Annotated in this window: 100 protein-coding genes, 2 tRNA genes, 1 pseudogene and 1 riboswitch (2 of these 104 running past the window's edge); of the genes and pseudogenes, 41 read left to right on the top strand and 62 right to left on the bottom strand. The window is 70.2% G+C overall.

Annotation, left to right across the window (positions count from 1 at the left end; genetic code table 11):
• A protein-coding gene (locus ACGFZK_RS16085) for a peptidylprolyl isomerase (protein ID WP_393849612.1) crosses the window boundary here: on the bottom strand, positions 1 to 518 show its 5' portion. 10 nt of this gene lie to the left of the window's left edge; the window shows 518 of its 528 coding nt (coding positions 1-518); its start codon is at positions 516 to 518; the stop codon falls past the left edge of the window.
• A 147-nt stretch (positions 519 to 665) separates the two neighbouring features.
• On the opposite strand from ACGFZK_RS16085, the gene ACGFZK_RS16080 reads away from it, so the two are divergent.
• Positions 666 to 1373, top strand: a complete 708-nt coding sequence (locus ACGFZK_RS16080) for a DUF5324 family protein (RefSeq protein WP_393849487.1) — start codon at positions 666 to 668, stop codon at positions 1371 to 1373.
• 70 nt (positions 1374 to 1443) lie between these two features.
• Here the strand turns inward: ACGFZK_RS16080 and ACGFZK_RS16075 are convergent, their stop codons facing one another.
• Positions 1444 to 1986: a LysM peptidoglycan-binding domain-containing protein gene (locus ACGFZK_RS16075; protein WP_393849486.1), complete on the bottom strand. Its 543-nt coding sequence runs from the start codon at positions 1984 to 1986 to the stop codon at positions 1444 to 1446.
• 196 nt (positions 1987 to 2182) lie between these two features.
• Between ACGFZK_RS16075 and ACGFZK_RS16070 the strand changes: the two genes are divergently transcribed.
• Both ACGFZK_RS16070 and ACGFZK_RS16065 read left to right on the top strand, forming a co-directional pair.
• A complete protein-coding gene (locus ACGFZK_RS16070) occupies positions 2183 to 3088 on the top strand; it encodes a hypothetical protein (protein WP_393849485.1) in 906 nt (301 codons plus the stop codon).
• Between the two features lie 85 nt (positions 3089 to 3173).
• The gene (locus tag ACGFZK_RS16065) at positions 3174 to 3353 is read left to right on the top strand and encodes a hypothetical protein (RefSeq protein WP_393849484.1); all 180 of its coding nucleotides are present in this window, start codon (positions 3174 to 3176) and stop codon (positions 3351 to 3353) included.
• A 74-nt stretch (positions 3354 to 3427) separates the two neighbouring features.
• Here ACGFZK_RS16065 and ACGFZK_RS16060 read toward each other — a convergent pair whose 3' ends face one another.
• Positions 3428 to 6637, bottom strand: a complete 3210-nt coding sequence (locus ACGFZK_RS16060; protein WP_393849483.1) for a BTAD domain-containing putative transcriptional regulator — start codon at positions 6635 to 6637, stop codon at positions 3428 to 3430.
• A 281-nt stretch (positions 6638 to 6918) separates the two neighbouring features.
• Here ACGFZK_RS16060 and ACGFZK_RS16055 point away from each other — a divergent pair, with 281 nt between their 5' ends.
• Positions 6919 to 8274 (top strand): NB-ARC domain-containing protein, encoded by a 1356-nt coding sequence (locus ACGFZK_RS16055; RefSeq protein WP_393849482.1) that lies wholly within the window; start codon positions 6919 to 6921, stop codon positions 8272 to 8274.
• A gap of 27 nt (positions 8275 to 8301) precedes the next feature.
• Here ACGFZK_RS16055 and ACGFZK_RS16050 read toward each other — a convergent pair whose 3' ends face one another.
• Genes ACGFZK_RS16050 through ACGFZK_RS15995 form a run of 12 tightly spaced genes read right to left on the bottom strand, consistent with a single transcriptional unit; the run spans position 8302 to position 21226 of the window.
• Positions 8302 to 9339, bottom strand: coding sequence for an MmcQ/YjbR family DNA-binding protein (locus tag ACGFZK_RS16050; RefSeq protein WP_393849481.1), 1038 nt, complete (start codon positions 9337 to 9339; stop codon positions 8302 to 8304).
• Between the two features lie 29 nt (positions 9340 to 9368).
• A complete protein-coding gene (locus tag ACGFZK_RS16045) occupies positions 9369 to 10514 on the bottom strand; it encodes an NAD(P)/FAD-dependent oxidoreductase (RefSeq protein ID WP_393849480.1) in 1146 nt (381 codons plus the stop codon).
• A gap of 36 nt (positions 10515 to 10550) precedes the next feature.
• A complete protein-coding gene (locus ACGFZK_RS16040) occupies positions 10551 to 11813 on the bottom strand; it encodes an ATP-grasp domain-containing protein (protein WP_393849479.1) in 1263 nt (420 codons plus the stop codon).
• 5 nt (positions 11814 to 11818) lie between these two features.
• Complete coding sequence (locus tag ACGFZK_RS16035) at positions 11819 to 12322, bottom strand: YbaK/EbsC family protein (RefSeq protein WP_393849478.1); 504 nt, start codon at positions 12320 to 12322, stop codon at positions 11819 to 11821.
• Positions 12322 to 14112, bottom strand: coding sequence for an ABC transporter substrate-binding protein (locus ACGFZK_RS16030; RefSeq protein ID WP_393849477.1), 1791 nt, complete (start codon positions 14110 to 14112; stop codon positions 12322 to 12324). The genes ACGFZK_RS16035 and ACGFZK_RS16030 overlap by 1 nt, the downstream gene beginning before the upstream one ends.
• Entirely contained in the window at positions 14109 to 14444 is a 336-nt protein-coding gene (locus tag ACGFZK_RS16025) for a hypothetical protein (RefSeq protein WP_393849476.1), read from the bottom strand. The genes ACGFZK_RS16030 and ACGFZK_RS16025 overlap by 4 nt, the downstream gene beginning before the upstream one ends.
• Entirely contained in the window at positions 14441 to 15265 is an 825-nt protein-coding gene (ddaH, locus tag ACGFZK_RS16020; protein ID WP_393849475.1) for a dimethylargininase, read from the bottom strand. The genes ACGFZK_RS16025 and ddaH (ACGFZK_RS16020) overlap by 4 nt, the downstream gene beginning before the upstream one ends.
• The gene (locus tag ACGFZK_RS16015) at positions 15258 to 16511 is read right to left on the bottom strand and encodes an ATP-grasp domain-containing protein (protein ID WP_393849474.1); all 1254 of its coding nucleotides are present in this window, start codon (positions 16509 to 16511) and stop codon (positions 15258 to 15260) included. Before ACGFZK_RS16015 ends, ddaH (ACGFZK_RS16020) begins: the two co-directional genes overlap by 8 nt.
• Positions 16512 to 16526: 15 nt before the next feature.
• Positions 16527 to 17861 (bottom strand): MFS transporter, encoded by a 1335-nt coding sequence (locus ACGFZK_RS16010; RefSeq protein ID WP_393849473.1) that lies wholly within the window; start codon positions 17859 to 17861, stop codon positions 16527 to 16529.
• Between the two features lie 15 nt (positions 17862 to 17876).
• The gene (locus ACGFZK_RS16005; RefSeq protein WP_393849472.1) at positions 17877 to 19496 is read right to left on the bottom strand and encodes a class I tRNA ligase family protein; all 1620 of its coding nucleotides are present in this window, start codon (positions 19494 to 19496) and stop codon (positions 17877 to 17879) included.
• On the bottom strand, positions 19493 to 19861 hold the full coding sequence (locus tag ACGFZK_RS16000) for a cupin domain-containing protein (RefSeq protein WP_393849471.1): 369 nt from the start codon (positions 19859 to 19861) through the stop codon (positions 19493 to 19495). The genes ACGFZK_RS16005 and ACGFZK_RS16000 overlap by 4 nt, the downstream gene beginning before the upstream one ends.
• A gap of 54 nt (positions 19862 to 19915) precedes the next feature.
• Positions 19916 to 21226, bottom strand: a complete 1311-nt coding sequence (locus ACGFZK_RS15995) for a SidA/IucD/PvdA family monooxygenase (RefSeq protein WP_393849470.1) — start codon at positions 21224 to 21226, stop codon at positions 19916 to 19918.
• A gap of 317 nt (positions 21227 to 21543) precedes the next feature.
• Here ACGFZK_RS15995 and ddaH (ACGFZK_RS15990) point away from each other — a divergent pair, with 317 nt between their 5' ends.
• Complete coding sequence (gene ddaH, locus ACGFZK_RS15990) at positions 21544 to 22410, top strand: dimethylargininase (protein ID WP_393849469.1); 867 nt, start codon at positions 21544 to 21546, stop codon at positions 22408 to 22410.
• A 342-nt stretch (positions 22411 to 22752) separates the two neighbouring features.
• Here ddaH (ACGFZK_RS15990) and ACGFZK_RS15985 read toward each other — a convergent pair.
• Positions 22753 to 22825, bottom strand: a tRNA-Ala gene (locus ACGFZK_RS15985).
• Positions 22826 to 22987: 162 nt separating this feature from the next.
• Here ACGFZK_RS15985 and ACGFZK_RS15980 point away from each other — a divergent pair.
• Together ACGFZK_RS15980 and ACGFZK_RS15975 are read left to right on the top strand one after the other, a co-directional pair.
• Positions 22988 to 23536 carry a transcriptional regulator gene (locus tag ACGFZK_RS15980; RefSeq protein WP_030012999.1) on the top strand — a complete coding sequence of 183 codons (549 nt, stop codon included), beginning with the start codon at positions 22988 to 22990 and terminating at the stop codon, positions 23534 to 23536.
• A 44-nt stretch (positions 23537 to 23580) separates the two neighbouring features.
• Positions 23581 to 24840 (top strand): protein kinase, encoded by a 1260-nt coding sequence (locus ACGFZK_RS15975; protein WP_393849468.1) that lies wholly within the window; start codon positions 23581 to 23583, stop codon positions 24838 to 24840.
• A gap of 21 nt (positions 24841 to 24861) precedes the next feature.
• Here the strand turns inward: ACGFZK_RS15975 and ACGFZK_RS15970 are convergent, their stop codons facing one another.
• The 11 genes from ACGFZK_RS15970 to dnaA all read right to left on the bottom strand — a co-directional run bounded on the left by ACGFZK_RS15970 (position 24862) and on the right by dnaA (position 39125).
• Positions 24862 to 26181 carry a hypothetical protein gene (locus tag ACGFZK_RS15970; RefSeq protein WP_393849467.1) on the bottom strand — a complete coding sequence of 440 codons (1320 nt, stop codon included), beginning with the start codon at positions 26179 to 26181 and terminating at the stop codon, positions 24862 to 24864.
• A 113-nt stretch (positions 26182 to 26294) separates the two neighbouring features.
• A complete protein-coding gene (locus ACGFZK_RS15965; protein WP_208809277.1) occupies positions 26295 to 26429 on the bottom strand; it encodes a DLW-39 family protein in 135 nt (44 codons plus the stop codon).
• 144 nt (positions 26430 to 26573) lie between these two features.
• Positions 26574 to 26647: transfer RNA gene (locus ACGFZK_RS15960), tRNA-Ile, on the bottom strand.
• Between the two features lie 118 nt (positions 26648 to 26765).
• The gene (locus ACGFZK_RS15955) at positions 26766 to 27314 is read right to left on the bottom strand and encodes a DUF3566 domain-containing protein (RefSeq protein WP_393849466.1); all 549 of its coding nucleotides are present in this window, start codon (positions 27312 to 27314) and stop codon (positions 26766 to 26768) included.
• A gap of 87 nt (positions 27315 to 27401) precedes the next feature.
• Positions 27402 to 30029, bottom strand: a complete 2628-nt coding sequence (gene gyrA / locus ACGFZK_RS15950; RefSeq protein WP_393849465.1) for a DNA gyrase subunit A — start codon at positions 30027 to 30029, stop codon at positions 27402 to 27404.
• A gap of 43 nt (positions 30030 to 30072) precedes the next feature.
• Positions 30073 to 32094: a DNA topoisomerase (ATP-hydrolyzing) subunit B gene (gyrB, locus tag ACGFZK_RS15945; RefSeq protein ID WP_393849611.1), complete on the bottom strand. Its 2022-nt coding sequence runs from the start codon at positions 32092 to 32094 to the stop codon at positions 30073 to 30075.
• Positions 32095 to 32416: 322 nt separating this feature from the next.
• On the bottom strand, positions 32417 to 32950 hold the full coding sequence (locus tag ACGFZK_RS15940) for a DUF721 domain-containing protein (protein ID WP_393849464.1): 534 nt from the start codon (positions 32948 to 32950) through the stop codon (positions 32417 to 32419).
• The gene (recF, locus tag ACGFZK_RS15935) at positions 32947 to 34083 is read right to left on the bottom strand and encodes a DNA replication/repair protein RecF (protein WP_393849463.1); all 1137 of its coding nucleotides are present in this window, start codon (positions 34081 to 34083) and stop codon (positions 32947 to 32949) included. The genes ACGFZK_RS15940 and recF overlap by 4 nt, the downstream gene beginning before the upstream one ends.
• Positions 34084 to 34148: 65 nt before the next feature.
• On the bottom strand, positions 34149 to 35024 hold the full coding sequence (gnd, locus tag ACGFZK_RS15930) for a phosphogluconate dehydrogenase (NAD(+)-dependent, decarboxylating) (protein ID WP_393849462.1): 876 nt from the start codon (positions 35022 to 35024) through the stop codon (positions 34149 to 34151).
• A 190-nt stretch (positions 35025 to 35214) separates the two neighbouring features.
• Positions 35215 to 36345: a DNA polymerase III subunit beta gene (gene dnaN / locus ACGFZK_RS15925; protein WP_393849461.1), complete on the bottom strand. Its 1131-nt coding sequence runs from the start codon at positions 36343 to 36345 to the stop codon at positions 35215 to 35217.
• 998 nt (positions 36346 to 37343) lie between these two features.
• Positions 37344 to 39125 carry a chromosomal replication initiator protein DnaA gene (gene dnaA, locus ACGFZK_RS15920; RefSeq protein ID WP_393849460.1) on the bottom strand — a complete coding sequence of 594 codons (1782 nt, stop codon included), beginning with the start codon at positions 39123 to 39125 and terminating at the stop codon, positions 37344 to 37346.
• A 359-nt stretch (positions 39126 to 39484) separates the two neighbouring features.
• Here dnaA and rpmH point away from each other — a divergent pair, with 359 nt between their 5' ends.
• From rpmH to ACGFZK_RS15875, 9 genes are all read left to right on the top strand, one after another.
• A complete protein-coding gene (gene rpmH, locus ACGFZK_RS15915; RefSeq protein ID WP_008741645.1) occupies positions 39485 to 39622 on the top strand; it encodes a 50S ribosomal protein L34 in 138 nt (45 codons plus the stop codon).
• Between the two features lie 21 nt (positions 39623 to 39643).
• Positions 39644 to 40018: a ribonuclease P protein component gene (rnpA, locus tag ACGFZK_RS15910; RefSeq protein WP_393849459.1), complete on the top strand. Its 375-nt coding sequence runs from the start codon at positions 39644 to 39646 to the stop codon at positions 40016 to 40018.
• Entirely contained in the window at positions 40015 to 40296 is a 282-nt protein-coding gene (gene yidD / locus ACGFZK_RS15905) for a membrane protein insertion efficiency factor YidD (protein WP_075970728.1), read from the top strand. Before rnpA ends, yidD begins: the two co-directional genes overlap by 4 nt.
• A gap of 3 nt (positions 40297 to 40299) precedes the next feature.
• Positions 40300 to 41403 carry a membrane protein insertase YidC gene (gene yidC / locus ACGFZK_RS15900; RefSeq protein WP_393849458.1) on the top strand — a complete coding sequence of 368 codons (1104 nt, stop codon included), beginning with the start codon at positions 40300 to 40302 and terminating at the stop codon, positions 41401 to 41403.
• A 15-nt stretch (positions 41404 to 41418) separates the two neighbouring features.
• On the top strand, positions 41419 to 41931 hold the full coding sequence (locus ACGFZK_RS15895) for a protein jag (RefSeq protein WP_393849457.1): 513 nt from the start codon (positions 41419 to 41421) through the stop codon (positions 41929 to 41931).
• Positions 41932 to 42068: 137 nt separating this feature from the next.
• The gene (rsmG, locus tag ACGFZK_RS15890; RefSeq protein ID WP_030008407.1) at positions 42069 to 42785 is read left to right on the top strand and encodes a 16S rRNA (guanine(527)-N(7))-methyltransferase RsmG; all 717 of its coding nucleotides are present in this window, start codon (positions 42069 to 42071) and stop codon (positions 42783 to 42785) included.
• Between the two features lie 276 nt (positions 42786 to 43061).
• Positions 43062 to 44150, top strand: coding sequence for a ParA family protein (locus ACGFZK_RS15885; protein ID WP_393849456.1), 1089 nt, complete (start codon positions 43062 to 43064; stop codon positions 44148 to 44150).
• Positions 44147 to 45241 carry a ParB/RepB/Spo0J family partition protein gene (locus tag ACGFZK_RS15880; protein ID WP_393849455.1) on the top strand — a complete coding sequence of 365 codons (1095 nt, stop codon included), beginning with the start codon at positions 44147 to 44149 and terminating at the stop codon, positions 45239 to 45241. Before ACGFZK_RS15885 ends, ACGFZK_RS15880 begins: the two co-directional genes overlap by 4 nt.
• A 104-nt stretch (positions 45242 to 45345) precedes the next feature.
• Complete coding sequence (locus ACGFZK_RS15875; RefSeq protein WP_393849454.1) at positions 45346 to 45963, top strand: GNAT family N-acetyltransferase; 618 nt, start codon at positions 45346 to 45348, stop codon at positions 45961 to 45963.
• 68 nt (positions 45964 to 46031) lie between these two features.
• On the opposite strand, the gene trxA is transcribed toward ACGFZK_RS15875, so the two are convergent.
• The 7 genes from trxA to ACGFZK_RS15840 all read right to left on the bottom strand — a co-directional run bounded on the left by trxA (position 46032) and on the right by ACGFZK_RS15840 (position 55578).
• On the bottom strand, positions 46032 to 46373 hold the full coding sequence (gene trxA / locus ACGFZK_RS15870) for a thioredoxin (RefSeq protein WP_030025741.1): 342 nt from the start codon (positions 46371 to 46373) through the stop codon (positions 46032 to 46034).
• Between the two features lie 60 nt (positions 46374 to 46433).
• A complete protein-coding gene (trxB, locus tag ACGFZK_RS15865) occupies positions 46434 to 47393 on the bottom strand; it encodes a thioredoxin-disulfide reductase (protein WP_393849453.1) in 960 nt (319 codons plus the stop codon).
• Positions 47394 to 47520: 127 nt separating this feature from the next.
• The gene (locus ACGFZK_RS15860) at positions 47521 to 48453 is read right to left on the bottom strand and encodes an anti-sigma factor family protein (RefSeq protein WP_393849452.1); all 933 of its coding nucleotides are present in this window, start codon (positions 48451 to 48453) and stop codon (positions 47521 to 47523) included.
• The gene (gene sigM, locus ACGFZK_RS15855; RefSeq protein WP_393849451.1) at positions 48450 to 49145 is read right to left on the bottom strand and encodes an RNA polymerase sigma factor SigM; all 696 of its coding nucleotides are present in this window, start codon (positions 49143 to 49145) and stop codon (positions 48450 to 48452) included. Before sigM ends, ACGFZK_RS15860 begins: the two co-directional genes overlap by 4 nt.
• Before the next feature lie 105 nt (positions 49146 to 49250).
• Positions 49251 to 50972: a protein kinase family protein gene (locus ACGFZK_RS15850; RefSeq protein ID WP_393849450.1), complete on the bottom strand. Its 1722-nt coding sequence runs from the start codon at positions 50970 to 50972 to the stop codon at positions 49251 to 49253.
• Between the two features lie 117 nt (positions 50973 to 51089).
• The gene (murJ, locus tag ACGFZK_RS15845) at positions 51090 to 53264 is read right to left on the bottom strand and encodes a murein biosynthesis integral membrane protein MurJ (protein WP_393849449.1); all 2175 of its coding nucleotides are present in this window, start codon (positions 53262 to 53264) and stop codon (positions 51090 to 51092) included.
• 46 nt (positions 53265 to 53310) lie between these two features.
• Complete coding sequence (locus ACGFZK_RS15840; protein ID WP_393849448.1) at positions 53311 to 55578, bottom strand: DUF6049 family protein; 2268 nt, start codon at positions 55576 to 55578, stop codon at positions 53311 to 53313.
• A gap of 186 nt (positions 55579 to 55764) precedes the next feature.
• On the opposite strand from ACGFZK_RS15840, the gene ACGFZK_RS15835 reads away from it, so the two are divergent.
• Positions 55765 to 57231 (top strand): CCA tRNA nucleotidyltransferase, encoded by a 1467-nt coding sequence (locus ACGFZK_RS15835; RefSeq protein ID WP_393849447.1) that lies wholly within the window; start codon positions 55765 to 55767, stop codon positions 57229 to 57231.
• Positions 57232 to 57317: 86 nt separating this feature from the next.
• On the opposite strand, the gene ACGFZK_RS15830 is transcribed toward ACGFZK_RS15835, so the two are convergent.
• The 3 genes from ACGFZK_RS15830 to ACGFZK_RS15820 form a co-directional block, all read right to left on the bottom strand.
• Positions 57318 to 58586, bottom strand: a complete 1269-nt coding sequence (locus tag ACGFZK_RS15830) for an MFS transporter (RefSeq protein ID WP_393849446.1) — start codon at positions 58584 to 58586, stop codon at positions 57318 to 57320.
• A gap of 104 nt (positions 58587 to 58690) precedes the next feature.
• A complete protein-coding gene (locus tag ACGFZK_RS15825; RefSeq protein ID WP_393849445.1) occupies positions 58691 to 59773 on the bottom strand; it encodes an inositol-3-phosphate synthase in 1083 nt (360 codons plus the stop codon).
• A gap of 49 nt (positions 59774 to 59822) precedes the next feature.
• The gene (locus ACGFZK_RS15820) at positions 59823 to 60425 is read right to left on the bottom strand and encodes a helix-turn-helix transcriptional regulator (RefSeq protein ID WP_393849444.1); all 603 of its coding nucleotides are present in this window, start codon (positions 60423 to 60425) and stop codon (positions 59823 to 59825) included.
• Between the two features lie 275 nt (positions 60426 to 60700).
• Between ACGFZK_RS15820 and ACGFZK_RS15815 the strand changes: the two genes are divergently transcribed.
• Positions 60701 to 63301 (top strand): transglycosylase domain-containing protein, encoded by a 2601-nt coding sequence (locus tag ACGFZK_RS15815; RefSeq protein WP_393849443.1) that lies wholly within the window; start codon positions 60701 to 60703, stop codon positions 63299 to 63301.
• Positions 63302 to 63394: 93 nt separating this feature from the next.
• The gene (locus ACGFZK_RS15810; protein ID WP_393849442.1) at positions 63395 to 64855 is read left to right on the top strand and encodes a glycosyltransferase family 87 protein; all 1461 of its coding nucleotides are present in this window, start codon (positions 63395 to 63397) and stop codon (positions 64853 to 64855) included.
• 27 nt (positions 64856 to 64882) lie between these two features.
• On the opposite strand, the gene ACGFZK_RS15805 is transcribed toward ACGFZK_RS15810, so the two are convergent.
• The 3 genes from ACGFZK_RS15805 to ACGFZK_RS15795 all read right to left on the bottom strand — a co-directional run bounded on the left by ACGFZK_RS15805 (position 64883) and on the right by ACGFZK_RS15795 (position 67554).
• Positions 64883 to 65914, bottom strand: a complete 1032-nt coding sequence (locus ACGFZK_RS15805) for an alanine racemase (RefSeq protein ID WP_150258236.1) — start codon at positions 65912 to 65914, stop codon at positions 64883 to 64885.
• Positions 65915 to 65990: 76 nt separating this feature from the next.
• Positions 65991 to 67109, bottom strand: a complete 1119-nt coding sequence (locus ACGFZK_RS15800) for a peptidoglycan bridge formation glycyltransferase FemA/FemB family protein (protein WP_030383942.1) — start codon at positions 67107 to 67109, stop codon at positions 65991 to 65993.
• 142 nt (positions 67110 to 67251) lie between these two features.
• The gene (locus ACGFZK_RS15795; protein WP_393849441.1) at positions 67252 to 67554 is read right to left on the bottom strand and encodes a hypothetical protein; all 303 of its coding nucleotides are present in this window, start codon (positions 67552 to 67554) and stop codon (positions 67252 to 67254) included.
• A gap of 251 nt (positions 67555 to 67805) precedes the next feature.
• On the opposite strand from ACGFZK_RS15795, the gene rpsF reads away from it, so the two are divergent.
• The 4 genes from rpsF to rplI all read left to right on the top strand — a co-directional run bounded on the left by rpsF (position 67806) and on the right by rplI (position 69510).
• Positions 67806 to 68096 (top strand): 30S ribosomal protein S6, encoded by a 291-nt coding sequence (rpsF, locus tag ACGFZK_RS15790; protein WP_004950685.1) that lies wholly within the window; start codon positions 67806 to 67808, stop codon positions 68094 to 68096.
• A gap of 72 nt (positions 68097 to 68168) precedes the next feature.
• Positions 68169 to 68765: a single-stranded DNA-binding protein gene (locus ACGFZK_RS15785; RefSeq protein WP_393849440.1), complete on the top strand. Its 597-nt coding sequence runs from the start codon at positions 68169 to 68171 to the stop codon at positions 68763 to 68765.
• A gap of 43 nt (positions 68766 to 68808) precedes the next feature.
• On the top strand, positions 68809 to 69045 hold the full coding sequence (gene rpsR, locus ACGFZK_RS15780; RefSeq protein WP_003956534.1) for a 30S ribosomal protein S18: 237 nt from the start codon (positions 68809 to 68811) through the stop codon (positions 69043 to 69045).
• An 18-nt stretch (positions 69046 to 69063) separates the two neighbouring features.
• Entirely contained in the window at positions 69064 to 69510 is a 447-nt protein-coding gene (rplI, locus tag ACGFZK_RS15775) for a 50S ribosomal protein L9 (protein WP_030008386.1), read from the top strand.
• 176 nt (positions 69511 to 69686) lie between these two features.
• On the opposite strand, the gene ACGFZK_RS15770 is transcribed toward rplI, so the two are convergent.
• Positions 69687 to 71024 (bottom strand): MATE family efflux transporter, encoded by a 1338-nt coding sequence (locus tag ACGFZK_RS15770; protein WP_393849439.1) that lies wholly within the window; start codon positions 71022 to 71024, stop codon positions 69687 to 69689.
• A gap of 452 nt (positions 71025 to 71476) precedes the next feature.
• Here ACGFZK_RS15770 and dnaB point away from each other — a divergent pair, with 452 nt between their 5' ends.
• Both dnaB and ACGFZK_RS15760 read left to right on the top strand, forming a co-directional pair.
• Positions 71477 to 72943, top strand: a complete 1467-nt coding sequence (dnaB, locus tag ACGFZK_RS15765; protein ID WP_030713894.1) for a replicative DNA helicase — start codon at positions 71477 to 71479, stop codon at positions 72941 to 72943.
• A gap of 9 nt (positions 72944 to 72952) precedes the next feature.
• Complete coding sequence (locus ACGFZK_RS15760) at positions 72953 to 74338, top strand: serine hydrolase domain-containing protein (protein ID WP_393849438.1); 1386 nt, start codon at positions 72953 to 72955, stop codon at positions 74336 to 74338.
• A gap of 16 nt (positions 74339 to 74354) precedes the next feature.
• Here the strand turns inward: ACGFZK_RS15760 and ACGFZK_RS15755 are convergent, their stop codons facing one another.
• The 3 genes from ACGFZK_RS15755 to ACGFZK_RS15745 are packed head-to-tail and all read right to left on the bottom strand — an operon-like array spanning position 74355 to position 76970.
• Positions 74355 to 75524 carry a winged helix DNA-binding domain-containing protein gene (locus ACGFZK_RS15755; RefSeq protein ID WP_393849437.1) on the bottom strand — a complete coding sequence of 390 codons (1170 nt, stop codon included), beginning with the start codon at positions 75522 to 75524 and terminating at the stop codon, positions 74355 to 74357.
• A gap of 57 nt (positions 75525 to 75581) precedes the next feature.
• Complete coding sequence (locus tag ACGFZK_RS15750; protein ID WP_393849436.1) at positions 75582 to 76043, bottom strand: GNAT family N-acetyltransferase; 462 nt, start codon at positions 76041 to 76043, stop codon at positions 75582 to 75584.
• A 15-nt stretch (positions 76044 to 76058) separates the two neighbouring features.
• On the bottom strand, positions 76059 to 76970 hold the full coding sequence (locus ACGFZK_RS15745) for a GNAT family N-acetyltransferase (RefSeq protein WP_393849435.1): 912 nt from the start codon (positions 76968 to 76970) through the stop codon (positions 76059 to 76061).
• 134 nt (positions 76971 to 77104) lie between these two features.
• On the opposite strand from ACGFZK_RS15745, the gene ACGFZK_RS15740 reads away from it, so the two are divergent.
• Positions 77105 to 77755 carry an HAD family hydrolase gene (locus tag ACGFZK_RS15740; protein ID WP_393849434.1) on the top strand — a complete coding sequence of 217 codons (651 nt, stop codon included), beginning with the start codon at positions 77105 to 77107 and terminating at the stop codon, positions 77753 to 77755.
• A gap of 142 nt (positions 77756 to 77897) precedes the next feature.
• On the top strand, positions 77898 to 79085 hold the full coding sequence (locus ACGFZK_RS15735; RefSeq protein ID WP_393849433.1) for a globin domain-containing protein: 1188 nt from the start codon (positions 77898 to 77900) through the stop codon (positions 79083 to 79085).
• A gap of 33 nt (positions 79086 to 79118) precedes the next feature.
• Here ACGFZK_RS15735 and ACGFZK_RS15730 read toward each other — a convergent pair whose 3' ends face one another.
• From ACGFZK_RS15730 to ACGFZK_RS15710, 5 genes are all read right to left on the bottom strand, one after another.
• Positions 79119 to 79598, bottom strand: a complete 480-nt coding sequence (locus ACGFZK_RS15730; RefSeq protein WP_393849432.1) for an NUDIX domain-containing protein — start codon at positions 79596 to 79598, stop codon at positions 79119 to 79121.
• Positions 79599 to 79658: 60 nt separating this feature from the next.
• Positions 79659 to 80564, bottom strand: a complete 906-nt coding sequence (locus ACGFZK_RS15725; protein ID WP_393849431.1) for a LysR family transcriptional regulator — start codon at positions 80562 to 80564, stop codon at positions 79659 to 79661.
• A gap of 200 nt (positions 80565 to 80764) precedes the next feature.
• Entirely contained in the window at positions 80765 to 81949 is a 1185-nt protein-coding gene (locus ACGFZK_RS15720) for a cystathionine gamma-lyase (protein ID WP_393849430.1), read from the bottom strand.
• Entirely contained in the window at positions 81946 to 82446 is a 501-nt protein-coding gene (locus ACGFZK_RS15715) for a low molecular weight protein-tyrosine-phosphatase (protein ID WP_393849429.1), read from the bottom strand. Before ACGFZK_RS15715 ends, ACGFZK_RS15720 begins: the two co-directional genes overlap by 4 nt.
• 11 nt (positions 82447 to 82457) lie before the next feature.
• Positions 82458 to 82838: a phage holin family protein gene (locus ACGFZK_RS15710; protein ID WP_393849428.1), complete on the bottom strand. Its 381-nt coding sequence runs from the start codon at positions 82836 to 82838 to the stop codon at positions 82458 to 82460.
• 89 nt (positions 82839 to 82927) lie between these two features.
• Between ACGFZK_RS15710 and ACGFZK_RS15705 the strand changes: the two genes are divergently transcribed.
• The 4 genes from ACGFZK_RS15705 to ACGFZK_RS15690 all read left to right on the top strand — a co-directional run bounded on the left by ACGFZK_RS15705 (position 82928) and on the right by ACGFZK_RS15690 (position 85204).
• On the top strand, positions 82928 to 83245 hold the full coding sequence (locus ACGFZK_RS15705; RefSeq protein WP_393849427.1) for a cupin domain-containing protein: 318 nt from the start codon (positions 82928 to 82930) through the stop codon (positions 83243 to 83245).
• 143 nt (positions 83246 to 83388) lie between these two features.
• Positions 83389 to 83616: a DUF5326 family protein gene (locus tag ACGFZK_RS15700; RefSeq protein WP_393849426.1), complete on the top strand. Its 228-nt coding sequence runs from the start codon at positions 83389 to 83391 to the stop codon at positions 83614 to 83616.
• 294 nt (positions 83617 to 83910) lie between these two features.
• Entirely contained in the window at positions 83911 to 84657 is a 747-nt protein-coding gene (locus ACGFZK_RS15695) for an IclR family transcriptional regulator (RefSeq protein WP_393849425.1), read from the top strand.
• A 97-nt stretch (positions 84658 to 84754) separates the two neighbouring features.
• On the top strand, positions 84755 to 85204 hold the full coding sequence (locus ACGFZK_RS15690) for an SsgA family sporulation/cell division regulator (protein WP_030008369.1): 450 nt from the start codon (positions 84755 to 84757) through the stop codon (positions 85202 to 85204).
• A 52-nt stretch (positions 85205 to 85256) separates the two neighbouring features.
• On the opposite strand, the gene ACGFZK_RS15685 is transcribed toward ACGFZK_RS15690, so the two are convergent.
• Positions 85257 to 86756, bottom strand: coding sequence for a YibE/F family protein (locus tag ACGFZK_RS15685; protein ID WP_393849424.1), 1500 nt, complete (start codon positions 86754 to 86756; stop codon positions 85257 to 85259).
• Positions 86757 to 86795: 39 nt separating this feature from the next.
• Positions 86796 to 86941, top strand: a riboswitch (TPP riboswitch).
• On the opposite strand from ACGFZK_RS15685, the gene thiC reads away from it, so the two are divergent.
• Positions 86936 to 88723, top strand: a complete 1788-nt coding sequence (gene thiC / locus ACGFZK_RS15680) for a phosphomethylpyrimidine synthase ThiC (protein WP_393849423.1) — start codon at positions 86936 to 86938, stop codon at positions 88721 to 88723. (Overlaps the previous riboswitch by 6 nt.)
• Positions 88724 to 88798: 75 nt before the next feature.
• Here the strand turns inward: thiC and ACGFZK_RS15675 are convergent, their stop codons facing one another.
• A complete protein-coding gene (locus tag ACGFZK_RS15675) occupies positions 88799 to 89911 on the bottom strand; it encodes a glycosyltransferase (protein WP_393849422.1) in 1113 nt (370 codons plus the stop codon).
• Positions 89912 to 90164: 253 nt separating this feature from the next.
• Here ACGFZK_RS15675 and ACGFZK_RS15670 point away from each other — a divergent pair, with 253 nt between their 5' ends.
• The gene (locus tag ACGFZK_RS15670) at positions 90165 to 91052 is read left to right on the top strand and encodes a hypothetical protein (protein ID WP_393849421.1); all 888 of its coding nucleotides are present in this window, start codon (positions 90165 to 90167) and stop codon (positions 91050 to 91052) included.
• A gap of 15 nt (positions 91053 to 91067) precedes the next feature.
• Here ACGFZK_RS15670 and ACGFZK_RS15665 read toward each other — a convergent pair whose 3' ends face one another.
• The 3 genes from ACGFZK_RS15665 to ACGFZK_RS15655 all read right to left on the bottom strand — a co-directional run bounded on the left by ACGFZK_RS15665 (position 91068) and on the right by ACGFZK_RS15655 (position 94672).
• Positions 91068 to 91886, bottom strand: a complete 819-nt coding sequence (locus ACGFZK_RS15665) for a hypothetical protein (protein ID WP_393849420.1) — start codon at positions 91884 to 91886, stop codon at positions 91068 to 91070.
• Positions 91887 to 92034: 148 nt separating this feature from the next.
• Positions 92035 to 93282 carry a metallophosphoesterase gene (locus tag ACGFZK_RS15660; protein WP_393849419.1) on the bottom strand — a complete coding sequence of 416 codons (1248 nt, stop codon included), beginning with the start codon at positions 93280 to 93282 and terminating at the stop codon, positions 92035 to 92037.
• 274 nt (positions 93283 to 93556) lie between these two features.
• A complete protein-coding gene (locus ACGFZK_RS15655; protein WP_030028209.1) occupies positions 93557 to 94672 on the bottom strand; it encodes a LacI family DNA-binding transcriptional regulator in 1116 nt (371 codons plus the stop codon).
• 361 nt (positions 94673 to 95033) lie between these two features.
• Between ACGFZK_RS15655 and hisC the strand changes: the two genes are divergently transcribed.
• The gene (gene hisC, locus ACGFZK_RS15650; protein ID WP_393849418.1) at positions 95034 to 96113 is read left to right on the top strand and encodes a histidinol-phosphate transaminase; all 1080 of its coding nucleotides are present in this window, start codon (positions 95034 to 95036) and stop codon (positions 96111 to 96113) included.
• 31 nt (positions 96114 to 96144) lie between these two features.
• Here hisC and ACGFZK_RS15645 read toward each other — a convergent pair whose 3' ends face one another.
• The gene (locus ACGFZK_RS15645; RefSeq protein WP_393849417.1) at positions 96145 to 96513 is read right to left on the bottom strand and encodes a cyclophilin-like fold protein; all 369 of its coding nucleotides are present in this window, start codon (positions 96511 to 96513) and stop codon (positions 96145 to 96147) included.
• A gap of 190 nt (positions 96514 to 96703) precedes the next feature.
• Here ACGFZK_RS15645 and ACGFZK_RS15640 point away from each other — a divergent pair, with 190 nt between their 5' ends.
• From ACGFZK_RS15640 to ACGFZK_RS15625, 4 genes are read left to right on the top strand one after another with little or no spacing between them, the layout of a single operon-like run.
• Positions 96704 to 98209, top strand: a complete 1506-nt coding sequence (locus ACGFZK_RS15640) for a cytochrome ubiquinol oxidase subunit I (protein ID WP_393849416.1) — start codon at positions 96704 to 96706, stop codon at positions 98207 to 98209.
• Positions 98210 to 98227: 18 nt separating this feature from the next.
• Positions 98228 to 99229, top strand: a complete 1002-nt coding sequence (cydB, locus tag ACGFZK_RS15635; protein ID WP_393849415.1) for a cytochrome d ubiquinol oxidase subunit II — start codon at positions 98228 to 98230, stop codon at positions 99227 to 99229.
• A 58-nt stretch (positions 99230 to 99287) separates the two neighbouring features.
• Entirely contained in the window at positions 99288 to 102896 is a 3609-nt protein-coding gene (gene cydD, locus ACGFZK_RS15630; RefSeq protein WP_393849414.1) for a thiol reductant ABC exporter subunit CydD, read from the top strand.
• Between the two features lie 21 nt (positions 102897 to 102917).
• Positions 102918 to 104732, top strand: a complete 1815-nt coding sequence (locus tag ACGFZK_RS15625) for a GAF domain-containing sensor histidine kinase (protein WP_393849413.1) — start codon at positions 102918 to 102920, stop codon at positions 104730 to 104732.
• 19 nt (positions 104733 to 104751) lie between these two features.
• Here ACGFZK_RS15625 and ACGFZK_RS15620 read toward each other — a convergent pair whose 3' ends face one another.
• Positions 104752 to 105639 (bottom strand): Cof-type HAD-IIB family hydrolase, encoded by an 888-nt coding sequence (locus ACGFZK_RS15620; protein ID WP_393849610.1) that lies wholly within the window; start codon positions 105637 to 105639, stop codon positions 104752 to 104754.
• 105 nt (positions 105640 to 105744) lie between these two features.
• On the opposite strand from ACGFZK_RS15620, the gene ACGFZK_RS15615 reads away from it, so the two are divergent.
• Positions 105745 to 106650 (top strand): LLM class flavin-dependent oxidoreductase, encoded by a 906-nt coding sequence (locus tag ACGFZK_RS15615; protein WP_393849412.1) that lies wholly within the window; start codon positions 105745 to 105747, stop codon positions 106648 to 106650.
• A 61-nt stretch (positions 106651 to 106711) separates the two neighbouring features.
• Here the strand turns inward: ACGFZK_RS15615 and ACGFZK_RS15610 are convergent, their stop codons facing one another.
• Both ACGFZK_RS15610 and ACGFZK_RS15605 read right to left on the bottom strand, forming a co-directional pair.
• A complete protein-coding gene (locus ACGFZK_RS15610) occupies positions 106712 to 106954 on the bottom strand; it encodes a hypothetical protein (RefSeq protein WP_393849620.1) in 243 nt (80 codons plus the stop codon).
• 193 nt (positions 106955 to 107147) lie between these two features.
• Entirely contained in the window at positions 107148 to 107687 is a 540-nt protein-coding gene (locus tag ACGFZK_RS15605; RefSeq protein WP_393849411.1) for an RNA 2'-phosphotransferase, read from the bottom strand.
• 134 nt (positions 107688 to 107821) lie between these two features.
• Between ACGFZK_RS15605 and ACGFZK_RS15600 the strand changes: the two genes are divergently transcribed.
• Positions 107822 to 108643: an aquaporin gene (locus ACGFZK_RS15600; protein ID WP_393849410.1), complete on the top strand. Its 822-nt coding sequence runs from the start codon at positions 107822 to 107824 to the stop codon at positions 108641 to 108643.
• Positions 108644 to 108760: 117 nt separating this feature from the next.
• On the opposite strand, the gene ACGFZK_RS15595 is transcribed toward ACGFZK_RS15600, so the two are convergent.
• The 4 genes and pseudogenes from ACGFZK_RS15595 to ACGFZK_RS15580 form a co-directional block, all read right to left on the bottom strand.
• Entirely contained in the window at positions 108761 to 109675 is a 915-nt protein-coding gene (locus tag ACGFZK_RS15595) for a MerR family transcriptional regulator (protein WP_393849409.1), read from the bottom strand.
• Positions 109676 to 109685: 10 nt separating this feature from the next.
• Positions 109686 to 110607, bottom strand: a pseudogene (locus ACGFZK_RS15590) (metal-dependent hydrolase).
• A complete protein-coding gene (locus ACGFZK_RS15585; RefSeq protein ID WP_393849408.1) occupies positions 110604 to 112412 on the bottom strand; it encodes an SDR family oxidoreductase in 1809 nt (602 codons plus the stop codon). Before ACGFZK_RS15585 ends, ACGFZK_RS15590 begins: the two are co-directional and overlap by 4 nt.
• On the bottom strand, positions 112409 to 113278 hold the full coding sequence (locus tag ACGFZK_RS15580) for a M24 family metallopeptidase (RefSeq protein WP_393849407.1): 870 nt from the start codon (positions 113276 to 113278) through the stop codon (positions 112409 to 112411). The genes ACGFZK_RS15585 and ACGFZK_RS15580 overlap by 4 nt, the downstream gene beginning before the upstream one ends.
• A 217-nt stretch (positions 113279 to 113495) precedes the next feature.
• Here ACGFZK_RS15580 and ACGFZK_RS15575 point away from each other — a divergent pair, with 217 nt between their 5' ends.
• On the top strand, positions 113496 to 113746 hold the 5' portion of the coding sequence (locus tag ACGFZK_RS15575) for an ABC transporter ATP-binding protein (protein WP_393849406.1). Its footprint extends 739 nt past the window's final position; 251 of the gene's 990 nt are visible here — the first part of the coding sequence; it begins with the start codon at positions 113496 to 113498; its stop codon lies beyond the right edge, outside the window.

Raw genomic sequence — 113746 nt, 5'->3', positions numbered from 1 at the left:
TCGACGACCACGGACTGGATGGTCACGTCGTCCAGCGGGCGCTCGGTGCGCGGGTTGGTGGCGCTGCCGGCGATGGCGTCCACGACCTTGCGGCTGGCCGGGCCGGTGACCTCGCCGAAGATGGTGTGCTTGCGCGTCAGCCAGGCGGTGGGCGCGACGGTGATGAAGAACTGCGAGCCGTTGGTGCCCGGGCCCGCGTTGGCCATGGCGAGCAGGTAGGGCTTGGTGAAGGCCAGGTCGGGGTGGAACTCGTCGGCGAACCGGTAGCCGGGGCCGCCGGTGCCGTTGCCGAGCGGGTCGCCGCCCTGGATCATGAAGCCGCTGATGACTCGGTGGAAGACGGTGCCGTCGTACAGCGGGTCCGTGGTCTTCTGACCGTCGGTCGGGCGGGTCCACTCGCGGGCGCCCGTGGCGAGCTCGACGAAGTTCCGGACGGTCTTCGGAGCGAAGTTCTCCAGCAGCTCGATCTCGATGTCGCCGTGGGTCGTCTTCAGGGTGGCGTAGAGCTTCTCGGCCACGGATCTGCCTTCCATAGTCATCACTGTCGGTCCAGATGGTCGCACGGAGCGCTCCGCGGCACTGAAATCCTCCACCCGTATGCCCTGTCACACATGCCTGTCCGCGGTATGGCAGGCATGATCCGACAAAGGGTGGAAAGGTGAACTGTGTCCGCCACCGAGGAGGAGGATCCCGTGACCGGCAAGGAGAGCATGCGCCTGGCAGCCGAGAGTGCCAGGGACAGTGTGCGGCACGCGACGGAAGTGGTGGCGCCGTACGCGGAATCCGCCAGGGATGCCGCGGTGCACTACGCCCAGGAAGCCAACGAGCGGCTGGCACCCAAGGTGTCCTACGCGGCAACCAGCGCGGCGCAGCACGCCCGTACGACCTACGACTGCCATCTGCATCCCCGTCTCAAGGCGGCGCGGGCCCATGTCCCGCCCCCCGTCGACCGGGCGGCGACGCAGGCGCGCAGGGCGGCCCGGCAGGCCGCCGAGTACACACAGCCACGGATCGAGAGCGCGATCGCGGCCGCCACCCCGGTGGCCGAGGAGGCCGCGTCCCGTTCGACGGCGGCCTTCGCGGCGCTGCGCGGCCAGGTGACGGCCAAGGAGGTGCAGAAGCTGGTGCGCCGTCATCAGCGGCGCGAGCGCAACGGCCGGATCCTGCGCGGTGTCGCCCTGGTCGGCGTGGTGGCGTGCGCCGCCTTCGCGGCGTGGAAGTGGTGGGACCAGCAGTCGAATCCGGATTGGCTCGTCGAACCGCCGACGGCCACCGAGTTGTCGGGGCGCGACGCGGCGCCGGCGACTTTCGACGACGAGCTGGCGGAGAAGGAGCGCGAGGCCGAGCCGGGCTCGGACGACAAGCAGCTCTGATCGGACGCACGCGGAAGGGGCCCGGATCCTGCACCAGGATCCGGGCCCCTTCCGCGCCGTCGGCCGGATGTCAGCCGGGGAGGGTGAGGACCGTGCCCGGGCGGACGAGGTCGGGGTTGGAGCCGACGACGCCCTCGTTCAGGGCGTAGAGCTCACGCCAGCGGGCCTCGTTGCCCAGCTCGCGACGGGCGATCGCGGCGAGCGAGTCGCCGGGCCGGACGGTGTACGTGCGCTTCGCGGCGGCGGCCCCCGGCCTGGACATCGGGGCCGCCGGTACGGCCTTGTGCGCGGCCGAGTGGGGCGTGGGGGTGTGCATCGCGCCCGGCGCGGCGGAGGAGGAGGCCGCGGGCTTCGGCATCGGGGTGAGTTTGGGGAGGGCGGGCACGGCCTTGTGCGCGGCGGAGGTGGGGGTCGGGGTCGCGGGGGCGGGCCTGGGCGGCGCGGCGGCCGCCATGCGCTCGGCGGCGGCCCGGGTGGCCGAAGCGGCGTCGGCCGCCGAACTCGCGGAAGGCGTCCTCGTCTCCCCGGTCTGCTGCTGGACCTGCTCCTTCGTCTTCTCGGCGGCGCCGTGCGCCTTCTTCTTGTCGTATTTCAGGAAGTCGAAGAGTCCCATGTCTGTACGCCTCCGGCGGGATGGTGCCCCCTGGTATCGGTACCTCCTTCCACTGTCCTGCACCGGGCGCCCCACGGCCCCGCGACGGGACCGTCCGGGGGACGCGAGGCTGCACCCCCGCCGGGCGGGGAAGGCGACGGGAACGGTCCGGGAAGGCCCGCCACCACCCTCGTGAGACACGATGGAGGAGAATTCTGTGATCATCAGCCAGGCCGCGGAACGGGTAGTGCTGGTCAGGCCCGGACCCGGGCTCGTACGCGCCGCGACCGTTGCGGGTCTCGACGTCTGGGTGGTGTCGGATCCCGGCCCCCGGCCGGCGGACGCCCAGCTGCTCGCGGAGGTGCCCCCGCAGCGCCTCCTGCGCGTGGACTTCGATGACCCGGCCGCGCTGCGCGCCCTGTTGACGGACACGGTCCTCACGCACGGGATCGGGCAGATCCTCTACCTCACGAGCGATCTCGAACGGGATCTCGGCAGCGGGGTCGCGGCCGCAGCCGAGGAGGTGCTGCGGGAACTCTCCGCGAGCCGCGGGAAGCCGGCGGGCCGACTGCCGGACGCGGTGGCGATCCGGCGCATCCTGAACCAGAGCCGGACCTCGGCCGTACGCGCCGAGGAGGCTCGGACCGTCACCGAGGCGTGCTCACTGGCGGAGGACTTCCCGCTGCCCGTGGTCATGAAGTCGGCCGACAAGTCCGGGTGCTGGTGGACCGTTGTGGTGCACGACCGGCCCGGGCTCGCCCGGTGGGCCGAACAGGCGTTGACCGCCCGGCACTCGGCCCCCTATCTCGTCGAAGAGCTCCTGACGGGAGCCAAGTTCCGGGTGGAGACGCTGACCGTCGACGGAATGCACCTGGTCGCCGACATCGCTCCCGAGGGAACGGTGGCGCCCCTCCACGACGCGGAGCAGGCCGGGATCCGGGCGACGGTACGGGCCCTGCTGGACCTGGCCGGGTACGAATCGGGCACCACGCGGACAGACGTGCTGGTCAGCGCGCGGGGATCACGTATCGCGGCAGCCATCGAACCCGACCGGGAACAGCGCGGTCACGGCCGTTCCCGCACCGTGGCCGCGAGCGGTATCGAGAGGGGAACGGACCGGTAAGGGACTCGGCCACTCTCTGTCTTGTCGAGAGCGGCCACCGCACCACACGGGAGCCGCACCGGGTACACACCAGGGGGTTCCACACATGCGCAGCAAGCTGGCTGGACTGATCGGGATCATCGCGGCGGCTCTGGCGATCGGGGTCGGTGTGACCGTCAGCAGCCCGGTGGACGCCGGTCAGCCCTCCGGCTACCAGGTGCTCGCGGAGGACAAGGGACCGGGCGCCCCCTCCCCGGCCCCGTCCCCGGTCACGTCCCCCCGCTAGACCGGCGGCTCGCCGCGCACGACACGGATGTGCCCCGCACCGGATTCCGGTGCGGGGCACATCCGTGTGCGGGGTCAGTGCACCGGGCGCTGCTCCGCCAGGGCCGTGGAGCGGTGCTCCGTCAGGCCCATCGACTCGAATAACTCCTCCGCGGCCGTGCGGTATCCGGCCGCCGTGGCGAGATCGCCGAGCGCCTCGGCCGCATGGGTGAGGCCCACCAGCGCGGACACCTCCTCCGCGCGGAAGCTCATCGGCGCCGCGACCTTGTGGGCGTGGGCGTGCAGGGCGTGCGCCTCCTCGTGCTCTCCCCACAGCATGTGGAGTCGCCCGAGGACGTTCTCGACCTTGGCGAGCCGGATCGCGGCGCCGCTGGTGCGGCCGAGGACCAGGGAGCGCTCCGCGAACGCGCGCGCCTGCGGGCCGTCGCCCCGCTCGTGCGCGACCTGGGCGGACAGCGCGAGCACCAGCGCGACGTCGCCCGGAGACCTGGTCTCGTCGCACAGGTCGCGGGCGCGCTCCAGGCTGGCGTCCGCGTCCGTGTACTCACCGAGGGCCACCTGGGCGAAGGCCAGATCGGTCAGGGCCACGATCTCGTTGCTGCGGTAGCCGAGGTCGCGGTCGATCTCGATCGCCCGGCGGGCGGCCGCCGCCGCCTCCGGGAAGCAGCCCCACCGCTCGTACAGCGTGCTGAGGATGGTCAGGCTCTCCGACTCCGCGCGCGGGTTGCCCAGCTCCTGGGCCATGGAGACGGACCGCTCCACCAGGGGGAGGGCCTCCTCGTACCTCCCGAGCATCGACATCAGCAGCCCGAGCGTCGATTCGCTGTTCGCCTCGGTGTGCCGGTCCCCCGCGCGGATCGCCGTGTCGCGCGCCTCCGTGGCCACCTCCAGCCCTTCCTCGAAACGGCCCAGCTTCCAGCAGGCCGCGCCCAGATTGGCCAGGCTGATGCCGAGGAGCGCGGGATCGTCGAGCCGGCGGGCGGCGGCGACCGCGAGGTGCCCGACGCTCCAGAACTCGTCGAGCTGTCCGTGCGCGTGCAGGTGGAAGCCGACGTTGCGGCTCAGGCAGGCCGCGTACCGGTCGTGGCCGGACCGCTCGGCGAGGGAGACGGCCGCGAGCAGTCCGGCCTGCTCCCGGTCGAACCAGCTCACGGCCTGCTCGGTGTCCCTGAAGTACGGCCGCTCGCCCTGGTAGGGCGGAATTCCGGTGGGGCGGCGCTCACGGCTGGGGAACAGCACCTCGCAGGCCGCGTCCGAGGTCGTCAGGTAGTAGCCGAGCAGCCGCTCGACCGCCGCCGCGTCGTCGTCCGCCGTCGCCGGACCCCGCAGGCTCTGGGCGAAACTGCGCACCAGGTCGTGGAAGGTGTAGAGGCCGATGTCGGGCTGCTGGACCAGGTGGACGTCGAGCAGGAACTCCAGGGCGTCCTCGGCGTCGCGGACGGCCGTACCGAGCAGCGCGGCCGCCGAGTGGACGTCGGTACCGGCGCACGGGTACAGGCTGAGGATGCGGAACGCCGTGCGGTACTCCTCGTCCATCGCCAGGTACGACAGCCGAAGGGTCGCCGCGACACTGCGTTCGCCCGAACTCAGCTCGTCCATCCGGCGTTTCTCGTCGCGCAGCCGCTCGACCAGGTAACGCACCGTCCAGCGCGGTCTGTTGCGCAGCCGCGCGGTCGCGATCCGCAGCGCCAGCGGCAGGTGGCCGCACAGCTCGGCCAGTTCGGCGGAGGCCGCCGGCTCGGCGGCCACCCGGGTCGCGCCGAGGGTCTCCGCCATCAGGCTGGTGCTGTCCTCGGGCTCCATCATCCCGATGGACACCCACTCGACGCCGTCGAGGTCCAGCAGCCGCCCCCGGCTGGTGATCAGGGCCAGACAGCCGGGCGAGGCCGGCAGCAGGTGCCTGATCTGGGCCGCGTCCACCGCGTTGTCGAACAGCAGCAGCATCCGCTGCCCGTCCAGCTTCGACCGCCACAGGGCCGTGCGCCCCTCCAGGTCCTCGGGGATCCGGTCACCCGGGGTACCGAGGGTCCGCAGCAGGCTGTCGAGCGCCGCGGCGGCCGTCACCGGCAGCCGGCCCGGGGTGAAACCGTGCAGGTCGATGTGGAGCTGCCCGTCGGGATACCGGGCGGCCAGGTGGTGCGCGGCGCGTACGGCCAGGGTGGTCTTGCCCATGCCGCCCATGCCGTCGATGGCCACGATCCGGGCGTACCGGTCGCTGCCCCGGCCCTCGTCCTGCACGTAGTCGAAGAGCTCGGCCAACTCCTTGGCGCGGCCGGTGAAGTCGGGCAGGTCGTACGGCAGGGTGCACGGGGCGTCGGCCGGCGCGGCCCGCGTCCCCGGCTCCTCCCGGACCGGTCCCACGGGTGCCGGTGCCTCCGCGTCCACGCCCTCGGGCACCGGCGCCACGGAGGGCGCCACGGGCACGACCGGCTCGGGCACCGGCGCCACGGGGGCCACCGGCTCCGGCGCCGGCCGTTCGGGCGCGGCCAGCTCGGGGCTGTCCCGCAGGATCGCCTCGTACAGCTTGGCCAGGCGCGGGCCGGGGTCGATCCCGAGCTCCTCGACGAGCAGCTCGCGGACCTCCCCGAACTCCTTGAGCGCCTCGGCCTGCCGCCCGGAGCGGTACAGGGCGAGCATCAGCTGGCCGCGCAGCGTCTCCCGCAGCGGGTGCTGGGTGATCAGGGCCCGCAGTCCCGAGATGAGTTCACCGCTCTCGCCCAGGGCGAGGCACAGGTCGAACAGCTGCTCCGCGGCAGCCAGTCGGCGTTCCTCCAGCGCGGTCGCCGCGGCCTCGATCACCGGTCCGCCCGACCCGGACAGGACCGAGCCCCGCCACAGCGCGAGGGCGGCCCGCAGCGCATCGGCGGCCGCGGACCTCCCGCCCTCGCGCAGGGCCTGCGCCGCCGCCTTGGTTAGGGCGTCGAACTCCAGGAGGTCGACCTGGTCGTCCGCCACCACCACGCGGTATCCCGGCCCGTCGGTGGCGATCACCTCGGTGCCGGTGGGTATGCGCCGCCGCAGGTCGGCGACGGCCTTGCGGACCTGGTGCGCCGCCGTCACCGGCGGATCCTTCTCCCAGGTCGCCTCGACCAGCCGGGCCACGGGCACCACCCGGCCGGCTTCGAGCAGCAACATGCACAGGACCCGTTCCTGAATCGCTCCCCCCAGTCGCAGCCGTACCTCGTCGGTCCAGCCTTCAAGAGATCCGAGAACGTTGAAGCGCAGCCTGCCCCCCACAGATACCCCGCTTCGTCTCTCCCCGGATTCCGTATCCGCCCCCGGCATCGGACATCCACCCCCAATGAACACGACCCCTGGCCAGGCCATGTCAACCGGATCATAGGGGCTACCCCTAGCAGGCGGTAAGCATCCGGTAGCAGATCAGGAAGGGCGACACGGACAGTTCATGGGCGGCCCGGAGCAGGCCGCACACGGAGCGAGTGCCAAAGGAGCAGAGTGTGGGAAGACTGGAGAGACCACTGGCCCCCGATGCCGGACCAGTCACCGCGTTCGCCCGGGAGTTGCGCCGGCTGCGGACCGCGGCGGGCAGTCCGGGATACCGTGACATGGCCACACGTGCCATGTTCTCCGCGTCGGTGCTCTCCGACGCGGCCGCCGGATACCGCCTCCCGACGCTTCAGGTAACCCTCGCCTTCGCCGAGGCCTGCGGTGGTGACCGTGCCAGCTGGGAGCGCCGCTGGCACGAGGCGGCGCGTGCCGAGGGCGACGACGGATCGGCCCGCCCGGCCGTGAAAGCGGTGCAGCAGCACCAGGAGAACGAGCTGCGCGCCGCCGACGTGCGCGCCGTGCTGCCGCCGCCCGCACAGCTGCCGATGGAGGCTCGCCCCCTGGTCGGGCGGCGTGAGCTGCTCCAGCGGGCCCGGGCGCTGACCGCCCCCTCGTACGGCGAACAGCGCGCCGCCGTGCCCCTGGTGATCAGCGGTCAGGTCGGCGTCGGCAAGACGTCCTTCGCCCTGCGGCTCGCCCATGAGCTGGCCGTGAACCTGCCCGACGGGCAGCTCTACGCGAACCTGGACCCGGCCGCGGACGGGCGCAAGGACGCCGCCGGAATCGCGGGCGGTTTCCTGGAGGCGCTCGGTATCCCCGCCGACCGGATCCCGAACGATCCCGGTCAGAGAATTGGCCTGTACCGGTCGCTGCTCAACCGGCGGCGGCTGCTCGTGGTGCTGGACGGCGTCCAGCACGAGCGTCAGATTCGGGAACTTCTGATCGCGGCGCCCGAGAGCCGCATCATCGTCACCAGTCGGTCGAGGCTCCTGGGCCTCGACGGAATTGGCCGGATCCGGCTCCCCGCACTGGACCGCGACGAGTCGATGGAGCTGCTCGCGCAACTGCTGGGCTCCGACCGGGTCGGCGGCGAGCCGCGCGCCTGCCTGCGCCTCGCCGACGCCTGCGGGGACCTGCCGCTGGCACTCAACCTGGCCGGCCGGCGCATCGCGGCCCGCCCCGAGTGGATGCTCCAGGACTCCGTGTCCGAGCTCCTCGGCGACGGCCTCGACGGGCCCGGCGCGCAGCGGGCGCCCGGCCGCTTCCTGGCCCGGCTCCAGGTCGGGGACGACGCCCTGAGCAGCCGCCTCGACAGCGCCTACCGGCTGCTGACCCCGTGGGCCCGCCTGATGCTGCGCCAGTTCGCCGGCTCGGACAGCGCGCCCTCCGTGGACAACGTGGTGTACGAGTCCGCGGACGCGCTGGCCATGCTGGTCGAGCGGTCCGCGCAACCGGTGGAGGACCTCCTCGAACGGCTCCTCGACGCGGGGCTGCTCGACCACTCGGACCTGCCCGGGCAGTACGGACTGACGCCGATGGCCCGGGCGTACGCACTGACGCAGCCGGACCCGACGGAGGAGGACCCGGCGCCCGCGGCGGCGCGGGGCGAGGTGCACGCGAGGCAGTCGAGGTAGGCGCGGCCGTTCGCCGGAGGCCGCCGGTCAGGGCGCGGGGGGTGTCACTCCCCGCCGCGCCCGGTCGGCGGCCTCCCGTGCGTCCGCCGCCGCCGCGTAGGTGATCGTGACGTAGAGGTACTCGTCGAGGATCTTGGCGAGGGACACCCCGGGCCGGCCGATCTCGGCGCACAGGGCCGCCTCCCGCGTCCCGCCGGCCTCCTCCAGCGCCGCACGTGCCCAGGTCCGGCCGAGCTCCAGGTGGCGGGCGAAGGCGGCCCTGTCCCGGACCCCGTACAGCCGCTGCGCGATGGCCGCGTCCCACGGCATGACCGAGTCGGGCCGCAGCGCGTACAGGGCCTTGGACGCCGCGGTCGGGCCGAGGCTGCGGCGGCCGATCGGCAGCGCCGCCAGCTCCTCGTAGGCCGCGGCGAACCGGGAGATCTCCCGCGGGGTGAGCCGGGCGAGCGGTGCGTGCGCAAGGGTGTGCCGCTGCGCCCATGCGGCGAGTCCCGCGCCGAACGTGTCGGGCTCGCCCTCGCGCGGGTACCGGATGCGGCAGCCCCAGGAGTTCAGCCAGCGGTGCAGGGCCGTACGGTGCGCGGCGAGCGAGAGGTCCAGGGCCGGGCCGGTCTCCACCCGCAGCGCCAGCCAGCTCCGGTCCACGCCCGCGAAGCCGTTGAACACCTCGGTGGAGGAGCGCAGTTCGTCCAGGGTCGGCGCGGGCGGAGCCGGCGGCGCGGCGGGCGGATCCAGGTGGGCGCGGGCGACCTTCGCGGGCACCACCATCCGCCAGGCCTCGATGACCAGCTCCGTCAGCTCGTCGGTGCCCAGGGCCGCGAGGCGGGCCTCCACCCAGTGGAAGCGCAGATCGGACTCCCGGGGCAGGAAGAACTTCTCCGGCTCGGCGGCGACGAGCGCCGCCCGCTCCTCCTTCGGGAAGGCGAAGCCCAGTTCGCTCTCGTCCCGGGACAGGGCGAGGTACACGATCTGGCCGATCCGGAACTTCACCCGGTCCCGGATCAGGTGCTCCTCGGTCCTCGGCAGGCTCAGCGCGAGCCGCCGTACGTCGTCCACCGTTGCCACTGCCTGCTCCTCCACGTCCGGCCGCCGGCTCACCGGCCCGCGAGCTGCGGGGTGTGGACGTCCAGCGGTGGCCCGTCGAGCGCACCGAGGCCGATCAGCGACGGACTCCTGCCGATCAGCCGGTCGGCCAGCGACCGCGCGATGAGCGGCGCGAACTTGAAGGATGTGCCACCGCAGGCGGCGTACGCGAATCCCGCGCCGCCGAGGGCGACCAGCAGCGGGCCGCCGGTCTCCGTGAAGGACGTGTAGTAGGCGTCCTTGGCCGCGGTGACCCAGGCCGGGCCGAAGCCGGGCAGCAGGTCCCCGAACTCCTTCTCCAGCCGGCGCTGCCAGTACGGGTCGGTGCCGTGGTCGGTGAGCTCGTCCACCACACGGCAGGCGGTGGCCGAGGTGAGCTTGAGGGCCGTGCCCGCCACCGGCGGGATCAGCCAGGCTCCGCCCGACGTGCCCAGGGCGGGTATGGCGGGTGTGGCCGCCCAGGCCTGCGCCTGGTGCCGCGGCACCCTGCAGTAGAGGAGGGACTGCCGGTAGAGGGTCAGCCGCTCGGAGACGCTCTGCGGCAGCAGGTCGCGGGACCAGGGGCCCACGGCCACGAGCACCGCGTCACTGCGCAGCACCCGTCCGTCCACCAGCCGTACGCTGCCGCTCTCGCCGTCGACGGCGGTCACGGCCCGGTGCTCGATCAGCTCGATGCCCCGCTGCCACTTCAGCCAGCCGACGCATGCGGCGAGCACCCGTTCGGCGAGCAGCACGCCCGCCTGGTCCTCCAGTACCGCGCCGAGGCCGCCGCCCACGTGCAGGTGCGGATAGCGGTCGGCCAGGCCGGCCGCCGTCAGTTCCGTGGCGCTGCCCCCGGCGTCCTCGAGCATCGCCGCCGCGTCCGTCGCCGCCGCGGGCGGCAGCACGGTGAGAGAGCCGACCTGCTCGTAGAACCGCGTCAGGAACAGTTCTTCCAGCTCCACCCAGCGGCGGTGCGCGCGCAGGGCGGCCGCCGTGGTCCGCGGGTCCGCAGGGTGCAGGGCCCGCAGGATCCTGTGCTGGTCGAAAGAGGTGGCTCTGCTGTGCGGGATGGGGCCCTGGTCCACGATCGTGACCTTGTGTCCGTCGAGCACGCACTCGACTGCCGTGAGCAGGGCGATCACACCGCCGCCCACTACCGTCACCGTCGTCGACATCACACACCTCCCTTCAGTTTTCGTTGGGCCGACGGGTCAGCTGTCGAGGACGATCGTGGTCAGTGCGGCCGCCTTGGCGAGGGACTCCTCGCAGCCCGGGAAGTCCTCACCGGCGCAGATCAGGTTGGCGTACCGGCTGAGATAGCCCTCGGGCGGCAGCAGCAGCGAGGCCCCGGGCGCCACCATCACGTTCGCCTCCAGCAACCCGGGTACGTCCCGAAGGGCCGGTACGTCGACGGAACGGACCGTGCCGTTCTCCGGCGGGTACAGGAAGCGGATCCCCACGGTGCGGGACTCGGTCGGGGTCCATTCGGGACGGACGCCGGCGGCCACTTCCGCGGCCAGCTCCCCGGGCTGCACGCCGGTGGCGAGGCTGCCGAGGTAGGGGATGAGGTCGCCGCCGAGACGGGCGTTCACCTCGATGATCACCGGGCCGCGGGGGGTGAGCTTCACCTCCGTGTGCGTGATCCCGTAGCCGATGCCCAGTTCCCGGTGCGCGTCCCGGAGGATGCCCAGCAGTTCCTCGTCGGCGAGCAGCGGGTCGGTGGCGCTGACCACGTGCCCGGTCTCCTCGAAGTAGGGCGCCAGGCCCACTTCCTTGTGCGCGAGGAAGAGCGGGGTCCAGGCGCCGTCGAAGACCACTCCGTCGATGCTGATCTCGGGGCCCATGACGCACTCCTCGACCAGCACCCCGCCCTCGTAGTCGCTGTTCCCGCCGCGGCTGGCGGTGTCCGCGACCTCGAAGGCCGCGCGGACCCCGTCCGCGTCGTCGACCCGGATGACGCCGATGCTCGCGCCCATGCCGCGGGGCTTGAGAACGACCGGGTAGCCGAAGGAGTCTGCCGTGGCGAGGGCTTCGCCGGCGTCGGTCACGTAGGCGAAGTGCGGCTGGGGCAGCCCGGCGGCGGTGAGCAGCTGCCGGGTGTTGTGCTTGTTGCGGCAGTTGTCGGCGCCCCGGGAGGTCAGTCCGGGCAGTCCGAGCCGCTCGGCTATGAGCGCGGTGGTCACCACGAGCGTCTCGTCGTAGCTGAACACGCCCACCACGCGGTGCTCGGCGGCCACCGCCTCGGCGGCCTCGATCAGTCCCTCCGTGTCGGGCACCAGGCGCTCGCGGTCGAGCAGTTCCACCGTGGTGGAGCCGAGTACGTACTCCTGCTGCCAGGTCGGCTCCGCAGCGTCCAGGATCCAGATCGGGCGGCGCCGGGAGGCGCCGGCGAGCAGGTACTCGCGGTAGGCGCGCTGTCCGCTGCCGACCAGGATCACCACGCCGTCATCGGTCGTGTTCGCGTCGTCAGTCATCTTCGTCACCTCGCGGAGTGGGTCAGGACCCGGTCCCCGGCCGTCGCGATCGCCGCGAGCTGCGGCTGGGCGATGGCCAGGTAGTCGGGGGTGGACAGGGCCACGGAGCGGTCCAGGCGGGCCGCGTTGAAATAGATCTCTTCGGTGAGGATCAGGCCCTCGTCGACGACGAGGTGCAGATCGGGGTGGAAGCTGAGCGGCATCACCGTGCCGCAGACGCTGCCGGCCAGGCGCTCGGCGATCTCGGGTGTGGCGAACGCCGTCCGCCCGCCGCCGAACAGCGCGCCGACCGCCTCTAGGTCGACCTGCCGGTCACCGGGCACCACGGCGAGCACGTACTTGCCGACCCGCTTGGTGATGCTCACGCGGACGACGATGCACTTGGCGGCCTGGTCCAGCGCGTGGCCGCGCAGGACGCTCGCCAGGTCCGTCCGGCCCTCGGCCGGGTGGTCGATCAGCCGGTAGCGGGCCATGTTGCCGTCGAGGAGGTCGATCAACTGCTGGTACATCAGAGCTCCTCGCCGACGTAGTGCCAGTCCTCGGGATTGATCAGTCCGAAGGGGTTGATCGGAGCCACGCCCTTCAGGTTGTTGGCCACTTCCAGGAGACGGAAGGGGAAGTTGGGCATCCAGATGACCGGGACCTGCTGCGCCATGTAGTCCTGGTAGGCGTACAGGTCCTCCAGGTCGTCGCTGACGACGGTGCGGGCGATCAGCTCGTCCGCCTTCGGGTCGCTGTAGCTGCCGAAGTTCACCGAGGAGCCGGACGAGTAGAGCGCCTCGCCGGTCGGGTAGAAGCCGGGACCGTAACCCCAGCCGCCGTTCCAGTCGCTGAACTCCCACAGGCAGGGGCTGTCGGGGCCCGGGGTGCAGGTGGTGTCCTCCAGGACCAGGACGCTCGCCTCGACCTCGCTCAGCACGATCTCGATGCCGGCCTCGGCGGCGTCGGCGGCGAACTTGCGCATGACCTCGGTCAGCGTCTCGTGGCCCTTGGCGTACCGCATCGAGAACCGCAGCGGGGTGCCGGCCGGGATGCCCTCGCCCGCCTCTCCGGGACCGGTGCCCTCACGGACGCAGACGCCCGGGGTGGAGCTGATGTCCCAGCCGTTCGAGGTCAGGAAGGCGCGGGCCCTCTCGACGTCGAAGGGGTACGGGTCCTCGTGCGCGGCGGGCGAGAGCAGCGGGCTGTCCGGCAGGGCCGGGATCGGCCCGGTGGTCGGGTAGCCGTAGCCCTTGTAGACGTCGCGGATGGCGCCCCGGGAGTCGAGGCAGGACTGCAGTGCCTGGCGGAAGTAGAGCTGCTTGAAGATCTTTCCGGCGACCGTGGGGTTGTTGAAGTTGATCGGGAAGTAATGGATTTTGTAAGTGAGCTGGGGGACCAGGTCGTAGTGCTCGCCGAGCGGGTTGGGTCCGCCGAGCAGCGGGTCCTCGGCCGGCTCGGTGACCTCGTCGAAGGGCAGGAAGCCGATCTGCACGCCGTCGAGCGCCTCGGGGCCGCGGCGGAGCATCTCGTACTGCTCGGTGTCCGATCCGGTGGGCACCAGCCGGAACTCGTCCAGGTAGGGCTTGTTGGGGCCGGAGTAGGTCTCGTTCGGTACCAGGACGGCATCGCCAAAGACCCCGTCGATCGTGTAACTGCTCAGCTTCCAGGGACCGTTGACCACGCTCCAGACGGGGCTGGTGTCCCAGCTCTTGCGTTCGTCGTTGCAGGCCCGCAGGTAGGCGTAGACCGCGGAGGCCTGGGACGGGTCGTGGGTGGCGTCGGCCGGCCGGTCGTCGCCGGTGCGGTCCCAGGCCCTGGGCAGCGGGGTGATGGTGCTGAACTGGTTCATCAGCACCCAGTTGTGCGAGTAGGCGCGGTCGAAGGTGAAGCTGACCTTGTCCTCGGCGACCTTCTCGTAGCCGGCCAGGTTGTCCGGGAAGAAGCCAGGCGTGTACCCGCCGAAGCTGTCCTTCTCGGCCTCCAGGAGGTGCATCCACAGCATCACGTTGTCGGCGTTGACGGTCTCGCCGTTCGACCACTTGTAGGGCTTGACCGTGATCGTCGCCGTCCGGCCGTCCTCGCTCCACTGCGGGGGCTCGGCGAGGCTGCGCTCGTAGTCGACCGTCGGCTGGCCGCCGGTGCCGTACCAGTACAGAGGCCGGTACATCAGCGTCTGGAACTCGTGCAGGTTGGCCACCCCGTAGTACTCGCCCGGGGTGAAGGGGAAGATGAAGACCGGGCTGAAGCCGCTGGTGCAGGCCCAGGTCACGCTGCCCCCGCGGAGCGGGGTGGCGGGCGGGGTGGTGGGCGGGGTCATCTCGGTACCTCCTCCAGTGCGGATTCGCCGCTGTCCGAATGTGCTCCGTAGCGCTCCCAGCGCTCGTTGAGCCGGATCCGTCCGTCGTCCAGGAACTCGGGGGTGCTCCAGCACCGCCCGGCGACCACCTCGCCGTCGGCGAGGACCATCGTGTAGGCGAACTCCAGGTTCCCGTCGGGCTCCACGCGTCCGTTCAGCGAGCCCCTGCGGACGGGGCCCCCGTCGAAGTCGGCCCAGAGCAGGTCGCCTTCCTGCCGGTAGTGGCCGACGGGGGCGTCCTCGTCGGACCGGTACCCGGTGTTGCGGAAACTTCTGCCGTCGTAGTCGATCACCGGTGTCGTATCTCCTGAGTGATGCACTTGACCGCGCCACCGGCCTTCATCAGTTCGGACATGTCCACGCCGTGCGGCTCGAACCCGCGCTCGCGCAGCTCGTCGATCAGGTGGGTCGCGGTCTCCGTCACCACCACGTTCAGTCCGTCGCTCACCGCGTTCAGGCCGAAGGCGTCGGCGTCCTGGCGGGTGGCGAGGATCGCGTCCGGGTACAGCTCCCGCAGCGCCTCCTGACTCTCCTCGGAGAAGGCGGCGGGGTAGTACGCCACCAGGTCCTCGTCGAGGACGAACAGCGCGGTGTCCAGGTGGTAGAAGCGGGGGTCGGTCAGGGTCAGGCCGACCACCGGAAGGCCGAAGAACTCGCGGAGCTCCTCGTGCGCGCCGGGTTCGCTGCGGAATCCCGCGCCGGCCAGGATCCGCCGGCCGGCCGGGGCGAAGTCGCCCTCGCCCTCGTTGACGTACTGCGGGAGGCGGACCTCGGTGTGGCCCTGGTCCTCGAACCAGGCCCGGTAGGCGTCGGCCTCGGCCGCCCGCTCCTGGTGGCGGAACTTCGCGACCAGCACCTTGCCGTCGACCACGGTGGCTCCGTTGGCGGAGAACACCATGTCCGGCAGGCCCGGTACCGGGTCGATGTAGGAGACCTCGTGCCCGAACCCGAGGTAGAGGTCCCGGATCCGCTCCCACTGGGCCAGCGCCAGGCCGGCGTCCATCGGCTTGTCGGGGTTCATCCACGGGTTGATCGCGTAGGTCACCTCGAAGTGGGTCGGCCGGCACATCAGGTAGTGCCGCTTGGTGGCCGTGCGCCGCGGGGTCTCAGCCATGCTCCGGCCTCATCTCGGTGCGGATGCGGCCGGCCGCGATGTGCGCGGTGGTCAGCGCCTCCGTCAGGGAGGTACCGGTGGCGCCGATGAAACCGAGGATGTTGTTGCCCGCCGGCGGGCGCTTGATGACGGTCCCCGCCGTGGCGGTGATCTTGAGGAAGAACAGCGCGGAGTCCTCGGCGACCTCGGTCGGCACCTCGATGGACTCGACCGTTCCCGCCCCGCTGATCAGGCACATCGCGGCGGTGTGCACGTCCGTCGGCGAGTAGTGCGAGACGTCGGGCCGGATGCCGCGCGCCACGTCCGACACGCACTGGATGGGGTCGTGGCCGGCGCTGATCCGCGCCATGTGGTCGAGTCCGCCGCCGCCGGGACGGATCGCGATCTCCAGGATGAAGGGCTTGCCCTGGTGGAAGCGCACCTCGGCGTGCAGGACGGACCGGCGCAGCCCCTGGGCGTGGGCCGCGTCCCGGACCACCTCGTGGACCGCGGCGATCTGCTCGGGGGTCAGGGAGCTCGGCGCGTGGTGGACGTCGTCGTCGAAGGTCCCGCTCTCGACGGTGATCCGGTCCACGATCGAGCCGAGGTAGACCTCGTCGTCCCAGGCCAGGGCCTCGATGAGGTGCTCGTGGCCGTCGAGGTAGCCCTCGACGATGATCCCGTTCGGGCCGAGGTCCAGTCCGTCGGCCTCCATCAGGGCCCAGGTCATGGTCTCGATGCCCGAGGTGGCGTCCGCGAAGCGGGCCCGCATCTCCTCGGGGTCGTCGACCTTGAACACGAAGTTGCTGGCGGCGCCCAGGGTGGGCTTGAGGATCAGCGGGTACCCGAGGGCCTCACCGGCCGCCAGGGCGGCCTCGACGTCGGGGGCGTACCGGAAACCGGGGTGCGCCGCGCTGCCCCGCTCGTGGGCCTGGCGCATCAGCAGCTTGTTGCGGCTGGTGCGGGCGGCTTCGAAGCCGATGCTCGGCAGTCCGAGCGCCTCGGCGACGACCGCCACCGTGACGACCCCGGACTCCGAGAAGGTCAGGACCCCCTCGAACTCCTCCTCCGCGTGCCAGACCTTGGCGGCCGTGACGATGTCCTCGATCTGCTTGGAGCCGGCTATGCGGTACCGGTCCGCGTCCCAGAAGTCCTCGGTGCCTATGCCGTTGAGGACGTGGACCTCGGCCCCGAGGGCCTCGATCTGCTGGTAGCGCGAAACGTAGTAGGTGGCGTTCTGGCTGGCTTCGATCGCGAGCAGCTTCATCTGTGCCGGCCCCCCTCAGACCTTGGCCGGGACGGCTTCGGCCGGGACGGCCTCGGCGACGGGCTCGGTGACGGTCTTGGCGACGGGCTCGGCGACGGGCTCGGCGACGGGCTCGGACACGATCTCGGCGGCGGCGGCCTCGGCGGCGGCGACCTCACGGTCGTGCTTGCGGAGCGAGATGACGGTGAGGGTGGCGATGACGACGACCAGGGCGGAGAGGGCGTAGAAGCCGTTCTTCACGTTGGTGGAGTCGACGAGGAGCGAGATCAGGACGACGGCGGCGGTGCCGGCGGCGAGGCCGAAGGCGTTGGTGGCGCCGAACACGAAGCCCGTCTTCTCCTCGGGCGCCGCGCTCATCAGGGCGGTACGGGCCGAGATGCGGGCCACGCAGAAGGCGATGGCGGCGAAGGGGATGACGGCCATCATCGCGTAGAGGTGGATGGACTCCATGGACAGGAGCACCGCGAAGGCGATGTAGCCGATCAGGGCCGTCTTCAGCACGGTGGCCTTGGAACTGATCTTCTTGAAGGCCCAGGCCGCGAACAGGGCGCCGATGCCGAACAGGGCGTCCACGATGCCGAGGTAGCCGGCGTTGGACTTGAAGCCCTCGATCACCAGGACCAGCATGATGCTGTTGCCGACGATGATCACGATGTTGCCGATGATGTAGAGCAGCGCGAGGCGGGCCAGCGGCGGGCGGGAGGCGGCCAGGCGGGCGGCGGCGGCCGACGCGGCCTTGGCCGCGGCCTCGGTGACGGCCTGGCCTGCCGGGCGGCGGCCGATGAAGAAGAGCAGGACGGCGGAGAGCAGGAACGTGATCGCGTTGAAGTAGAAGAGCGACGTGGTGCCGACCCAGACGATCACCCAGCCGCCGAGGGCCGCCGAGGCGAGCGTGCCGGCCTGGATGGCGATCTCGGCGTTGCCGTTGAACTGGGCGAGCCGGGACTCCGGGATGCGCTCCTTGATCAGGGCGTTGCTGGCCGGGAAGAAGAGAGCCGCGGAGATCGACAGGACGAAGCTGGCGACGTAGCTGACGGTCGAGGGGTTGCCGCCGAGGGCCAGCCAGACCGGCAGGGCGATCGCGGCGGCCGCGCTGGCCAGGTCGGAGATCATCGCCAGGGTACGGCGGTCGAAGCGGTCGGCGAGCTTGCCGAAGAAGAGGGACAGGGCCACCTGCGGGATGGTGACGGCGATCATCAGCCAGCTGACCGCGAGCATGGTGTTGGCCTCGGTGAAGACCAGGTACGAGGCGGCGGTGAGCTGGATGCCGTTGCCCAGGTTGGTGATGAAGGTCGCGGGGATGAGCAGTCGTTCTGCCCGATTGGAACGGGGCGGGGCGATCGTGGACACAGTGCTCCTCGGAGGTCAGGCTCGGATGTCGGCCGGCTCGGCCACGGGCGCGAACGCCCCGACCGCGGTGGACAGGAGGGGGAGTCGCAGCGGGGCGACGGGCTCGGCCGCGAAGGCGCCGGCCGGAAGGGTCAGGTCGGCCCCGGCCCGCTCGGCACGGGCCGCGAGGTCGACGAGCAGCGGGGCGGCGCACGCGGTCAGCGTCCGGACGGCGAGGACCAGGTCACCGAGGTCGCTCGGAACGTCCACGGCGACGCGGTCCGCCTGCCCGAGCAACCGGTCGAGGTGCACGACGATCAGGTCCGCTGCCCGGTGGAGGCTGAAGCTCTCCAGCTCGTAGTGGGAGCGGAACCGCTCGACGACGATCCCCGCCTGCTCGGCACCGGTCGCGGAGACCGGCAGCCGCGCGTCCGCCGGGATACCGGCGAGCATCTCGTCCAGCCGGCCCGCGAGCCGGTTCCACGGCTCGACCAGTCGGGAGCTCGACAGGCTGTCGAGCGCCTCACGGCTGAAGTTCGTACGGGAGTGCTCCGGCGCCGTCAGCGCCAGGTAGAAGCGCACCAGGTCGCGCGGTACCTCGGCCACCAGATCGGCGGCCCAGACCACGTGGCCCTTACTCGTGGAGAACTTCTGGTTCTCCAGTTCGTAGAACTCGTTCGACACGATGGCGTGCGGCTCGACGTACCGGTCGCCGTGCGCCATCAGCAGGGCCAGGTGCGTCATTCCCCAGAAGTAGACGTTGTCGAATCCGAGGAAGTACACGAGGTCGATGCCGTGCTCGGACAGCCAGTGCTCGTCGAACCGGTCGGCGTGCTCGCCGAGCTGCTCGGCCGCGTACCAGGTGCAGTACATCGAGGCGGCCATGCCCTCGGCCCAGGCGTTGAGGACCTGCCCCGGCGTCTCGGTGAACGGCGCCGGGATGCCCCACGCGGTGGGATAGGTGATCGGGAAGTCCGGCAGCGGCCGGTCGAGCGCCTCCCGGATGAGCTGCGCGGTGTGCGGCCGCAGCACGTCCCGGTGCCTGACGTAGTAGTCGGCGAGGCGGTCCCGGTACTCCTCCATCGGCAGGACGAGGATCTGCGTCTCGCGGTGCGTGACCACGGCGGCCGGGTCGACGGTGGAGCGGGGCCGCAGCAGTTCGTCGAAGTTGTTGGGGTGTCCGCAGGACTCGCAGAGTCCGCCACGGCTCTCGACCAGGCACACCGGGCAGTCGCCGGCGACCAGACCCTCCATCAGGTACTCGCCGGTGGCCTCGACGTACGGCAGCAGCACCGTCTTCAGGCGGAAGGCGCCGTCGCTGTGGAGGTCGGTGACGAAGTCGATGACGGTCTGCTTGTAGCCCTTGTCGAAGGGGGCGAAGCCGTCCACGGATATGCCGGCCGCCTCGAGGGTGGCGCGGATCTGCGTCGCGGAGCGCAGGGCCAGCTCCTCCGGGGTCAGACCGGCGCGGGCGGCGCTGGCCACCACGTAGGTCTGGCTGTCGTCGGTGCCGCTGGTGAAGACCACCGGCCGGTCCGACGCCCGCAGGTAGCGTGCGTACACGTCGCCCGCCAGGTACGGGCCCGCCAGGTGCCCGGTGTGCAGGTCGCCGTTCGGGGTCGGCGGGGGCGCGATGATGACCGTACGGCGTGTCATGCCTGGGCTCCTTCGTGGCGAGCTGCGAACCGCTGTGTCATGTCGAGGTCCCACCAGACGCTGTACATCTCGAAGTCCGCGTCGGACTCGTTGATCACCCGGTGCTCGGAGCCCGGGGTGAAGTGGACGATGTCCCCGGTCACGAAGGGCTTGCGGACGCCCTCCGACTCCAGGACGGCGGAGCCGGCGACGGCGATGAAGATCTCGTATTCGTGGTGGGCGTGGGCCGTCGATGCGGTGCCGGGCCGGATCACGCACCAGGACCCCTCGAAGGGGGCGTTGAGCTCGGGCCAGGGCAGCAGTCGCTGGGCGTCCAGGCCGTTCTCGTGCGTGAGTCCTTCGCGGTCGAGTTGCTTGGTGAGCATGTGGGTCGGTCTCTCCTCGTCAGGCGGGTGCGGCTCGTGAGGGGTGCGCGGGGCTCAGACCGCGCCGGCGAACGCGAGCTCTCGCAGGGCCGGGACCTCCACGGATCGGGCCCGGCGGTGCGCGAGGATGTCCTCGGTGATCTCGGCGGAGCGGCCCGCGAGGACGCTGAGCAGCGAGTCGGCGATGCCGTGGGTGGCCTCGTTGACGCCCTGCAGGTAGCAGGCGGCGGTCGCCGGGCGGCCCAGGTCGAGCCGGTAGTGACGGCTCACGTTGATCTCCTCGAGACCGATCGACTCCGCGAGGGCCTTGACCGCCCACGGCATCTCGCGGACGAAGCCGGTGCCCAGGAGCACCAGGTCCGTACGCATCTCCCGCTCGGCTCCCGACTTGCGGTCGACGAGGGTGAGGACGACCTCGTCGCCGTCCATGCGGGCGCCGGTGACGTCCGTCATGGGGTGCAGCGCCAGACGCTCCTGGCCGGAGCGGCGGTCCTGGTAGAACTGCCGGTACAGGCCGTCGAGGGTGGCGGGGGAGAGACCGCCGTAGTTGGAGCGGTACATCTCGCCGAGCAGCTGCTCGCGGGCGTCCGGCGACGAGCCGTAGAACTCGTCGATGAAGGACGTGTAGTAGAGCTCGTTGGTGAACTTGCTGCTCTCGTAACCGTTCAGGCCGATGGACCGCATGATCATCGTCGGCTTGCACTCGGGCAGGTCGCGCAGCGCGGCGCCGAACAGCTCGGCCGCGCTCTGCGCGCCGCCGATCACCGCGACGCGGTGCGGCAGGTCGGCCCGCACGCCGGCTATGCGCTGCGTGTACTGGGTGCTGTGGATGACGCGCTCGGCGGGCAGACCGTCGAACACGGCGGGGACGTGGGCGTCGCGGCCGGCGCCGATCACGAGGTAGCGGCAGCCGATGGTGTCGCCGTCGGCCAGGGTGACCAGCCAGCCGGAGAGCTCGCCGTCGTCGCCCGTCACCGCCTCGACGCCGGCGCATTCGCGGCCGTATTCGACCTGCACCGTCTCGAGCTCATTGGCGACCCACTGCAGGTACTCGGATATCTCGCTGCGGTAGGGAACAAAACTCGCCAGGTTGACGAAGGCGTCGAGGCGTTCCTGCGAGTGCAGGAAATTGACGAAGGAAAAGCGGCTGCACGGATTGCGCATGGTGACCAGGTCCTTGAGGAAGGAAACCTGGCTGAGTGCGTCGGGCAGCAGCATCCCGCGCTGCCACACGATGTCCTGCTCGCGCTCGATCAGCAGGGTGTCACCGGCCAGCTCGGGTGCGAGCTCCTCGACGGCGACCGCCAGCGCCAGGTTCGCCGGGCCTGCGCCGACTGCGAGCAGTTCGACATTGCGATGCGCCATGGAAGTACCTCCAGATGGAACAGGTGGACAGTTCGTACGGTCAGGCAGGACGGTTCGCGTCCTTGCGTTGCCTCCCGGGTGATGACCACATTCCACGGCAGCGCCCGATTGCCCGGAAGGCGAGCAGGGCACGGACAATCAACTCGGCCGGGACCCCGGCGGGCGGGTTGATTGGCCGGTGTCCAAAGCGGCTTCCGGTCAATGCGGGGCACGTTTTCCATGGGCCCACGTGATCAGTTGCGTCACACGCATCCGGCTGGCCGAACCATCCCTCGGGCAGTCGGGCTTCCATCGAAACCCCATGAGAAGGAGCCCTCGTGCCGCTCACCGACTCCATCACCCCTGCCGGCGCGCTCTACCGTTCCGAGAGCCCCACACGGGTCGCCACGCGCCGCCGTCTGCTGATGTGCCGGCCCCGGCACTACGACGTCACGTATTCGATCAACCCGTGGATGAACCCGCAGCACGCCACGGACAACGCGCTCGCCGTCAGCCAGTGGGAGGGTCTGCGTGACCTGTACCTCGAACTCGGCCACGTGGTCGAGGAGATAGATCCGATCGAGGGCCTGCCCGACATGGTCTTCGCGGCCAACGGCGCCACCGTGGTCGACGGCAAGGTCTTCGGTGCCCGGTTCCGGCACGCGGAGCGCACCGCCGAGGGTCCCGCGTACCTGCGGTGGCTGGAGGGCCGCGGCTACACGGACACGCTGTGGCCCGAGTTCGTCAACGAGGGCGAGGGCGACATCCTCACCGTCGGCCGCCGCCTGCTGGCCGGTACCGGCTTCCGCACGGACCCGCGTTCACACGCGGAGGCGCAGGAGTTCTTCGGCCTGCCGGTCACCTCGCTGACCCTGGTGAACCCGGAGTACTACCACCTGGACACCGCGCTCTCCGTGCTGTCGGAGGACGAGGTCATGTACTACCCGGCCGCCTTCTCCCAGGGCAGCCAGGCCGTACTGCGCGCCATGTTCCCCACGGCGATCCTGGCCGGCGCCGAGGACGCGGCCGTCTTCGGTCTCAACGCCTTCTCCGACGGCCGCCACGTTCTCCTGCCCGCCGCGGCCACGGGCCTGCACGCCAAGCTGCGGGCCCGCGGCTTCGAGCCGATCGGGGTCGAGCTGTCCGAGCTGCTCAAGGCCGGCGGCAGCGTCAAGTGCTGCACGCTGGAACTGCGCGACCGCTGAGCGCGGTCGCGGTGTACGGACCGGTCCTCGCGACCGTGCTCGGCAGCCGCATCGAGGACGGCATCGGCGACCACGCCGGCGCCTCGCAGGCGGACCGGGTCGCCGGCCGGGCGGCGGGCGGCCTTCGCCCGGTCCTACGACTCCGCGTTCCACACCGTCGTGTGGGGACTCACCGCGGTCCGCGTCGTGCTGTGCGCCGTGGTCGCCACCCTGCTGCGCCCGCCGGCTCCGCCAGGACAGCCTCCTGACGGGCCGTCCGGCGAACCATGACGTTTCGACCACCCGGCACGAAAAAAATGCCCTCCGAGACTGCGTTTCCGCAGGTCGGAGGGCATTTCTATGTGGAGCCTAGGAGATTCGAACTCCTGACATCTGCCTTGCAAAGGCAGCGCTCTACCAACTGAGCTAAGGCCCCATGGAAGTGGACGCACCCGTCCCGTGCGGGAGGTGTGGTCGTTCCGCAGAACAGAGTACCGGGTGTACCCCCTCATCTCGCAAAATGATAGGGACTCCCGCGGTGCGACCACTCTCCGTAAGATGCTCGCGAGGTTCGCACCAGCGAAGGGGAGTAGTAAGAGTGGACGCAGTACAACAAGAGGCCACGGCCAGAGCCAGAGAGCTTCAGCGCAGTTGGTACGGGGAGCCGCTGGGGGCGCTCTTCCGCCGGCTCATAGATGACCTCGGCTTGAACCAGGCCCGCCTCGCTGCCGTCCTCGGACTGTCGGCGCCCATGCTGTCCCAGCTGATGAGCGGCCAGCGCGCCAAGATCGGGAACCCGGCCGTGGTCCAGCGCGTCCAGGCCCTCCAGGATCTCGCCGGCCAGGTGGCCGACGGCAGCGTCAGCGCGGGGGAGGCCACCGACCGGATGGACGAGATCAAGAAGACCCAGGGAGGCTCCGTCCTCAGCAACAGCGGCCAGACCACCACCAGCTCCGGCGCACCGACGGTCAAGCGGGTCGTCCGCGAGATCCAATCGCTGCTGCGCTCGGTCTCCGCGGCCGGCGACATCATCGACGCGGCGAACACCCTCGCCCCCAGCCACCCGGAACTGGCAGAGTTCCTCCGGGTGTACGGCGCGGGCCGCACCGCCGATGCGGTCGCCCACTACGAGGCCCACCAAAACTGACACGCACGAGGGCGGACGACGGGTGACGGGGGACGGGCACAGCGATGGGTGAGGTCTTCGCCGGTCGGTACGAGCTGATCGATCCGATCGGACGCGGTGGCGCGGGCGCCGTATGGCGGGCGTGGGACCACCGCCGTCGCCGCTACGTCGCGGCGAAGGTCCTCCTGCAGAGCGACGCCCACACGCTCCTGCGGTTCGTACGGGAGCAGGCGCTGCGGATCGACCATCCGCACGTACTGGCTCCCGCCAGCTGGGCGGCCGACGACGACAAGGTCCTCTTCACCATGGACCTGGTCGGCGGCGGCTCGCTCGGCCACGTGATCGGGGACTACGGGCCCCTGCCGCCCCGCTTCGTGTGCACCCTGCTCGACCAGCTCCTGTCGGGGCTGGCGGCGGTGCACGCGGAGGGCGTGGTGCACCGCGACATCAAGCCGGCCAACATCCTGATGGAGGCCACCGGAACCGGGCGGCCGCACCTGCGGCTGTCCGACTTCGGCATCTCCATGCGCAAGGGCGAGCCCCGGCTGACCGAGACCAACTACGTGGTCGGCACACCGGGCTATTTCGCCCCCGAACAACTCCTGGGCGCCGAACCGGACTTCCCCGCGGACCTCTTCGCAGCCGGACTGGTCGCCCTGTACCTCCTCCAGGGCCGCAAGCCCGATTCCCAAGCCCTGGTCGAGCACTTCCTCGCCCATGGCACCCCGGGCGCTCCCGAAGGCGTTCCCGCCCCGCTCTGGGACGTCCTCGCCGGTCTCCTGCAGCCGGACCCCCAGAGCCGCTTCCGGACGGCCACGGGGGCGCGCAAGGCCCTTGCCGAGGCCGTGGAGCTGCTGCCGCCGCCCGCCCCGGACGAGGACCCGGTGGAGGTGTTCGACCAACTCGGCCCGCTGCCGCCCGGATTCGGTCCGCAGGGCCCGCTGGGCACCGCCTCGGTGGCCCCGCAGGCGCCCGCCGTGGCCACTGTGGATCCGGGGGCCTCCGCCTCCGTGACGGTGGCCGCGGAGCCCACCCGTACCGATCCGCGCGGCACGGCCCGGACGGCGTCGATGGCCCCGCCCGCACCGGTCCCGGCGGCCCCGGCCACCCCCGCCGTCCCGGCCCGGGTGCCCGGGTACGGGCCCTCGGAGACGGGCAGCTTCCACCTGCCGCCGCCGACCACACCGGTGCCCGCGGCCCCCGCCGGGCCGCCGGTCCGGGCGGGCGGCGGGATCGCCCCGCCCCCGGCGAAGGTGGTGGCCTCGCTCCTCGCCGCGGCGCTGGTCTGCTTCGCGGTGGGCGTCTGGGCCCTCACACAGCTCTAGGGGCTCGTCCCGTAGGGGGACTCACCCAGCGGCCGCAGCCCCGCGCCCCCGCCGCCCGAGGAGCATCCAGCTGCCCAGCACCAGCAGCAGGGCCGTACCGGCGCCGAAGCCGGCGACCGCCACGACCCGCATCGTCGAGTGCCGCTCGGCCGCCTCGGCCGCCTCCGGGGCGGTGAGCCCCTCCTTCGCGGCGGCCCGGTCCTCCTCGCCCACCCCGAAGTCACCCGCGGCCGGACTCGCCTTGTACGCGGGCGCCTTGGCCGGCTTGCCGGCGACCTCCAGGCGCAGGGTCAGCGGCACGGGCGCCGCGTCCTCGGTGAACTCGGCGACCTTCGAGCCCATGGTCACCGCGATGTAGTACCAGCCCGCGAGGGACACCGGCTGCACGGTCCGGTCACTGGCGAAACGGTTCTCGTAGGCGACGGGAGGGGTCTTCGTCAGGGTGACCCCGGCCTGCTTGCCGTCGTACGAGGTGTCCTTGTCGGCGATCAGGCTCCGGTACGGGCTGTAGAGCGAGACGGTGAGCCCGCCCGAGGCCGAACCGTAGGTCTTGGTCATCGTGGCGGCGGACAGCTCGGCGCCGAGGCCCAGCTGCTGCCCCCAGTCCAGCGGGACCCGGTAGAAGACGGTCTGGCCGGCCCGCACCTCGTCGCGCCACACCCCGGCACCCAGCGCGCGGGCGTCGTTGAAGCCGGTGCCGCCCGTACGGGGCACCGCCTCGATCCCGGGCAGGGAGGGGGAACCCGACGGCCAGACGCTGGGCGCGGTGGTGGGGACGCCCGCGCCGCGGCCGGGCTCCTGCTGGACCTTGATCTCCAGTGGCCACGGGCTCTGGTCGTAGCCCTTGGCCGACGTACGGGTGACCTTGGCGTAGTAGACGCCCGCGGCCGCGCACTCCCGGTCCTCGGCGCCCCACCGGACGCCGGCCGCGCCGATCGGGTACGCGTCGTAGCCGAAGTTCGCCCGGCCGGTGCTGCCCGGGCAGGAGCTCCCGGCGGTGGTCATGATCTCCACCTCGACGCCGTCGCCGCCGGACACCTTCGCACCCGCCGCGGGGCGGACCACGGCGGAGACGTAGACGTTGGACTCGTCCTTGCCGAGGACGAGCCGGTACAAGCGCTCCCCCGGCTCGATCCGGTCCTGGTAGACGCTGCCGGGGTCGATCTGCGGGGCGTCCGCCGTGGAGGGCTTGCCCTCGATCTCCTTGGCGCCGTCCGCGGGCCGGTACGCCGGGAGGGGCCCGGGCGCGGACCCCTCGGCGTACGCGACCCCCGGCAGGCCCACCACGAGGCCCAGGGCCGCCGCCCACACTGTCGTCCGTACCCGACCCACCACGCCCACCCCGAGTTTGCTAGCGCAAGCCAAATCTTTGCATAACGGAAGTTTTCGTCACAGAACAGCACAAAGCCCCGGCCGCAGCGGCAGCCGGGGCTTCATGCGATCAGCCTTGGGTCTCACACACCGGAACCAGAGGGCACGGAGTCAGTTGCCTCCGTCCACAGGTCCTGCTCGGCGCGGTCCGCCTGGATCTGGCGGTACACGAGGAGCCCGCCGATGGCGGCCAGTGCGACCAGGAGCAGCTTCTTCACCGCGCGACCTCGTCTTTCGTTGACGTAGGGGACTTCTGGCGCCCAACAATACACACCGACCGATACCGATCGGTGACCTCCCGGCCCCGCAACTGGCCCAACGACAAAGACCCCCAGGCCTTGGCCTGGGGGTCTTCGACACTGTGGGGCTAACAGGATTTGAACCTGTGGCCTCATCCTTATCAGGGATGCGCTCTAACCAACTGAGCTATAGCCCCATCCGCGCTGCGCGCTGACTCCTGAAGATTAGCGCACAGACCCGGTCAGGCCAAAATCCGTTGCCCAGAGGCGTCTGCGCAGGTCATCCGACCCGTCGCGGGCGCTTCGCCGGAGGACCTACTCGTCCTCGGCGAGCGTCAGCTCCACACCGCCGACGAAGCCCGCCGACAGGTTGTAGATGAACGCGCCCAGCGTCGCCAGTGCCGTCGCCAGCACCACGTCGATCACCGCGATGACCGAAGTGAAGATCAGAACGCGCGGCAGCGACAGGAACGACTGGAGGTCGAAGCCGTTGCCCTCGTTCGAGCCGGTGGCCTCGCTGATCGTGCCGCCGACGGTCGAGAAGACGCCCATCGCGTCCATGACCATCCACAGCACCACCGACGCCACGATCGTGCAGATGCCGAGCGCGATCGACAGCAGGAAGCTGACCTTCATGACCGACCACGGGTCGGCCTTGGCCACCCGCAGCCGTGCCTTGCGCGTGCGGGGGGCCGTACGGACCCCCGGGCGCGGCTTGCGCTGCGCGCCCGCTCCCGTACCGCCCCGCGGCGTCCCCGGGCCCGAGGGCGCCGCGTAGGCCTGCGGCGGGTGGTACGGCTGTGCGGGCTTGTCCTGGCCGGCGTCGGCGTCGACCGCCGGCTGCGGTCCTCGGGTGTCCGTCACGGTTCCCCCCTGGGAGTCCGCGGCGGGGCCACGGGCACCGTTCGCTCCAGTCTTGGCCGGTCCGGCGCCCGTGGCTCCACTCACGACTTACTCCTCGTGCTCCCCGGCCGAAGGCTGCGTGCCCTCGGCGGCCTCGATGGCCTGTCCGTCGGCCACCTCGGTGTCGTTCTCGTCGGCCTCGACCTCGTCAGCTTCCTGACCGGCCTCGGCGTTGCGGGCGATACCGACCACGGCATCGCGCTTCCCCAGGTTGATCAGCTGGACGCCCATGGTGTCACGGCCGGTCTCCCTGACTTCGTTGACGCGCGTACGAATCACACCTCCGCCGAGCGTGATGGCGAGAATCTCGTCCGTCTCGTCCACCACGAGCGCCCCGACGAGCGATCCGCGGTCCTCCACGATCTTGGCGGCCTTGATACCCAGACCGCCACGGCCCTGGACGCGGTACTCGTCGACCGGCGTCCGCTTGGCGTAGCCGCCGTCGGTCGCGGTGAAGACGAACGTACCCGGCCTCACCACGTTCATGGAGAGCAGTTCGTCACCTTCGCGGAAACTCATGCCCTTTACGCCCGATGTCGCGCGGCCCATCGGGCGCAGCGCGTCGTCGGTCGCCGTGAAGCGGATCGACTGCGCCTTCTTGCTGATCAGCAGCAGGTCGTCCTCGGCGGACACCAGCTCCGCGCCGATCAGCTCGTCGGCAGTGCCGTCGGCGCCGTCGGCGCCCGTCTCCCGCAGGTTGATGGCGATCACGCCACCCGAACGGGGCGAATCGTAGTCCTTGAGCGCCGTCTTCTTCACCAGGCCGCCCTTGGTGGCCAGGATCAGGTACGGCGCCGCCTCGTAGTCGCGGATCGCGAGGATCTGGGCGATCTTCTCGTCCGGCTGGAAGGCCAGCAGGTTCGCCACGTGCTGCCCGCGGGCGTCGCGGCCGGCGTCCGGCAGCTCGTACGCCTTGGAGCGGTAGACCCGGCCCTTGTTCGTGAAGAACAGCAGCCAGTGGTGCGTGGTGGAGACGAAGAAGTGGTCGACCAGGTCGTCCTGCTTCAGCTTGGTGCCGCGCACGCCCTTGCCGCCGCGCTTCTGCGAGCGGTAGTCCTCGGTCTTGGTGCGCTTGACGTAGCCGCCGTGCGTGATCGTGACGACGATGTCCTCTTCGGCGATCAGGTCCTCGATGGACATGTCACCGTCGAAGGGCACCAGCTTGGAACGCCGGTCGTCGCCGAACTTCTCGACGATCGCCGCCAGTTCCTCGCTGACGATGGAGCGCTGACGCTCCTCCGAGGCCAGGATGGCGTTGTACTCGTTGATCTTCGACTGGAGCTCGTCGTGCTCGGCGACGATCTTCTGGCGCTCCAGGGCCGCGAGGCGGCGCAGCTGCATCTCCAGGATCGCGTTCGCCTGGATCTCGTCGATCTCCAGGAGGCCCATCAGGCCCTCGCGCGCGATCTCGACCGTGTTGCTGCGCCGGATCAGCGCGATGACCTCGTCGATCGCGTCCAGCGCCTTGAGCAGACCGCGCAGGATGTGGGCGCGCTCCTCCGCCTTGCGCAGGCGGAACTTCGTACGCCGGACGATGACCTCGATCTCGTGCGTCACCCAGTGGCGGATGAACGCGTCGATCGACAGCGTGCGCGGCACGCCGTCCACCAGCGCGAGCATGTTCGCGCCGAAGTTCGTCTGCAGCTCGGTGTGCTTGTACAGGTTGTTCAGCACGACCTTGGCGACGGCGTCGCGCTTGAGGACGATCACCAGGCGCTGGCCGGTCCGCGAGGAGGTCTCGTCACGGACGTCGGCGATGCCGCCGACCTTGCCGTCCTTGACCAGGTCCGCGATCTTCTGCGCGAGGTTGTCGGGGTTGGTCTGGTACGGGAGCTCGGTGACCACCAGGCACTGGCGGTTCTGGATCTCCTCGACCTCCACCACCGCGCGCATCGTGATGGAGCCGCGACCGGTCCGGTACGCCTCCTCGATGCCCTTGCGGCCCACGACCAGCGCGCCCGACGGGAAGTCGGGGCCCTTGATCCGCTCGATGAGCGCGTCCTGGAGCTCCTCGTGCGAGGCCTGCGGGTGCTCCAGCGCCCACTGGGCGCCGGCCGCGACCTCGCGGAGGTTGTGCGGCGGGATGTTCGTCGCCATGCCGACCGCGATGCCGGCGCTGCCGTTGACCAGCAGGTTCGGGAAGCGCGCCGGCAGGACGGTGGGCTCCTGGTTGCGGCCGTCGTAGTTGTCCTGGAAGTCGACGGTCTCCTCGTCGATGTCCCGGAGCATCTCCATGGCCTGCGGCATGAGCTTGCACTCGGTGTAGCGCATCGCGGCCGCCGGGTCGTTGCCCGGGGAGCCGAAGTTGCCGTTGCTGTCGACCAGCGGCATGCGCATCGACCACGGCTGGGCCAGGCGGACCAGCGCGTCGTAGATCGAGCTGTCACCGTGCGGGTGGTACGTACCCATGACGTCGCCGACGACACGGGCGCACTTGTAGAAGCCCTTCTCGGGCCGGTAGCCGCCGTCGTACATCGCGTACAGCACGCGGCGGTGCACCGGCTTGAGCCCGTCGCGTACGTCCGGCAGGGCGCGCGAGACGATGACGGACATCGCGTAGTCGAGGTAGGAGCGCTGCATCTCCGTCTCGAGCCCGACGGGCTCGATGCGCATCACGGGCTGCTCCTCCGCGGCGTTCTCGGCGTTCTTTGCGGGTTGGGTGGTTTCGTCGGCCATTGCTGGTCAGAAGTCCTTTCAGGCGGCGGTCAGCGGAGCCGACTCAGATGTCGAGGAAGCGGACGTCCTTGGCGTTGCGCTGGATGAAGGAGCGCCGGGCTTCGACGTCCTCACCCATCAGCACCGAGAACAGGTCGTCGGCCTGCGCCGCGTCGTCCAGCGTGACCTGGCCCAGCACACGGTGGTCCACGTCCATCGTGGTGACGCGCAGTTCCTCGGCGTTCATCTCGCCCAGACCCTTGAAGCGCTGGATCGAGTCTTCCTTGATCCGCTTGCCGTTCTGCTTGCCGAGCTCCACCAGCGCATCGCGCTCGCGGTCCGAGTACGCGTACTCGAAGTCGTCCCGGCCCCACTTGATCTTGTAGAGGGGCGGGCGCGACAGGTACACGTGACCGGCCTCGACCAGCGGCCGCATGAAGCGGAAGAGGAAGGTCAGCAGCAGGGTGTTGATGTGCTGGCCGTCGACGTCGGCGTCCGCCATCAGGATGATCTTGTGATAGCGGAGCTTCTCGATGTCGAAGTCCTCGTGCACACCGGTACCGAAGGCACTGATCAGCGCCTGGACCTCGGTGTTCTGGAGGATCTTGTCGATCCGGGCCTTCTCGACGTTCAGGATCTTGCCGCGGATCGGCAGGATGGCCTGGTACATCGGGTTGCGGCCGGACTTCGCGGAGCCGCCGGCCGAGTCACCCTCGACGATGAAGATCTCGCACTTGGTCGGGTCGTTCGACTGGCAGTCGGACAGCTTGCCCGGCAGCGAGGCGCTCTCCAGCAGACCCTTGCGACGGGTGAGGTCACGGGCCTTACGGGCCGCGACGCGCGCCGTGGCCGCCTGGATCGACTTGCGGATGATGTCCGCGGCCTCGACCGGGTTGCGGTCGAACCAGTCGTTCAGGTGCTCGTGCACGACCTTCTGCACGAAGGTCTTGGCCTCCGTGTTGCCCAGCTTGGTCTTCGTCTGGCCCTCGAACTGCGGCTCGCCCAGCTTCACCGAGATGATCGCCGTCAGACCCTCGCGGACGTCCTCGCCGGCGAGGTTGTCGTCCTTCTCGCGCAGCAGCTTCTTCTCGCGCGCGTACCGGTTGACCAGGCCCGTCAGCGCCGCACGGAAGCCCTCCTCGTGCGTACCGCCCTCGTGCGTGTGGATCGTGTTCGCGAAGGAGTAGACCCCCTCCGTGTACTGCGAGTTCCACTGCATCGCGATCTCGACCGAGAGCATCCGCTCCTTGTCCTCGGCCTCTACGTCGATGACGGTCGGGTGGATGAGCTCACCCTTGCGCGAGTTGAGGTACTTCACGAAGTCGACGATGCCGCCCTCGTAGTGGTACTTCACCGTGCGCGCCACGGGCTCCGCCGCGTCCGCGTCGGGGTCGTCCGCACCGACGGTCGCCTTCGCCGATTCACGCTCGTCGGTCAGCGTCAGGGTGAGGCCCTTGTTGAGGAAGGCCATCTCCTGGAAGCGCCGCGACAGCGTCTCGAAGGAGTACTCGGTCGTCTCGAAGATGTCGCCGTCGGCCCAGAAGGTGACCGAGGTGCCCGTCTCGGCGGTCTCCTCGTTCTTGGCCAGCGGGGCCGTCGGCACGCCCAGCTTGTAGTCCTGGGTCCAGCGGTGGCCGTCCGTCTTGACCTCGACCGCGACCTTCGTCGACAGGGCGTTCACGACGGACACACCGACACCGTGCAGACCACCGGAGACGGCGTAGCCGCCACCGCCGAACTTGCCGCCCGCGTGCAGGACCGTCAGGACGACCTCAAGGGCGGGCTTGCCCTCGGACGGCACGATGCCGACCGGGATGCCGCGGCCGTTGTCCACCACGCGCACCCCGCCGTCGGCGAGGATCGTCACGTCGATCGTGTCCGCGTGCCCTGCCAGCGCCTCGTCGACCGAGTTGTCGACCACCTCGTAGACGAGGTGGTGCAGACCACGCTCACCCGTCGAGCCGATGTACATACCCGGCCGCTTGCGGACCGCGTCCAGGCCCTCGAGGACCTGGATCGCACTGGCGTCGTAATTCTTCTCGTTGGAGTCGCCGGAATCGGCCACGAAGCGCCCTCTCTGGCACAGCGCAGCCCGTACCCCGGACCAGCGAGTGCACCGGCGGGAGCGGCCGCGTCGATCTGCGTTGTCTGCGTGATCCCGCGAAAGGGCGGGATTCTCGTTCAGTCTACCGGTACCACTGACATGAATGGGGGTTTGCCGGTACCTGAGTCCGCATGTGCCGCCCTGAACCTCCTCTCTCCGACTCCCCACATCCGGGAAGGGGCTCAAAGAGGCTCACACGGGCATCCAGCCCTTCGGGCTGTCAAGCTCCGACTACCGTGAGGGACGCCACCACGAACAGCCCCGCCGACGCTTGAGGCGCGGGGTCCGGGGCCGCATGGACCCGTCAGCCGTAGGTGTCGCCCGGGCCCTTGCTCCCCGGCGCCCGCCACGGCCCGTACCCCTTGGGCCGCCCGCCGGGACCCTGCACCTTGATCATCCGCACCGTGCCCTGCCCCAGATCCGCGTTCAGCCGCGCCACCAGCTGCGGAGCCAGCAGCTTCAGCTGCGCCGCCCACGCCGACGAATCGCAGCGCACGACCAGTTCACGGTCCTCGTAGCGTTCCGGTTCACAGTGGGCCGCGATCTCCGGGCCGACGATCTCCGGCCAGCGCTCCATCACGCCCGCCACCGCCATCGGCATCTCCCAGCCGCGCTCCGTGCGCAGCCGGTCCAGCGCCGCCATCAACGGCATCGGGTCCCGGCCGTCCGCGCGGGCTCCCGAGCGCAGCCCGGGCTGCTGGCGCCGCTTGCCGCCGGCCGCGTTGCCCCGGGCGCGCGCCTGCTCACGCGCCGCCGCGAGGGCCTGGCGCGCGAGGTCCACCCCGGAGACCTCCGGGGGCCTGCGACCCTCCTGCGGGTCCTTGCCGTGCTCGTTCACAGCCGGGTCACCTCACCACCGGACACCCCGAACCGCGTTCCCGCCAGCACCCCCGGGACGTCGTCGTCGACCGCCGCCGTCACCAGGACCTGCTCGCCCGGCGCCACCAGCTCCGCCAGCCGCTCCCGGCGCCGCGCGTCCAGCTCCGCGAACACGTCGTCCAGGATCAGCACCGGCTCGCTGCCCTCCGAGCGCAGCAGCTCGTACGAGGCCAGGCGCAGGGCCAGCGCGTACGACCACGACTCCCCGTGGCTCGCGTACCCCTTCGCGGGCAGTTCCCCCAGCCGCAGCAGCACGTCGTCGCGGTGCGGGCCCACCAGGGTCACACCGCGCTCGATCTCCTGCTTGCGTACGTCGGCCAGGGCGGTCAGGAGCACCTCGTAGAGGTCCTCGCGGGTGCGGGCGGCCCCGCCGTCCACCGGCTCGCCGGCCGAGGAGCGGTACGCCAGCCCGAGCGGGCCGCCGCCGGGTGCGAGCTGCTCGTAGGCCTTGTCGGCCAGCGGCAGCAGCGTCGCGATCAGGTCCAGCCGCTGCGCCAGCAGCTCCGCGCCCGCGCGCGCGAGGTGCTGGTCCCACACGTCGAGGGTGGACAGGTCCAGGGAGCGCCCGCCGTGCCGGCGGGCCATCGCCGCGGACTTCAGCAGGGTGTTGCGCTGCTTGAGCACCCGCTCGTAGTCGGAGCGGACCGCGGCCATCCGCGGCGAGCGCGCCGTGACCAGCTCGTCCAGGAACCGGCGCCGCTCGCCCGGGTCGCCCTTGACCAGGGCCAGGTCCTCCGGCGCGAACAGCACCGTCCGTATGATCCCCAGCACGTCCCGCGGCCTGACCTGCGAGGAACGGTTGATCCGGGCCCGGTTCGCCCGCCCGGGATTGAGCTCCAGCTCCACCAGCTGCCGGCGCTCGCCCTGGGTGACGGCCGCGCGGATGACCGCCCGGTCCGCGCCCATGCGCACGAGCGGGGCGTCCGAGGAGACCCGGTGGCTGCCGAGGGTCGCGAGATAGCCGATGGCCTCGACGAGGTTGGTCTTGCCCTGGCCGTTGGGGCCCACGAAAGCGGTGACGCCCGGGGCGAGGGGAACCTCGGCCCGGGCGTACGAGCGGAAGTCGGCCAATGAGAGATGCGAAACGTGCATACGGCGCCGACCTCCCCCGGCTTCCAACTGCTCGATGTGCTGCTGTGGTGCTGCGCTGCGAAGCGCTAGATCTTCTCGACCGCGTGGCCGCCGAACTGGTTGCGCAGCGCGGCGATCATCTTCATCTGCGGGGAGTCGTCCTGCCGAGACGCGAAGCGCGCGAACAGCGACGCGGTGATCGCGGGCAGCGGTACGGCGTGGTCGATCGCGGCCTCCACCGTCCAGCGTCCCTCACCGGAGTCCTGCGCGAAGCCGCGCAGCTGCTCCAGGTGCTCGTCCTGGTCGAGGGCGTTCACGGCCAGGTCCAGCAGCCAGGAGCGGATGACGGTGCCCTCCTGCCAGGAGCGGAAGACCTCGCGGACGTCGGTGACCGAGTCCACCTTCTCCAGGAGCTCCCAGCCCTCGGCGTAGGCCTGCATCATGGCGTACTCGATGCCGTTGTGGACCATCTTCGCGAAGTGGCCCGCGCCGACCTTGCCGGCGTGCACGGCGCCGAACTCGCCCTCGGGCTTGAGGGCGTCGAAGACCGGCTGCACCCGGGCGACGTGGTCCTTCTCGCCGCCGTACATGAGCGCGTAGCCGTTCTCCAGGCCCCACACGCCGCCGGAGACGCCGCAGTCGACGAAGCCGATGCCCTTGGCCGCCAGCTCCGCCGCGTGCTTCTCGTCGTCGGTCCAGCGCGAGTTGCCGCCGTCGACGACGATGTCGCCGATCGAGAGCAGCTCCGCGAGCTCGTCGACGGTGGACTGCGTCGCCGCACCTGCCGGGACCATCACCCACACGACGCGGGGGGCCTGCAGGCTGTCCACAAGTTCCCGCAGGCTGTGGACATCGGCAAGGTCCGGGTTGCGGTCGTATCCGATGACGTCGTGGCCTGCGCGGCGGATGCGCTCGCGCATGTTGCCGCCCATCTTGCCGAGACCGACGAGACCAAGCTCCATCAGGTGGTTCCTTAAGCGTTGTGGCCGTCTTTGCCGGGGTGCCCGTGGATCCCGGGGACACCCCAGGCCCCGAGCCTACGCCGGGGCACGCCGCCCGGCTTCACGGGGCGCGCGCGGCCGCGCAGGTGTTCCCGCAACGTGGTCAGGCCCGGTCTCGCGGACCGCGAAACCGGGCCTGACCTGCGAAGAATCAACCGGAGAGGCGCACCGGCATGATCAGGTACTTGTAGGTCTCGTCCGCTTCCGCGTCGATCGCCGGGCGGCCGCTGAGCAGCGCGGGCTTGGTCGACGTGGTGAAGCTGAGCTGGGCGACCGGGGAGGCGATCGCGCTCAGGCCGTCCAGCAGGAAGGTCGGGTTGAAGGCGATCGAGATGTCGTCGCCGTCCAGCTGGGCGTCGACCCTTTCCACAGCCTGTGCGTCGTCGGAGGAGCCGGCCTCCAGGATCAGCACGCCCTTCTCGAAGCTGAGGCGGACCGGGGTGTTGCGCTCGGCCACCAGGGCCACGCGCTTGACCGCCTCGACGAAGGGCGCGGTCTCGATCACGGCGATCGAGTTGAACTCCGTCGGGAACAGCGTCCGGTACTTGGGCAGGTCGCCCTCGAGCAGCCGGGTGGTGGTGCGGCGGCCGGCGCCCTCGAAACCGATCAGGCCCTCGCCCGCACCGGAGCCGGACAGCGCCAGGGTCACGGTGTCACCGCTGGTCAGCGAGTTGGCGATCTCCTGGAGCGTCTTGGCGGGCACCAGGGCCACGGCCGAGGCGTCCGGGTTCTCCGGCTTCCACAGGAACTCGCGGACCGCGAAGCGGTAGCGGTCGGTGGAGGCCAGGGTGACGCGGTCGCCCTCGATCTCGATGCGGACACCGGTCAGCACCGGAAGCGTGTCGTCACGGCCGGCGGCGGTGGCCACCTGCTTGGCGGCGGAGGCGAAGACCTCGCCGGCGACGGTGCCGGTCGCGGTCGGCATCTGCGGCAGTGCCGGGTACTCCTCCACAGGCAGGGTGTGGAGTGTGAATCGCGAGGAGCCGCAGACCACGGTCGCCCGTACACCGTCTGTGGAAATCTCCACCGGGCGGTTGGGGAGGGCGCGGCAGATGTCCGCGAGCAGCCGGCCGGAGACCAGGACGGTGCCGTCCTCCTCGACGTCCGCCTCGACGGAGACCCGGGCCGAGACCTCGTAGTCGAAGCCGGAGAGGCTCAGCTTGCCCTCCTCGGCCTTCAGCAGCAGGCCCGCGAGAACGGGCACCGGCGGCCGGGCCGGGAGGCTACGGGCGGCCCAAGCCACCGCCTCCGCCAGTACGTCGCGCTCCACCCGGATCTTCACCGGAACCGCCTCCTGCTGTTGCTCGCTCGTCTGCCGGCCTTCGTCGTCGGCTCGTCGATGCCTCGACCGATGCCGGGGACCAGTCTGACGTACGGCGCCGACAGTCCGTGCGGCTGGCGGTCAAGTCGGGAGCGAGGCGTCGGGGCGGGCGATCGACGAGTTGTGCACAGGACCCGCTTGAAAACCGAAACCGGCCTAACTCTCTATGGGGGTAGTAGTAGGGCCTGTGGAAACGGTGGATAACCCCGTTTTCCCAGGTCAACCCCGGTTTTTTATCCACCGACCCTGTGGGTGACACCGGTGGACAACCCCGTGTGTCTGTGGAGAACAAAAAGTTCTGCACAGGCTGTCCCCAGGTGACCCCGGTTACTCCACAGGTGTGTCCCCAGCTTTCCCCCGGTACTCCACAACCCAAACGTCTACCTCCGTGTGACCGCTTTCACTCCGGGCGGTGAGAGGGGGTGGTGTGTTGCCGAACAGTGGACAAGGCTGTGGAGAAGACAGCGGATCCTGTGCACAGGAGGTGGAAACCTGTGGGCCGACGGTGGACAACGTCGTGGACAGCGCTGTGGACGAAATATTTGTCCACAGCCTGTGGATGACGTTTGTGCACAATTCCACAGGGGCCTGACCTGCCCTGATGGAACCTCACCCCGCACGCCTGTGGACAGATTGTGGGCGACGCGGCCCGTCCCCAGGGTGTGGACGGAAGAAAGTCTCCCAATCTGTGGATGAGTTGCTCCGTCGGGGGCGTATTCGAACAGGTCAGGGGCGCACGCACGAAGAAGGGCGCCCCCGTTGTGGACCGGGAGCGCCCTCTGAAAGCGTGTGAAGGAGCCCTGAAAGAGCCCTGATGCGGCTCCCGAGCGGGCTTCGAAGCCGGCTCGCAAGCCCGTCGGAAGCCGGCCGGGAGCCGTCTCGATGCCGTTCTGAAGCCGCGCCGAGGCAGCCTCGAACCGCGCCGAGGCAGCCTCGAACCGGATGCCGGGAGGCCGCGCTCAGGCGTTCTTGATGCGGTTCGTGAGCTCGGTCACCTGGTTGTAGATGGAGCGGCGCTCGGCCATCAGAGCGCGGATCTTGCGGTCCGCGTGCATGACGGTCGTGTGGTCGCGGCCGCCGAACTGCGCCCCGATCTTGGGCAGCGACAGGTCCGTGAGCTCCCGGCAGAGGTACATGGCGATCTGCCGTGCCGTGACCAGGACCCGGCTGCGCGAGGAGCCGCACAGGTCGTCCACGGTCAGGCCGAAGTAGTCGGCGGTGGCCGCCATGATGTCGGAGGCGGTGATCTCGGGTGCGCTGTCCTCGCCGCCCGGGATCAGGTTCTTCAGGACGTCCTCGGTGAGGCCCAGGTCGACCGGCTGGCGGTTGAGGCTCGCGAAGGCCGTGACCCGGATCAGCGCCCCCTCCAGCTCGCGGATGTTGCGCGAGATGCGGGAGGCGATGAACTCCAGTACCTCCGGCGGGGCGTTGAGCTGCTCCTGGACCGCCTTCTTGCGCAGGATCGCGATACGGGTTTCCAGCTCGGGCGGCTGGACGTCGGTGATCAGGCCCCACTCGAAGCGGTTGCGGAGCCGGTCCTCCAGGGTGACCAGCTGCTTGGGCGGCCGGTCGGAGGACAGCACGATCTGCTTGTTGGCGTTGTGGAGCGTGTTGAAGGTGTGGAAGAACTCCTCCTGCGTCGACTCCTTGCTCGCGAGGAACTGGATGTCGTCGACGAGCAGGATGTCCATCTCGCGGTAGCGCTTGCGGAACGCGTCGCCCTTGCCGTCGCGGATGGAGTTGATGAACTCGTTGGTGAACTCCTCGGAGCTCACGTACCGCACCCGGGTGCCGGGATAGAGGCTCCGCGCGTAGTGCCCGATGGCGTGCAGCAGGTGCGTCTTGCCGAGGCCCGACTCCCCATAGACGAAGAGGGGGTTGTAGGCCTTCGCGGGCGCCTCGGCGACGGCCACCGCGGCGGCGTGCGCGAAGCGGTTGGAGGCGCCGATGACGAACGTGTCGAAGAGGTACTTGGGGTTCAGCCGGGCGGTCGGCTCCAGCGGACCCGTGGTGGACCCGCCGGACGGGCCGCCCGGCGCCGCCGGCCGGCCGGGTGCCTGGCGGGGTGCGGGCTGCTCGTACTGCTGGGACTCGTACTTCTGCTGCTCGTACTGATGGGACTGGTGCGACTGCTGCGGCTCGTACGGGGACTGCTCGTACTTCTGCTGCTCGTAGGAGCCCTGGTCGTAGCCGGAGGGCTCGGGCTGCTGGAGGTAGCCCGGCTGCGGAGAGGCGTACGGGTCGCGCTCGGGGAAACCGCCGAGGCGCGGCTGCTGCCAGCCGTAGTCGTCCTGCTGGCCGCCGCGGGGCCAGGCGCCGGGCTCCGGGCGCTGCTGCTGGTAGTCCGGGTAGGCGGGGCGGGCGGTGGGGGGCTGGTCGTCGCCGGGGCCGCCGCCGGAGCGCTGGCCGCCGTACGGCTCGTACCCGCCCTGCTGCTGGGCGGACGGGGCGGGGGGTGCGGGCTCGCCGGCGGAGTCGTCCACGGTGATGGCGATCCGGATGGGACGGCCGCACTCCCGGCTCAGCGCGTCACTGATCAGCGGGGCGAGGCGGCCCTCGAGGACGCGCTTGCCCCATTCATTGGGGACGGCCAGCAGTGCGGTGTCGGCGACGAGTGCCAGGGGCTGACACCGCTCGACCCACTGCTTGTCCTTGGGTTCGATCCCCGGCTGTCCCTCCCCGAGGAGCTTGTCGAGCACCCTTGGCCACACTGCGGCAAGATCGGCAGGTACGTCAGCCACAGAGCACGCTCTCTCACAGGCGTCCCACGAATGTGTGGTTCTTTGGGACGGTCGGGACAAAAAATCCGGGGTCAGACAACGGTAGTCAGGCCAGCGGGTACGGTTCAAGTCGTTGTCCACAGCCTGTGCACAGTGTGGGGCCACGTCGGCTCGGTTTGACCGGATGGCGTAGCCGCGCGTACCGTAACGAGGTCGAGTTGTCGATGGCTGCTGCCGCCTGCCTACCGATGGGCGAAGGTCACTGATAGTGATCATTTAGCGGTGCCACTCGGGCGAACACGCGAGATTTTTCCTTCGTGGGCGCACGGTGACAGCCAGGCGATGTCCCGCCACAACGATTCATTCTCTGGAGCCCCCGAGTGAGCAAGCGCACCTTCCAGCCGAACAACCGCCGTCGTGCCAAGACCCACGGCTTCCGCCTGCGGATGCGTACCCGTGCCGGTCGCGCGATCCTCGCGAACCGTCGTGGCAAGGGCCGCGCCGCCCTTTCCGCGTAACAACACGCAGGTCGTGACGTCGTGCTGTCTCCCGAGAATCGGCTGAGGCGGCGCGAGGACTTCGCGAGCGCGGTACGCCGAGGTCGTCGGGCTGGTCGCCCGCTCCTCGTCGTCCACCTACGTACAAGCGGTGCAACGGACCCGCACGAGCCGGGGGAGATTGATCCCTCGACGCGTGCGGGTTTCGTCGTCAGCAAGGCTGTCGGCAACGCCGTCATACGTAACCGGGTCAAGCGCCGTCTGCGTCATCTGGTCCGCGAGCGGCTGTCCCAGCTGCCCGCCGGTAGCCTGGTGGTGGTACGAGCGTTGCCCGGAGCGGGCGATGCCGACCCCGACGCGCTGGCCCGGGACCTGGATGCCGCTCTGGTGCGGCTCCTGGGAGGCGTGGCTCGATGAAGTACCCGCTGCTCGCTTTGATCAAGCTGTACCAGTGGACGATCAGTCCGCTGCTCGGGCCGGTGTGCCGCTACTACCCGTCGTGTTCGCACTACGGGTACACGGCCATCGACCGGCATGGTGCGGTGAAGGGGACGGTTCTGACCGCCTGGCGGATCCTGCGGTGCAATCCGTGGTCCCCGGGTGGTGTCGACCACGTCCCACCCCGTAAACGCCCGCGTTGGCACGAGCAGCTGCGCAGTGCGTTGCGTAGATCTCGCAATGCTCAAGGAGCCTGATTAGTGGACACGATTGCCGGTCTGTTCAGCTTTATCACCACACCCGTTTCCTGGATCATCGTCCAGTTCCACTCGTTGTACGGGGCGATCTTCGGGGCGGACAGTGGGTGGGCCTGGGGCCTGTCCATCGTGTCCCTGGTGGTCCTGATCCGTATCTGCCTGATCCCGCTCTTCGTGAAGCAGATCAAGGCGACGCGTGGCATGCAGGCGCTCCAGCCGAAGATGAAGGCGATCCAGGAGCGCTACAAGAACGACAAGCAGCGTCAGTCCGAAGAGATGATGAAGCTGTACAAGGAGACGGGTACCAACCCGCTCTCCTCGTGCCTTCCCATCCTGGCGCAGTCCCCGTTCTTCTTCGCGCTCTACAGCGTGCTGTCGGCCATCGCCAGCGGCAAAGAGATCGGCTACATCGACGGTCCGCTGCTGGCGAGCGCCCGTCAGGCACACATCTTCGGCGCTCCGCTGGCCGCCAAGTTCACGGACAGCGCCGAGAAGGTCGCGAGCCTGAACGCCTCGATCACCGATGTGCGTGTCGTCACCGCCATCATGATCATCCTGATGTCGCTGTCGCAGTTCTACACCCAGCGTCAGCTGATGCAGAAGAACGTCGACCTCTCGGTCAAGACGCCGTTCATGCAGCAGCAGAAGATGCTGATGTACATCTTCCCCGTGATCTTCGCCGTCATGGGTATCAACTTCCCCGTCGGTGTCCTCGTCTACTGGCTGACCACGAACGTGTGGACCATGGGCCAGCAGATGTACGTGATCAACCAGAACCCGACGCCGGGCAGCAAGGCGCAGGACCAGTACCTGACCCGCCTGCTGAAGCACGTCAACTCGCACGGTGACGTGAAGGGCCGGAGCAAGAAGAAGATCGTCGCGGCGATCGTGGCCAAGGGCCCGGACCGCAACGACAACGAGCGCAAGTTCATCACGGCCCTCAGCAAGCAGGGCATGGCCGCCCAGCCCGACGGCTCCGTGATCAAGAGTTCCGAGGCCACGGCAGACTCGGATGCGGCGAGCGGCGGTACCGCGAAGCGGCAGCAGCCGAAGCGCCAGTCGAAGTCGCAGCGTCAGACGCCCAGCAAGCCCTCTCCCAAGAAGTAAGAAGGAGTCCCTCCCGTGACGGAAGGCACCACCACCGCCGCCGCTGAGAGTGGCGACACCCTGACCCGCCTCGAGCAGGAGGGCGAGATCGCGGCCGATTACCTCGAGGGTCTGCTGGACATCGCCGACCTGGACGGCGACATCGACATGGACGTCGAGGCCGACCGGGCCGCGGTGTCGATCGTCGGCGACTCATCCGGCCGCGATCTGCAGAAGCTCGTGGGCCGCGACGGTGAGGTTCTGGAGGCTCTGCAGGAGCTGACCCGCCTCGCCGTGCACCGGGAGACCGGGGACCGCAGCCGGCTGATGCTGGACATCGCCGGGTTCCGCGCGAAGAAGCGCGAGGAACTGGCGGCGCTGGGCGCCCAGGCCGCGGCGGACGTGAAGGCGTCGGGCGAGCCCCTGAAGCTGGCCCCGATGACCCCGTTCGAGCGGAAGGTCGTCCACGACGCCGTGGCGGCCGCCGGTCTGAAGAGCGAGTCCGAGGGCGAGGAGCCGCAGCGCTTCGTCGTTGTGCTCCCGGCCTGATCGCCGGCGCGAGTTGTTCGGCCCCGTCTGTGTCGCAGGCGGGGCCGATGTTTGTCAGCCTGGCCTGGCAAGTGAACGACGCTTCACCACGAAGACGTGGTTTTTTCAGAACCATGCGGTACGGAAGGACGGTCCCCGTGACGGAGGCAGCTGAGCTTCCCCCGGCGCCTGAAGAGGCGCGCGCGGTGTTCGGTGAGTTTTTCCCGGAAGCTGTGCGGTACGCGGAGTTGCTGGCGGACGCGGGAGTCAAGCGTGGCCTGATCGGGCCGCGCGAGGTGCCGCGCCTGTGGGAGCGGCACCTGCTGAACTGCGCTGTGCTGTCGGAGGTGGTGCCCCAGGGCGTCACCGTGTGCGACGTGGGCTCGGGCGCGGGTCTGCCGGGTATCCCGCTTGCCCTGGTGCGACGTGATCTGAAGATCACGCTGCTCGAGCCGCTGCTGCGCCGGACCACCTTCCTCCAGGAGGCCGTGGAGCTGTTGGGCCTGGACCACGTCACGGTGGTGCGCGGACGGGCTGAGGAGGTTCTGGGCAAGCTGCAGCCGGTGCACGTGGTGACGGCGCGGGCGGTGGCCCCGCTGGACCGGTTGGCCGGCTGGGGTGTGCCCCTGCTGCGCCCGTACGGCGAGATGCTGGCACTGAAGGGCGACACCGCGGACGAGGAGCTGGTGTCGGCGAAGACGGCGCTGGCGAAGCTGGGTGTGGTGAAGACCTCGGTGCTGCACGTGGGCGAGGGTCTGGTGGATCCGCTGTCGACGGTGGTGCGGGTCGAGGTCGGAGAGAGCCCCGGTGGGGTGAGGTTCGCAGCCAAGCGGGCTAAGGCGGCCCGAGTGGGGCGCACCCGCCGGCGCCGATGACGGTCGGCTGATTTCTTCAGTACCTGGGGCCCACGCGGAGATTTCATCCGTGTTGGGCCCTATAGGTATGGATTTCGGAGTGTCGTAGCGGCCTGAAGACTCCGTCCGGGCATCGTGTTTCACGTGAAACGTCGCTCTCTGCTGCACGGAATCATCAGCCGCGGTCGTGCGGCCGCGTCCCCCCTCCACCGCAAGGACGCAAGGGGGACGGAGTTGTCCACATCGGTGGATTCATCCACAGGAGTACGGGCCCCGCTGGTTCGCGACCCCGGTGACATGGCAGGCTCTGTTCATCGCGAGCCTGATGTCGAGGAGAGTGACACCGTGCGGTCCGACGCCAACCTCGCGGGGCCGATGGCCGATCCGGTCCCCGGTCCCCGCTCTGAATCGGCGGGAGACGATGTTTCACGTGAAACATCGCCTCCGCCCCTTGTAGACAACGACACCCCCATCGGCCGAGCTGCCCAGCAGGCGGTCGAGGCGCTGGGACGCGCCGGTGAGAGGCTGCCCCGGCCGAACCAGACCCGAGTCATCGTGGTCGCCAACCAGAAGGGCGGTGTGGGGAAGACCACGACGACCGTGAACCTGGCGGCCTCGCTGGCCCTGCACGGTGCACGGGTTCTGGTGGTCGACCTCGACCCGCAGGGCAATGCGTCCACAGCACTGGGGATCGACCACCACGCCGACGTGCCGTCCATCTACGACGTGCTCGTGGACAGCCGGCCCCTGCTGGAGGTCGTCCAGCCGGTGGTGGACGTGGAGGGGCTCTTCTGTGCCCCGGCCACGATCGACCTCGCGGGTGCGGAGATCGAGCTGGTGTCCCTCGTGGCGCGCGAGAGCCGTCTTCAGCGGGCGATCCAGGCGTACGAGCAGCCTCTCGACTACATCCTGATCGACTGCCCGCCCTCCCTCGGCCTGCTGACGGTGAACGCGCTGGTGGCCGGTGCGGAGGTGCTGATCCCGATCCAGTGCGAGTACTACGCGCTGGAGGGACTGGGCCAGCTGCTCCGCAATGTCGATCTGGTGCGGGCCCACCTCAACCCGACGCTCCATGTGTCGACCATCTTGCTAACGATGTACGACGGCAGGACCCGGCTGGCCTCGCAGGTGGCGGAGGAGGTGCGCAGCCACTTCGGCAAGGAGGTGCTGCGGACGAGCATCCCCCGGTCGGTGCGTATTTCCGAGGCACCGAGCTATGGGCAGACGGTGCTCACGTACGACCCGGGTTCCAGTGGTTCCCTCTCCTATCTGGAGGCAGCGCGAGAGATCGCCTATCGGGGGGTCGGAATGCAGTACGAGGCTCGGCACGCCCATCTGGGGCCGGGCATGAACAGCACGCAGAATGTGGCGGAGGGGATCCAGTGAGTGAGCGACGTAGAGGCCTGGGGCGGGGGCTCGGTGCGCTGATCCCCGCGGCTCCGCAGGAGAAGACGCCGCCGGTGATCAGCGCCGGGTCGACGTCTCCGTCGGCGGTGCCGACATTGGCTTCGGAGCGGGGGATCGCGGCCGCGAAGCTCGCTTCGCTCGTGCAGGCCGATGTTTCACGTGAAACATCGCTGGCGGTCGTCCCGGTGGCGGAGCCTGAAGCCGCGGCCGAGCCCGAGGCCAATGTGGTGGCGGGGGCGACGTTCGCGGAGCTCCCGATGGACGCGATCACGCCGAACCCGCGCCAGCCGCGCGACGTGTTCGACGAGGACGCGCTCGCCGAGCTCGTGACCTCCATCCAGGAGGTGGGCCTGCTCCAGCCGGTGGTGGTGCGGCAGTCGGCCCCCGGCCGCTATGAGCTGATCATGGGTGAGCGGCGCTGGCGTGCCTGCCGGGAGGCCGGGCTGGAGGCCATTCCGGCGATCATCCGGGCCACGGACGACGAGAAGCTGCTGCTGGACGCCCTGCTGGAGAACCTGCACCGGGCCCAGCTGAACCCGCTGGAAGAGGCCGCGGCCTACGACCAGCTGCTCAAGGACTTCAACTGCACCCACGATCAGCTGGCCGACCGGATCGGGCGGTCGCGCCCCCAGGTGTCGAACACGCTGCGCCTGCTGAAGCTGTCCCCGCCGGTGCAGCGCCGGGTGGCCGCGGGTGTGCTGTCGGCCGGGCACGCGCGGGCGCTGCTCTCGGTGGAGGACTCCGAGGAGCAGGACCGACTGGCCCACCGGATCGTGGCCGAGGGCCTGTCGGTGCGTGCGGTCGAGGAGATCGTGACGCTGATGGCCTCGGAGCCCTCGAGCGCGGTGAAGCCGAAGGGTCCGCGGGCGGGCACCCGGGTGGCTCCGGCGCTCAGTGAGCTGGCGACGCGCCTGTCGGACCGGTTCGAGACGCGCGTGAAGGTGGATCTGGGCCAGAAGAAGGGCAAGATCACCGTTGAGTTCGCCTCGATGGAGGACCTGGAGCGGATTCTGGGCACGCTGGCGCCGGGCGAGGGCCGGGTGCTGGAGCAGGGTCTTTCCGGGGAGTGATCCCCGGGCTGCCGAGGGGGGCGGATCGTATCGGTGCGAACCGGTGCGGTCCGCCCCTTCGCTTTGCTGTCGAAGAACGATGGACCAGTGGATACGATGCGGTCATGGGTCGTCGGCTGGTACCGCTCACGCTGGACAACCTCCAGGACCTGCCCCGTCGTTGCCGGTCCTGTGTGTTCTGGGAGCTGGATCCGGTCAGCGGTGAGGCCGCCGTGAAAGCGGGTACTCCGGCGATGGAGAAAGAGGCCTGGATCTCCGCCGTCCTGCTGGAGTGGGGATCGTGCGGCCGAGTGGTCTACGTGGACGAGGTGCCCGTGGGCTTCGTCCTGTACGCGCCGCCGGCGTACGTGCCGCGGGCCACGGCCTTTCCGAGCAGCCCGGTCTCGCCGGATGCCGTGCAGCTGATCACCGCGTGGATCATGCCGGGGTATCAGGGGCAGGGTCTGGGGAGGGTGATGGTCCAGACGGTGGCGAAGGACCTGCTGCGGCGGAACTTCAAGGCGATCGAGGCCTTCGGGGACGCGCGCTGGGAGGGCCCGGCGTGTCTGCTGCCGGCTGACCATCTGCTCGCGGTGGGCTTCAAGACGGTCCGTCCGCACCCTGTGCATCCACGGCTGCGGCTCGAACTGCGCTCGACGCTGTCCTGGAAGGAAGACGTGGAGCTGGCGCTGGACCGGCTGCTGGGCGCAGCGCGCAAGGAGCCGGCGCTGCGGCCGCTGTGAGAGCGAGACGTGAAACGGGCCGCCCCTGGACGGGGGCGGCCCGTTTCACGTGAAACAACGATCGCCGGTCAGGCGGTCTTGACCTCGACGAAGTCGGAGAGGTCGCGCAGGATTGCGGCCTTCGGCTTCGCACCGACGATGGTCTTGGCGACCTCGCCGCCCTGGTAGACGTTCAGCGTCGGGATGGACATGACGCCGTACTTGGCGGCCGTGGCCGGGTTCTCGTCGATGTTGAGCTTGACGATCTCGATCTGGTCGCCGTACTCGGCGGCGATGGCCTCGAGGGACGGCGCGATCTGGCGGCACGGTCCGCACCAGGCGGCCCAGAAATCCACCAGTACGGGCTTGTCGCTCCTGAGGACCTCGGCATCGAAGTCAGCGTCGGTCACGTTCTTGAGGGTGCCGGCCACAGCGGCCTCCTTCTTCTTTCCTGCGGGGTGTGGGGTGGGGCGGGGTGGGGGTCAGACCGGTCAGACCGCTGCGGTGGCCTTCTCGGCGTCCGCGAGGGCGGCGAGGAAGCGCTCGGCATCGAGGGCGGCGGAGCAGCCGGTGCCCGCTGCGGTGATGGCCTGACGGTACGTGTGGTCCACGACGTCGCCGGCGCCGAACACGCCGGTCACGCTGGTCCGGGTTGAGGGGGCGACGACCTTGAGGTAGCCCTCGTCGTCGAGGTCCAGCTGGTCCTTGAACAGCTCGGTACGCGGGTCGTGGCCGACGGCGATGAAGAGGCCGGTCACGGGAAGCTCGGACGTCTCGCCGGTCTTGGTGTTGCGCAGGGTGAGACCCGACAGCTTCTGCTCGCCGTGGATCTCGGAGACCTCGCTGTCCCAGGCGAACTTGATCTTCGGGTCGGCGAACGCGCGGTCCTGCATGGCCTTCGAGGCGCGCAGGCTGTCACGGCGGTGGACGATCGTGACGGACTTGGCGAACCGGGAGAGGAAGGTGGCCTCCTCGATCGCGGTGTCGCCGCCGCCGACGACGGCGATGTCGTGGTCCTTGAAGAAGAACCCGTCGCAGGTGGCGCACCAGGAGACACCGCGGCCGGAGAGGGCGTCCTCGTTGGGCAGGCCGAGCTTGCGGTGCTGGGAACCGGTGGTGACGATGACGGCCTTCGCACGGTGCACGGTGCCGGCGGTGTCGGTGACGGTCTTGATCTCACCGCTGAGGTCCACGGCCACGACATCGTCCGGGACCAGCTCGGCGCCGAAGCGCTCGGCCTGGCCACGCATGTTGTCCATGAGGTCCGGGCCCATGATGCCGTCCTGGAAGCCCGGGAAGTTTTCCACCTCGGTGGTGTTCATCAGGGCACCACCCGCGGTGACGGCACCTTCGAAGACCAGCGGCTTGAGCGAAGCGCGTGCGGTGTACAGGGCGGCGGTGTAACCGGCCGGCCCGGAGCCGATGATGATCACGTTTCGGACGTCGCTCACGGGTTTCTTCCTCGTTTCTGCGGACTGCGTACTGCCTACCGGGGGCCGGTGCGGACTCTCACCCCACCCAACGGATCCTACGGCGCATGCATTCCCCACCCGCCCACCACGGACCTGAACGCCTCGGCTAGCGGGGATAGGTGCGCGTCAGGAGGACCTTTCCGGGGTCTGTCGAGGCGGTCTGCTCGCACGAGGTGTCGACGAGGTAGGCGTCCACACGCGCGGAGTCGTTGGGGTGCGGCAGGACGAGGAGGTAGACGGCCGTGCCCTGGTAGCTGCCGCGTTCGGCGGCGAGCGGGGTGTCGGGGCGGCCGGTGGCCTCCTGGACGCAGGTGGGGACGGAAGGCGCCGCCCGCTTGTCACCGGGGGCGACACCGGAGGAGGGGCTGGTGTTCTCGAGACCGAGGGTGTTGTTCTGCTCCCCGGGAATGTTCTTGGGGCTCTGGTCGGCCGCGACGAGCTGCCGGACGCTCTCTTGGAGACCCTGAGCGGTGAAGGTGCCGCCGCCGGCGGCACCGACGGACGGCCGCGCGGCGGAGGCCGAAGCGTCGCCGCTGGTGGCGGCGTCGTGGGCGGGAGTGCCCGAGAAGTCGCCGAACAGGAAGAGGCCGAGGGCGCAGGCGGCGGCTCCGGCCAGACCCGTGAGCACGGCGATCCGGCGGCGCGCCCGGCGCCGCCCGGGGCCGGTTGGGCCGGTCGGGTGACCGGCGGGCGATGTTTCACGTGAAACATCGCGGTTCGAAGTGCGGGGCCGGTTGGCCCGTACGGCCTGGACCCGCGGCTGGGTGGAGTCGAGGAGGGCCTCCGCAGCGAGGGCCGCGTCGATGCGGCCGGCGATGTCGGCGGGCATCCGGGCCGGGCCCGGGAGGGTGCCGAGCAGGGAGCGGATCTCCTCCAGGGAGGCGCGGACATCGGCGCACAGGGCGCAGTCGTCGAGGTGACGGCGGACTTCGGTGGTACGGGACGGGGAGAGGAGACCTTCGGTCAGGTCGGAGATCTCCGAGACGTCCGGGTGCCGGATCGCGCCGGTCGTGCCAGTCGTGCCGGTTGTGGGGCTCACGGTCGTCCACCTCCGCCCTTCACAGCGTCTGGGTCTGGATGCCTGGGTTCTGCCGCTGGTGGGACGGGTGGGCCCGGCGTCCGGTTCCTTCCCCGCTCGGTGGCGGTGTTATCCCCGGCATTCGCGCGCAGATGAGTGAGGAGTGGGACGAGTTTCGCCCGGCCGCGTGCGCACCGGCTCTTCACGGTGCCGGTGGGAACGTCGAGGACCCGGGCGGCCTCGGCGACGGGGTATCCCTGCATGTCGACGAGGACCAGCGCGGCTCGCTGATCGGCGGGGAGGGTGCTGAGAGCGGCCAGGAGCTCGCGATGGAGGTCCTCGCGCTCCGCGGGTGCCTCCGCGGACTCGTGGGGCTCCAGGAGACGCTCCAGGCGGTCCGTGTCGTTCAGGGGCGAGGTCCTGCGGGAGGCGGCCTTGCGGGCGCGGTCCAGGCAGGCATTGACGGTGATGCGGTGCAGCCATGTGGTGACGGCGGATTCCCCGCGGAAGGTGTGGGCGGCCCGGTAGGCGGAGACGAGGGCGTCCTGGACGGCGTCCGCGGCCTCCTCCCGGTCGCCGAGCGTCCGCAGCGCCACGGCCCACAGCCGGTCGCGGTGCCGCCGCACGATCTCGCCGAAGGCATCGGGATCACCGGCTACGTGTTGGGCCAGGAGTTCCTGGTCGCTGCGGCCTTCCGTGGTTCCTTCTTGCATCACACCCTGCTTCCTCCCCGGACGGAGACTAGGGCGTCGGCCGGGTCGCGTAAAGAATCACGCGGCCCGCCCGGCGAGCGGGCCGCGTGGTCGATGCATGTGCGTTCAGGACGACGGGCCGAGCACCTTGATCTCGCTGATGCCGCCCCGGTAGCCGCCGCCGGAAGCGGGCAGCTCGGTGACGTGGATCAGCACGTAGCGGGTACGGACCGGAGTGTCCAGCGTGGTCTGGATCTTCTTGTCGGTGCGCTCCAGCTTGGTGATCGTCTGGGGGAAGGCTGCGACGGAGCTGGGGCCGGTGGATTCGGCGGAGGCGCCGAGGACCTCGACTGTTTGACCTGGCAGGTACATATCGATGTCGAGTCCGGTCACGTTCCGCAGCTCGCCCAGGTCGACGATGATCCCGCTGCCGTTGTGCTCCAGCTCCAGCCGGCCGAAGTTGGGGTAGTTGAGGTACTCGGGGGTGATCCAGGCGGTTTCGGGGTCACCGTCGATCGTCTTCGGAGCCAACTGGGGCTTCACCGAGCCCCCGATGACGGAGACATCCCGGATCGCCAGGGGCTTCCCGGGTTCGGGATCCTTCGGGTTGTCGTCGGTGCCCGTCTTGGTGTTGTTGCTGGTGCCGTTGTTACCCTGCTGGCCGCCCCGGCCCAGGAGGGTGTCGGCCAGCTGCCAGCTGCCCAGGCCGAGGGCGGCGATGAGCAGGGCGGCGACGCCCCACTTGAGGGCACGGCCGGTACGGCTCTGCAGAGGGGGCGGCGGGGGCGCCACGGGCCGGCTCTGGACGGTGTTCAAGCCGGGCGGCGTGGGACGGCCGTAGATGCCCTGCTGATAGGTGGTGTGCTGGTACTCGGGCGGGGCGGTGAAGGCGGGCTCCGGCGGCCGGATGCGGGGCATCGCGGCCACCGCCTTGGCCAGCTCGTCCGGGGTGGTGCAGGCGGGCTCCTGACGGGAGGCGGTGGCCCCGTCGTTGGCGAGTGCCCGCATGGCGAGTTCGCCCAGGCCCCGGTGGACACCGGCGCGTACCTGGTCGGGGGCGATCAGGCCCACGCCCTTGGGCAGGCCGGTGAGGCCGTACGCGTCGTCCTCGTACGGCCAGCGCTGGGTGAGGGCGGCGTACAGGAGGGCACCGATGGCCTCGGTGTCGGCGCGCTGCGGGGTCTCGCTGGTGATGCCGCGCAGGGCGGCGTTCACGGCGAGGCCGCGGATGCGGTACTGACCCGTGGAGGTGCGCAGTATCGCGCTCGGCGTCAGCCGCAGATGGGCGAGGCCCTCGCGGTGGGCGGCGGCCATCGCCTGGGAGACCTGGCTGACCAGCTGGTAGGCGTCGTGGGCCTCCAGGGGACCCGCGGCGAGCAGTGCGGTGAGTTCGGTGGCGTCGGGCAGCCACTCGTGGACGACGTAGACGAGGTCGTTCTCTTCCACGGCGTCGAGGACCTGGACGAACCGTGGGTCGCCGAGCAGGGCGGAGGAGCGTGCCGCGGCCAGGACGGAGCGCGCCCGCGCGTGGTCGGCGGGCATCAGGTGCACGCCCACGGCACGGCGCAGTTTCTCGTCCATCGCGCGCCAACTGCTGAATCCGTCCACACGGGTGACGCACTCTTCCAGCCGGTAGCGCCTGGCGAGCTTGTGTCCGCTGTGGAGCTCGGGTGCGGCCGCAGGGGCCGGGGTGGTGCGTTCGCCGTCCTTGTCGGGCATGGGTCCGTCCGCGGCTCGTCCGTTCTGGGTGTCCACCCCGTCGGACGTGGCCTGTGCCGCCTGAGCGGTCAGCGGCTCATCGCCGCTGTTGTCGGCCACGTCGACGGCAGCCGTGCTACGTTCCGCCACCGTCGTTCCTGCCTCCCCATCCGTTGCGCGCTGTCGGCCAGTCTGCGAAGCCATGCCAATTGTGCCCACAGTCCGACGCTAAGCACGACACACGAAAGGGGGCGACGGTTGTGCGCATCAGCGCCCCAAACGTCCGCGGACCATTCCGACCATCGCGTTGAGCTCTTCGATTCGCATCCGCTTGGCGGCGATGAGGAACACCGCGGCCAGGGCGATACCGCCGACGAGGAGAGCGACAGCGGAGCCGGTGACTCCGCTGCCCAGCCACTGGGTGACCGCGAAGGCGGCCGCGCCGGCCACGGCGGCGGCCGGGACGCAGGCGCCGGTGAGCCGGGCGTAGGTGCGCATGACGTGCGCGCCGTCGAGGTCGCCACCGAGCCTGGTGCGCAGCCGGCGCCAGGCGACGCCGACGCCGACGGCGTAGCCGAGACCGTAGGCGGCGGCCATGCCGACCACCGCCCACCGGGCGGGGAGCACGAAGAACGAGATCGCCGAGACCGCCGCGTTGACGGCGGCGACGATGACCGTGTTGTAGAAGGGCGTGCGGGTGTCCTCGTAGGCGTAGAAACCGCGCAGGACCACGTACTGGATGGAGTACGGGATCAGCCCGAGGCCGAAGGCCATCAGGATGTAGCCGATGTTCTGGGCGCCCGAACCCGACCCGGCGTAGAGCAGGGTGGCCATCGGGACACCGAGGGCGAGGAACGCGAAGGCGCAGGGCACGATCGCGACGGCCGAGGTGCGCAGCCCGTAGGAGATGTCGTCGCGGACCGCGGCGGCGTCCCCGTCGTGGGCGGATCGGGAGATGCGGGGCAGGACGGCCGTCATGACGGAGACGGTGATGATCGCCTGCGGCATCTGCCACAGCAGCAGCGCGTAGTTGTAGGCGGTGATACCGGTACCGGGGTGGCCCTGCTTCTCGGCGACGGAGCCGGCCCAGGTGGCGAGCTGGGTCACGACGACGAGGCCGACCTGGTTGGCGAGGACGAAGAAGAACGTCCACTTGGCCAGGCGGGCGGCCTTGCCGAGGCCGTGGCCCCGCCAGTCGAAGCGCAGGCGCGGCTTGAAGCCCGCGTCCCGCAGGTACGGCAGCATCGCGAGGGCCTGGACGGTGAGGCCGAGCAGGGTGCCCAGGCCCAGCAGGCGCACGCCTTCGGGGGTGACGGTGGTGGCGTTGACACCGGAGGTGGTGAAGCCGCCGAAGGCCCAGATGAAGGCACCGAAGGTGGCGATGACCACGATGTTGTTGAGGACCGGGGTCCACATCATCGCGCCGAAGCGGCCGCGGGCGTTGAGGATCTGACCCAGGACCACGTGGATGCCCATGAAGAACATGGTGGGCAGGCAGTAGCGGGCGAAGGCGACCGCGACGTCCATCTGCTGGGGGTCGGAGGCGATCTTCGGCGACATCATCGTGATGAACACCGGTGCGGCCAGCACACAGATGGTGGTGATGCCCGCCAACAGCACCACGACGAGGGTCAGCAGCCGGTTGGCGTACGCCTGTCCCCCGTCGCTGTCGTTCTTCATGGCCCGGACCAGCTGCGGGATGAAGACGGCGTTGAGGGCGCCGCCGCCGACCAGCACGTAGATCATCGTGGGCAGGGTGTTGGCGATCTGGTACGTGTCGTTGAAGGTGCCGACGCCGATGGCACCGGCGATCACCAGGGTCCGCAGGAACCCGGTGATGCGGGAGACGATCGTGCCCGCGGCCATCAGTGCGCTGGACTTCAGGAGGCTGGAGGCGCGGCCGGCGGGCTTGCTCGGCGCCGGCGCGGCCACGGGAGCGTCCTCGGCGGGGGTGCGGGGAGCCGCCTCCTGGTCCCGGTACAGGTGAGCGAAGGCGTCCGGCTCGGCCTGCTCGTCGGCTGCGTTGGTGACGAGGGCGTCCACACCGACGAACTGGGTGGTGGTGGCGTGGTCGCCGTAAGGCAGGTGGCGCGAGGGACCGTCCGGCTCGGGCGGCGGGGTCTGGGCCCAGACGTGCGGGTCGGGAGCGTACGCGGGCGCGGTCGGCGCCGCGTAGAGCGGGCCGGGCTCCTGGTAGGTACCGGGGGGCGGCGGCGGGTGTGAGGCCCGGTCGTAGAGCACCTCGGCGACGGGGTCCTGGGCCGACAGGTCCTGGGACCGGTACGGGTCGTGGTCGTAGGCGTCCTGGACATACGGGTCACGCTCCGGCGCGGGCGCAGGCGCGGGAACCTGCCCGGGCACCGGGGCGCCCGGGGCAGTGCCCTGGGAGGGCGCAGGCCCACCAGTGCCCTGCGCGCGGTCACCGTCGTACGGCGCGTTCATCGAAACCCCACCTCATCGTCCCCAGGCCGACCGGCCACGGCATCAATCAACGGTCCACTGTCTCACTCGTGCCGGACCCGTCGGTGCTTTGCGGTTCGGTGTCCGGGGACTCGTCACTCGGCTGCGTGCTCTCCTCGGCGGCCGCGCGTGCCGCGACGCGCTTGCGGCTGGCGTACATCTTGATGCCCGCCAGGACCAGGAGGAGCACACCGCCGGCGATCACGAGCATGACGGTGGGTGTGATCTCGGTGGCCTCGACGGTGAACCTGCGTTCCTTGCCGTAGGGGACGCCGTCCTTGGTGAACAGCTGCGCCGTGACCTCGACGGGGCCGCTCGCCGTGGCGTTGGCGGTGAACTTGACCGTCTGGGTGTGGTCGCCCGTGACGGTGACCTGCTGCTCGGCCTGGCCGCTCTTGCCGAACATCAGGCGCGTCGGGTTGGCGGACCTGACCCGCAGGACCAGGTCGTGGACGTCCTGGACGAGGCTGTTCTGCACGCTGACCGGGATGGTGGCGCTGTGTCCGGACAGGGTGGCGTCGGACTTGGGGATGACCTTGACCTTCTCGGTGAGACCGATCAGGTAGTCCTGGACCTGGTCCCGGTAGAGGCGGGCCTCGTCGGGCCGTCCGCGCCAGGAGGTGGACATCTCCCGGTTGGTGGTGTTGCCGAAGGGAATCTCCACGCGGTCGGGCGCGGCGAGGATCACCTTGAAGTGGTCGAGGGTGCTCTGCGTGGTGCGGATCTTCTCGAATGCCGCCACCGGCAGCTCCTGCTTGCGCAGGGCCTCGGGGTACTGGCCGGCGCCCGGCACCTGCGTGATGGCTCCGGGGTCGGGCTTGGCGGCGGCCGCGGCATCGAGGTCCCCGGGCTGCGTCCAGCGGCCCGCCTGGAGGCCGCGTACGGCCGCTGCCATCGTCTGCACCTGGCTGACGCTGGGCATCCGCTGCGGGGCGACGACGAAGCTGCGCTGCTCGTCGGTCCGCTGCAGGTTCAGGGCGAGGCTGTGGGCGAGGAACCGCTGCACGGCGAGCGTGGAGGGCCCCGCGTTCAGCATGTCGCCCTCGAAGGCGGTGGACAGGTCTGCGTCCGCCACGACGGCGGTGGTGCCGGCGCCGATGGGCCGGGCGGCCGAGGGCGTGTAGCCGAGGGCGCCGCTCTCCACGAGGCTGTCGCTGCGGGTGAGGACGTTGTGGGCACCGGCCGAGGTGGCGACGTTGACGATCGAGGGGTCGATGGCGCCGTCCACGGGCCAGGAGAAGTCGGTGGACGCGGGGACGTGCAGGACCGTCTCGACGGCCTGCTTGGCCTTGTCGGTGGCGGGACGCAACTGGCCCAGCGTGCCCGAGACGTCCTTGCCGTGGTGGGCGAGCGAGGCGAGGTCCGGGTCGGCGTACGGCAGGGCGACGACCTTCTTGCCCTGGACGGCGGCCTCCAGGGAGCTCAGCCACTGCTCGGCGACGGCCTTGCTCTTCCCCTGGACGGGCTTGCCGCCGCCCGGGTTGCGGACCCGGTAACCCTTGGTCATCGCGTCGACCGTGTAGAGCAGGTCGGGGTCGATGACCCAGGTGATCGGCAGGTCCTTGCCGAGGGTGACCATCTGCTCCAGACGCCCGCCCGACCTGAGCTCGTCGGCGAGGGAGTCGTCGAGGAAGACGGGGGTCTGGAGCTCGTCGGAGCCGGTTTCCGCCGTCACGCGGGTGGTGGAGATCAGCGGCCAGGCGTAGGTGAGCTGGGAACGCTTGGCGGCGGCCTCGGGCTGCCAGGGCAGGAAGGTCCGCTTGATGCCCAGCACCTGCTCGGACGGGCGGCTGTCGGTCACCCCGGACAGGGAGACACCGAGCGGGTAGACGCCGTCCTTGTCCAGCTCCAGCTTGTTCACCGGGATCGTGAGCGTGAAGGGCTGGCTGACCTTCGACGGCAGGGAGGCGATCTTCACGGCGTAAGCGGGGTCGATCTCGCCCGGGTCGGCGCCGGCCCGGAAGCCGGTGCGCTCCGCCGCCTCGTCGATCGACGCACGGTCCGCGAGCACGCTCCCGACCCGCAGGCCGACATGTGCGTCGGTGATCGTCTCGGAGCCGGTGTTGCTCACGGTGCCGTGGATGGTGAGGGTGTCGCCCTTGACCGGTGCCGTGGGTGCCATGGAGGTCAGCTGGACGTCCACGGCCGAGGCCGGCGCAGCCTCGGCCTGGGGGGCCGGAGCGTAGATCAGAGCAGCCAGCACGGGTGTCCCGGCGAGCAGAACGATCGCGCGCCGCAGCCACCGGCGCCGGGCAGGAGCGGGGGACGCCCCCTGGATGTCTGCCGCCTCGGCCACGCGCTAGCCCGTCCCTCGAAGTGTCAGTGGTCGTCTTTTGTGCGTCTACGCATGGTAACGAGGCCCGCTGTGTGCCAGTGCCGCGCCTTGCTCCACATGATCGGCTCAGGGCCGGGGCCGCCGTGTACCGGGGTGGCCGCAAAAGGAAGCGGCCCCCGGTGGGCGGGGCACGTACCCTTTTCTGTTGTGCCGAACGCCAACGAAGACAACCCCAGTGCCCTGAGTCAGGTGCAGCTCCGCGCGGTCAGTGAACTGCTGCGGATCGCTCCTGTCGCCGACGAGCTCGGCCGCCGATTCCAGGAGGCGGGCTTCCGTCTCGCCCTGGTCGGTGGGTCCGTCCGCGACGCGCTGCTGGGGCGTCTCGGCAACGATCTCGACTTCACCACCGATGCCCGCCCCGAGGACGTGCTGAAGATCGTCCGTCCGTGGGCGGACTCGGTGTGGGACGTCGGTATCGCCTTCGGCACCGTCGGGGCGCAGAAGAACGCCCACGTCGGGGACGCTGTGCGGAATTTCCAGATCGAGGTGACGACGTACCGCTCGGAGGCCTACGACCGCACGTCGCGCAAGCCCGAGGTCTCCTACGGCGACTCGATCGACGAGGACCTGGTCCGTCGCGACTTCACGGTCAACGCCATGGCCCTGGCCCTGCCCGAGCAGGAGTTCATCGACCCGCACGGTGGACTGGAGGACCTGGCCGCCGGGGTGCTGCGTACTCCCGGGACCCCGGAGGACTCCTTCTCCGACGATCCGCTGCGGATGCTGCGGGCGGCGCGGTTCGCCGCGCAGCTGGACTTCGAGGTCGCCCCGGAGGTCGTGGCGGCCATGAAGGCCATGTCCGAGCGGATCGAGATCGTTTCCGCGGAGCGGGTCCAGGGCGAGCTGAACAAGCTCATCCTGTCCGCGCACCCGCGCAAGGGTCTGGGGCTGCTGGTGGACACGGGGCTGGCCGACCGGGTGCTTCCCGAGCTGCCCGCGCTGCGGCTGGAGAGTGACGAGCACCACCGGCACAAGGACGTCTACGACCACTCGCTGATCGTGCTGGAGCAGGCGATCGCGCTGGAGGAGAACGGCCCGGACCTGGTCCTGCGGCTCGCGGCCCTGCTGCACGACATCGGCAAGCCGCGCACCCGCCGTTTCGAGAGCGACGGCCGGGTCTCCTTCCACCACCACGAGGTGGTGGGCGCGAAGATGACCAAGAAGCGGCTCACCGCTCTGAAGTACTCCAACGACATGATCAAGGACGTGTCGCGGCTGGTGGAGCTGCACCTGCGCTTCCACGGCTACGGCGACGGGGAATGGACCGACTCGGCGGTGCGGCGCTACGTCCGCGACGCCGGTCCGCTGCTGGAGCGCCTGCACAAGCTGACCCGGTCGGACTGCACAACGCGCAACAAGCGCAAGGCCAACGCCCTCTCCCGTACCTACGACGGGCTGGAGGAGCGCATCGCCCAGCTGCAGGAGCAGGAGGAGCTGGACGCGATCCGCCCCGAGCTGGACGGCAACGAGATCATGCAGGTGCTCGACGTGGGCCCGGGTCCGGTGATCGGCAAGGCCTACGCCTTCCTGCTGGAGCTGCGGCTGGAGAACGGCCCGATGGGGCGCGACGCCGCTGTGGTCGCGCTGAAGGAGTGGTGGGCCGAGCAGGCCTGATGTACGGACGCCGGGGGCGATGTTTCACGTGAAACATCGCCCCCGGATGGGCCCGGGCCGGGCGAAGGCTCGGGCCGGTCAATGTTTCACGTGAAACGTCGCTCGTGCCGGGCCAGGAGCACGGCGGTCGCGGCGTACAGCACGGACACGACGAGGATCAGGATCACGGATCGCCCGTCGGCGGGGAGGACGAGGGACGCCACCGCCGCCGCGCCGACGAATGCGACGTTGAACAGCACGTCGTAGACGGAGAAGACGCGGCCGCGGTAGTCGTCGTCCACCCGGGACTGCACCTCCGTGTCGGTGGCGATCTTGGCGCCCTGGGTGGCGAGGCCGAGGACGAACGCGGTGACGAGCATCGGCCCCGGGGCGAAGAACAGGCCGAGGGCCGGCACCAGGACCGCGGCGCCCGCGGAGCAGACGGTGATCCAGCCGAGGGGGCCCAGCCGGCCCACCAGCCAAGGGGTCACGACCGCGGCGGCGAAGAATCCGGCCCCGGAGGCGCCGACGGCGACTCCCAGCAGGGCCAGCCCGTCGGACTCGTTGTCCGCCCAGGAGTAGCGGCAGAGCATCAGCAGCATGACGAACAGGGCCCCGTAGCAGAACCGCATCATCGTCATCGCGGCGAGTGCCCGGGCCGCCTCGCGCCGGGCGGCAAGGTGCCGGAGGCCTGCGGCCATCCCCCGCACCGTGAGGGCGACCCCTTGGGCGACCGAGGGGTGTGCCCGGCCGGCGGGGTGGTCCGGCCCGAGGAGCCCGATGGCCAGCTGCAGGGAGACGAGAGCCGCGGACAGGTAGAGCCCGGCCCCGAGGAGGACGACGAGGGCGTTGGAGTCGGAGGCCAGCAGCCGGACGAGGAAGGCCAGCCCTCCGCCGGCCACCGCCGCGAGGGTTCCGGCAGTGGGGGAGAGAGCGTTCGCGGTGACCAGCTGATCGGGTCCGACGACGTGGGGCAGCGACGCGGCGAGCCCGGACAGCACGAAGCGGTTGACGGCGGTCACGGACAGGGCCGAGGCGTAGAAGAGCCAGTCGGGCACCTGCGCGACGATCAGCATCCCGGTGACGCAGGCCAGGAAGGCCCGCAGGAGGTTTCCGTAGAGGAAGACCTGGCGGCGCCGCCAGCGGTCGAGCAGTACCCCGGCGAAGGGGCCGATCGCCGAATAGGGCAGCAGGAGCACCGCCATGGCGGAGGCGATGGCCGCCGGCGAGGTCTGCTTCTCCGGGGAGAAGACGACGTAGGTGGCGAGCGCGACCTGGTAGACGCCGTCCGCGGCCTGCGAGAGCAGCCGTACGGCGAGCAGGTTGCGGAAATCCCTCAGGCGCAGGAGTACGCGCAGATCACGTACGACAGGCATGAGGGCAAGGGTCACATACGCGGAGGGTCCCCGGGCACATTGCCCGGGGACCCTCCGCGGAAGAACAGCCGAAGTCCAGGTGTCGGTACGACCCTTGGGCTCGGTTAGCGCTCGACCTCGCCCTTGATGAACTTCTCGACGTTGGCGTACGCCTCGTCGTCGAAGTACTGCACCGGCGGGGACTTCATGAAGTAGCTGGACGCCGACAGGATCGGGCCACCGATACCGCGGTCCTTCGCGATCTTCGCGGCGCGCAGGGCGTCGATGATGACACCGGCCGAGTTCGGGGAGTCCCACACCTCGAGCTTGTACTCGAGGTTCAGCGGGACATCGCCGAAGGCGCGGCCCTCGAGGCGGACGTAGGCCCACTTGCGGTCGTCGAGCCAGGCCACGTAGTCGGACGGGCCGATGTGGACGTTCTTCTCGCCGAGCTCACGGTCGGGGATCTGCGAAGTGACGGCCTGCGTCTTGGAGATCTTCTTCGACTCGAGGCGGTCCCGCTCGAGCATGTTCTTGAAGTCCATGTTGCCGCCGACGTTGAGCTGCATGGTGCGCTCAAGACGGACACCGCGGTCCTCGAACAGCTTCGCCATCACGCGGTGCGTGATGGTGGCGCCGACCTGCGACTTGATGTCGTCGCCGACGATCGGGACACCGGCCTCGGTGAACTTGTCGGCCCACTCCTTGGTGCCGGCGATGAAGACCGGGAGGGCGTTGACGAAGGCGACCTTGGCGTCGATGGCGCACTGGGCGTAGAACTTCGCCGCAGCCTCGGAGCCGACGGGCAGGTAGCAGATCAGGACGTCGACCTCGCGGTCCTTCAGGACCTGGACGATGTCGACGGGAGCCTCGGCGGACTCCTCGATCGTCATGCGGTAGTACTTGCCCAGACCGTCGTAGGTGTGGCCGCGCTGAACGGTCACCCCGGCGTTCGGAACGTCACAGATCTTGATGGTGTTGTTCTCGCTGGCGCCGATGGCGTCCGAAAGGTCGAGGCCGACCTTCTTCGCGTCGACGTCGAACGCGGCGACGAACTCGATGTCACGCACGTGGTAGTCGCCGAACTGGACGTGCATCAGACCGGGGACCTTGGCCGCCGGGTCGGCGTCCTTGTAGTACTCGACGCCCTGCACCAGCGAGGCGGCGCAGTTGCCTACGCCGACGATGGCTACGCGAACCGAACCCATTCCGGTTGCTCCCTGTTTGTTCTCGGACGAGGTCTGCGAGGTGCAGGCCTCATTTTTCAGTTTCGTCGGACGGACCGGATCGTCTCCGATCCCGTCCCGCCCGCTCACTCTCGATGAGCTCGTTCAGCCAGCGCACTTCGCGCTCCACGGACTCCATGCCGTGCCGCTGCAGCTCGAGCGTGTAGTCGTCGAGACGCTCACGCGTCCTGGCGATCGAGGCGCGCATCTTCTCCAGACGCTCCTCCAGCCGGCTGCGGCGGCCCTCCAGTACCCGCATGCGCACTTCTCTTTCGGTCTGGCCGAAGAAGGCGAAGCGGGCGGCGAAGGACTCGTCCTCCCAGGTGTCGGGGCCGGTGTGGGAGAGGAGCTCCTCGAAGTGCTCCTTACCCGCGGCCGTCAACCGGTAGACGATCTTGGCGCGGCGCCCTGCGAGTGAAGCGGCGAGAGCGTCCTCCGGGGCGTTGCCCGGCTCTTCGATCAACCAGCCGTTGGCGACCAGCGTCTTGAGGCAGGGGTAGAGCGTCCCGTAGCTGAAGGCTCTGAACACCCCCAGCGAGGTATTGAGCCGCTTGCGCAGCTCGTAGCCGTGCATGGGGGATTCGCGGAGCAGGCCGAGGACGGCGAACTCGAGGATGCCTGAGCGTCTGCTCATCCGCCTTCCTCTCCTCCGCCCCTGAGTCTTTATACCGAGCTGATGTATCGACTCGATACATCCAGACGATAGAACGGGCTGCTCTGATCGACAAGGGGAGACGTGGTGACCGGTGTCACATCACCGATTCGCACCAGGCAGGTTGCCTGATTTGAGGCGAACTTCGACACTGGGCGCGTTTTGAGCGTGCGTAGTCTGTGCGCCATGACACCGGGGGGGACCGGAAACAATCTGCCGCTTCCAGGCCACTCGCCTGCCCGAGGAGTAGTCGTTCGATGAGCGAGCACCGCCGCAAACCGCCGCAGCCCCAGGGTGGTGGGCGCGCCTCGGCCCGCCGCGCCGCCCAGCAGCGCCCCGCACGGGGCGGCCCGGCCGGACGTGACGTCCCCACGGCGTCACACAGCGGCCCGTACGCACCGCAGCGGGCCCCGAGCAGCCGCGCCGAGGCCCGCCGCACCGCCCAGAGAGGGACCGCGGGCCGCGGAAGAGGCGCCGCCACGCGCGTCGCCGGGGCCCGTGACAAGCGGCTCATCAACTACCCGCGGTCCGACAGGGACGGCTGGAAGCGCTTCGTGCCGTCCTGGAAGTTCGTGTCCGGCACGGCCTTCGGTTTCTTCGCGGTGATCATCGCGGGCGCAGGCATCGGCATCGCCATGGTGAGCACCCCGGACCCGAACAAGGCCGCCCAGGCGCAGAACAATGTCTTCTACTGGGCCGACGGCACCCAGATGGTCGCGACCGGTGGTGCGATGAACCGCCAGATCGTGCCCATCTCCAGCATTCCCCGGTCGATGAGGGACGCCGTGATCGCGGCGGAGAACGAGTCGTTCGAGACCGACAAGGGTGTCGACCCGATGGGCATCGGCCGCGCCGTGTGGAACATGGCCACGGGCGGCTCCACCCAGGGCGGCTCGACCATCACCCAGCAGTACGTGAAGAACACCTACCTGGACTCCGACCAGACGCTCAAGCGGAAGGCCACCGAGCTCTTCATCGCGATAAGGCTCGGTGTGTCCGAGGAGAAGGACAAGGTCCTGGCGGGCTACCTCAACACGGCCTACTACGGCCGGGACGCCTACGGGATCCAGGCCGCGGCCCGCGCCTACTTCGGCAAGGACAGCCAGGACCTCAACCCCGCCGAATGCGCGTTCCTGGCGGCGGTGCTGAAGGGCCCCAACCTCTACAATCCGGATGGCGGCATCGGCGCCGCGGCCACCCCCGCCCTCAACGAGAACCGGGCCCGGGAACGCTGGTCCTGGGTGCTGGACCGCGAGGTCGAGGTCGGCCGGATGGACAAGACCGAGCGGGCGAAGTACACGGACGCGGACTTTCCCCCGCGCGCCGACTCGGAGTCGGCCCGCGGCATGACCGGCCAGATCGGCTACCTGGTCGACACGGCCAAGGCCTACGTGATGAAGACCAAGTCCATCACGCCCGAGCAGATGGCCCTGGGCGGCTACCGGATCAGGACCACCTTCCAGAAGCCCAGGGTGGACGCCCTGGTCAAGGCGGTCGAGGACACCCGCAACGGGTTCATCGACGAGAAGGAACGCCCCGACACCGACACCTTCGTGCAGTTCGGCGGGGCCTCCGTGGACGTGAAGACCGGAGCCATCGTCGCCCTGTACGGCGGCCCGGGCTGGGACCACAAGTACTTCAGCAACAACGCCAACACCAGCGGTGTCCCGGTCGGCTCGACCTGGAAGCCGTACGTGCTGGCGGCTGCGATGGAGTACGGCACCAAGTACTCCAACGGCAAGGGCATCTCGGTCGACAGCAAGTACCAAGCCAACGACCTCACTGTGATCAACAACCGTGAGGGCAGGCCCCTGCGCGACGCCTCGGGCGCCCCGTTCAAGCAGAAGAACGAGAGCCCCACCGCCTTCGGGTACGTGACCCTGAACGAGGCGATGGAGAAGTCCATCAACGTGCCGTTCGCCCAGCTCGTCTTCGACGTCGGTCACGACAAGGTCAGGGCGCTGGCCAAGTCCACGGGCATCCTGGAGGAGTCGATGAACCCGAACTCCGACGCCTCCTTCGCCCTCGGTACCTCCACCCCCAGCGCCATCCGGATGGCCGACTCGTACGCGACCTTCGCCGCCTCCGGCACGCACCGCGAGCCGTTCTCCGTGACCGAGGTCAGGAAGAACGGCGAGCCGCTGTCCGGCTTCGAGAAGGTCAAGGACCAGCGGGCCATGGACAGCGACATCGCGGACAACATCACCAAGGTCCTGGAGAACGTGGTCCAGAACGGCACCGCGACCAAGGTCAAGAAGCTGGGCCGGCCGGCCGCCGGCAAGACCGGCACCACGGACCAGAACAAGTCGGCGTGGTTCGTCGGCTACACCCCGGAGCTGTCCACCTCGGTCGTCCTCTTCCGCACCGACCCCAACTCGGCGGACAAGAAGCTGATCTCCATGAACGGCGTGGGTGACATCCCCTCCATCCACGGTGGTGACATCCCGGCCGTGATCTGGACCGAGTACATGCGCGAGGCGCTCAAGAACGTCCCGGTCACGGACTTCCCCGAGGCCGAGGACCTCGGCGTCACCGCCGACTCCGCCGGTGCCCCCTCCCCCACGCCGTCGGTCGTCGTGCCGCCGTCGCCCTCCCCGTCGACGGTCCCTCCGAGCTCCCCGGCACCCTCACCCTCCCCGTCCAAGGGCGGCCGGCCGTCCTGCCGGCCGTGGGAGCTGTACTGCGATCCGGAGACCACGCGCGGCACCACCAACGGAGGCACGAACAGCGGCAACACCTCCGGGACCGTCTCCGGCAACACCGGCGGATCCAGCGGTTCACCGTCTCCGTCACAGTCCGGCAGACCGGGCCGCCCGGGCGGCCTCACCGGCGGGGTGAACGACTCCGACGAGGAGTGACCCGTACCGCCGCTCCGTGAGCCGGGGAAGGCCGTCGCACCCGCCGTGCGACGGCCTTCCCCCATGTCCGGCCCCGTACGGCAGGATGAGCCCATGACCAAGGTGCACGAGGACCGCCCCGTACTGCCCACGCAGCAGGACGAGGTCGCCGCAGCCGGAGCTGAGTTCATGGGCGGCCCGATCGGCCGCTACGCCCGGCTCGGCGGGCATTGGCTGGGGCCGGTCCGGATCGTGGCGCTCATCGCCATCGGCATGTTCGCGCTCGGCATGGTCCAGAAACTGCCCTGCTACGACTGGGCGTGGTTCCGGGGGGCGGGCTCGCAGTACACCCACGCCTGCTACTCCGACATCCCGCACCTGTACGCCGTGCGCGGCTTCGCCGACAACCTGACGCCCTACTTCGACCGGCTCCCCGGCGACATGGAGTACCTGGAGTACCCGGTGCTCACCGGGCTCTTCATGGAGATCGCTTCCTGGCTGACGCCTGGCAGCGGCTCCATGCAGCATCGCGAACAGATGTACTGGATGGTCAATGCGGGCATGCTGATGGCCTGCGCGGCCGTCATCGCCGTCTGTGTCGCCCGCACCCACCGCCGTCGTCCCTGGGACGCCCTGCTCTTCGCCCTGGCGCCCGCCTTCGCCCTGACGGCCACGATCAACTGGGACCTGCTGGCGATCGCCCTGACCGCCGCGGGGATGCTCATGTGGTCCCGCGGCCGGACGATCCTCTTCGGCGTCCTCATCGGCCTGGCCACCGCGGCCAAGCTCTACCCGGTGCTGCTGCTCGGCGCGCTGTTCGTGCTCTGCTGGCGGGCGGGGAGGTGGCGCGCCTTCGGCGCCGCCGTTCTCGGCGCGGCCGGGGCCTGGCTCGTGGTGAACCTGCCCGTCATGCTCTTCGCCTGGGACGGCTGGACGAAGTTCTACACCTTCAGCCAGGAACGGCCCATCGACTTCGGCTCGGTGTGGCTGCTGATCTCCCAGCGCTCGGGAAACCCCCTGGACGGCGCCAACACGTACGCGACCGGGCTGACGCTCGTGCTGTGCGGGGCCGTCGGCCTGCTCACCCTGACCGCCCCGCGACGGCCCCGGTTCGCACAGCTGGCCTTCCTCGTCGTCGCCGTGTTCATCCTGTGCAACAAGGTCTACTCGCCGCAGTACGTGCTGTGGCTCATCCCGCTCGCCGCGCTGGCCCGGCCGCGCTGGCGGGACTTCCTGATCTGGCAGGCCGGCGAGGTCGTCTACTTCCTCGGCATCTGGTTCTACCTCGCCTACACGTCCAGCGGTGACAAGCACCAGGGCCTGCCCGTGGAGGGCTACCAGCTGGCGATCGCCGCCCACCTGCTGGCCACCCTGTACCTGTGCGCGGTCGTCGTCCGGGACATCCTGATGCCCGAGCGGGACGTCGTACGGCGGGACGGATCGGACGACCCCTCCGGTGGCGTGCTGGACGGCGCCGAGGACGTGTTCGTGCTGTCGGACGCAGCGAGGGCGCCGCGGTACGCGGCGCCCTCGGAGGGACAGCGGGTCGCCTGGGGCACGAGCTCGGAGGACTGACCGGGCCGGCCGGGCGGACCGAACGGCTCAGGCGTCGAGCACCCGGTCGAACTGCGTGGTGGTGTGGCGCAGGTGCGCCACCAGCTCGTCGCCGACCTTCGGCTCGGTGGCGTCCGAGGGCACGAACAGGATCGACACCTGCATGTGCGGCGGCTCCGCGAACCAGCGCTGCTTGCCCGCCCACACGAAGGGCGACAGGTTGCGGTTGACGGTGGCCAGGCCCGCCCGGGCGACTCCCTTGGCGCGCGGCATCACACCGTGGAGCGCCTTGGGGGCCTCCAGGCCCACCCCGTGCGAGGTACCGCCGGCGACCACGACCAGCCAGCCGTCGGAGGCGGCCTTCTGCTGGCGGTAGCCGAACCGGTCGCCCTTGGCCACGCGCGTGACGTCGAGGACCGCGCCGCGGTACTCGGTGGCCTCGTGGTCGCCCAGCCACAGCCGGGTGCCGATACGGGCCCGGAAGCGGGTCTGCGGGAACTGCTGCTGCAGCCGCGCGAGCTCCGTGGCCCGCAGGTGGCTGACGAACATGGTGTGCAGCGGCAGCCGGGCCGCGCGCAGCCGGTCCATCCAGCCGATGACCTCCTCGACGGCGTCCGAGCCGTCCGGGCGGTCCAGGGGTAGGTGCAGGGCGAAGCCCTCCAGCCGGACGTCCTCGATCGCCGCGTGCAGCTGGCCGAGGTCCTGCTCGGAGATTCCGTGGCGGCGCATCGAGCTCATGCACTCGATGACCACCCGGGCCCCCACCAGACCGCGCACGCCGTCCAGCGAGGCGACCGACCGGATGACCCGGTCGGGCAGCGGCACCGGGTCCTCGCCCCGCCGGAACGGGGTGAGGACGAGCAGGTCGCCGCCGAACCAGTCCTTGATGCTCGCGGCCTCGTACGTCGTTCCCACGGCCAGGATGTCGGCGCCCATGCGGGTCGCCTCCTCGCAGAGCCGCTCGTGGCCGAAGCCGTAGCCGTTGCCCTTGCAGACCGGGATCAGCCCCGGGAACTGGTCCTGGATCTGCTTCTGGTGCGCACGCCAGCGCGCGGTATCGACGTAGAGCGTGAGCGCCATGCCCGTCCGGAACCTCTCCTGAGAAGCTGCCTGGTGCAGCGGTGCTGTCTGTGTGTGGGGCGGGGTGGAACCGGTGTCAGCGGCGCGACATGTAGATGTCGAGGGCCTTGTGTAGCACCTTGTTGAGCGGGAAGTCCCACTCGCCGACGTACTCCACGGCCTCGCCGCCCGTACCGACCTTGAACTGGATCAGACCGAACAAGTGGTCGTTCTCGTCCAGCGTGTCAGAGATGCCGCGCAGGTCGTAGACGCTTGCGCCGAGCGCGTAGGAATCGCGCAGCATGCGCCACTGCATCGCGTTCGAGGGGCGGACCTCACGCTTGTGGTTGGCGGAGGCGCCGTACGAGTACCAGACGTGCTGGCCGACGGTGAGCATCGTGGCGGCGGCCAGCGGCTCCCCCTCGTGCGTGGCGATGTAGAGGCGCATCCGGTTGGGGTCCTCGGAGTTGAGGGCCGTCCACTGGCGCTGGAAGTAGCTGAGCGGACGCGGGCGGAACTTGTCGCGCTCGGCCGTGATCTCGTACAGGTGCTGCCAGGTCGGCAGGTCGTCGTAGCCACCCTGGACGACCTCGACGCCGGCCTTCTCGGCCTTCTTGATGTTGCGGCGCCACAGCTGGTTGAAGCCCTTGAGGACGTCGTCCAGCGAGCGGTTGGCCAGCGGCACCTGGAAGACGTAGCGCGGCTGGACGTCACCGAAGCCGGCGCCGCCGTCCTCGGCCTGCTGCCAGCCCATGCGGCGCAGCTTGTCCGACACCTCGAAGGCGCGGGGCTCGATGACCGAGGCCTCCACGTCGCGCAGGCGCTTCACGTTCGGGTCCTGGATACCGGCCTTGATGGCGGTCGAGTTCCAGCGCCGGATGACGACGGGCGGGCCCATCTTCACGGTGAAGGCGCCCTGCTGCTTGAGGTGGGCCAGCATCGGCTGGAGCCACTCCTCCAGGTTCGGGGCGTACCAGTTGATGACCGGGCCCTCGGGAAGGTACGCGAGGTACCGCTTCACCTTGGGCAGCTGCCGGTACAACACGAGGGCCGCGCCGACGAGTTCGTCGGACTCGTTGAACCATCCGAGGTTCTCGGAACGCCACTCGTTCTTCACGTCGGCCCACGCCGGGACCTGGCAGTGGCTAGCCGAGGGCAGGCTCTGGAGGTAACCCAGATGCTGCTCTCGGCTGATGGTCCTCAGGGACAGGCTCATGCGGGGCGTCTCCTCCGGCGGCTTCGCTGGCTATGGCGCGAAGCCTACTGCGACAGGGGCGCCACCCTTCTGGGGGACGGGCCGTGGGCCCGGGCCGGTGCGCGGCCGGCGCCCTGTCGCGGAGGTGTCCCGGACGGCCCGGTCAGCCCCCGAAGAGGCCGCCGTGGAACATGCCGAGGTAGAAGCCGACGGCAGACGCGCCAAGGCCGATGATCAGCGCGAAGCGCTCGCGTGTCGTGACGGAGACGAACTGTCCGTACGCGCCGGTCAGGATTCCGATCAGCCCGGCCCACGAGCTGATCAGGTGCAGGTTGTGGAAGAAAGCCGTGACGAACGCCACGGCGCCGAGGGTCAGCGTGACCGCCATCAGGGCGTCCTGCAGCGGGTGGGGCTTGCCGTCGGTGGAGAGGAGGGAGATCTGAGGGGGCCGCATTGCCTGTGCCATCGGAAGGGCACCTCCTGGCTGAAGCTGGCGGTGCTGCGGGCTGCCTCCGGCATGGGGCCGGGGGCCTAGCACCGAGCACACCCGATGGATACAGATTGTGGCCCTCTCCCGGCGGATTTCAACCGGAAGGAGTGGAGCAGGTAGTCTGTACAGCTGCGCGGTGTCTGCTCTGCGGACGCCGTGCTTACGCATCACGACCCTCCTGCCACGGAACGACCGTGGCCGCTGAGTCCAAAGGAGGTGGGTTCCACATGCGTCACTACGAAGTGATGGTCATCCTCGACCCCGATCTCGAGGAGCGCGCTGTCTCCCCGCTGATCGAGAACTTCCTTTCTGTCGTCCGTGAGGGCAACGGAAAGGTCGAGAAGGTCGACACCTGGGGCCGTCGTCGTCTCGCTTACGAGATCAAGAAGAAGCCCGAGGGCATCTACTCGGTCATCGACCTTCAGGCCGAGCCTGCGGTCGTCAAGGAGCTTGACCGACAGATGAACCTGAACGAGTCGGTTCTCCGGACCAAGGTCCTTCGCCCCGAGACCCACTGAACTTCGGTTCAGCGGTAATCGGGACCGAGTAGCACAGCAGCCCAGCAGCAATCCCCGCCGAGAGGTTCATCCATGGCAGGCGAGACCGTCATCACGGTCGTCGGCAATCTCGTCGACGACCCCGAGCTGCGCTTCACCCCCTCGGGTGCGGCGGTCGCGAAGTTCCGTGTCGCGTCCACCCCCCGCACCTTCGATCGTCAGACCAATGAGTGGAAGGACGGCGAGAGCCTGTTCCTGACCTGCTCGGTGTGGCGGCAGGCGGCGGAGAACGTCGCCGAGTCCCTCCAGCGAGGCATGCGCGTCATCGTGCAGGGCCGGCTGAGGCAGCGGTCGTACGAGGACCGTGAGGGTGTCAAGCGCACGGTCTACGAGCTGGACGTCGAGGAAGTCGGCCCCAGCCTGAAGAACGCCACGGCCAAGGTCACCAAGACCACCGGTCGCGGTGGCCAGGGTGGATACGGCGGCGGCGGTCAGCCTCAGGGCGGCGGCGGTGGCAACTGGGGCGGAGCCCCCGGTGGCCAGCCCCAGCAGGGCGGCGGAGCTCCCTCCGACGACCCGTGGGCGTCCAGCGCGCCGGCCGGTGGCCAGCCGCAGGGCGGCGGCGGGGGCGGTTGGGGCGGAAGCTCCGGCGGCTCCGGCGGTGGCTACTCGGACGAGCCGCCCTTCTAGGGCAGCTCGCATCCCCACTTCTTGATCACACAGGAGAGACACAATGGCGAAGCCGCCTGTGCGCAAGCCTAAGAAGAAGGTCTGCGCATTCTGCAAGGACAAGACCGTGTACGTGGACTACAAGGACACGAACATGCTGCGGAAGTTCATTTCCGACCGCGGCAAGATCCGTGCCCGCCGCGTTACCGGCAACTGCACGCAGCACCAGCGTGACGTCGCCACGGCAGTCAAGAACAGCCGTGAGATGGCGCTGCTGCCCTACACGTCCACCGCGCGATAAGGAAAGGGTGACCGACTAATGAAGATCATCCTGACCCACGAGGTTTCTGGCCTCGGTGCCGCCGGCGATGTCGTCGACGTCAAGGACGGTTACGCTCGCAACTACCTGGTCCCGCGTGGTTTCGCGATCCGCTGGACCAAGGGTGGCGAGAAGGACGTGGCGCAGATCCGCCGCGCCCGCAAGATCCACGAGATCGCGACCATCGAGCAGGCCAACGAAGTCAAGGCCAAGCTCGAGGGCGTGAAGGTCCGTCTGGCCACCCGCGCGGGTGACGCCGGTCGTCTCTTCGGTTCCGTGACCCCGGCCGACATCGCCACGGCGATCGAGTCCTCGGGTGGCCCGAAGGTCGACAAGCGCCGCGTCGAGCTCGGATCCCCGATCAAGACCCTCGGTTCGTACCAGGTCTCCGTGCGTCTGCACGCCGACGTGGCCGCGAACGTGGGCATCGAGGTCGTCGCTGCCTAAGGGCTGCGCACTGCGAAGGGCCGCACCCCACCGGGGTGCGGCCCTTCGTCGTTGTCGGCCGGCCGGCCGGTCCGCACGTCGGCCTGCCGAGGGTGTTTCACGTGAAACAGGAGCCGCGCCGGGCGGCGATGTTTCACGTGAAACACAGCACAACACAGCCGCGCTCCGGACGCTCCCTACCGGGTGGCGCCCGCGATCAGCCACCGGCCCGAGCCGGCGCGCAGCCGGAGAGTGACCATCCGGACCACCATCATCAGCGTCATGGCCCACCAGAGCGTCGTCAGGCCACCGCCGACGATCGGTACGAGCAGCGCGGCCGGGACGAACGCGGCGAGCGTCAGGAGCATGGCCCGGGCCAGGTAACGGCCGTCCCCGGCGCCCATCAGGACTCCGTCGAGCACGAAGACGATGCCCGAGACGGGTTGGGAGAGAGCCACGACCAGCAGGGCGGGCAGCAGTGCCGCCTCGACCGCCGGATCGCTGGTGAACAGCGGAATGAACACCGGGCGGGCCAGGACCACCAGCAGGCCGAGGACGACGCCCGAGGCGATCCCCCACTGCACCATGCGGCGGCAGACGCTCCGGGCCCCCTCGGTGTCCCCCGCGCCGAGGTAGCGGCCGATGATCGCCTGCCCCGCGATCGCGATGGCGTCCAGCGCGAAGGCGAGCAGGCTCCACAGGGAGAGCAGGATCTGATGGGCGGCGATGTCGGCGTCGCCGAGCCGGGCAGCCACGGCGGTCGCGATCATCAGGATGGCGCGCAGCGACAGGGTGCGGACCAGCAGGGGAGCGCCGGCCTGGGCGCAGGCCCGGATTCCCGCGGCGTCGGGGCGCAGCGAGGCGCCGTGCCGCCGGGCTCCGCGTACGACCACGAAGAGGTAGGCGGCGGCCATGGCGCACTGGGCGATGACCGTGCCCCAGGCGGAGCCGGCGATGCCGAGGCCCGCACCGTAGACGAGGGCGACGTTCAGGCCCGCGTTGAGGGCGAAGCCCCCGATGGCGACGTAGAGCGGCGTACGGGTGTCCTGGAGGCCGCGGATGACTCCCGTGGCGGCCAGGACCATGAGCATGGCCGGGATGCCGAGGGCGGAGATCCGCAGATAGGTGATCGCGTACGGGGCGACGGTGTCGGAGGCACCGAAGAGTGAGATCAGCGAGGGGGCCGCGGGCAGCACCACGGCGATGACGGCCGTGCCCAGCAGCAGGGCGAGCCAGATGCCGTCGACGCCCTGCCGGATGGCCGCCTGCAGGTCTCCCGCGCCGACGCGCCGGGAGACGGCCGCGGTGGTGGCGTAGGCGAGGAAGACGAACACGCTCACGGCGGTGGTGAGCACCGCGGCGGCGATGCCGAGGCCGGCCAGCTGGGGGGTGCCGAGGTGCCCCACGATGGCGCTGTCGGCCATCACGAAGAGGGGCTCGGCGACGAGGGCACCGAAGGCGGGGACGGCGAGTGCGAAGATCTCCCGGTCGTGCCGTCCGGGCCCCGCCTTGGGTGCTGCGAGGGCCTGTGTCATGCGCTCAATCTAATCTTCCACAGGTAATGGATGCAACCGTCTTTGGATCCTTACTGATGCGTTGACTTGGGTGTTCGCCGCACCTCGTTGGAGGCGATCTTGAGACAGTGGCCAAGAATTTTCTCCCCCACAGCCTCCGGAAGAAGAAATCGCAGGTCAGATGCGGTATGGGGGTGCCGCGGGTGATTTTGTCCACAGCGTCGTCCCCCGGTCCGTGCACAGCTTCCGGCGACTTACCCACAGCATTGGCGCCGTCATCCACATGTCATCCACACACCCTGTGGATAACCAGATTGGCTGACGCCGCTCCCGGGCCTACCGTGGTTCGTTGCCCGACTCGCCGACAGCGGAATCGGGTGCCCCATATGTCAGAGCCGTGTCGTAGAAAGAGTGGCACGGCGAGGTCCGCGTTGCGGACGGGAGGAGGCGGCCCGGTGAGCATGCCCGAGCCCATGGACGACCCCTGGGCCGACAGCGGTCCGGGAGACCGTCTGCCCGCTCGTCCGCGCCGTAACAGCGAAGGCCGCGGCCGCGGGGACGAACAGCACGACCGGGGCCGCGAGGGCGGCTCCTGGGACTCCGGCGGTGGTGGCGGCTTCGAGCGCGTTCCTCCGCAGGACCTCGACGCCGAGCAGTCCGTGCTCGGCGGCATGCTGCTCTCGAAGGACGCCATTGCGGATGTGGTCGAGGTCCTCAAGGGCCACGACTTCTACCGGCCCTCGCACGAGACGATCTACCAGGCCATCCTCGACCTGTACGCCAAGGGCGAGCCGGCCGACCCGATCACCGTCGGCGCCGAGCTGACCCGGCGCGGCGAGATCAGCAAGGTGGGCGGGGCCTCGTACCTGCACACCCTGGTCCAGTCCGTGCCGACCGCGGCGAACGCCGAGTACTACGCGGAGATCGTCCACGAGCGGGCCGTCCTGCGCCGCCTGGTCGCGGCCGGTACGAAGATCACGCAGATGGGTTACGCGGCCGACGGGGACGTCGACGAGATCGTCAACAGTGCCCAGGCCGAGATCTACGCCGTCACCGAGCAGCGGACGTCCGAGGACTACCTGCCGCTCGGCGACATCATGGAGGGCGCCCTCGACGAGATCGAGGCGATCGGCTCCCGCAGCGGCCAGATGTCGGGCGTCCCCACCGGCTTCACGGACCTGGACTCGCTGACCAACGGACTGCACCCGGGCCAGATGATCGTCATCGCCGCCCGTCCCGCCATGGGTAAGTCCACGCTCGCCCTGGACTTCGCCCGGGCCTGCTCCATCAAGAGCAACCTGCCGAGCGTCATCTTCTCCCTCGAAATGGGGCGCAACGAGATCGCCATGCGCCTGCTCTCGGCGGAGGCCCGGGTGGCGCTCCACCACATGCGCTCGGGCACGATGACGGACGACGACTGGACCCGGCTGGCCCGCCGGATGCCGGACGTCTCCGCCGCCCCGCTCTACATCGACGACTCCCCCAACCTGTCGATGATGGAGATCCGGGCCAAGTGCCGCCGGCTCAAGCAGCGCAACGACCTCTCGCTCGTGGTCATCGACTACCTCCAGCTGATGCAGTCGGGCGGCTCACGCCGTCCCGAGAGCCGTCAGCAGGAGGTCTCGGACATGTCCCGAAACCTCAAGCTGCTGGCGAAGGAGCTGGAGGTTCCCGTGATCGCGCTCTCCCAGCTGAACCGTGGTCCGGAGCAGCGCACCGACAAGAAGCCGATGGTCTCCGACCTGCGTGAGTCGGGCTCGATCGAGCAGGACGCGGACATGGTGATCCTGCTGCACCGCGAGGACGCGTACGAGAAGGAGTCCCCCCGCGCCGGCGAGGCGGACCTGATCGTGGCGAAGCACCGTAACGGCCCCACGGCCACGATCACGGTGGCCTTCCAGGGCCACTATTCACGCTTCGTGGACATGGCCAACACGTAGCATCCGATCATGGATGAGCTAGCTGAAGACCTGGTACTCCTCCCTGCCACGCGGCGGGCGTTGCGCCATCGGATCGCCGTCGCGCAGAGCGAAGGGCGGGCGCCCTCCGTGGTGGCGGCCGTCCTTCGCGGCGGTGAGGTGGTCTGGGAGGGCTCCCGGACCTCGGTCGAGGGTCACGGCCCGGACGGCAACGTCCAGTACCGGATCGGGTCGATCACCAAGACCTTCACGGCGGTTCTCGTGATGCGGCTGCGGGACGAGGGCCTGATCTCCCTCACGGACCCGCTGGAGAACCACCTGCCCGGGACCGGAGCCGGACAGGTGACCATCGGTCAACTGCTCGCCCACACCGGCGGTCTGGCGGCGGAGACTCCCGGCGAGTGGTGGGAGCGCACCCCCGGTGACCAGCGGCCCGAACTCGCAGACGTCCTGGGCAAGGAACCTTTCAAGCTCACGCCGGGAACCCGGCACCACTACTCCAACCCCGGTTACACCCTGCTGGGTTCACTGGTGGAGGCGGTACGCGGGAGGCCTTGGGAAGAGGCGCTGCGGGCCGAGGTGCTGGAACCCCTGGGGCTGGAGCGTACGAGCGGACAGCCGCAGGCCCCGCACGCGGGCGGCTGGGCGGTGCACCCCTGGGCGGACGTGATGATGCCCGAGCCGCTGGAGGACCTGGGGCTGATGGCCGCGGCCGGCCGCCTGTGGTCCACGACGCGGGACCTCGCCCGGTTCGCCGACTTCCTGCTGCGCGGGGACGAGCGGGTCCTGAGCGCCGAGTCCCTACGGGAGATGCGCACGGCGGCCGCGCCCCCGGAGGCCGGTATCGCCGAGCTCGGCTACGGCCTGGGCGTGCAGCTGCTGGCCGTCGGCGGACGCCGGCTCGTGGGGCACAGCGGTTCGCTGCCGGGCTTCGTCGCGGGGCTCTGGCTGAGCGAGGCGGACGACGTGGCGGCGGTGGTCCTGTCGAACTGCACCTCGGGGATTGCTGCCTCGGCGGTGGCCACGGATCTCCTGGGGATCGTGGCGGATGCCGAGCCGCCCTTCCCGCGGCCGTGGCGGCCGTTCCTGGAGTCGGACCACGTCCCGCTGGATGTGTGCGGGCCCTGGTACTGGGGGACTTCGGCCCAGGTGGTGCGCCTCAAGGCGGACGGGCTGCTGGAGCTGGGACCGGTCGGCTCGGCCGGGCGCGCGGCCCGCTTCCGGGCCGAACCGGACGGCAGCTGGACCGGGCTCTCCGGCTACTACGCCGGTGAGACGCTGCGGGCGGTGCGCCGCGAGGACGGCTCGGTGAGCCATCTCGACCTGGCGTCCTTCGTGTTCACGCGCGAGCCGTACGACGCCGACGCCCCGGTGCCCGGCGGGGTGGACCCGCAGGGCTGGCGGGGCATCGGCTGACGGCCGGGAGCCCGGATCAGGCGACGAGCTCGCGCTCCAGCGGGGTGCGGAAGCGCGGGGTGATCCGGGCGTCGCCCACCCATGCGGCGAGCCGGGCGGCCTCGGCGGTGACCGCCTTCTCGGCGGCGCGGCCGGGGCTGCCCAGCAGCCGCCAGACGACCTCGCCGTCGGAACGCTGCGCCCAGCCGCCGACGATCTCGCCGTTCCACCACACGGTGGGACCGATGTTGCCGGCATAGTCGAACAGGGCGCTGCGGTGGGCGGGGTCGAGGTGGAAACCGCGGTTGGCCCAGCCCATTCCGGTGGGGTCGAGACCGGGCAGCAGCGCGGCCCAGGGCTCCGGGGCCGGTTCGGGGGCGATGTCCCCGGGACTGACCAGGGCGGTGGTGCCGTCTTCGAGCCGTACCTGGTCGGGGCCCACGGCGGCCAGGGCCTTCCGGACGTCGGTGAGGTTCCAGCCGGTCCACCACTTGAGGTCGGCCTCGGTGGCGGGGCCGTAGGCACGGAGCCAGCGGCGGGCGATCTCCGCACGGGCCTCGATGACGGGCAGGGCGGGCCAGGGCTCGGTGTGGACCCAGCGGTACTGGCTGGAGGTCCACGAGCCGCGCGGCCGGTCGCGGCGGATCCGGCCGTCGGCGGCCAGCAGCCGGATGACGCGGGTGGCGACCCCCTGCTCGGTCTCGTACTTCTTGCCGCGACTGATGGTGATCTTCTGGCGCAGTGCGGGTACGGCCGCAGACAGCTGGCTGCCGGTGGAGGGGCCGTGGGCGTCGAGGGCGGCCAGCGAGGCCGCCTCGGCCCGGGCCAGCCACTCGGCGTCGAGTCCCCGTCCGTCCTCGTCGAGGTGCTTGAGGAGGGTGCGGCGCTCCTTCGTGGCGATCGCGCGGGCGGTGGAGGAGTCGACGTGCGGGGCGAGTTCGGCGGAGACCGCGAAGAGCGTGTTGCGCATGCTGAGCAGGCGCACGAGGCCCACGTCCTCGTAGAGCGCCCGCTCGATCGCGTCCGGGCCGCCTTCGGCGAGCCGGGCCCGGGCCGAGAGGAAGACGGTCGCGGCATCGGTGGCATGCAGGGCGACGACGGAGTCCGCCGCCTGCACGACCGTCGCCGCGCGGGCCGACGGAGCCAGGCGGTGGCGTCGGCCGAGCCGATGGCGGCGCTCGGCGGTGGTGACGAGAGGGAGGCTCATCCTCCCGATCGTAGGCCGGGCCGCCGACGCGGCGGCCCGGCCTACCGCACCGACCGGTCAGAGCTGGAGCTTGAACCCGACGTGTGAGGCGGTGAACCCGAGCCGTTCGTAGAAGCGGTGGGCATCGGTCCGGGTCACGTCCGAAGTCAGCTGCACCAACGAGCAGTTCTCGGTACGGGACTTCTCGACGGCCCATTCGACGAACCGGGTGCCGAGGCCGCTGCCGCGCTCGTCCGCGTGCACGCGGACGCCTTCGATGATGGAGCGGGTGGCCCCCTTGCGGGAGAGGCCCGGCACGATCGTCAGCTGGAGGGTGCCCACCACACGGCCGGCGCGGACGGCGACGACCAAGTGCTGGTTCGGGTCGTCGGTGAGGCGCCGCAGGGCCGCGAGGTACGGGGTGAGGTCGTCCGGGGACTCGCGGGTGGCGCCCAGCGGGTCGTCGGCCAGCATGGCGACGATGGCGGGCACATCGGCCTCGGTGGCGGGCCGGATCGTCAGCTCGGAAGTGTCGGTCACGAGGGTGGTCTCCTTTCAGCCCGCGGCCACGGTGAGCGGAGCCCACCGGCGGGTCCAGTCGCCGGGCAGCGCGGGGATGTCTCGGGTCATGACGGCGTTGAAGGCCACGGAGGCGAGGCCTCGGTCCCGCAGCCAGGCGATGAGCTCCTCGTGCCGTACGTCGACATCGGTGCGCAGCACCCGGTCGGTGCCCATGGCGAGCGCGGTGACCAGTGACTGGGCGGTCGCGGTGTCCTGGGCGATCAGCGGGCCGATGACCTGGGTGTCCAGGTTGGGCCAGGCCGCGGCGTAGCCCGTGAGCGCGCCGTCCCCGGAGCGGTCCTCGGCGACGATCAGCTGGTCGGCGAAGGCGGGCAGCCGGGTGATCATGTGCGTGCGGTCCGTGCCAAAGACCTCCGCGTCCAGACGCAGGATGCGGGGGATGTCCTCGGCGTTGGCCGGCCGCACCCGGGAGGTGCCGTACGTGCCGGGGGTGCCGTCGGGCCGGAAGGTGCCCATCAGCATCTCGGCACGCCCGGTGGTCTCGAAGCCCAGTTCCTCGTAGAGGGGCCGCCCGTTGGGAGTGGCGTGCAGGGTGAGGGGAACACCCTTGAGCACGTCGTCGCAGACGTGGGCCATCAGTCGGCGGCCCAATCCCTGACGCGCGAAGCGGTCGGCCACGAGAACCATCCCGATGGCGGCGAGCTCCGGTCCGGCGTGGGTGGTGCCGTACCGGGTGACGACGCAGGATGCCGCGAGTCCCAGGCCGTCCGGGGCATCGATGCCGTAGCCGTTCCCGGCGGCGAGGAGCAGACGCCACTTGTGGTCCTCGCGGAGCCATCCGCGATCTTCGGAGAGGTCGGCGCAGCGGCGGAGGTCGTCCACGGTCAGCGCTCGGATCGGTAGATCGGTGATGTGTGGTGGTGTCACCGGCCCAGACTGGATCATGAGCTGGGAGCCGTCCAGAGGATTTGGGCCGATGTTTCACGTGAAACATCGGACACCCCCGGTGGGGTCGTCGGACGGTGTTTCACGTGAAACACGGTGTTTCACGTGAAACCGAACCACTAGCCTCGGTGGCTATGACTCTCCTGCACCTCTTCGACCTCGACGGGACGCTGATGTACGGCTCGGCGGCGCCTGTCGAGATCTCCCGTCAGCTCGGGCTGGGCGCCGAGATCGCCGAGCTGGAACGGGCCTTCGGCGCCCAGGAGATAGGGCCGCACCAGTTCTCGGTGGCCGCGCACGCGCTGTGGGCCGAACTCACACCCGCACATGTCCGCGCGGCATTCGACGGGGCTCCCTGGCTCGTAGGGATCCGGGACGTGTGGCAGGAGATCCGGGAACGCGGGGACTACTGCGCAGTGATCTCGCTGTCGCCGTCCTTCTTCGTGGAACTGCTACTGGAGTGGGGCGCGCATGCCGCGCACGGCTCGGTCTTCCCGACAGTGCCGTTCACCCAGCCTGTGGAGGAGTCCGGGATCCTGACCCCCGAAGGCAAGGTGAGGGTCGCCGACCGGCTGTGCGCGGAGTTCGGTCTGAGCCGGGACGCCTGCGTCGCCTATGGGGATTCGGTGACCGACGCATTGCTCTTCGACGTGGTGCCGGTCTCGGTGGCGGTCAATGCACGGCCCTTCCTGGCCGAGCGTGCAACGCACGTCTACGAGGGCCGGGATCTGCGCGAGGCATACCAGCTTGTGGGGCTGACGCGCCCGGGAGTGGACGCATCTTAGGAGGAAAGTGGGTTCGAAACGCGGATTTTCTGCATTTCCCCGCAGCGCCCTGAGGCGGCTGGCACGCTGTGAAACCCGGAACCACGGATTCACAGGCCGTGGCGTGTGCAGACCGACCGAGATGCTCGAAGCGAGGCACCGCATGGACGCTCCGCCCACCAGATCGGCCAGACGCGAAACGGCCCGGATATCCGGCGAGGGCGGCGCGACCGAGCCCTCACCGGACGCCGTGCTCATCCGCCGGACGCTCGCGGAGATCGGCCCCGTCGCCGGCAAGGTGACCTCGTACTTCTACGCTCTGGTGTTCACCGGGCACCCGGACATGCGCGGCATGTTCCCCGCAGCCATGGACCTCCAGCGGGACCGGCTGCTGAAGGCGCTGCTGACCGCCGCCGAGCACATCGACAACCCCGACGTCCTCGTCCCCTACCTGCGCCGCCTGGGCACCGGGCACCGCAAGTACGGCACCATGGCCGGTCACTACCCCGTGGTCGGTGAGGCCCTGGTCGGGGCACTGGCCCGGTACGCGCACAACAGCTGGGGCCCGGAGACGCAGGCCGCCTGGGTGCGGGCGTACACCGCGATCTCCCAGATCATGATCGACGCGGCGGCGGAGGACGAGGTGAAGGCCCCGGCGTGGTGGCACGCGGAGGTGGTCTCCCACGATCTGCGCACCTCGGACATCGCGGTGCTGACGGTCCGCCCCGATCAGCCGTACGCCTTCCTGGCCGGCCAGTACACGAGCCTGGAGACCCCGTGGTGGCCGCGGGTGTGGCGGCACTACTCCTTCGCCTCGGCTCCGCGCGCCGACGGCCTGCTGTCCTTCCACGTCAAGGCCGTCCCGGCAGGCTGGGTCTCCAATGCGCTGGTGCGCCACGCCCGCCCGGGAGACGTACTGCGGCTGGGACCGCCGGCCGGGTCGATGGTGGTGGACCACACCACGGACAACGGCATGCTGTGCCTGGGCGGGGGCACCGGAATCGCTCCGATCAAGGCACTGATCGAGGACGTTGCCGAGCACGGCGAACGCCGGCCGGTGGAGGTGTTCTTCGGGGCCCGCAGCAACAGCGACCTGTACGACAAGGACACGCTGCTGGGGCTCCAGCGCTCGCACCCGTGGCTGTCGGTGCGCCCGGTGGTCGGCGACGGGCTGGCCGGACAGCTGCCACAGGCAGTGGGCGAACACGGGCCGTGGAGCTCGTACGACGCCTTCGTCTCGGGGCCGCCCGCGATGATCCGCAACGGCGTGGACGAGCTCCTTCGGATCGGCATTCCCTGCGAGCGGATCCGGTACGACGCGGTGGAGGGTCTGGCGGGCATCGCCGGCTGAGACCGGAGGCAGCCCACCGGTCTCAGCGCGGCCTCAGCCCAGGTCTGGAGCGTGCATGGCGCGGACGCCCTCGATGTTGCCGTCGAGGTAGTGCCGCAGGGACAGCGGGACGAGATGGACGGCGGCGATGCCCACCCGGCTGAAGGGCACGCGGACGATCTCGTACTCGCCCTCGGGCTCGTCGACTTCGGGGCCGTGACGGAGGCTGGGGTCCATGGACTCGAGGCGGCAGACGAAGAAGTGCTGCACCTTCACGCCGGTCACCCCCCGGTCGGCGATGTGCTCGACGGTGTCGACGAAGCAGGGCACCACATCGGTGATCTTCGCGCCGAGTTCTTCGTGGACCTCCCGGTGGAGGGCGTCGACGACCGTGGCGTCCGAGGGCTCCACTCCCCCGCCGGGGGTGAGCCAGTACGGATCGACGCCGGGCCTGGTGCGTTTGATGAGGATCAGGTCGTCACCGTCGAGCAGGATCGCGCGGGCGGTGCGTTTGACCACGGGACGTTCGGTCATGGGAGAAGAGTGGCCCACCACTCCGCTTCTGAAACGCGCCACGGGCCGGAAATGGGGGGCTCACCAGTGCACGGCGGCATCCAGCAGGCGGTCGTGCGCCCTGGCGAGGTGGGCGAGCGCCAGGCTTCCGGTCCGCACGACCAGGAACCAGGTGCGCAGCGGCGGCACCGCCGGCTCCGCCAGCGCCACGATCCGACCGGCATCGAGGGCGTCCTGGCACAGGTAGCGGGGTAGGACGGCGAGCCCGGCGCCGGCCCGGACGCATTCCAGTACCGCCCGCAGGTCGGGCACGACCACCGTGGCGGCCAGGGACCTGGCATCGGGCAGGGTGTCGAAGACGGCGGCCCAGTAGCGGGTGACGAGCGGCAGGCGCTCGTGGACCTCGACGAGCGGGATGCCGTCCAGCGCGGCGGGACCCTCCTCGCACAGCCGGCCCCGGTCCACGAGGGCGGCCCAGTAGGGCGCGGCGACCAGGACGTGTTCCTCGTCGCACAACGCGGTGGCGGTGAAGAGCCCGCCCCGGGGGTGGGCGGTGGTGACCACGAGGTCGTGGTGGCCCGCGGCGAGCCCGTCCAGGGTGGCCTCCGCGTCGGTCTGCGGGGCGGCGCGCAGGGTGTGACCCTGGCCGACCAGGAGCGCGAGGGCGGGCAGCACGCGCAGGCACAGGAACTCGGGGGGCCCGGCGACGTGGAGGGTGCGTAACGCGCCGGCGGCCTCCCGCCCGGCCTCGGTGATCCGCAGCAGGGCGTCGAGGTGCGGGGCGGCCTTGTGGGCGAGCTCGTCGCCGACGGCGGTGGGGGTGACGCCACGCGCCCGGCGGTGGAAGAGGGGGCGCCCCAACTGGCGCTCCAGGGTGCGGATCTGCGAGGTCACGGCGGGCTGGGACAGTCCGAGGAGGGTGGCGGCGCGCGTGAACGAGCCGGCCCGGTGGACGGCCACGAAGGTGCGCAGCAGGGTCAGGTCCATCGCGGCACCTCTCGGTGGGGGCCTTCAACTATAAATATGCAGATAGGTCCCTGTCGTTACCGTGATTGGACTCTGACGCAGAGTCAATTAGCCTAGTCGCGTGGCCCTCCGCGCGCGGAACCGCGCGGAACCCGGGGCGGTCCGAGCCATGAGGGGGGAGGCTCGGACCGCTCGACCACGGCTGAAGGCCGTCCCCCGGTTCAGTCCCCGGCACCCGCGTGATCGAGGGCGCGCAGCACGTCCGCGACCAGATCCTCGGTGTCCTCGGCCCCGGCGGAGAACCGGATGAAGCCCTCCGGCACGGCGTCGCCGCCCCACCGTCCCCGCCGCTCGGCGGTGGATCGTACGCCCCCGAAACTCGTGGCGTCCTCGACCAGGTGCAGTGCGGACATGAACCGCTCCGCGTGCGCGCGGTCGGGCAGTGTGAAGGAGACCACCGACCCGAAGCCCCGCATCTGCCGGGCGGCCGTCTTGTGGGAGCGGTCCGTGGCCAGGCCCGGGTAGCGCAGTCCGGTCACGTCGGTCCGGTGCGTCAATGCCTCTGCCACGGCCAGTGCGTTGGCCCACTGGCGCTGCGCGCGCAGCTGGATCGTGGCCAGGGAGCGGTGGGCGAGCCAGGCCTCCATGGGGCCCGGGATCGCGCCGACGATCTTGCGCCACCGCCGGACGCGGGCGGCCAGCTCCGGGTCGCCGCAGACGACGTACCCGAGCAGGACGTCGCCGTGGCCGGTCAGGCCCTTGGTGCCGCTCGCCACCGAGAAGTCCGCCCCCAGCTCCAAGGGCCGCTGCCCGAGCGGGGTGGCCAGGGTGTTGTCGACGGCGACCAGGGTCCCGCCGGCGTGCGCCGCGTCCACGAGGCGGCGTACGTCGCACACGTCGAGGCCGGGGTTGGAAGGGGTCTCGATCCACAGCAGCCGGGCTCCGTCGAGGGCCGCGAGCTGGGCGTCGTCGCCGGTGGGCGCGGTGCGCACGTGGATCCCGTACGCCTCCAACTGCTCCCGCAACAGCGGCAGCGCCTGGTAGCCGTCGGCGGGCAGGACCACGGTGTCGCCGGTGTGCGCCTGGGAGAGGAGGACGGCGGAGACCGCCGCCATGCCGGAGGCGAACACGATGGTGTGCACGTCCTCACCGGGGGCCTCCAGTTCCCCGATGGCCCGTTCCAGCAGGGTCCAGGTGGGATTGGTGTCGCGGCCGTAGGCGTACGGGCCCTCGACATCGCCCGGGAGGTGGAAGTGTGCGGCGAAGACCGGTCCGGGCAGGGGCGGCTCGTTCTTGACGGGCTCGGGCAGTCCGGCCCGGACGGCCCGGGTGCCGTCGCCGAACCGGGCTGCGGCAGCCGGGGCCGGTGCGGCCGGTCCGGTCTCCTGGGGGGCGTACTCGTTCACGCGGTGTGCTCCTTCATGGCCTTGCGTATGGCGTCCAGCAGGCCGGGGCTCGCCGCCTCGACCAGCTCCAGGCACTCTTCGAACCCGGAGATCGGCCCGTAGTAGGGATCCGGTACGTCGGTCTCCGCGGCCGTGGCCGCCGGATCGTAGGACCGCAGCAGCCGGACTTTGGCGGCGTCCTGGGCAGTGGGCGCGAGTGCCCGGAGGTCGGCAAGGTGCCCGGCGTCGAGCGCGATCACGAGGTCCAGGCCGGCGAACCAGGAGGACCGGAACCGGCGGGCCCGGTGGTCCTGTTCGTAGCCGGCCGCTTCCAGGACGGCGACGGTGCGCGGATCGGCACCGTCCCCCTCGTGCCAGCCGCCGGTCCCGGCGCTGTCCACCTCGACCAGGGTGTCGAGCCCGCCCGCCACCACATGGGCGCGGAAGACGGCTTCGGCTATGGGGGAGCGGCATATGTTGCCCGTGCAGACGAAGCAGACGCGGTACATGGCAGGCATGCCAGGCACGCTCAGTCCTTGTCGGGCAGGACCATGTTCACGGCCCAGGAGACGATGGAGATGATCAGGCCGCCGAGAAGCGCGGTCCAGAATCCGTCGACGTGAAAGCTGAGGTCGAGCTGCGTGGCCAGCCACGAGGTCAGCAGCAGCATCAGGGCGTTCACAACGAGGGTGAACAGGCCGAGGGTGAGGATGAACAGCGGCAGCGAGAGCAGCTTCACCAACGGCTTGACGAGCAGGTTGACCAGGCCGAAGACCAACGCGACCAGGATCAGGGTGAGCGTCCGGCGGCCCATGCTGCTGCCGTCGTCGAGGGTGATTCCGGAAAGCAGCCAGATGGCGACGGCCAGGGCCGCCGCGTTGGCGAGCGTCTTGACTACGAAATTCGTCATGTGTCTGATCGTGGCAGAGAAGATCCCGGTGGGACATCCGCAGATCAGCGGATGCGACGGAACGATCGAGTACAAGGGGCGCAACGACGATGAAAGCCTTCCGGCTTGACGAGCTCGAAGCGGAGCGGGCCGACAATGACGGCGCCTATCTGCAGTTCCTGCGCGAGCGGAACATGTCGGTCGGGCTCTACGCGCTCGACGCCGGACAGATCGATCCGCAGCTGCCGCACCGGCAGGACGAGGTGTACTTCGTCGTCAGCGGGCGGGCCTCGATCACGGTAGGGGAGGAGACGACGACCGTGGCACGCGGCAGCGTCGTCTACGTCCCGGCGGGGATCCCGCACAGGTTCCACCACATCACCGAGGACCTGAAGGTGATGGTGGTCTTCTCCCCGCCGGAGAGCTGAACTCCGCGCGCGGATGAGGGTCGTGGCCCTGATCCCCCTAAGGGGCGGATCAGGGGACTCCGGGGGCTCACGGGCCCCGATACGAGGCCGCTGACTCATAGCATCGGGAGCAGGAAGTCACGGACGAGGAAGAGGTCGAGGACATGGACGGCATCCGACAGGTATTCGCAGGCATGCCCTGGTGGGTCAAGTGGGTGGCGGTTCCGCTGCTGGCGCTCTTCGTCTTCGGCGGTGTGATCACCAGCATCCTGGGCGCGCTGATCGGGTTCGTCTTCAAGCTTCTCCTCTTCGCCGGCCTCGTCGGCGGCCTGATCTTCGTCGTGAAGAAGTTCAGTGGCAGCGGATCGAAGTCCTCCGCCGGCGAGTGGTAGACGCGAGCGGTCCGGGCGGCTCCGGGATTGAGCCAGGTGAGGGAACGTGACGCGCTAAACCGCTCACATCCCCGGAATCGGTGGATAGAGTGGCATTCTGTGCCGTTCCCTGGGCACCGAAAGCCGGTACCGCCGCTCGGACCTGCCGCCCTGACCTGCGGCGACGCAAACGAGCCGCCGAGTACGACCCCAGGAGCCACGGCACGCGCGGGGGCGGCCCCCGCAGAGCGGGCCTCCCCAAAGGCCCGCCGCCACGCCTGGGGGTGAGCTTTGTCTCCGGTTCACAATGCCGGTGTGCCGACTCTGATCGGTTCGGTGCAGCGCGCGCTGAGGCTGCTCGAGGCGGCGGGGTCCCATAGCGGGGGAGCCCCGGCGAAACAGCTGGCGCGCGAGGCCGGGCTCCCGCTCCCCACCGCGTACCACCTGCTGCGCACCCTGACGCACGAGGGCTATCTACGCAGAGTGAGAGGAGTCTTCGTACTGGGCGAGGCCGCAGGGCGGCTCGCCGGTGGGGCACTCCAGCAGAAACGTCGCAGCATGATCCTCGACTCCCTCGCGCACTTCCGCGACGCGGTCGGGGCCCCCGTCTACTTCGCGGTCTACCGCGAGGGTGAGATCGAGGTCGTGGGTGTCTCGGACACCCCGGCCAGCCCGGCCTGCGAGGAGTGGGCCGACTTCCGTGAGACCGGCCATGCGCACGCCATCGGGCAGTGCCTGCTCGGGCAACTCGACGAGAAGACGCGCAAGGAGTACTACGACCGCCATCCGGTCGAGGCCATCACCCCTTATACGGTCCGGGATCTACGGTCCCTGGAAAGCCGGATCGGGGCCCTCGGGCGAATGCAGCCGGTGATCGAACGTCAGGAATATGCCCTCGGCACGATCTGCGCCGCCATCCCCATTACGGTCGGCGATACGGCCGCCACGATGGCTATTTCTCTACCCCTGCACCAAGAAGAGCGATTGCTCTATGTAGTCAATCGGCTACGGAGTGAAGTAGGCGCGCTGTTGAGCACCCTCTCGTTCTCTATCAGTATCTGAAAACTCACTCCTTGTGATCTGCTACCGCTTCCACCACTCTTGTCAAGTGGGTCCTGGGGGATCATTCCTGGCCACTTCAACTACAGCGGGGTAGTCAATGCGCGAGTCGGTACAGGCAGAGGTCATGATGAGCTTCCTCGTTTCCGAGGAGCTTTCGTTCCGGATTCCGGTGGAACTCCGGTACGACGCACGCGACCCCTACGCAGTCCGCCTGACCTTTCACCTTCCCGGAGACGCGCCCGTGACCTGGGCGTTCGGCCGGGAACTCCTTCTCGACGGCATCAACAAGCCATGCGGTGACGGCGATGTGCACATCGCCCCCACCCACCCCGAAGACCTCTCCGACGTCCACATCCGGCTCCAGGTCGGCGGCGACCGGGCCCTGTTCCGGGCCAGCGCGGCGCCGCTCGTCGCGTTCCTCGACCGCACCGACCGGATCGTTCCGCTCGGACAGGAGCGCAACCTGGGCGACTTCGAGGAGAACCTCGACGAGGCGCTCGGCAAGATCCTCGCCGAATCGCAGCAGAACGAGCAGAACGCCGGCTGACCGCCCGCCCTAGGGGACGCCTTGCCGATCAGGCCGGATCAGGGAGCGGCGCCTAGCGCTTGCGCCGCCGGCCCCGGCCGCTGCGGACCGGACCCGCCGGGGCCGGAGCTGCGGCCGGGCCGGCGGCCTGGGATCCCGGCCGGTCGGCCGAAACCACCAGCGCGGCCAGCGCCGTTGTCACGGGGACCGAGGCCACCAGGCCGATCGAGCCCACGAGGGTCCGTACGATCTCCACCGCCACCAGCTCGCTGTTGGCCACCGAGCCCATGCTGCTGTTCGCGATCGAGAACAGCAGGAGCAGTGGCAGCGCGGCGCCCGCGTAGGCCAGAACCAGGGTGTTGACCACCGAGGCGATGTGGTCGCGGCCGATCCTGATCGCCGCCCGGTAGAGGGCGCGCGGCCCCATCGAGGGGTCCGCCTGGTGCAGTTCCCACACCGCCGAGGTCTGGGTGACCGTCACGTCGTCGAGCACGCCCAGTGATCCGATGATCACACCCGCGAGCAGCAAACCGCTCATGTCGATGTCCGGGTACAGCCCGTGGATCAGCCCGGTGTTGTCGTCGGTGTTGCCGCTGAGGAACGCCCAGTCGATGAACACCGCGCCGAGCAGCCCGATCAGCAGCAGCGAGACGAGCGTGCCGAGAACGGCGACCGAGGTACGGGCGGTCAGCCCGTGGCACATGTAGAGCGCGATCAGCATGATGGCGCTCGCCCCGACCACCGCGACGACCAGCGGGTTCGAACCCTGCAGGATGGCCGGGAGGATGAAGAGGGTCAGCACCCCGAAGCTGACCACCAGCGCGATGAGTGCGAACAGCCCGCGCATCCGCCCGACGAGGACCACCGCGACCGCGAAGATGCCGGCCAGCAGCGCCATGGGGAGCTTGCGGTTCACGTCGATCACGGAGTACTGGAGGTCGCGCGGGGCGTCCGGCGCGTACGCCACCACCACCTCCTGGCCATCCTCCAACTGCCGTGGCGCGCCCGGCTGGACGATCTCCACGAAGGTGCGGCCCTTGTCCGGGCCGGTGGTGATCTCGACGGTGGCCTTCTTGCACTCACCGGTCTGCGCGGCCTGCGCCCCGCGTCCCTCGGGGGTGGAGGGGGTCCCGGTCGCCGGTACCTGGGAGGCGTTCACGGATTTGCAGTCGACCTGTTCGAGCGCGGCGACCACACCCTGCTGGGTCTGCCGGTCGAAGCCCACCCCCGTGCGCTCGTGGGCGGGGGCGCCGCCCGGCCAGAGCACCACCATGCCGATGAAGACGGCGGCGGCGAAGGGGATCAGTACGGCCGCGATGACCTTGCGCAGGTGCTTCGAGACGGGGGCCGCCGGGCCGTGGCTGTGGCCGTGGCCGTGGCCGTGGGAGTGACCCGATGGGGGAGCCGGGGAGTGCCCGGCGGGGTGGCCGTCGGAGTGCCCTGACGGGTGCCCGGCGCACTGCCCCGGGCTCGCATGCGGGTGGCCGTTGTGGCCGTGGTTCTCTGTGGGCTCGGTGGGGGGCTGCAGCGAGGGCGTCACCAGCAGATCATCGCAAGAGATGAGGGGGCCCACTGTTCAGCACGCCATGGATGACGCTAGCGTGGGGGCACCTTTGCACAACGCGGGAGCTCGGAGCACCGGGCTGAGAGGACGCTGATCACCGTACGGGCATCACAGATGCGTACGGGAAGAGGCTGCGTCGACCGCCGAACCTGTTACCGGGTAATGCCGGCGTAGGGAGATCAGGTCTCATGACCATTCAGGACGCACGCACGCCTGCCGTCAGCCAGGACGCCGACGGCCAGACCGAGCGCCAGCCCGGCTGGCACAAGGGATACCTGGCGGGCTCCCGCCCCGACCTCCGGGTGCCGGTCCGCCAGGTCCACCTCACCAACGGCAAGGACGTGACGCTCTACGACACGTCCGGTCCGTACACCGACCCGCAGATCGAGACCGACGTCCGGCGCGGCCTCGCGCCGCTGCGCGAGAACTGGATCATCAGCCGCGGCGACACCGAGGAGTACGCGGGCCGCCCCGTGCGTCCCGAGGACGACGGCGTCAAGCACACCTCCCCGCGCGGCGGCCTCAAGAACCTCGACGCGGTCTTCCCGGGTCGCCCCCGGCAGCCCCGCCGCGGCCGTGGCGGCGCCGCCGTCACGCAGCTCGCGTACGCCCGCCGCGGCGAGATCACCCCGGAGATGGAGTACGTCGCGATCCGCGAGAACGTCTCCCCCGAGGTCGTCCGTGAGGAGATCGCCGCAGGTCGCGCGGTGCTTCCGGCGAACGTGAACCACCCCGAGATCGAGCCGATGATCATCGGCAAGCGGTTCCTGGTGAAGGTCAACGCCAACATCGGCAACTCCGCGGTCACCTCCTCCATCGAGGAGGAGGTCGACAAGATGACCTGGGCGACCAAGTGGGGCGCCGACACGGTCATGGACCTCTCGACCGGCCGCAACATCCACACCACCCGCGAGTGGGTGCTGCGCAACTCCCCCGTCCCGATCGGCACCGTGCCGCTCTACCAGGCGCTGGAGAAGGTCGACGGCCGCGCCGAGGACCTGACCTGGGAGATCTACAAGGACACGGTCATCGAGCAGGCCGAGCAGGGCGTCGACTACATGACGGTCCACGCCGGCGTGCTGCTGCCCTACGTGCCGCTGACCGCCCGCCGCAAGACCGGCATCGTCTCGCGCGGCGGCTCGATCATGGCCGCGTGGTGCCTGGCGCACCACAAGGAGAACTTCCTCTACACGAACTTCGAGGAGCTCTGCGACATCCTCGCGACGTACGACGTCACCTACTCCCTCGGTGACGGCCTGCGCCCCGGCTCGATCGCGGACGCCAACGACGCCGCCCAGTTCGCCGAGCTGAGGACGCTGGGCGAGCTGAACACGATCGCCAAGCGCCACAACGTCCAGACGATGATCGAGGGCCCGGGCCACGTCCCGATGCACAAGATCAAGGAGAACATCGACCTCCAGCAGGAGATCTGCGAGGAGGCGCCGTTCTACACGCTCGGCCCGCTGACCACGGACGTCGCGCCCGCCTACGACCACATCACCTCGGGCATCGGCGCCGCGATGATCGCCTGGTGGGGGACCGCGATGCTCTGCTACGTGACGCCCAAGGAGCACCTGGGCCTGCCCAACCGCGACGACGTCAAGACCGGCGTCATCACGTACAAGATCGCGGCGCACGCCGCGGACCTGGCCAAGGGGCACCCGGGCGCCCAGGAGTGGGACGACGCCCTGTCCGACGCGCGGTTCGAGTTCCGCTGGGAGGACCAGTTCAACCTGGCCCTCGACCCGGACACGGCCCGCGAGTTCCACGACGAGACCCTGCCGGCCGAGCCGGCCAAGACCGCGCACTTCTGCTCCATGTGCGGTCCGAAGTTCTGCTCGATGAAGATCTCGCAGGACATCCGCCGCGAGCACGGCGGCGACCTGAAGGCCGACGAGATCCAGGCGGGCATGGCGGAGAAGTCCGCCGAGTTCGCGGCATCGGGCAACCGCGTCTACCTGCCGCTGGCCGACTGACGCACACCGTCGTCGGACGCAACTGCCTACGGCGAGGACCCGCGACCCTATGGGGGGAGCCGCGGGCCCTCGCCGTCAGGCGACCACCTGGTAGTCCGGGTCCAGCTTGAGACGGGCGAAGTCGAGGTTCCCGCGGACCCGGGCCCGCTGGTCCTCGGGGAGCCCGCCTTCCCGGAGCAGGCGCTCGCTGCAGTCCAGCGACTCCTGGTACGCGCCGGTCCAGTACGCGGACACCGCCAGCTCGTCGAGTGCCCGCCATCCGTGGCAGTCGACCTCGACGAAGAGGATGTCGTCGGGACGCGGGATCCGCACCGCCTGCCGGGCGAACATGTACGCCAGTGGCCAGCGGCCCTCGACGCGGCACAGACGTGCGAGATCGCAGAGCGCTTCGGCGCGCCTGGGGCGGCTCTCGTACGCACGGAGGTAGCGGTCCATCACCTCGCCCGCGGGCCTGTCCAGGCGTGCCGCGAGCCGTGCCGCGTAGAGCCGGGCGCAGTAGGCCTCCTCGGCGAACCCGCCCATGCCCGCCCGCAGGTCGTAGGCGGCGAGGGACTTCTCCGCCTCTCCCGCGTCGCGCCAGCTCTGGGCGAGGTAGAACGCGTAGCGGGTGTTGTCCGGCTCCTCGAGCAGCCCCTTTTCGAGGATCGCCGCGTCGCGCAGGTACTTCTCCCGCTCGCTCCCCTCCCGGCCGCGTGCCCCGCCGCCGACGATCTGGATGTGGGCGCCTTCCAGAACTCCACTGCTGTACGGGGCTTCGCAGTGCAGGTACTCGTGGAGGACGCCGACGTATGTCCACGGCAGTCGGGTGGAGACCAGAGCGGGACGCCAGTGGACGACGGGGGGGTGGTGCACCGCGAGGCGGTAGGCGTCGAGGGTGAGGTCCGGCATGCGGAAGCCGGGCAGTACCTCCATCAGGTCGTCGGCGTCGAGGAACAGCAGGTAGTCCGCGCTGGGGCGGGCCAGGTCGATGGCCTCGGTGCGGCTGGCACCGAATCCCCGCCACGGCCGCTCGTGCAGAACGCCGGGCAGATCACCGAGGAACTCCCGGATGATGTTCTGGGTGCCGTCCGTCGAGCCCGTGTCCACGATCACCCAGGTGTCGATCAGGGGGCGCACCGATTCGAGGCATCTCCGGATCACCGGAGCCTCGTTCTTGACGATCATGTTCAGGCAGACCGTTGCTTTCAAGGTTCCCCTCCAGTGTCGCGATGACGTGCCCGAATTTCGCGACGCTAGCGACCGCTTGCGGCCCGTTGTCCATGACTCGCCGGGCCGGGTCCATCCGCCGCCGAACAGGCCGCCATAGGGGGTCGACCGCTGAGCCGTTCCGCTGACGTTCGCGCGAGGCGTCGCGTCGGATGCGACCGGAATCCCCACCATGACCGAGGCGGGCAGATAGTCCGCAGATCGTTCAATCCGGTTTCGAGAAGGAGCGGCGCACATGACCCCCGAGAACAGGCCCAAGCCCCGTCTGGGCCCGCTGCCCAGGCGCGGCAGCTGGCTGACTGGCGGCACCCTCGCATCCCTCGCCCTGGTGCTGACGGGAGTGGCGAGCCCCGCGATGGCCGCGGCCCAGACCATCCAGGCGGCCGAGACGGTCGCCGTGGCGATCCCGGCGGGCGGTGGTGACTGTGGGCCGGACGAGCACCATCACGACGGGCCGAGAGCCGCGGTCGTCGAGGCCGGCGCCATGGGCCACGACAAGTGCGAGGGCAAGCAGGGCCCGCCCGGGCCGCCCGGACCGCGCGGCCCGAGGGGCGACACGGGTCCCGCCGGTGCAACGGGTGCGACGGGTGCCACGGGCAACGACGGCGCTCCCGGTGCCACCGGCGCGACGGGTAACGACGGTGCTCCGGGTGCGACTGGAGCCACTGGAGCTACCGGAGCCACCGGAGCCACCGGAGCCAGTGTCTGCGTCGACATCGACTCCGTCCGCGACAACAATGCCCGCGAGTTCAAGGCGGTGAACCCCGGCGACGGCAACACCTACGCCGGTATCCGTCAGCTGTCGAACGGCGGCACCACGGTCGGGCCCTGGACCTGGTACGACCTCACCCTCAACCCCGACGGCGACTACCCGGACGACGCCTGTGGGGTCTCCATCGGCCACCAGGCCAACCGGCTGGTGATCGAGGTGGTGACGGCAGGCGGCGAGATCTGGGAGACCTTCTGTACCGTCCAGCCCGCTCTCGGCACCCTCACCTGCGACGGGGCGTGGAACCTGGACGACCCCCAGCCGGACCCGGGTGACCCGGACGTCCGCCGAGGGGCCGCCACCGCGCCGGTCCGCCCGGTCGACCCCAACCACCTGCCCAAGCAACTGAAGTAGCGCGCCCGGCCGGCGCTAGTCCGGCTGGTGTTCCGGGCCCCCGAAGTCCGGGCTCGTGAAGTCCGGAGGGGTGTAGCCGGGCCGGGGTCCCTCCTTCGGGGATCCCGGACTGGTGAAGTCCGGCCGGCTGTATCCCAGGTTGGGGATGCGGCCGGCCGCCGGTGTGCGGGGGGTGGGGAAGCCCGGGCCGGCACTCGGGTCGGCCAGCGCGTCCCGCAGGAACGGCATGATGCCGCGTTCCAGCAGGGCGTGCCGCCAGGCCTCGCGGGCCCGTGCGACCTCGTCGGGCACCGCCTCGGTCTCGTCCGCCGCCACCTCGGTCGAGCTGTTGCGGACGGCCGTCAGCAGCAGTCCGATCACGGCGCAGAGCAGGGCGGCCGCGGTGAGCCCGCCGAAGAGCCAACCCGCCGTCAGCATGGTTTCCGCGAAGGCAGGTTCGGGCTCGATCATCTTCAGGATGTAGCCCACCAGCAGGAAGATCAGCATGGCGGTGCCCGCCAGGACCGGCGCGAGGACCGCGACCACGGCGCTGACGCCCGCGCCGGCACCGCTGCCCTGTCCGCCGTCCTCGTCGCCCGTCGTACCGGGCGCGGTGAGTATCTCGCCGCGTCGTTCCTCGCGGACCTTCACGTAGTGCCCGTACTCGGCGGCGGCCGCGGCCGCCAGCAGGGCGCTGGCCCCCTGGGCCATGGTGCGCAGCTGTTCGGCGTTCAGCCGTTCGCCGAGGGTGGCGAGTTCGGGCCGCTCGTGCGCGGCGCGCAGCGCCTCGTCGACGAGCCGATCGAACTCCGGCCGGTCTTCGGTCAGCAGGTGCGGAGCGCTGGTCATGTGCATCCCCCGATGCTCCGTAGAAGCCGGTATGCCCGCGTAGACCCGGGCGCCGGCACAAACGGAGGAGAGCCTGCTACGGATAGAGCGATGGTAGAGCGCCCACGCCACGCCGTGACAGGGGCTTTCCGGAAATACCCCTCTCCGTAAGCTCTCAGTCGCTCAGGGGGAGTTGTACGACAAGTAGTTTGCCCGCCATTGTCACGCCGCCGTCCATCGCGATGGCGAGCCCCTCCGCGTACACGTGCGGGCCGTCCACCGCTTCGGGGCCGCGCGACTCGTCGCCGTCCTCGGTGCCCACTTCGCCGAGCAGGTACGGGATGGGGCTGTGTCCGTGGACGACGCGGCTGCCGCCGTAGGTGTCGAGGAGTTCGCGGACGGCCTGCGGGCCCGTTCCCTCGTCGCGGAAGGCGAACCGCTTGGTGAACTTGCGGAAGAGGTCCCAGGTGATGTCGGCGTCGCCGCGGTTGAGGAGCTCGTGGATGGTGTCGTTGACGTCCTCGATCGAGTCGCCGTAGTCGAGGTAGGCCGTGGTGTCGGAGTGCAGCAGGAGGTGGCCCTCCTCCAGGACGGCCGCGTCCAGGCGCGACATCCACTGCAGGTGGACGTCCTGCAGGCGCTCCATGTCGGTGCGCTGGCCGCCGTTGAGGAGCCACGCGGCCTGGAAGGTGGCGGTGCCGGCGCCGGAGACCACGGGGGTGTCGCCGAACCGCTTGGCGCCGATGAGCAGGAGCTCGTGATTGCCCATCAGGGCCTTGCAGTAGCCGCCGGCGGCGGCGGCCTCGGCGGACAGCCGCATGACGAGGTCGATGACGCCGATGCCGTCGGGACCGCGGTCGGTGAAGTCGCCGAGGAACCAGAGCCGGGCGTTGCCGGCGGACCAGCGGCGCTCGGCGTCGATCAGGCCCTGGGCGTGGAGTTCGGTGACGAGCTCGTCGAGGTAGCCGTGGACGTCGCCGACGACGTACAGCGGGCCGGGGCCGGCGGTCTCGTCCTGGGGCACGTACTGGACCTGGACGGTGTCGCCCGGGCCGCCGAGTGCGCCGCGGCCGATGACCGGGAGGTCCCGGTAGGTCGGGGTGTAGCCCTCGGGGTCGTCCTCGTCGGGGCCCTGGGTCGTCGCCTGCGCGGGTTCGACGCCGGGGCGCACGTGGAGGTGCGCGTCGGGATACGGGGCCTGCGGCGCGGCGGGCCGGGGCGCGGGCGGCTGCGGCGGGTAGCCGGGCTGCTGAGGCACCGACGGCGTGCCGTCCCCGTAGTACGCCGGGTACTCGCCGTAGACGGGGGGCTCACCGGGCAGCCCGGTGGATACGGCGTACCCGGCGGGCTCGGTGACTGGAACCCGGAAGTCCCGCAGCGTGTCCGTCCGCATCGCGGGTCCCTGACCGGCCCCCTGAGTCATCGACCCCTCCACCACCGTCGCGCTGCCGTACACCTGCGGACCCTCCTGACCTCCGGGGAGGAGGGTCCGTGATGTCGTGCGCCCATCATAGGAATGCGGCTCGCGCTCTGTGACGCACCAGGGGTGGTGAATCCTGTGCGGAGCCGATCGTTCCTACCGGTTTCTCCCGATATCGGTGTTGCTGAAATCCTCGGCCGGTCCTTGGTTGGTGCCCGGTTGGTGTCCGGACGGTCCTCGGTCGGCCCTTCGGCAGGCCGACCGGACGGTCTGTCGGTCAGTCCTGCGCCGGCGAACGGGGCGGGCTGACGGTCGTGCGGGGCTGCCTGCGCTGCGAGGAGGTGCGGATGATGAGCTCGGTCGGGACGACCTGTTCGACGGGGCGTCCGGTGTCCACTCCCTCGATCGCGTCGATGAGGAGCTGTACGACGGCGGTGCCGATGCGGCGCGGTTTGAGGGACAGGGTGGTGATGGGCGGTTCGGTGTTGGCGTAGACGGTGGACTCGCTGCAGCACACGAGCAGCAGGTCCTCGGGGACGCGCAGGCCGTAGCGCCGGGCGGCGGCGAGCAGATCGGTGCCGTTGGGGTCGAAGAGCCCGTAGACCGCGTCGGGCCGGTCGGGGCGGGCGAGCAGCCGGTCGGCGGCCACGGCGCCCGCGCACGGGTCGTGGGCGGGGTAGGACTCGTAGACGGGGTCCTGGCCGACGCGCTCGCACCAGTTGAGGTAGGCGGTCGTGGAGAGCCGGGTGTAGGTGTCGGTGGTGGTTCCGGTCAGCAGCCCGATCCGGCGGGCGCCGGCGGCGGCGAGGTGGTCGAGCAGGCCGAGTACGGCGGCCTCGTGGTCGTTGTCGACCCAGGCGGTGACGGGGAGGGAGCCTGCGGGGCGGCCGTCGGAGACCACGGGCAGACCTTGACGGACCAGTTCGGTGACGACGGGATCGTGGTCGGAGGGGTCGATGACGACGGTGCCGTCGAGGGCGACGTTGGACCACACGTCGTGGCGGGAGGTGGCGGGGAGGATGACGAGGGCGTAGCCGCGGGCGAGCGCGGCGGAGGTCGCGGCCCTGGCCATCTCGGCGAAGTAGGCGAATTCGGTGAAGGTGAAAGGTTCATCCCCGTACGTGGTCACGGTCAGGCCGATGAGGCCGGACTTGCCGGTACGAAGCGTGCGGGCGGCGGCCGACGGGCGGTAGCCCAGCCGGTCGGCCACCTCGCGAACGTGGCGGCGGGTGGCGTCGGGCAGCCGTCCCTTGCCATTGAGCGCGTCGGAGACGGTTGTGATGGAGACGCCCGCCGCGGCGGCCACGTCCCTGATGCCGGCCCGGCCCTGTCGGCCGGCGGCCCGCCGGGTGGTCTCGGTCCGGCTCACCTGATGCTTCCCTGCTGCTGTCATGGCGAGCCGATAGTAGGGCTCGGTGGGGAGGGTGGTCCGGGTGCATATGCACGCGTTGACAGGCACGTTTCTGCATGGTTCGCCACCCCCAATGACCTTGGAAATGAAGGTGTTTGGTTGCTCAAGGTGAGGGTGGGGCTTGTCGTCGGGTCCGGGCATGCCAAAACGATGCGATCTCGGGCCGGTCTCAACTCACCTGCACGAGGGACGCGCGCCACGGCGCAGGCCACCGGCGCACGCATATATGCGCGCGCTCCCCCGCATTCCAGGCGCCCCCATTCTCGGAACGGCGGAATCCTCATAAGGTGAGCAGTATTGAGTCGACGGCGACGTCGTACGGGACGGTCGAGGAGGACCTGCGGTGAGCGAGAAGAGCCCGAAGCTGCGCGCCGAGCTGGACGGCATTCCGACGTACAAGCCCGGCAAGCCGGCTGCCGCGGGAGGGCCTGTCGCGTACAAGCTGTCCTCGAACGAGAACCCGTACCCGCCGCTGTCGGGCGTGCTGGAGACGGCGGTCGCGGCGGCCGGGAACTTCAACCGGTACCCCGACATGGCCTGCACCGGCCTGGTGAACGAGCTCGCCGAGCGCTTCGGCGTGCCGGTCGGGCACATCGCGACGGGCACCGGCTCGGTCGGTGTGGCCCAGTCGCTGATCCAGTCGACGGCCGGCCCGGGCGACGAGGTGATCTACGCCTGGCGCTCCTTCGAGGCGTACCCGATCCTCACGCAGATCTCGGGTGCGACCTCGGTGCAGGTCCCGCTGACCGACGGTGACGTGCACGACCTGGACGCGATGGCCGCGGCGATCACCGACCGGACCCGGCTGATCTTCGTCTGCAACCCGAACAACCCCACCGGCACGGCCGTGCGCCGCGCCGAGCTGGAGCGGTTCCTGGACCAGGTGCCCTCGGACGTCCTGGTGGTCCTGGACGAGGCGTACCGCGAGTTCGTGCGTGACGCGGACATTCCGGACGGCATCGAGCTGTACCGCGACCGCCCGAACGTCGCCGTGCTGCGTACGTTCTCCAAGGCCTACGGGCTCGCCGGCCTGCGGGTCGGCTTCGCGGTGGCGCACGAGCCGGTCGCGGCGGCGCTGCGCAAGACGGCCGTGCCCTTCGGTGTCAGCCAGCTCGCGCAGGACGCGGCGGTGGCCTCCCTGCGCGCCGAGGACGAGCTGATGGGCCGAGTCGGGGCGCTGGTGAGCGAGCGCACGCGGGTCCACGAGACGCTGGTCGCCCAGGGCTGGACCGTGCCGGACACGCAGGCGAACTTCGTGTGGATGCGGCTGGGGGAGCGGACCGCCGAGTTCGCGGAGGCCTGCGAGAAGGCCGGTGTGGTGGTCCGGCCCTTCGCGGGCGAGGGCCTGCGGGTCACGATCGGTGAGACCGAGGCGAACGACCTCTTCCTGCACACGGCCGAGGCCTTCTTCAAGGAGCTCTAGGGGCTACGGCGCCGGGCCGTTCGGGAGCGGCTCAGGCGAGTTCCACGCGGATGGGATCGCCGTCGCGGACGGTGGACAGCAGGCGGGGGTCGCCGTCGAACGAGCCGAGCACGTTGCACGGGCTCGCGAGGCGGCTCTCGCCTCCGCGCGAGATGGGCGTGGGGCCGTAGGGCAGCGCGAGCGCGTCGCCCTCGGTCCAGAACGCGACCGTGCCGGGATCGACGATCTGCCGGGCGTCGTCCTCCAGGGCCACGGAGACGCCGGTGTCGAAGTAGACCTCCTCGCCCCAGGTGTTGGCGGAGGCGGATATCGGGAGGACCTCGGCCAGCGCCTTGCTGGTCGGGGTCTCGTCGAGGGTTGCGGTGAGCTGACCCGCAGGCCAGGAGATTCGTATCTGCATGAGCCGCATTCAACAATCTGTTGAATCTATTGGCTAGAGGGGTACCCCGCCTGAAGGTGGCCGAGAGGGGTGCGCCATAATGCTTGTGAATGTGAACGCGTTCACAAGCGTGCCCCGGTTGCTCCCGGATTGGGTGAACTCGACGGGCAGATTGCCGCTGTGACCACGGCGACACGAAGGAGACGAGGACGTGGACCTAGCTTTGGCGCCGGAGACGCTGGCGCGCTGGCAGTTCGGCATCACCACCGTCTATCACTTCCTCTTCGTACCTCTGACGATCTCGCTCGCCGCGCTCACGGCCGGCCTGCAGACCGCGTGGGTGCGCACCGAGAAGGAGAAGTACCTCAGAGCCACGAAGTTCTGGGGAAAGCTCTTCTTGATCAATATCGCGATGGGTGTCGTCACCGGCATCGTCCAGGAGTTCCAGTTCGGAATGAACTGGTCCGATTACTCGCGATTCGTCGGTGACATCTTCGGGGCGCCCCTGGCCTTCGAAGCGCTGATCGCCTTCTTCTTCGAGTCCACCTTCATAGGCCTGTGGATCTTCGGGTGGGACAAGCTCCCGAAGAAGATCCACCTGGCCTGCATCTGGATGGTGTCCATGGGCACCATCCTGTCCGCGTACTTCATCCTGGCGGCCAATTCCTGGATGCAGCACCCGGTCGGGTACCGCATCAACGAGGAGCGGGGCCGCGCCGAGCTCACCGACTTCTGGCTCGTACTGACCCAGAACACCGCGCTCACCCAGTTCTTCCACACCATCACGGCCGCCTTCCTGGTCGGCGGCGCGTTCATGGCGGGTATCTCCGCCTATCACCTGGCCCGCAAGAAGCACGTCCCCGTGATGCGGAGCTCGCTGCGCCTCGGCCTGATCGTCATGATCATCGCCGGTATGGGCACGGCGATCAGCGGCGACCTGCTCGGCAAGGTGATGTACAAGCAGCAGCCCATGAAGATGGCCGCCGCGGAGGCGCTGTGGGACGGGGAGGCGCCCGCGCCCTTCTCCGTCTTCGCCTACGGAGACGTCGACAAGGGCCACAACAAGGTCGCGATCGAGATCCCCGGCCTGCTGTCCTTCCTGGCCAACGACGACTTCACCTCCTTCGTGCCGGGCATCAACGACGTCAACAAGGCCGAGCAGGAGAAGTACGGCCCCGGCGACTACCGTCCCAACGTCCCCGTCGCCTACTGGGGCTTCCGCTGGATGATCGGCTTCGGCATGGCCTCCGTGGGCGTCGGAGCACTGGGTCTGTGGCTGACCCGCAAGCGGCTCCTGCTTCCGGCGGCGCTGCGGACCGGGGAGGACGAGGTCCCGCACCTGGTGCTCTTCAAGAAGGCACTCAGCCCGAAGTTCGCCAACCTGTACTGGGTCGTCGCTCTTTGGACGATGGGCTTCCCGCTCGTCGCCAGCTCCTGGGGCTGGATCTTCACCGAGATGGGCCGCCAGCCCTGGGTGGTCTACGGGGTCCTGCGCACCAGGGACGCGGTCTCGCCGCACGTCTCCCAGGCCGAGGTGCTCACCTCGATGATCGGCTTCACGCTCCTGTACGCCGTGCTCGCGGTGATCGAGGTCAAGCTCCTCGTCAAGTACGTCAAGGCCGGACCGCCCGAGCTCACCGAGGCAGACCTGAACCCGCCCACCAAGATCGGCGGGGACGACAAGAACCCCGACCGGCCGATGGCCTTCTCGTACTGAGGCCGAGGAGAGCACACCATGCAACTCCACGATGTCTGGTTCGTACTCATCGCCGTCCTGTGGACCGGCTACTTCTTCCTGGAGGGTTTCGACTTCGGAGTCGGCGTACTGACCAAGCTGCTGGCCCGCGACCGCACCGAGAAGCGGGTCCTCATCAACACGATCGGGCCCGTGTGGGACGGCAACGAGGTCTGGCTGCTCACCGCGGGCGGCGCGACCTTCGCCGCGTTCCCCGACTGGTACGCCACCCTCTTCTCCGGCTTCTACCTGCCGCTGCTGCTCATCCTGCTCTGCCTCATCATCCGTGGCGTCGCCTTCGAGTACCGGCACAAGCGCCCCGAGGACCGGTGGCAGACCAACTGGGAACACGCGGTCTTCTGGACCTCGCTGATCCCCGCGTTCCTGTGGGGCGTCGCCTTCGCCAACATCGTGCGCGGCGTCAAGATCGACGAGAACAAGGAGTACGTCGGCAGCTTCCTCGACCTGCTGAACGTCTACTCGATCCTCGGCGGACTGGTCACCCTCACCCTGTTCACCTTCCATGGCGCGGTCTTCACTTCGCTCAAGACCGTCGGTGACATCCGGGACCGCTCGCGGAAGCTGGCGACCCGGCTGGGTGTCGTCACCGCCGTACTGGCCCTGGTCTTCCTGATCTGGACCCAGGTCTCGCGCGGCGACGGGAAGAGCCTGATCGCGATGACCGTCGCGGTCCTGGCGCTGGCCGGGGCGCTCGGCTTCAACCTGGCGGGCCGTGAGGGCTGGTCGTTCGCACTGTCCGGGGTCACCATCGCGGCGGCCGTCGCGATGCTCTTCCTGACGCTCTTCCCGAACGTCATGCCGTCCTCGCTGGACGACGCCTGGAACCTCACGGTCACCAACGCCTCGTCCAGCCCGTACACCCTGAAGATCATGACCTGGTGTGCGGCCGTGGCCACCCCGCTCGTGCTGCTCTACCAGGGCTGGACGTACTGGGTGTTCCGCAAGCGGATCGGGACGCAGCACATCGTCGATGTGCACTGAGTTCCCCCCCGTCGCATGACCTGCCTGTCCGGCTGACCTCCCCGAGGGGATGTTTCACGTGAAACCGATCGACCCGCGCCTGCTCCGGTACGCCCGTTCCACCCGCCTCTTCCTGGGGGCGGTGGTGGCCCTGGGTCTTGCCGGGGCGGGGCTGGTCGTCGGTCAGGCCATGCTGATCGCCGAGATCGTGGTCGGCGCCTTCGAGCAAGGGCAGAGCGGCGAGGCGCTCCGGACACCACTGCTGCTGCTCGTGGCGGTGGCGCTCGGGCGCGGGCTGATCGCCTGGCTGACGGAACTGGCCGCGCACCGGGCCGGCGCGGCGGTCAAGTCGGAGCTGCGGAGCAGGCTGCTGGACCGAGCGGCGGATCTCGGGCCCGGCTGGCTGACCGGGCAGCGCACCGGATCGCTGGTGTCCCTGGCCACCCGGGGCGTGGACGCGCTCGACGACTACTTCGCCCGCTACCTGCCCCAGCTGGGGCTCGCGGTGGTCGTGCCGGTGGCGGTGCTCGCCCGTATCGTCACCGAGGACTGGGTGTCGGCGGCCATCATCGTGGTGACGCTGCCCCTGATCCCCGTGTTCATGATCCTCATCGGCATGGCCACCCAGTCCCGGATGGACCGCCAGTGGCGGCTCCTGTCCCGGCTGTCGGGGCACTTCCTCGACGTGGTGGCCGGACTGCCCACTTTGAAGGTCTTCGGCCGGGCCAAGGCGCAGGCCGAGTCGATCCGCAAGATCACCGACGACTACCGGCGCGCGACGATGCGGACCCTGCGGATCGCCTTCCTCTCCTCCTTCGCCCTGGAGCTCCTGGCGACCCTGTCGGTGGCACTGGTGGCCGTGACCATCGGCATGCGGCTGGTCCACGGCGAACTGGACCTCTACACCGGACTGGTCATCCTGATCCTCGCGCCCGAGGCGTACCTGCCGCTGCGGCAGGTGGGGGCCCAGTACCACGCCGCCGCCGAGGGGCTGGCGGCCGCAGAGGAGATCTTCGAGGTCCTGGAGACCCCCACGGCCGGTCCGGCCGGTACGGCCGAGCTGCCGAGCGGCGCTCCCCTGCGGATCGAGGTCGAGGGGATCGCCGTCCGCTACGCGGGCCGGGGCGAGGACTCGCCGCGGCCGGTCTCGCTGACGGTCGGGCCGGGAGAGTGCGTGGCCCTCACCGGCCCGAGCGGAGCGGGCAAGTCCACGCTGCTCCAGGTGCTGCTGGGGTTCGTGACACCGACCGCCGGGCGGATTCGGGTGGCGGGCGTGGACCTGGCCGAGCTGGCGCCGGCGCAGTGGCGGGAGCAGATCGCGTGGGTGCCGCAGCGGCCGCACCTGTTCGCCGGGACGATCGCCGAGAACGTCCGGCTGGCCCGGCCGGGCGCCGGTGACGCCGATGTGGCCGCGGCCTTGAAGGACGCCGGGGCCTGGGAGTTCGTGACCGCACTGCCGCTCGGGATGGAGACCTCCCTGGGCGAGGGCGGAGTGGGACTGTCCGCCGGCCAACGGCAGCGGCTGGCCCTGGCGCGCGCGTTCCTGGCGGACCGGCCCGTGCTGCTGCTGGACGAGCCGACGGCGGCGCTGGACGGCGAGACCGAGGCGGGGATCGTGGACGCGGTCCGCCGGCTCGCCGTGGGCCGGACCGTGCTGTTGGTGGTGCACCGGCCGGCGCTGCTCGCCGTCGCGGACCGGGTGGTGGCGATGGCCGCGGGCGACTGCCCCGAGGGGCCCGTGGCCGAACGGCCACTCCCCCGTCGGGACCTTGTCGCGGTCGGCGACGAGCCCCGGTCCCCCGGTGAGCTCGGCGCGGATGCCGGGGAGTGGATCCTCGGTAGCCCGCCCGAGCGCTCCGGCGGCGGAACGGGCGGGACCGGTGCGGGTGGGGCCGGTGCGGGCCGGACCGGTGCGGGCTCGGGCGCGGCGGGCGATCCGTTGCGCCGGGTGCGGACGGTCGCCAGTGCATGGCAAGGACGCTTCAGGCTCGGGCTGTTGCTCGGGGCGCTGGCCGTCGGATGCAGCGTCGGTCTGATGGCCGTGTCGGGCTGGCTGATCTCGCGGGCCTCGCAGCAGCCGCCCGTGCTCTATCTGATGGTGGCCGTCACGGCCACCCGGGCCTTCGGGATGGGCCGAGCCGTCTTCCGGTACGCCGAGCGCCTCGTCTCGCACGACGCCGTGCTGCGGATGCTCGCCGACCTGCGGGTCTCCGTCTACCGCCGCCTGGAGCGCATCGCGCCCGCCGGCCTGCGCGAGCACCGGCGCGGGGACCTGCTGGCCCGGCTGGTGGCAGACGCCGACGCCCTGCAGGACTACTGGCTGCGCTGGCTGCTGCCCGTCGGTACGGCCGTGCTCGTCGGAACCGGCTCGGTCGCCTTCACCGCCTGGTTGCTGCCCGAGGCCGGAGCCGTACTCGCCGTCGGACTGCTCGCCGCCGGTATCGGGGTGCCGCTGGTCAGCGGGGGCTGCGCCCGCCGTGCGGAGCGCAGGCTCGCGCCCGCCCGGGGCGAGCTCGCCACCCGAGTGGCCGATCTGCTCACCGGGACCGCGGAGCTGACCGTGGCCGGCGCACTGGAGGACCGCAAGGGCCGGGCGCGGGAGAGCGACGGCCTGCTGACGCGCATCGCCGCACGGGGCTCGGCCGCGGCCGGGCTGGGCGGGGGCCTGTCCGCCCTGGTGTGCGGGCTCACCGTCGTGGCCGCCGCGGCCGTTGCCGCCGACGCCGTCCACGACGGACGGCTGTCCGGGGTGGCCATGGCCGTCGCCGTTCTGACACCGCTGGCCGCCTTCGAGGCGGTGAGCGGACTTCCGCTCGCCGTCCAGTACCGCCAGCGGGTGCGCCGTAGCGCCGAGCGGGTCTACGAGGTCATCGACGCGCCGGTCCCGGTTGCCGAGCCGGAGCAGGCCGCCGCGGCCCCCGCCTCGCCGTTCCCGCTGCGGCTGACGGGGCTCACCGCACGCCACCCCGGCCAGGAGCGTTCCGCCCTGCGGGATCTGGATCTGACCCTGGAGGCGGGCCGCCGCATCGCCGTGGTCGGTCCCTCGGGCTCCGGCAAGACCACCCTGGCCCAGGTCCTCCTGCGGTTCCTGGATCCGTCCGAGGGCACCTACACCGTGGGCGGGTGCGACGCGCGCACGCTCGACGGCGACGACGTACGCGCCCTCGTGGGACTGTGCGCGCAGGACGCGCACATCTTCGACAGCTCGGTACGGGAGAACCTGCGCCTGGCCCGGACCGGGGCGAGCGAGGAGCAGCTGCGGGCGGCGCTGGCCGCGGCCCGGCTGCTGGAGTGGGCCGACGGCCTTCCGGACGGGATGGACACGCTGGTCGGGGAGCACGGCGAGCGGATCTCGGGCGGCCAGCGCCAGCGACTGGCCCTGGCGCGGGCTCTGCTCGCGGACTTCCCCGTACTGGTCCTGGACGAGCCGGCCGAGCACCTGGACCTGGCCACGGCGGACGCTCTGACGGCGGATCTGCTGGCCGCGACCGAGGGCAGGACCACCGTGCTGATCACGCACCGGCTGGCCGGCCTGGAGGCGGTCGACGAGGTGCTCGTGCTGGACCGCGGCGAGGTCGTGCAGCGCGGCCCGTACGCGGAGCTGGCTGACGCCGACGGGCCGCTGCGGCGGCTGCTGGAGCGCGAAAGGGCAACGGACGGGACTTTGGCCAACTTTCCCCGCCAATAGGGACTAACTAGTCTCAAGACCATGTCAGTGCAGCAGCCGCAGGAATCCCCTGATCCCTCACCGGATCCATCGCCGGGAGCGCAGGGAAAGCCGGAAGCGCAGGGAACACAGGGAACACAGGGAACACAGGGAACGCCGGACCCGCTGGTGGCCGCCACCCAGGCCACCAGGAGTCTGCAGGGCCTGTCCACCGAGCTCACGGCCCGCGTTCCGCAACTGCTGGAGGCCATGAGGTCGGTGGGGACCGGGCTCGAGCTGCACTCCACACTGGACCGCATCTGCGAGACCGCGGCCGAGCTCGCGGACGCCCGCTACGCGGCGATCGGCGTCGTCGACACGGAGGGCCGTGGCCTCTCGGACTTCGTCACCCACGGGATGAGCCCCGCACAGGCCCGGAAGATCGGGCACCGCCCGGACGGCAAGCGCGGGCTGCTCGGGGCCCTGATCTCGCACTCCGACACGGTGCGGCTGGCCGATCTGACGCAGGACCCGCGCTCGGCAGGGTTCCCGCCCCACCACCCGCCCATGAAGACCTTCCTCGGAGTGCCGATCCGGGTGCAGGGCGAGATCTTCGGCAATCTCTACCTGGCCGAGAAGAACGGTGGCGGCGAGTTCAACGACTACGACCTCCACATGGTCCGGGTGCTGGCCACCGAGGCGGGCATCGCCATCGGCAACGCCCGGCTGTACGAGGCCGCCACCCAGCGCGAGCGCTGGATCGACGGCTCGGTGGCCGTCACCACCGCGCTCCTGTCCGGCGGGGACGCTGATGATGCCCTCGCGGTGGTCGCGGAACAGGCCCGCCGACTGGCCGACTCCGCCGCAGGGATCGTCATGCTGCCGGCCGAGGAGGGCGGGATGGAGATCGTCGCCGTCTCCGCCGACAACCCGGCCACCTCGCTCGGTGTGGTGATCCCGGCCGAGAGTCCGGTGGTGGACAGGCTGCTGGAGGGCGAACCGGTCTTCGCGGACGACGCCGCCTCCGACCCCCGCATGATCACCAAGCTCACCAGCCAGTACGGCCCTTGCATGATGGTGCCCCTGCAGAGCGGCGGACGGGTGCTGGGTGCGCTGGTCACCCCCCGGGACCGGGGCGGGCGTCCCTTCACCGAGGCCGAGCGGACGCTGGCCACGCAGTTCGCCTCACAGGCGGCGCTCGCCCTGATGATGGCCGAGGCGCAGCGCGACCGCGAGCGGCTGGCGGTGTTCGAGGACCGCGACCGGATCGCCCGCGACCTGCACGACCTGGTCATCCAGCGGCTCTTCGCCACCGGGATGATGCTGGAGGGCGCCCAGCGCCGGTCGATCGTCCCCGAGGTGCGCGACGGCGTGGGCAAGGCCGTGGACGAACTGGACGTGACGATCCAGGAGATCCGCACCGCGATCTTCGCCCTGCAACAGGGCCCGGCGGAGGCCCCGTCCGGGCTGCGCACCCGGGTGCTGCGGGAGATCAACATGGCCGCCGTGCCCCTGGGCTTCCAGCCCGCGCACCGCTTCCTGGGCCCGATCGACGCGGTCGTCGGCGAGCTGGTGGGCAAGAACCTGATTGCCGCGCTGCGCGAGGCCCTGTCCAACGCCTTCCGCCATGCCGAAGCGACCCGGATCGACGTGGTGGTCGACTCCACCATCACGCTCGCCGACGGCCGGCCCGGGGTCCGGCTGGAGGTCGCCGACGACGGGGTGGGCATCCCCGACGGCGGCCGCCGCAGCGGGCTGCGGAACCTGCGCCGACGGGCCGAGTCGCTGGGCGGCGCGAGTTCGTACGGCCCGGGCATCGGCGAGGACGGCGGCGGCACCACCGTGGTGTGGGAGGCCCCGCTCCAGCCGCCCGCCTAAGGTGTCCGGCGAGACACCCCTAGACCTGCTGCTGCGCCGTCCGTTCGGCGAGGATGCGCTCGATGACGAGGGCGACCCCGTCCTCGTTGTTGGCGACCGTACGGCCGGAGGCGGCCGCGATCACATCGGGGTGGGCGTTGCCCATCGCGTACGAGGTGCCGGCCCAGCTGAGCATCTCCACGTCGTTCGGCATGTCCCCGAAGGCGACGACCTCGGCGGGGGAAATGCCCCGCTCGGCGCAGCACAGTGCCAGGGTGCTCGCCTTGGACACACCCGTGCCGCTGACCTCCAGCAGGGAGGTGGGACTGGAGCGGGTGATCGATGCGTACTCGCCTGCGGCGGCGCGCGCCAGCGTCAGGAACTCGTCCGGGGCCAGCTCGGCGTGGTGCGCCAACAGCTTGAGAACGGGCGCGGCGTTCTCGTCCGTGTCCTCGTGCAGCAGCTTCTCGGCGGTGGCGACCCTGGCGCCCGGATCCTTGAAGAACGGCGGGTACGCCGGCTCGTAGTTGATGCCGGTGGTCAGCTCCACCGCGAAGGAGGTGCCGGGCACCGCGGCCCGCAGGGCATTGACCACGGCGAGTGCGGCTACCCGCGGGAGGGCCCTGACCTGCACGAACTCTCGTCCCGCATGCAGGTCGACCACCGCCGCGCCATTGGCGCAGATCGCGAGGCCATGGCCGTGGACATGGTCACTGACCACATCCATCCAGCGGGCCGGGCGGCCGGTGACGAAGAAGACCTCGATGCCGGCCTCCTCTGCGGCGGCGAGCGCGGCGACGGTGCGCGGTGAGACGGACTTGTCGTCGTGCAGCAGGGTGCCGTCGAGGTCGGTGGCGATGAGCCGGGGCGCGGGGGTTGGCCCGTCCGGGCACTGGGGAGCCGAGGTCACCGGTCCATCTTCGCCCATGGCCGGGGGCGGCTTGACCATGGGCGGGCGCCGTGACCTCGGGCGATGTTTCACGTGAAACGCCGATGTTTCACGTGAAACATCGGCTCACCGTAGGCTCGAAGCATGAGTCTGCGTCTGAGCACGGTGATCCTTCCGGTACGTCGATGGAACGAGGGGGGCCGCGATCAGTGGCTCCGGGCTGAGCAGCTCGGATTCCACACCGCCTATACCTACGACCACCTGTCCTGGCGGACCTTCCGGGACGGCCCGTGGTTCGGTGCCGTGCCCACCCTGACCGCGGCGGCCACCGCCACCGAGCGGCTGCGTCTGGGCACGCTGGTCACCTCGCCGAACTTCCGTCACCCGGTGACCCTTGCCAAGGACCTCATCAGCCTGGACGACATCTCCGGCGGACGTATCACCCTCGGTATCGGTGCGGGCGGAAATGGCTTCGACGCCACCGCGCTGGGCCAGGAGGCCTGGTCCCCGCGGGAGCGCGCCGACCGCTTCGCCGAGTTCGTCCCGCTGCTGGACCAGTTGCTGACCGAGGGCTCGGTGAGCCACGAGGGCACCTTCTACTCCGCGGAGGAGGCCCGCAACATCCCCGGCTGTGTGCAGCGGCCACGGCTGCCGTTCGCGGTCGCCGCGAACGGGCCGCGCGGTATGCGGCTCGCCGCCCGGCACGCTCAGGCCTGGGTGACCACGGGTGACCCGAAGCTCTTCGAGGAGGGCACTCCCGAGCAGTCGCGGGAAGCCCTGCGTGGGCAGCTCGAACGGCTCGGCAAGACCTTCCTGGAAATCGGGCGGGATCTCGAGACCGTGGAGAAGGTGCTGCTGACCGGCTTCACGCCCGAGGCCAACACCGTGCTGGAGTCCGTGGACGCGTTCGTCGATTTCGCCGGCCGGCATCGCGAGCTGGGCTTCACCGAGCTGGTGATCCACGCTCCGATCCCGGACTCCGATTTCGCCTCCGACGAGGCCGTGTTCGAGAAGATCGCCACCGAGGCCCTGGCACAGCTCGACAGTTGATCCCCTGGTCGTCACCGCTCCCTCATGAGAGCGGCGACGACCAGGACCCTGGTTTTGTCGTTCAGCTGCGCGAGCAGGCGCTCCGCGGACGGCAGGAGGCAGTCGGGCACATCGTCCTCGGGCAGCGCCCGGGCCCGGCGATCAGGGCCTGGACCGAGCAGGAGCGGGGCGACGCGGAAGCCGGCGCCGCACGTGCCCCGGCGCGCGGGCTGGAGTAGAGGTGGTGGGAGAGCAGATCCACCCAGCCGCGCAGATCCACCTGGAAGCGGTGGGCCGTGGACGGGGACGGGGTCGTGGACGCCATAGGGCGTCACCTCGCGTACATGCAGGGGTGGTTCGGTGATCGCGAGGTCCCCCTCGCAGATCCCGCAGCTGCTCACAGATGAGGGGGATGGTCGGACCATCTCTGCGTGCATTCCGGCGCCCCGGCCGACTGGTCCGGGACGACTGGTCCGGGGCCCGCCCCGGGTGCCCCGCCCGTATGCCCCGCCCCGCACCTACGGGAAGCGGAGGAACTGCGGCGGCACGGCGTCCACCAGCCACACCCCGTTGGCGCTGATCCGGAAGAGGTGCCCGGCCGCACGCATCGCCCCTGCGTCCACGCTGAGCACGACGGGCCGGCCGCGTCGCGCGCCGACCCGGGTGGCGGTCTCCCGGTCGGGGGACAGGTGCACGTGGTGGCGGGCCATCGGGCGCAGGCCCTCGGCTCGGATCGAGTCCAGGGCGGCGGCGACGGTGCCGTGGTAGAGGTACGCGGGCGGTTCGGCCTGCGGGAGGTCCAGGTCCACGGCGACGGTGTGCCCCTGGCTGGCCCGGATCCGGGTGCCGTCGACGGCGAACCGCTGTTTGTCGTTGGCGGCGACGACGTGGTCGAGCTCGGCCCGGCTGACGTGGAAGCCGTGCGCGGCGGCGGCGCGCAGCAGCTCGTCGATCTCCACCCAGCCATGGGCGTCGAGCACCAGTCCGATCCGTTCCGGCTGGTGCCGCAGGTGTTTCGAGACGTATTTCGACACCTTCACGGTGCGTCTTTCATCCATCGCCCCAGCCTGCCCGGTCGGGCAGTCCTGCGGCAGGGATTTTCCGGGGGTGACCGGGTGTGGACACCCCTCTATCGCCATTCCAAGATGCGGAATATATTTTCCGCTGCCACTTCTGCTCAGGGGGAGAAACCATGACAGCCCAACCCTCACTGTCACGCCGCGCCGCTGCCGAGCTGGTCGGTACCGCCGGCCTGCTCGTGGTCGTGATCGGCTCCGGGCTCAAGGCCGCCGAGCTCAGCCGCGACACCGGTGTAGCCCTCATCGCCAACTCGTTCGCCTCGGCCATCGGCCTCGGGCTGATCATCACCCTCTTCGGGCCGCTGTCGGGCGCCCACCTCAACCCGGTGGTCACCCTCACCTCCTGGTGGTCCCGGCGCACCGGCGGCGAGGGCCTGGGCGGTCGAGAGGCACTCGTCTACACCGGTGCCCAGAGCGCCGGGGCCATCGGCGGCGCCCTCCTCGCGGAAGTCATGTTCGGCCGGACGCCGGGCACCTTCGCCACCCAGGTGCGCGACGGCGGTCACCTGCTCATCGGCGAGGTGGTCGCCACCGCCGGTCTCGTGCTCCTGATCCAGGGCCTCGGCCGCATCGGGCGCCCCCGGCTCGTCCCGGCGGCGGTCGCGGCCTACATCGCGGCCGCGATCTGGTTCACCTCGTCCGGCTCCTTCGCCAACCCGGCCGGCACCCTCGGGCGCAGCTTCACCGACTCCTTCACCGGCATAGCCCCGCAGTCGCTGCCCGGATTCGTCGCCGCCCAGCTGGTCGGCGGGATCATCGGCCTGGCACTGGCCACCCTCCTGTACGGGTCCGGGTCCGGCCGGACCGCGAAGCCGGTGCCCGTGCCCGTGCCGGTGCCCGTGCCGGTCGAGACGACCGCCCCGGCAGCCCTGCCGGAGACCGCGCCGGTGGACGGAGCGAGCCCCGCCAAGGCGACGTACGAGACCATCGGGTGAGACGGCGTCTCAGTTGCCCACAGGAAAAGGGGACTTGTCCACAGCCGTTTGGGCGGGTTTTGACGGCAAAACGCGTGATCCGCTCTGTGCAACCTGTGGACTAAGCCCGATCCGCCGTTACCGCTCGCCCCGGCGCGCCAGATCGTTCATCGTCCGGGCCTGGAGCTCCCGCTCCGTCGCGGCCCGGACGAACTCCGCCACGTGGTCGGCGCCCACCAGCTCCTGCACCGCCCGTACGGTCCCGGCCGGCAGCGCCACCGGCGAGGGACCGGTCGGTCCTGGCGGGCCGGCGGCCCCCAGGTGCCGCTGCAGATGCCGGGTCGCGAAGAGCCGCATCGCCCGTGCGAGTTCCGCGTCCACGGTCTGCTGGGCCAGCGGCCGCAGCCGCCGCACCATCGTCGCCGCTTCCGCCGCGTCCGCGTCCGTGGGCGGCACCTGCCCGAGATAGCGCGCGAAGACGTGCTCGGTGGTGAACTCCAGGAACCGCGAAGCGATGTGCTCCACCTGTCCCCGCAGTTCCCGCAGGTGCCCGGTGATCGCAGGCAGCGGCACCCCGGCCGCGTACAGCTCGGAGGCCACCGCCAGCTCCTGCGGGGAGGGCACCAGGAACTGGTCCGGGCGCCCCGGGATCCGCTCCAGCACCCCGAGCTCGCACGCCTCGTCCACCGCGTCGTCGTCCGGTCGGCCGCCGAACCGTTCGTTCAGCTCGTCCCGGCTGATGCGGGCCGCCTCCTCGTCGGTCCACGGCCCGTGCACCTCGGCGACCAGCCCGAGTACGCCGCCCAGACCGCGCCCCGCGTCCCAGGCCTCCAGCAGTTCCTTGATGGAGGCCAGGGTGTAGCCGCGGTCCAGCAGGTCCGCGATCTGGCGAAGCCGCGCCAGGTGCGTGTCCCGGTAGACGTTGGAACGGCCCCGCCGCTCCGGCTTCGGCAGCAGACCACGGTCCTGGTACGCCCGGATGGTGCGCACCGTCGCCCCGCTGTGGTGTGCCAGATCCTCGATCCGGTACTCGGCTACCGCCTGATCGGACAATCCCGGCTCCCTACGACATCGCGGCTCGGCCGACCGCGCCCGCCGCGGCCCGGGCGGCAGGTGAAGCCGCAAGGTACTCGACCGCCCTGCGCAGCGAGCCCTCCTGCGAGGGATGGTACGACCGCCGGAAGTATCGGGGTATGGCCGTGCCGAGCTCCCTCCACGTGGGGAGCAGCCCCTTGGCCACCGCGCGGTTGTGCGCACGCAGCGAGTAGCGCAGCCGACCGCCCAGTTCGGGGTCGTTGCGTATCAGGTACGAGGCCCCCCACACCCACAGCCACGCCAGTACGGGCGCGACCACCAGCATCGCCTCGATGCGCCGCGCGTGGCGGGGCAGACCGCCTCCCCCGCAGTGCTGGTACATGTCGAAGGCGACGGAGCGGTGCTCCACCTCCTCCGCGCCGTGCCAGCGCAGCAGATCCAGCATGATCTCGTCCGCCCCGGCCCGGTCGAGCCCCTCGGCGCGCAGCACCCAGTCCCCGAGGACCGCTGTGAACTGCTCGATCGCGGCGACCACGGCGAGCCGGAAGCGCAGCCACTCCCGCTCGGTGACGGGCGCCCCGAAGGGCGGGGTCTCCCCGAGCAGCTTCTCGAAGAGGAAGTCCACGTGCCGGGTGTACGCCTCCGTCGGCAGCCGCTGCTCGGCGAGGTGGTCCAGTACGCAGGAGTGCTGCACGCTGTGCGTGGCCTCCTGGCCCATGAACCCCTTGACGTCGGCGCGCAGCTCCGGGTCGGTGACCAGGGGCAGGCCCTCCTTGAGGACCTTCACGAACCACCGCTCCCCGGGCGGGCAGCAGCAGGTGCAGCACGTTGATGACGTGGGTGGCGGTGGGTTCGTCCGGTATCCAGTGCAGCGGGGTGGTCTTCCAGTCGAAGGCCACCCGGCGCGGGCTGATCGGATACGGGCCGGCCCGGTTCGCGGCCCCGCTCACAGCTTCGGCTCCATCCTCGCGATGCGCCTCAGGGTGCGCGGGGCGAAGCGGGACATCCACAGGGCGCCCTTGGACTCCGGCGTCACGGGTACGACGGCCTCGTTGCGCACGACGGCCCGCAGGATCGCGTCGGCCACCTTCTCCGGCGGGAAGTTGCGCAGGCCGTACAGGCGGGAGGAGCGTTCCTGACGGCGCTTCTCCTCGGCCTCGTCCACCCCGGCGAAGCGCGAGGTGGCGGTGATGTTGGTGTTGACGATGCCGGGACAGATCGCGGAGACGCCGATCGACCTCGAGGCCAGTTCCGCGCGCAGGCACTCCGACAGCATCAGGACGGCGGCCTTCGAGGTGCTGTAGGCGGGCAGGGTCCTGGACGGCAGGTAGGCGGCTGCGGAGGCGGTGTTGACGATGTGCCCGCCCTGGCCGCGCTCGGCCATCTGCTTCCCGAAGATCCGGCAGCCGTGGATGACGCCCCACAGATTGACGTCCAGGACCTTCTTCCAGTCCTCGGCTGTGGTGTCGAGGAAGGATCCGGACAGGCCGATCCCCGCGTTGTTGACCAGGACGTCGACGATTCCGTACTCGGCGGCGACCCTCGCCGCGAGCTTCTCCATCGCCTGCTCGTCGCTGACGTCCACGCACTCGGCCCAGGCCTCGGCGGCGCCGACGAGGCGGGCCATGTCGGCCGTGCGCGCCGCACCGTCGGCGTCGCGGTCGACGGCCACCACCCGGGCCCCGGCCTCGGCGAAGGCGAAGGCGGTGGCCCGGCCGATGCCGCTGGCCGCGCCCGTGACCAGGACCAGCTGTCCCCCGAAGCGGTCGGCGTACTTGCCCGGGGCCTTCTGGTCCGGCGCCCGCGTGGCCGGCTCTTCCCGGTCCTCGACGAACTCGGTGATCCAGGCGGCCAGCTGGTCGGGCCGGGTCCGGGGCACCCAGTGCTTGGCGGGCAGGGTCCGCCGCAGCAGGTCCGGGGCCCACTGCTCCAGGCCGTCGTAGAGCCGCTCGGACAGGAACGCGTCCCCGGTGGGGGTGATCAGCTGCACCGGTACGTGGGCGTAGGCGTCGGGGCGCGGCCGGCGCAGTCGCGGCCGCACGTTGTCGCGGTAGAGCCAGGCGCCGTGCGCCGCGTCCGAGGGCAGCGAGGCCGTTGGATAGGAGCCGGCCGGCACCTTCTCGATGCGCTCGAGCATCGCGGGCCACCGCTTGCCCAGCGGCCCGCGCCAGGCGAGCTCCGGCAGTACGGGTGTGTGCAGCATGTAGACGTACCAGGACTTGGCGCTCTGGCCGAGGAGCTGCGCCGCGGCGCGTGGCGTGGGCCGCGTCATCCGCTTCTTGATCCAGTGCCCGAAGTGGTCGAGGGAGGGTCCCGACATGGAGGTGAAGGAGGCGATCCGTCCCTCGGTGCGGGCCACGGTCGCGAACTCCCAGCCCTGTACGGAGCCCCAGTCGTGACCGACCAGGTGCACGGGCCGGTCCGGGCTGACCGCGTCCGCCACCGCCAGGAAGTCGTCGGTCAGCTTCTCGAGGGTGAAGCCGCCGCGCAGCGGCTGCGGCGCCGTGGAGCGCCCGTGGCCGCGTACGTCGTAGAGCACCACGTGGAAGCGCGTCGCAAGCCGCTCGGCGACCTCCGACCAGACCTCTTTGCTGTCCGGGTAGCCGTGTACGAGGATCACGGTCGGACGGTCCGTCTCGCCGAGCTCGACGACGCACAGCTCGATCCCGCCGGTGCTCACCCGGCGCTCGCGCGCACCCGCCAGTCCCGCTGCTCCCGCCGTTCCTGCTCCGGTCATGCCGCTCATGTCGCTCATGCTGCCTTCTCCTCGGCCCAGCGCCGCACGTGCGGCAGATCGTCGTCCAGCCAGAACGCGCTCTCCTCGGGGTCCCGGGAGTCGGTGACGACCAGGATCTCCTCGAACTTCGCGCCGGTGCCCCGGAACCCGAGGTGTGGTTCCACCGCCCACAGCCCGGGCTGTGGCGGATGGTCGGAGAAGTGGTACGGGCTCCACAGCGGGGACCAGCCCTCGCGGTGGCCGTGCAGGGCGTCACCGGCCAGCCCCTTGAGGGACTGGGTGCCGAATCCGAAGGCGGTCGGCGACCAGCGGCGCTCCTTGACCCGGTCGATCTTGTGCGCGATCACACCGAAGGGATAGGCCCGGTGCCGGTTGGCGTACCCCTGCCGGGTCATCAGCCGTTCGACGTTCTCGTAGATCTCGCGCAGGGAGCGGCCCTCGCGGACCTGCTCCAGGATCAGCACGCGGTGCGCCTGGAGATCGGACATGAGCCGGTCCTGCACCGGATTGAGCCCGAGGCTGCCCGAATAGCCGATGTCGGCCGTGTAGCCCTTGAAGACCGGTGCCATGTCGAGGATGAACGGCATGCCCGGCTCCAGCTTCCGGCTGGTCGGGAAGAACTGCAGCGGGATCCTGAAGTTCGCGAAGGCGGTGCGGTCCCCGAACCAGGCGAAGGGCAGGTGGAACCAGTCCCGTACCCCGCGCTCGCGCAGCCACTCGCGCTGCATCCGCGCGGCCTCGCGCTCGGTCACTCCGGGCCGCAGCTGGGCCGCGACGGCCTCGGCGCACTCGTAGGCGAGGCGCTGTACCTCTCTGAACCCGCTCAGGTCGGCGGAGGGTGGTCCGGAGAGTCGCGCGGTGCGTTGCTTGGTGTCCCCAGCCATGTCAGCCCGTCCATCCGTGTAGCCGTACGCGCCCGTAAGTTGACACTGATGAATGTGACAATGACCGGAGATCACGTCAAGGGTCGTGCACGGACCTGTGGACAAAGTTGTCGGGTCCACATCAGCCTCCAGTACGGGCATGTACGCCTGAAGGCGGAGACGGGATCCAGCTCCAGGTCTGACGTTTCGCGAGAGCCGCGCCACTAACGTCGAACCCGTGACTGTCATCGCGACCGAAAGCCTGAGCAAGCGGTATCCCCGAGTGACCGCCCTCGACCGGCTCTCCCTGGACATCGGGCCTGGTGTGACCGGCCTCGTTGGTGCCAACGGAGCCGGCAAGTCCACGCTGATCAAGATTCTGCTGGGACTGTCCCCCGCCACCGAGGGCAGCGCCGCCGTGCTCGGCCTCGACGTCCGCACGCATGGCGGCGCCATCCGTGAACGCGTCGGCTACATGCCCGAGCACGA

This window comes from Streptomyces sp. NPDC048257, assembly GCF_043201855.1.
Taxonomy (GTDB): Bacteria; Actinomycetota; Actinomycetes; order Streptomycetales; family Streptomycetaceae; genus Streptomyces.
Note: the sequence above shows the minus strand (reverse complement) of the source record. Positions and strands in the feature narration are given on the sequence as shown.

What these genes read in the sequence shown, in the direction of transcription:
- ACGFZK_RS16075 (WP_393849486.1), bottom strand. Translation starts at nt 1,986, where the DNA reads ATGGGACTCTTCGACTTCCTGAAATACGACAAGAAGAAGGCGCACGGC.
- ACGFZK_RS16065 (WP_393849484.1), top strand. Translation starts at nt 3,174, where the DNA reads ATGCGCAGCAAGCTGGCTGGACTGATCGGGATCATCGCGGCGGCTCTG.
- ACGFZK_RS16060 (WP_393849483.1), bottom strand. Translation starts at nt 6,637, where the DNA reads ATGCCGGGGGCGGATACGGAATCCGGGGAGAGACGAAGCGGGGTATCT.
- ACGFZK_RS16055 (WP_393849482.1), top strand. Translation starts at nt 6,919, where the DNA reads ATGGCCACACGTGCCATGTTCTCCGCGTCGGTGCTCTCCGACGCGGCC.
- ACGFZK_RS16045 (WP_393849480.1), bottom strand. Translation starts at nt 10,514, where the DNA reads ATGTCGACGACGGTGACGGTAGTGGGCGGCGGTGTGATCGCCCTGCTC.
- ACGFZK_RS16040 (WP_393849479.1), bottom strand. Translation starts at nt 11,813, where the DNA reads ATGACTGACGACGCGAACACGACCGATGACGGCGTGGTGATCCTGGTC.
- ACGFZK_RS16035 (WP_393849478.1), bottom strand. Translation starts at nt 12,322, where the DNA reads ATGTACCAGCAGTTGATCGACCTCCTCGACGGCAACATGGCCCGCTAC.
- ACGFZK_RS16030 (WP_393849477.1), bottom strand. Translation starts at nt 14,112, where the DNA reads ATGACCCCGCCCACCACCCCGCCCGCCACCCCGCTCCGCGGGGGCAGC.
- ddaH (WP_393849475.1), bottom strand. Translation starts at nt 15,265, where the DNA reads ATGGCTGAGACCCCGCGGCGCACGGCCACCAAGCGGCACTACCTGATG.
- ACGFZK_RS16015 (WP_393849474.1), bottom strand. Translation starts at nt 16,511, where the DNA reads ATGAAGCTGCTCGCGATCGAAGCCAGCCAGAACGCCACCTACTACGTT.
- ACGFZK_RS16005 (WP_393849472.1), bottom strand. Translation starts at nt 19,496, where the DNA reads ATGACACGCCGTACGGTCATCATCGCGCCCCCGCCGACCCCGAACGGC.
- ACGFZK_RS16000 (WP_393849471.1), bottom strand. Translation starts at nt 19,861, where the DNA reads ATGCTCACCAAGCAACTCGACCGCGAAGGACTCACGCACGAGAACGGC.
- ACGFZK_RS15995 (WP_393849470.1), bottom strand. Translation starts at nt 21,226, where the DNA reads ATGGCGCATCGCAATGTCGAACTGCTCGCAGTCGGCGCAGGCCCGGCG.
- ACGFZK_RS15975 (WP_393849468.1), top strand. Translation starts at nt 23,581, where the DNA reads ATGGGTGAGGTCTTCGCCGGTCGGTACGAGCTGATCGATCCGATCGGA.
- gyrA (WP_393849465.1), bottom strand. Translation starts at nt 30,029, where the DNA reads ATGGCCGACGAAACCACCCAACCCGCAAAGAACGCCGAGAACGCCGCG.
- recF (WP_393849463.1), bottom strand. Translation starts at nt 34,083, where the DNA reads ATGCACGTTTCGCATCTCTCATTGGCCGACTTCCGCTCGTACGCCCGG.
- gnd (WP_393849462.1), bottom strand. Translation starts at nt 35,024, where the DNA reads ATGGAGCTTGGTCTCGTCGGTCTCGGCAAGATGGGCGGCAACATGCGC.
- yidD (WP_075970728.1), top strand. Translation starts at nt 40,015, where the DNA reads ATGAAGTACCCGCTGCTCGCTTTGATCAAGCTGTACCAGTGGACGATC.
- ACGFZK_RS15885 (WP_393849456.1), top strand. Translation starts at nt 43,062, where the DNA reads ATGGCAGGCTCTGTTCATCGCGAGCCTGATGTCGAGGAGAGTGACACC.
- ACGFZK_RS15875 (WP_393849454.1), top strand. Translation starts at nt 45,346, where the DNA reads ATGGGTCGTCGGCTGGTACCGCTCACGCTGGACAACCTCCAGGACCTG.
- sigM (WP_393849451.1), bottom strand. Translation starts at nt 49,145, where the DNA reads ATGCAAGAAGGAACCACGGAAGGCCGCAGCGACCAGGAACTCCTGGCC.
- murJ (WP_393849449.1), bottom strand. Translation starts at nt 53,264, where the DNA reads ATGAACGCGCCGTACGACGGTGACCGCGCGCAGGGCACTGGTGGGCCT.
- ACGFZK_RS15830 (WP_393849446.1), bottom strand. Translation starts at nt 58,586, where the DNA reads ATGCCTGTCGTACGTGATCTGCGCGTACTCCTGCGCCTGAGGGATTTC.
- ACGFZK_RS15825 (WP_393849445.1), bottom strand. Translation starts at nt 59,773, where the DNA reads ATGGGTTCGGTTCGCGTAGCCATCGTCGGCGTAGGCAACTGCGCCGCC.
- ACGFZK_RS15820 (WP_393849444.1), bottom strand. Translation starts at nt 60,425, where the DNA reads ATGAGCAGACGCTCAGGCATCCTCGAGTTCGCCGTCCTCGGCCTGCTC.
- ACGFZK_RS15815 (WP_393849443.1), top strand. Translation starts at nt 60,701, where the DNA reads ATGAGCGAGCACCGCCGCAAACCGCCGCAGCCCCAGGGTGGTGGGCGC.
- ACGFZK_RS15810 (WP_393849442.1), top strand. Translation starts at nt 63,395, where the DNA reads ATGACCAAGGTGCACGAGGACCGCCCCGTACTGCCCACGCAGCAGGAC.
- ACGFZK_RS15805 (WP_150258236.1), bottom strand. Translation starts at nt 65,914, where the DNA reads ATGGCGCTCACGCTCTACGTCGATACCGCGCGCTGGCGTGCGCACCAG.
- ACGFZK_RS15800 (WP_030383942.1), bottom strand. Translation starts at nt 67,109, where the DNA reads ATGAGCCTGTCCCTGAGGACCATCAGCCGAGAGCAGCATCTGGGTTAC.
- ACGFZK_RS15795 (WP_393849441.1), bottom strand. Translation starts at nt 67,554, where the DNA reads ATGGCACAGGCAATGCGGCCCCCTCAGATCTCCCTCCTCTCCACCGAC.
- rpsF (WP_004950685.1), top strand. Translation starts at nt 67,806, where the DNA reads ATGCGTCACTACGAAGTGATGGTCATCCTCGACCCCGATCTCGAGGAG.
- ACGFZK_RS15785 (WP_393849440.1), top strand. Translation starts at nt 68,169, where the DNA reads ATGGCAGGCGAGACCGTCATCACGGTCGTCGGCAATCTCGTCGACGAC.
- rpsR (WP_003956534.1), top strand. Translation starts at nt 68,809, where the DNA reads ATGGCGAAGCCGCCTGTGCGCAAGCCTAAGAAGAAGGTCTGCGCATTC.
- rplI (WP_030008386.1), top strand. Translation starts at nt 69,064, where the DNA reads ATGAAGATCATCCTGACCCACGAGGTTTCTGGCCTCGGTGCCGCCGGC.
- ACGFZK_RS15770 (WP_393849439.1), bottom strand. Translation starts at nt 71,024, where the DNA reads ATGACACAGGCCCTCGCAGCACCCAAGGCGGGGCCCGGACGGCACGAC.
- dnaB (WP_030713894.1), top strand. Translation starts at nt 71,477, where the DNA reads ATGGACGACCCCTGGGCCGACAGCGGTCCGGGAGACCGTCTGCCCGCT.
- ACGFZK_RS15760 (WP_393849438.1), top strand. Translation starts at nt 72,953, where the DNA reads ATGGATGAGCTAGCTGAAGACCTGGTACTCCTCCCTGCCACGCGGCGG.
- ACGFZK_RS15755 (WP_393849437.1), bottom strand. Translation starts at nt 75,524, where the DNA reads ATGAGCCTCCCTCTCGTCACCACCGCCGAGCGCCGCCATCGGCTCGGC.
- ACGFZK_RS15745 (WP_393849435.1), bottom strand. Translation starts at nt 76,970, where the DNA reads ATGATCCAGTCTGGGCCGGTGACACCACCACACATCACCGATCTACCG.
- ACGFZK_RS15740 (WP_393849434.1), top strand. Translation starts at nt 77,105, where the DNA reads ATGACTCTCCTGCACCTCTTCGACCTCGACGGGACGCTGATGTACGGC.
- ACGFZK_RS15735 (WP_393849433.1), top strand. Translation starts at nt 77,898, where the DNA reads ATGGACGCTCCGCCCACCAGATCGGCCAGACGCGAAACGGCCCGGATA.
- ACGFZK_RS15730 (WP_393849432.1), bottom strand. Translation starts at nt 79,598, where the DNA reads ATGACCGAACGTCCCGTGGTCAAACGCACCGCCCGCGCGATCCTGCTC.
- ACGFZK_RS15725 (WP_393849431.1), bottom strand. Translation starts at nt 80,564, where the DNA reads ATGGACCTGACCCTGCTGCGCACCTTCGTGGCCGTCCACCGGGCCGGC.
- ACGFZK_RS15715 (WP_393849429.1), bottom strand. Translation starts at nt 82,446, where the DNA reads ATGCCTGCCATGTACCGCGTCTGCTTCGTCTGCACGGGCAACATATGC.
- ACGFZK_RS15710 (WP_393849428.1), bottom strand. Translation starts at nt 82,838, where the DNA reads ATGACGAATTTCGTAGTCAAGACGCTCGCCAACGCGGCGGCCCTGGCC.
- ACGFZK_RS15705 (WP_393849427.1), top strand. Translation starts at nt 82,928, where the DNA reads ATGAAAGCCTTCCGGCTTGACGAGCTCGAAGCGGAGCGGGCCGACAAT.
- ACGFZK_RS15700 (WP_393849426.1), top strand. Translation starts at nt 83,389, where the DNA reads ATGGACGGCATCCGACAGGTATTCGCAGGCATGCCCTGGTGGGTCAAG.
- ACGFZK_RS15690 (WP_030008369.1), top strand. Translation starts at nt 84,755, where the DNA reads ATGCGCGAGTCGGTACAGGCAGAGGTCATGATGAGCTTCCTCGTTTCC.
- thiC (WP_393849423.1), top strand. Translation starts at nt 86,936, where the DNA reads ATGACCATTCAGGACGCACGCACGCCTGCCGTCAGCCAGGACGCCGAC.
- ACGFZK_RS15670 (WP_393849421.1), top strand. Translation starts at nt 90,165, where the DNA reads ATGACCCCCGAGAACAGGCCCAAGCCCCGTCTGGGCCCGCTGCCCAGG.
- ACGFZK_RS15665 (WP_393849420.1), bottom strand. Translation starts at nt 91,886, where the DNA reads ATGCACATGACCAGCGCTCCGCACCTGCTGACCGAAGACCGGCCGGAG.
- ACGFZK_RS15660 (WP_393849419.1), bottom strand. Translation starts at nt 93,282, where the DNA reads ATGACTCAGGGGGCCGGTCAGGGACCCGCGATGCGGACGGACACGCTG.
- ACGFZK_RS15655 (WP_030028209.1), bottom strand. Translation starts at nt 94,672, where the DNA reads ATGACAGCAGCAGGGAAGCATCAGGTGAGCCGGACCGAGACCACCCGG.
- ACGFZK_RS15645 (WP_393849417.1), bottom strand. Translation starts at nt 96,513, where the DNA reads ATGCAGATACGAATCTCCTGGCCTGCGGGTCAGCTCACCGCAACCCTC.
- cydB (WP_393849415.1), top strand. Translation starts at nt 98,228, where the DNA reads ATGCAACTCCACGATGTCTGGTTCGTACTCATCGCCGTCCTGTGGACC.
- ACGFZK_RS15625 (WP_393849413.1), top strand. Translation starts at nt 102,918, where the DNA reads ATGTCAGTGCAGCAGCCGCAGGAATCCCCTGATCCCTCACCGGATCCA.
- ACGFZK_RS15620 (WP_393849610.1), bottom strand. Translation starts at nt 105,639, where the DNA reads ATGGGCGAAGATGGACCGGTGACCTCGGCTCCCCAGTGCCCGGACGGG.
- ACGFZK_RS15615 (WP_393849412.1), top strand. Translation starts at nt 105,745, where the DNA reads ATGAGTCTGCGTCTGAGCACGGTGATCCTTCCGGTACGTCGATGGAAC.
- ACGFZK_RS15610 (WP_393849620.1), bottom strand. Translation starts at nt 106,954, where the DNA reads ATGGCGTCCACGACCCCGTCCCCGTCCACGGCCCACCGCTTCCAGGTG.
- ACGFZK_RS15605 (WP_393849411.1), bottom strand. Translation starts at nt 107,687, where the DNA reads ATGGATGAAAGACGCACCGTGAAGGTGTCGAAATACGTCTCGAAACAC.
- ACGFZK_RS15600 (WP_393849410.1), top strand. Translation starts at nt 107,822, where the DNA reads ATGACAGCCCAACCCTCACTGTCACGCCGCGCCGCTGCCGAGCTGGTC.
- ACGFZK_RS15585 (WP_393849408.1), bottom strand. Translation starts at nt 112,412, where the DNA reads ATGAGCGACATGAGCGGCATGACCGGAGCAGGAACGGCGGGAGCAGCG.
- ACGFZK_RS15580 (WP_393849407.1), bottom strand. Translation starts at nt 113,278, where the DNA reads ATGGCTGGGGACACCAAGCAACGCACCGCGCGACTCTCCGGACCACCC.